General features: G+C 59.2%; 107 protein-coding genes and 1 tRNA gene (2 of these 108 running past the window's edge). 38 read left to right on the plus strand and 70 right to left on the minus strand.

Annotation, left to right across the window (positions count from 1 at the left end; translation table 11 throughout):
• The 3 genes in view from ACR0AG_RS05805 to ACR0AG_RS05815 are tightly spaced (at most 52 nt apart) and all read right to left on the minus strand, a layout consistent with a single transcriptional unit that may run on beyond the window.
• Positions 1–468, minus strand: partial view of a TRAP transporter substrate-binding protein gene (locus tag ACR0AG_RS05805; protein ID WP_480837282.1) — the beginning only. 510 nt of this gene lie to the left of the window's left edge; only the first 468 of its 978 coding nucleotides appear in the window; its start codon is at positions 466–468; the stop codon falls past the left edge of the window.
• A 52-nt stretch (positions 469–520) separates the two neighbouring features.
• A complete protein-coding gene (locus ACR0AG_RS05810; protein ID WP_480837284.1) occupies positions 521–1771 on the minus strand; it encodes an NAD(P)/FAD-dependent oxidoreductase in 1251 nt (416 codons plus the stop codon).
• Positions 1768–2901, minus strand: coding sequence for an enolase C-terminal domain-like protein (locus tag ACR0AG_RS05815; protein ID WP_480837286.1), 1134 nt, complete (start codon positions 2899–2901; stop codon positions 1768–1770). The genes ACR0AG_RS05810 and ACR0AG_RS05815 overlap by 4 nt, the downstream gene beginning before the upstream one ends.
• A 98-nt stretch (positions 2902–2999) precedes the next feature.
• Here ACR0AG_RS05815 and ACR0AG_RS05820 point away from each other — a divergent pair, with 98 nt between their 5' ends.
• A complete protein-coding gene (locus ACR0AG_RS05820; protein WP_480837288.1) occupies positions 3000–3920 on the plus strand; it encodes a LysR family transcriptional regulator in 921 nt (306 codons plus the stop codon).
• On the opposite strand, the gene ACR0AG_RS05825 is transcribed toward ACR0AG_RS05820, so the two are convergent.
• Entirely contained in the window at positions 3881–5575 is a 1695-nt protein-coding gene (locus ACR0AG_RS05825; RefSeq protein ID WP_480837290.1) for a thiamine pyrophosphate-binding protein, read from the minus strand. The genes ACR0AG_RS05820 and ACR0AG_RS05825 overlap by 40 nt on opposite strands.
• Positions 5576–5685: 110 nt before the next feature.
• Here ACR0AG_RS05825 and ACR0AG_RS05830 point away from each other — a divergent pair, with 110 nt between their 5' ends.
• Together ACR0AG_RS05830 and ACR0AG_RS05835 are read left to right on the plus strand one after the other, a co-directional pair.
• Positions 5686–6390, plus strand: coding sequence for a GntR family transcriptional regulator (locus ACR0AG_RS05830; RefSeq protein WP_480837292.1), 705 nt, complete (start codon positions 5686–5688; stop codon positions 6388–6390).
• Complete coding sequence (locus ACR0AG_RS05835) at positions 6387–7100, plus strand: aspartate/glutamate racemase family protein (RefSeq protein WP_480837294.1); 714 nt, start codon at positions 6387–6389, stop codon at positions 7098–7100. The genes ACR0AG_RS05830 and ACR0AG_RS05835 overlap by 4 nt, the downstream gene beginning before the upstream one ends.
• Here the strand turns inward: ACR0AG_RS05835 and ACR0AG_RS05840 are convergent.
• Positions 7097–7990, minus strand: coding sequence for an AraC family transcriptional regulator (locus ACR0AG_RS05840; protein ID WP_480837296.1), 894 nt, complete (start codon positions 7988–7990; stop codon positions 7097–7099). The genes ACR0AG_RS05835 and ACR0AG_RS05840 overlap by 4 nt on opposite strands.
• 165 nt (positions 7991–8155) lie before the next feature.
• On the opposite strand from ACR0AG_RS05840, the gene ACR0AG_RS05845 reads away from it, so the two are divergent.
• The 6 genes from ACR0AG_RS05845 (at position 8156) to ACR0AG_RS05870 (ending at position 16734) form a co-directional block, all read left to right on the plus strand.
• A complete protein-coding gene (locus tag ACR0AG_RS05845) occupies positions 8156–8977 on the plus strand; it encodes an SDR family oxidoreductase (RefSeq protein ID WP_480837298.1) in 822 nt (273 codons plus the stop codon).
• An 89-nt stretch (positions 8978–9066) separates the two neighbouring features.
• Positions 9067–9531 (plus strand): (2Fe-2S)-binding protein, encoded by a 465-nt coding sequence (locus ACR0AG_RS05850; protein ID WP_480837300.1) that lies wholly within the window; start codon positions 9067–9069, stop codon positions 9529–9531.
• 4 nt (positions 9532–9535) lie between these two features.
• A complete protein-coding gene (locus ACR0AG_RS05855) occupies positions 9536–11716 on the plus strand; it encodes a xanthine dehydrogenase family protein molybdopterin-binding subunit (protein WP_480837302.1) in 2181 nt (726 codons plus the stop codon).
• Between the two features lie 352 nt (positions 11717–12068).
• Positions 12069–13178, plus strand: coding sequence for a cytochrome P450 (locus ACR0AG_RS05860; RefSeq protein WP_480837304.1), 1110 nt, complete (start codon positions 12069–12071; stop codon positions 13176–13178).
• Between the two features lie 3 nt (positions 13179–13181).
• Positions 13182–15290, plus strand: a complete 2109-nt coding sequence (locus ACR0AG_RS05865; protein WP_480837306.1) for a hypothetical protein — start codon at positions 13182–13184, stop codon at positions 15288–15290.
• 19 nt (positions 15291–15309) lie between these two features.
• Positions 15310–16734, plus strand: coding sequence for a Dyp-type peroxidase (locus tag ACR0AG_RS05870; protein WP_480837308.1), 1425 nt, complete (start codon positions 15310–15312; stop codon positions 16732–16734).
• Here the strand turns inward: ACR0AG_RS05870 and ACR0AG_RS05875 are convergent.
• The 4 genes from ACR0AG_RS05875 to ACR0AG_RS05890 all read right to left on the minus strand — a co-directional run bounded on the left by ACR0AG_RS05875 (position 16727) and on the right by ACR0AG_RS05890 (position 26822).
• Positions 16727–20080, minus strand: a complete 3354-nt coding sequence (locus tag ACR0AG_RS05875; protein ID WP_480837746.1) for an AAA family ATPase — start codon at positions 20078–20080, stop codon at positions 16727–16729. The two genes, ACR0AG_RS05870 and ACR0AG_RS05875, sit on opposite strands and share 8 nt — an antisense overlap.
• Before the next feature lie 294 nt (positions 20081–20374).
• Complete coding sequence (locus ACR0AG_RS05880; RefSeq protein ID WP_480837310.1) at positions 20375–22264, minus strand: SLC13 family permease; 1890 nt, start codon at positions 22262–22264, stop codon at positions 20375–20377.
• A 195-nt stretch (positions 22265–22459) separates the two neighbouring features.
• The gene (locus tag ACR0AG_RS05885) at positions 22460–25000 is read right to left on the minus strand and encodes a VWA domain-containing protein (protein WP_480837312.1); all 2541 of its coding nucleotides are present in this window, start codon (positions 24998–25000) and stop codon (positions 22460–22462) included.
• Between the two features lie 253 nt (positions 25001–25253).
• The gene (locus tag ACR0AG_RS05890) at positions 25254–26822 is read right to left on the minus strand and encodes a GMC family oxidoreductase (protein ID WP_480837314.1); all 1569 of its coding nucleotides are present in this window, start codon (positions 26820–26822) and stop codon (positions 25254–25256) included.
• A gap of 235 nt (positions 26823–27057) precedes the next feature.
• On the opposite strand from ACR0AG_RS05890, the gene ACR0AG_RS05895 reads away from it, so the two are divergent.
• The gene (locus ACR0AG_RS05895; RefSeq protein WP_480837316.1) at positions 27058–28980 is read left to right on the plus strand and encodes a DUF3604 domain-containing protein; all 1923 of its coding nucleotides are present in this window, start codon (positions 27058–27060) and stop codon (positions 28978–28980) included.
• Positions 28981–29295: 315 nt separating this feature from the next.
• Here the strand turns inward: ACR0AG_RS05895 and ACR0AG_RS05900 are convergent.
• Positions 29296–29385 (minus strand) — tRNA-Ser (locus ACR0AG_RS05900).
• Positions 29386–29588: 203 nt separating this feature from the next.
• On the opposite strand from ACR0AG_RS05900, the gene ACR0AG_RS05905 reads away from it, so the two are divergent.
• The 8 genes from ACR0AG_RS05905 (at position 29589) to ACR0AG_RS05940 (ending at position 37057) form a co-directional block, all read left to right on the plus strand.
• Positions 29589–30773, plus strand: coding sequence for an SPOR domain-containing protein (locus ACR0AG_RS05905; protein ID WP_480837318.1), 1185 nt, complete (start codon positions 29589–29591; stop codon positions 30771–30773).
• 16 nt (positions 30774–30789) lie between these two features.
• Positions 30790–31956: a D-alanyl-D-alanine carboxypeptidase family protein gene (locus ACR0AG_RS05910; protein WP_480837319.1), complete on the plus strand. Its 1167-nt coding sequence runs from the start codon at positions 30790–30792 to the stop codon at positions 31954–31956.
• Entirely contained in the window at positions 31953–32576 is a 624-nt protein-coding gene (gene tmk / locus ACR0AG_RS05915) for a dTMP kinase (RefSeq protein WP_480837321.1), read from the plus strand. The genes ACR0AG_RS05910 and tmk overlap by 4 nt, the downstream gene beginning before the upstream one ends.
• Before the next feature lie 10 nt (positions 32577–32586).
• Positions 32587–33708, plus strand: coding sequence for a DNA polymerase III subunit delta' (locus ACR0AG_RS05920; RefSeq protein WP_480837323.1), 1122 nt, complete (start codon positions 32587–32589; stop codon positions 33706–33708).
• Complete coding sequence (locus ACR0AG_RS05925) at positions 33705–34511, plus strand: TatD family hydrolase (RefSeq protein ID WP_480837325.1); 807 nt, start codon at positions 33705–33707, stop codon at positions 34509–34511. Before ACR0AG_RS05920 ends, ACR0AG_RS05925 begins: the two co-directional genes overlap by 4 nt.
• On the plus strand, positions 34508–35305 hold the full coding sequence (locus ACR0AG_RS05930; protein WP_480837327.1) for an MBL fold metallo-hydrolase: 798 nt from the start codon (positions 34508–34510) through the stop codon (positions 35303–35305). Before ACR0AG_RS05925 ends, ACR0AG_RS05930 begins: the two co-directional genes overlap by 4 nt.
• 53 nt (positions 35306–35358) lie before the next feature.
• Positions 35359–36291: an AEC family transporter gene (locus tag ACR0AG_RS05935; RefSeq protein ID WP_480837328.1), complete on the plus strand. Its 933-nt coding sequence runs from the start codon at positions 35359–35361 to the stop codon at positions 36289–36291.
• A 70-nt stretch (positions 36292–36361) separates the two neighbouring features.
• On the plus strand, positions 36362–37057 hold the full coding sequence (locus tag ACR0AG_RS05940) for a CbiX/SirB N-terminal domain-containing protein (RefSeq protein ID WP_480837330.1): 696 nt from the start codon (positions 36362–36364) through the stop codon (positions 37055–37057).
• On the opposite strand, the gene ACR0AG_RS05945 is transcribed toward ACR0AG_RS05940, so the two are convergent.
• The 5 genes from ACR0AG_RS05945 to ACR0AG_RS05965 all read right to left on the minus strand — a co-directional run bounded on the left by ACR0AG_RS05945 (position 37054) and on the right by ACR0AG_RS05965 (position 41442).
• Positions 37054–38079 (minus strand): diguanylate cyclase domain-containing protein, encoded by a 1026-nt coding sequence (locus ACR0AG_RS05945; protein WP_480837332.1) that lies wholly within the window; start codon positions 38077–38079, stop codon positions 37054–37056. The two genes, ACR0AG_RS05940 and ACR0AG_RS05945, sit on opposite strands and share 4 nt — an antisense overlap.
• Positions 38076–38663: a heme NO-binding domain-containing protein gene (locus ACR0AG_RS05950; RefSeq protein ID WP_480837334.1), complete on the minus strand. Its 588-nt coding sequence runs from the start codon at positions 38661–38663 to the stop codon at positions 38076–38078. The genes ACR0AG_RS05945 and ACR0AG_RS05950 overlap by 4 nt, the downstream gene beginning before the upstream one ends.
• A gap of 109 nt (positions 38664–38772) precedes the next feature.
• A complete protein-coding gene (locus ACR0AG_RS05955) occupies positions 38773–40332 on the minus strand; it encodes a trimethylamine methyltransferase family protein (protein WP_480837336.1) in 1560 nt (519 codons plus the stop codon).
• A 118-nt stretch (positions 40333–40450) separates the two neighbouring features.
• Positions 40451–41143, minus strand: coding sequence for an HAD family hydrolase (locus tag ACR0AG_RS05960; protein WP_480837338.1), 693 nt, complete (start codon positions 41141–41143; stop codon positions 40451–40453).
• A gap of 14 nt (positions 41144–41157) precedes the next feature.
• Positions 41158–41442: a DUF3572 domain-containing protein gene (locus ACR0AG_RS05965; protein ID WP_480837340.1), complete on the minus strand. Its 285-nt coding sequence runs from the start codon at positions 41440–41442 to the stop codon at positions 41158–41160.
• Between the two features lie 89 nt (positions 41443–41531).
• On the opposite strand from ACR0AG_RS05965, the gene ACR0AG_RS05970 reads away from it, so the two are divergent.
• Positions 41532–42926 carry a diguanylate cyclase gene (locus tag ACR0AG_RS05970; RefSeq protein WP_480837342.1) on the plus strand — a complete coding sequence of 465 codons (1395 nt, stop codon included), beginning with the start codon at positions 41532–41534 and terminating at the stop codon, positions 42924–42926.
• A 2-nt stretch (positions 42927–42928) separates the two neighbouring features.
• Here ACR0AG_RS05970 and ACR0AG_RS05975 read toward each other — a convergent pair whose 3' ends face one another.
• Genes ACR0AG_RS05975 through ACR0AG_RS05990 form a run of 4 tightly spaced genes read right to left on the minus strand, consistent with a single transcriptional unit; the run spans position 42929 to position 44833 of the window.
• A complete protein-coding gene (locus tag ACR0AG_RS05975; RefSeq protein WP_480837344.1) occupies positions 42929–43402 on the minus strand; it encodes a periplasmic heavy metal sensor in 474 nt (157 codons plus the stop codon).
• The gene (locus ACR0AG_RS05980) at positions 43399–43752 is read right to left on the minus strand and encodes a hypothetical protein (RefSeq protein WP_480837345.1); all 354 of its coding nucleotides are present in this window, start codon (positions 43750–43752) and stop codon (positions 43399–43401) included. Before ACR0AG_RS05980 ends, ACR0AG_RS05975 begins: the two co-directional genes overlap by 4 nt.
• The gene (locus tag ACR0AG_RS05985; RefSeq protein ID WP_480837347.1) at positions 43745–44359 is read right to left on the minus strand and encodes an RNA polymerase sigma factor; all 615 of its coding nucleotides are present in this window, start codon (positions 44357–44359) and stop codon (positions 43745–43747) included. The genes ACR0AG_RS05980 and ACR0AG_RS05985 overlap by 8 nt, the downstream gene beginning before the upstream one ends.
• A gap of 6 nt (positions 44360–44365) precedes the next feature.
• Positions 44366–44833, minus strand: a complete 468-nt coding sequence (locus ACR0AG_RS05990) for an EF-hand domain-containing protein (RefSeq protein WP_480837349.1) — start codon at positions 44831–44833, stop codon at positions 44366–44368.
• A 224-nt stretch (positions 44834–45057) separates the two neighbouring features.
• Between ACR0AG_RS05990 and ACR0AG_RS05995 the strand changes: the two genes are divergently transcribed.
• Entirely contained in the window at positions 45058–45456 is a 399-nt protein-coding gene (locus ACR0AG_RS05995; RefSeq protein ID WP_480837351.1) for a DUF983 domain-containing protein, read from the plus strand.
• Positions 45453–46154 carry an NUDIX hydrolase gene (locus tag ACR0AG_RS06000; protein WP_480837353.1) on the plus strand — a complete coding sequence of 234 codons (702 nt, stop codon included), beginning with the start codon at positions 45453–45455 and terminating at the stop codon, positions 46152–46154. Before ACR0AG_RS05995 ends, ACR0AG_RS06000 begins: the two co-directional genes overlap by 4 nt.
• 5 nt (positions 46155–46159) lie before the next feature.
• On the opposite strand, the gene ACR0AG_RS06005 is transcribed toward ACR0AG_RS06000, so the two are convergent.
• The 35 genes from ACR0AG_RS06005 to ACR0AG_RS06175 all read right to left on the minus strand — a co-directional run bounded on the left by ACR0AG_RS06005 (position 46160) and on the right by ACR0AG_RS06175 (position 76368).
• Positions 46160–47827, minus strand: coding sequence for a ribonuclease J (locus ACR0AG_RS06005; RefSeq protein WP_480837354.1), 1668 nt, complete (start codon positions 47825–47827; stop codon positions 46160–46162).
• The gene (locus ACR0AG_RS06010; RefSeq protein ID WP_480837356.1) at positions 47824–48603 is read right to left on the minus strand and encodes a type III pantothenate kinase; all 780 of its coding nucleotides are present in this window, start codon (positions 48601–48603) and stop codon (positions 47824–47826) included. Before ACR0AG_RS06010 ends, ACR0AG_RS06005 begins: the two co-directional genes overlap by 4 nt.
• An 11-nt stretch (positions 48604–48614) precedes the next feature.
• On the minus strand, positions 48615–49364 hold the full coding sequence (locus tag ACR0AG_RS06015) for a biotin--[acetyl-CoA-carboxylase] ligase (protein WP_480837358.1): 750 nt from the start codon (positions 49362–49364) through the stop codon (positions 48615–48617).
• A gap of 54 nt (positions 49365–49418) precedes the next feature.
• Positions 49419–50861 (minus strand): NADH-quinone oxidoreductase subunit NuoN, encoded by a 1443-nt coding sequence (nuoN, locus tag ACR0AG_RS06020; RefSeq protein WP_480837360.1) that lies wholly within the window; start codon positions 50859–50861, stop codon positions 49419–49421.
• A 15-nt stretch (positions 50862–50876) separates the two neighbouring features.
• Positions 50877–52421 carry an NADH-quinone oxidoreductase subunit M gene (locus tag ACR0AG_RS06025; RefSeq protein WP_480837362.1) on the minus strand — a complete coding sequence of 515 codons (1545 nt, stop codon included), beginning with the start codon at positions 52419–52421 and terminating at the stop codon, positions 50877–50879.
• Positions 52421–54577: an NADH-quinone oxidoreductase subunit L gene (gene nuoL, locus ACR0AG_RS06030; RefSeq protein ID WP_480837364.1), complete on the minus strand. Its 2157-nt coding sequence runs from the start codon at positions 54575–54577 to the stop codon at positions 52421–52423. The genes ACR0AG_RS06025 and nuoL overlap by 1 nt, the downstream gene beginning before the upstream one ends.
• 7 nt (positions 54578–54584) lie before the next feature.
• Positions 54585–54890 (minus strand): NADH-quinone oxidoreductase subunit NuoK, encoded by a 306-nt coding sequence (nuoK, locus tag ACR0AG_RS06035; RefSeq protein ID WP_005984024.1) that lies wholly within the window; start codon positions 54888–54890, stop codon positions 54585–54587.
• A gap of 1 nt (position 54891) precedes the next feature.
• Positions 54892–55404 (minus strand): hypothetical protein, encoded by a 513-nt coding sequence (locus ACR0AG_RS06040; protein WP_480837366.1) that lies wholly within the window; start codon positions 55402–55404, stop codon positions 54892–54894.
• A gap of 2 nt (positions 55405–55406) precedes the next feature.
• Entirely contained in the window at positions 55407–56009 is a 603-nt protein-coding gene (locus ACR0AG_RS06045) for an NADH-quinone oxidoreductase subunit J (RefSeq protein ID WP_170615376.1), read from the minus strand.
• The gene (locus ACR0AG_RS06050; protein WP_480837368.1) at positions 56006–56416 is read right to left on the minus strand and encodes a carboxymuconolactone decarboxylase family protein; all 411 of its coding nucleotides are present in this window, start codon (positions 56414–56416) and stop codon (positions 56006–56008) included. The genes ACR0AG_RS06045 and ACR0AG_RS06050 overlap by 4 nt, the downstream gene beginning before the upstream one ends.
• The gene (nuoI, locus tag ACR0AG_RS06055; RefSeq protein ID WP_039524264.1) at positions 56413–56907 is read right to left on the minus strand and encodes an NADH-quinone oxidoreductase subunit NuoI; all 495 of its coding nucleotides are present in this window, start codon (positions 56905–56907) and stop codon (positions 56413–56415) included. The genes ACR0AG_RS06050 and nuoI overlap by 4 nt, the downstream gene beginning before the upstream one ends.
• 3 nt (positions 56908–56910) lie before the next feature.
• Positions 56911–57528: a hypothetical protein gene (locus tag ACR0AG_RS06060; RefSeq protein ID WP_480837370.1), complete on the minus strand. Its 618-nt coding sequence runs from the start codon at positions 57526–57528 to the stop codon at positions 56911–56913.
• Positions 57528–58562 (minus strand): NADH-quinone oxidoreductase subunit NuoH, encoded by a 1035-nt coding sequence (gene nuoH, locus ACR0AG_RS06065; RefSeq protein WP_480837372.1) that lies wholly within the window; start codon positions 58560–58562, stop codon positions 57528–57530. The genes ACR0AG_RS06060 and nuoH overlap by 1 nt, the downstream gene beginning before the upstream one ends.
• A 45-nt stretch (positions 58563–58607) precedes the next feature.
• A complete protein-coding gene (nuoG, locus tag ACR0AG_RS06070) occupies positions 58608–60629 on the minus strand; it encodes an NADH-quinone oxidoreductase subunit NuoG (protein ID WP_480837374.1) in 2022 nt (673 codons plus the stop codon).
• A gap of 4 nt (positions 60630–60633) precedes the next feature.
• The gene (locus ACR0AG_RS06075) at positions 60634–61029 is read right to left on the minus strand and encodes a DUF5333 domain-containing protein (protein ID WP_480837375.1); all 396 of its coding nucleotides are present in this window, start codon (positions 61027–61029) and stop codon (positions 60634–60636) included.
• A gap of 107 nt (positions 61030–61136) precedes the next feature.
• A complete protein-coding gene (locus ACR0AG_RS06080; protein ID WP_480837377.1) occupies positions 61137–61481 on the minus strand; it encodes a hypothetical protein in 345 nt (114 codons plus the stop codon).
• A gap of 53 nt (positions 61482–61534) precedes the next feature.
• A complete protein-coding gene (locus ACR0AG_RS06085) occupies positions 61535–61951 on the minus strand; it encodes an MAPEG family protein (protein ID WP_480837379.1) in 417 nt (138 codons plus the stop codon).
• A 5-nt stretch (positions 61952–61956) separates the two neighbouring features.
• Positions 61957–63255: an NADH-quinone oxidoreductase subunit NuoF gene (nuoF, locus tag ACR0AG_RS06090; protein WP_480837381.1), complete on the minus strand. Its 1299-nt coding sequence runs from the start codon at positions 63253–63255 to the stop codon at positions 61957–61959.
• Positions 63256–63267: 12 nt separating this feature from the next.
• Positions 63268–63486 (minus strand): DUF5337 domain-containing protein, encoded by a 219-nt coding sequence (locus ACR0AG_RS06095; protein WP_480837383.1) that lies wholly within the window; start codon positions 63484–63486, stop codon positions 63268–63270.
• A 30-nt stretch (positions 63487–63516) separates the two neighbouring features.
• Positions 63517–64629: an NADH-quinone oxidoreductase subunit NuoE gene (gene nuoE, locus ACR0AG_RS06100; RefSeq protein WP_480837385.1), complete on the minus strand. Its 1113-nt coding sequence runs from the start codon at positions 64627–64629 to the stop codon at positions 63517–63519.
• Positions 64630–64663: 34 nt separating this feature from the next.
• On the minus strand, positions 64664–65146 hold the full coding sequence (locus ACR0AG_RS06105; protein WP_480837387.1) for a hypothetical protein: 483 nt from the start codon (positions 65144–65146) through the stop codon (positions 64664–64666).
• Entirely contained in the window at positions 65143–66366 is a 1224-nt protein-coding gene (locus ACR0AG_RS06110) for an NADH-quinone oxidoreductase subunit D (protein ID WP_480837388.1), read from the minus strand. Before ACR0AG_RS06110 ends, ACR0AG_RS06105 begins: the two co-directional genes overlap by 4 nt.
• Positions 66366–66488 (minus strand): hypothetical protein, encoded by a 123-nt coding sequence (locus ACR0AG_RS06115; protein ID WP_480837389.1) that lies wholly within the window; start codon positions 66486–66488, stop codon positions 66366–66368. The genes ACR0AG_RS06110 and ACR0AG_RS06115 overlap by 1 nt, the downstream gene beginning before the upstream one ends.
• A gap of 1 nt (position 66489) precedes the next feature.
• Entirely contained in the window at positions 66490–66663 is a 174-nt protein-coding gene (locus tag ACR0AG_RS06120; protein ID WP_480837390.1) for a hypothetical protein, read from the minus strand.
• Entirely contained in the window at positions 66663–67268 is a 606-nt protein-coding gene (locus tag ACR0AG_RS06125) for an NADH-quinone oxidoreductase subunit C (protein WP_480837391.1), read from the minus strand. Before ACR0AG_RS06125 ends, ACR0AG_RS06120 begins: the two co-directional genes overlap by 1 nt.
• Positions 67261–67587: an antibiotic biosynthesis monooxygenase gene (locus ACR0AG_RS06130; RefSeq protein WP_480837392.1), complete on the minus strand. Its 327-nt coding sequence runs from the start codon at positions 67585–67587 to the stop codon at positions 67261–67263. Before ACR0AG_RS06130 ends, ACR0AG_RS06125 begins: the two co-directional genes overlap by 8 nt.
• Positions 67584–68117, minus strand: a complete 534-nt coding sequence (locus ACR0AG_RS06135) for a NuoB/complex I 20 kDa subunit family protein (RefSeq protein WP_037307875.1) — start codon at positions 68115–68117, stop codon at positions 67584–67586. The genes ACR0AG_RS06130 and ACR0AG_RS06135 overlap by 4 nt, the downstream gene beginning before the upstream one ends.
• Positions 68108–68473 carry an NADH-quinone oxidoreductase subunit A gene (locus ACR0AG_RS06140; RefSeq protein WP_209504455.1) on the minus strand — a complete coding sequence of 122 codons (366 nt, stop codon included), beginning with the start codon at positions 68471–68473 and terminating at the stop codon, positions 68108–68110. Before ACR0AG_RS06140 ends, ACR0AG_RS06135 begins: the two co-directional genes overlap by 10 nt.
• Positions 68474–68656: 183 nt before the next feature.
• Complete coding sequence (locus ACR0AG_RS06145; protein ID WP_480837393.1) at positions 68657–69451, minus strand: crotonase/enoyl-CoA hydratase family protein; 795 nt, start codon at positions 69449–69451, stop codon at positions 68657–68659.
• 10 nt (positions 69452–69461) lie between these two features.
• Entirely contained in the window at positions 69462–70316 is an 855-nt protein-coding gene (locus ACR0AG_RS06150) for a hydroxymethylglutaryl-CoA lyase (protein WP_480837394.1), read from the minus strand.
• 81 nt (positions 70317–70397) lie between these two features.
• Positions 70398–72329 carry an acetyl/propionyl/methylcrotonyl-CoA carboxylase subunit alpha gene (locus tag ACR0AG_RS06155; RefSeq protein ID WP_480837395.1) on the minus strand — a complete coding sequence of 644 codons (1932 nt, stop codon included), beginning with the start codon at positions 72327–72329 and terminating at the stop codon, positions 70398–70400.
• A 3-nt stretch (positions 72330–72332) separates the two neighbouring features.
• Positions 72333–72755, minus strand: coding sequence for an ASCH domain-containing protein (locus tag ACR0AG_RS06160; RefSeq protein ID WP_480837396.1), 423 nt, complete (start codon positions 72753–72755; stop codon positions 72333–72335).
• Positions 72756–72758: 3 nt separating this feature from the next.
• Positions 72759–74369 carry a carboxyl transferase domain-containing protein gene (locus ACR0AG_RS06165; protein WP_480837397.1) on the minus strand — a complete coding sequence of 537 codons (1611 nt, stop codon included), beginning with the start codon at positions 74367–74369 and terminating at the stop codon, positions 72759–72761.
• On the minus strand, positions 74366–74845 hold the full coding sequence (locus ACR0AG_RS06170; RefSeq protein WP_480837398.1) for a lysozyme inhibitor LprI family protein: 480 nt from the start codon (positions 74843–74845) through the stop codon (positions 74366–74368). The genes ACR0AG_RS06165 and ACR0AG_RS06170 overlap by 4 nt, the downstream gene beginning before the upstream one ends.
• Positions 74842–76368 carry an AMP-binding protein gene (locus ACR0AG_RS06175; RefSeq protein WP_480837399.1) on the minus strand — a complete coding sequence of 509 codons (1527 nt, stop codon included), beginning with the start codon at positions 76366–76368 and terminating at the stop codon, positions 74842–74844. The genes ACR0AG_RS06170 and ACR0AG_RS06175 overlap by 4 nt, the downstream gene beginning before the upstream one ends.
• A 136-nt stretch (positions 76369–76504) precedes the next feature.
• Between ACR0AG_RS06175 and ACR0AG_RS06180 the strand changes: the two genes are divergently transcribed.
• Entirely contained in the window at positions 76505–77110 is a 606-nt protein-coding gene (locus ACR0AG_RS06180; protein WP_480837400.1) for an OmpW/AlkL family protein, read from the plus strand.
• A gap of 50 nt (positions 77111–77160) precedes the next feature.
• On the opposite strand, the gene ACR0AG_RS06185 is transcribed toward ACR0AG_RS06180, so the two are convergent.
• Positions 77161–78324, minus strand: coding sequence for an isovaleryl-CoA dehydrogenase (locus tag ACR0AG_RS06185; RefSeq protein WP_480837401.1), 1164 nt, complete (start codon positions 78322–78324; stop codon positions 77161–77163).
• Between the two features lie 202 nt (positions 78325–78526).
• On the opposite strand from ACR0AG_RS06185, the gene ACR0AG_RS06190 reads away from it, so the two are divergent.
• Positions 78527–79591 (plus strand): Hint domain-containing protein, encoded by a 1065-nt coding sequence (locus tag ACR0AG_RS06190; RefSeq protein WP_480837402.1) that lies wholly within the window; start codon positions 78527–78529, stop codon positions 79589–79591.
• Between the two features lie 3 nt (positions 79592–79594).
• Here ACR0AG_RS06190 and ACR0AG_RS06195 read toward each other — a convergent pair whose 3' ends face one another.
• Both ACR0AG_RS06195 and ACR0AG_RS06200 read right to left on the minus strand, forming a co-directional pair.
• Complete coding sequence (locus ACR0AG_RS06195; RefSeq protein ID WP_480837403.1) at positions 79595–80785, minus strand: DegT/DnrJ/EryC1/StrS family aminotransferase; 1191 nt, start codon at positions 80783–80785, stop codon at positions 79595–79597.
• Positions 80786–80825: 40 nt separating this feature from the next.
• The gene (locus ACR0AG_RS06200; protein WP_480837404.1) at positions 80826–81497 is read right to left on the minus strand and encodes an HAD-IA family hydrolase; all 672 of its coding nucleotides are present in this window, start codon (positions 81495–81497) and stop codon (positions 80826–80828) included.
• A 132-nt stretch (positions 81498–81629) separates the two neighbouring features.
• Between ACR0AG_RS06200 and glmU the strand changes: the two genes are divergently transcribed.
• The 3 genes from glmU to ACR0AG_RS06215 are packed head-to-tail and all read left to right on the plus strand — an operon-like array spanning position 81630 to position 85498.
• Positions 81630–82985: a bifunctional UDP-N-acetylglucosamine diphosphorylase/glucosamine-1-phosphate N-acetyltransferase GlmU gene (glmU, locus tag ACR0AG_RS06205; RefSeq protein WP_480837405.1), complete on the plus strand. Its 1356-nt coding sequence runs from the start codon at positions 81630–81632 to the stop codon at positions 82983–82985.
• 3 nt (positions 82986–82988) lie between these two features.
• Positions 82989–84809: a glutamine--fructose-6-phosphate transaminase (isomerizing) gene (glmS, locus tag ACR0AG_RS06210; protein ID WP_480837406.1), complete on the plus strand. Its 1821-nt coding sequence runs from the start codon at positions 82989–82991 to the stop codon at positions 84807–84809.
• Positions 84806–85498 carry a DNA alkylation repair protein gene (locus ACR0AG_RS06215; RefSeq protein ID WP_480837407.1) on the plus strand — a complete coding sequence of 231 codons (693 nt, stop codon included), beginning with the start codon at positions 84806–84808 and terminating at the stop codon, positions 85496–85498. Before glmS ends, ACR0AG_RS06215 begins: the two co-directional genes overlap by 4 nt.
• Here ACR0AG_RS06215 and ACR0AG_RS06220 read toward each other — a convergent pair.
• Positions 85495–85914 (minus strand): hypothetical protein, encoded by a 420-nt coding sequence (locus ACR0AG_RS06220; protein WP_480837408.1) that lies wholly within the window; start codon positions 85912–85914, stop codon positions 85495–85497. The genes ACR0AG_RS06215 and ACR0AG_RS06220 overlap by 4 nt on opposite strands.
• Before the next feature lie 90 nt (positions 85915–86004).
• Between ACR0AG_RS06220 and moaA the strand changes: the two genes are divergently transcribed.
• A complete protein-coding gene (gene moaA, locus ACR0AG_RS06225; protein WP_480837409.1) occupies positions 86005–87012 on the plus strand; it encodes a GTP 3',8-cyclase MoaA in 1008 nt (335 codons plus the stop codon).
• A gap of 1 nt (position 87013) precedes the next feature.
• Positions 87014–88336: a 3-deoxy-D-manno-octulosonic acid transferase gene (locus tag ACR0AG_RS06230; protein ID WP_480837410.1), complete on the plus strand. Its 1323-nt coding sequence runs from the start codon at positions 87014–87016 to the stop codon at positions 88334–88336.
• 60 nt (positions 88337–88396) lie between these two features.
• Here the strand turns inward: ACR0AG_RS06230 and ACR0AG_RS06235 are convergent, their stop codons facing one another.
• From ACR0AG_RS06235 to ACR0AG_RS06260, 6 genes are all read right to left on the minus strand, one after another.
• Positions 88397–89539 (minus strand): MFS transporter, encoded by a 1143-nt coding sequence (locus ACR0AG_RS06235; protein WP_480837411.1) that lies wholly within the window; start codon positions 89537–89539, stop codon positions 88397–88399.
• Positions 89540–89605: 66 nt separating this feature from the next.
• The gene (locus ACR0AG_RS06240) at positions 89606–90883 is read right to left on the minus strand and encodes a DUF3422 family protein (RefSeq protein ID WP_480837412.1); all 1278 of its coding nucleotides are present in this window, start codon (positions 90881–90883) and stop codon (positions 89606–89608) included.
• A 106-nt stretch (positions 90884–90989) separates the two neighbouring features.
• Entirely contained in the window at positions 90990–91346 is a 357-nt protein-coding gene (locus ACR0AG_RS06245) for a VOC family protein (protein ID WP_480837413.1), read from the minus strand.
• Positions 91347–91430: 84 nt separating this feature from the next.
• Positions 91431–92882 (minus strand): NAD(P)(+) transhydrogenase (Re/Si-specific) subunit beta, encoded by a 1452-nt coding sequence (locus ACR0AG_RS06250; protein ID WP_480837414.1) that lies wholly within the window; start codon positions 92880–92882, stop codon positions 91431–91433.
• 14 nt (positions 92883–92896) lie between these two features.
• Positions 92897–94468, minus strand: coding sequence for a Re/Si-specific NAD(P)(+) transhydrogenase subunit alpha (locus ACR0AG_RS06255; protein ID WP_480837415.1), 1572 nt, complete (start codon positions 94466–94468; stop codon positions 92897–92899).
• A gap of 130 nt (positions 94469–94598) precedes the next feature.
• Positions 94599–95048, minus strand: a complete 450-nt coding sequence (locus tag ACR0AG_RS06260) for a methyltransferase family protein (protein ID WP_480837416.1) — start codon at positions 95046–95048, stop codon at positions 94599–94601.
• A gap of 201 nt (positions 95049–95249) precedes the next feature.
• Here ACR0AG_RS06260 and kynU point away from each other — a divergent pair, with 201 nt between their 5' ends.
• On the plus strand, positions 95250–96443 hold the full coding sequence (gene kynU, locus ACR0AG_RS06265; protein WP_480837417.1) for a kynureninase: 1194 nt from the start codon (positions 95250–95252) through the stop codon (positions 96441–96443).
• On the opposite strand, the gene ACR0AG_RS06270 is transcribed toward kynU, so the two are convergent.
• Positions 96436–97014 (minus strand): TetR/AcrR family transcriptional regulator, encoded by a 579-nt coding sequence (locus tag ACR0AG_RS06270; RefSeq protein ID WP_480837418.1) that lies wholly within the window; start codon positions 97012–97014, stop codon positions 96436–96438. The genes kynU and ACR0AG_RS06270 overlap by 8 nt on opposite strands.
• 98 nt (positions 97015–97112) lie before the next feature.
• On the opposite strand from ACR0AG_RS06270, the gene ACR0AG_RS06275 reads away from it, so the two are divergent.
• Together ACR0AG_RS06275 and ACR0AG_RS06280 are read left to right on the plus strand one after the other, a co-directional pair.
• Positions 97113–97577, plus strand: a complete 465-nt coding sequence (locus ACR0AG_RS06275; protein ID WP_480837419.1) for a (2Fe-2S)-binding protein — start codon at positions 97113–97115, stop codon at positions 97575–97577.
• 3 nt (positions 97578–97580) lie between these two features.
• On the plus strand, positions 97581–99821 hold the full coding sequence (locus ACR0AG_RS06280) for a xanthine dehydrogenase family protein molybdopterin-binding subunit (protein WP_480837420.1): 2241 nt from the start codon (positions 97581–97583) through the stop codon (positions 99819–99821).
• Between the two features lie 32 nt (positions 99822–99853).
• On the opposite strand, the gene ACR0AG_RS06285 is transcribed toward ACR0AG_RS06280, so the two are convergent.
• The 3 genes from ACR0AG_RS06285 to ACR0AG_RS06295 all read right to left on the minus strand — a co-directional run bounded on the left by ACR0AG_RS06285 (position 99854) and on the right by ACR0AG_RS06295 (position 103412).
• A complete protein-coding gene (locus tag ACR0AG_RS06285) occupies positions 99854–100633 on the minus strand; it encodes a gamma-glutamyl-gamma-aminobutyrate hydrolase family protein (RefSeq protein WP_480837421.1) in 780 nt (259 codons plus the stop codon).
• A 167-nt stretch (positions 100634–100800) separates the two neighbouring features.
• Entirely contained in the window at positions 100801–101226 is a 426-nt protein-coding gene (locus ACR0AG_RS06290) for a GlcG/HbpS family heme-binding protein (RefSeq protein ID WP_480837422.1), read from the minus strand.
• A gap of 50 nt (positions 101227–101276) precedes the next feature.
• On the minus strand, positions 101277–103412 hold the full coding sequence (locus tag ACR0AG_RS06295; protein ID WP_480837423.1) for a malate synthase G: 2136 nt from the start codon (positions 103410–103412) through the stop codon (positions 101277–101279).
• A 203-nt stretch (positions 103413–103615) separates the two neighbouring features.
• Here ACR0AG_RS06295 and pepN point away from each other — a divergent pair, with 203 nt between their 5' ends.
• The 7 genes from pepN to ACR0AG_RS06330 all read left to right on the plus strand — a co-directional run bounded on the left by pepN (position 103616) and on the right by ACR0AG_RS06330 (position 112981).
• On the plus strand, positions 103616–106168 hold the full coding sequence (gene pepN / locus ACR0AG_RS06300) for an aminopeptidase N (RefSeq protein ID WP_480837424.1): 2553 nt from the start codon (positions 103616–103618) through the stop codon (positions 106166–106168).
• The gene (locus tag ACR0AG_RS06305) at positions 106165–106605 is read left to right on the plus strand and encodes a hypothetical protein (protein ID WP_480837425.1); all 441 of its coding nucleotides are present in this window, start codon (positions 106165–106167) and stop codon (positions 106603–106605) included. The genes pepN and ACR0AG_RS06305 overlap by 4 nt, the downstream gene beginning before the upstream one ends.
• Positions 106606–106791: 186 nt before the next feature.
• Positions 106792–107991 (plus strand): hypothetical protein, encoded by a 1200-nt coding sequence (locus tag ACR0AG_RS06310; protein ID WP_480837426.1) that lies wholly within the window; start codon positions 106792–106794, stop codon positions 107989–107991.
• A 91-nt stretch (positions 107992–108082) separates the two neighbouring features.
• Entirely contained in the window at positions 108083–109594 is a 1512-nt protein-coding gene (gene gatB / locus ACR0AG_RS06315) for an Asp-tRNA(Asn)/Glu-tRNA(Gln) amidotransferase subunit GatB (RefSeq protein WP_480837427.1), read from the plus strand.
• Between the two features lie 91 nt (positions 109595–109685).
• On the plus strand, positions 109686–110942 hold the full coding sequence (pepT, locus tag ACR0AG_RS06320) for a peptidase T (protein ID WP_480837428.1): 1257 nt from the start codon (positions 109686–109688) through the stop codon (positions 110940–110942).
• A gap of 80 nt (positions 110943–111022) precedes the next feature.
• Entirely contained in the window at positions 111023–111493 is a 471-nt protein-coding gene (locus ACR0AG_RS06325) for a DUF4177 domain-containing protein (RefSeq protein WP_480837429.1), read from the plus strand.
• A 120-nt stretch (positions 111494–111613) separates the two neighbouring features.
• Complete coding sequence (locus ACR0AG_RS06330) at positions 111614–112981, plus strand: DUF3179 domain-containing protein (protein WP_480837430.1); 1368 nt, start codon at positions 111614–111616, stop codon at positions 112979–112981.
• Positions 112982–112983: 2 nt separating this feature from the next.
• Here ACR0AG_RS06330 and ACR0AG_RS06335 read toward each other — a convergent pair whose 3' ends face one another.
• Positions 112984–114669, minus strand: coding sequence for a chloride channel protein (locus ACR0AG_RS06335; protein WP_480837431.1), 1686 nt, complete (start codon positions 114667–114669; stop codon positions 112984–112986).
• A gap of 81 nt (positions 114670–114750) precedes the next feature.
• Positions 114751–115105, minus strand: the final stretch of a protein-coding gene (gene recN, locus ACR0AG_RS06340) for a DNA repair protein RecN (RefSeq protein WP_480837432.1). It continues 1295 nt past the right edge of the window; only the last 355 of its 1650 coding nucleotides appear in the window; the start codon falls outside the window, past its right edge; it ends in the stop codon at positions 114751–114753.

Below are 115105 nucleotides of genomic sequence, written 5' to 3' on the forward strand. Positions count from 1 at the left end.
GACCGAGTTCACTTCGTTCTTGAAATACAGCCCCTGCGGCGGCCAGGGAACGGCGTAGAGCAGCGTCAGGTTCTGTTCGGCCAACAGCTCTTCGATCGAAGGTTTGGCGGCCTCCCACAGCTTGGCACTGTCATCGAATGACGTGGCCAGGAACGGGATCGAGTCAAACCCGAACAGCGCGTTTTCGTTCTGGTGGCCGGACAACAGACGCTCGCCAATCGGGGCTTGCCCGGTCTGAATTGCGCGCTTGATATCGGCGCCCTTGAACAGCGACCCCGAGGGGTGGGTCACGATCTCGATCTCGCCGCCCGTTCCGGTGGTCACGCATTTGGCGAACTCAGCGCCCGTGGCCGAATGGAAGTTCGAAGCCGAATACGCCATCGGCATATCCCATTTCTCGGCCAATGCAGGCGCGGCGGATGCGGCGGTCAAAGCGGTGGCCGCCAGAAGATGTGTCAGTTTTTTCATCGTTTTCTCCCTATTGAATTATGATGTGCCGATGTTCCGCATCGGCTTGTCCCTATGTAGCAAAGCGCGAAGGTGCGTAGGCGCTCATATCCGTATTCGGTTTTCTGCCCGTGATCATTTGCGCCAACAGGCGCCCTGTCTTAGGCCCTCCGGTCAGGCCGATGTGATGATGCCCGAAACCCATATAGGCCCCTTCGATACCGGGAACGTCTCCGATCACCGGGATCGAGTCAGACGGTGCGGGCCTGTGCCCCATCCATTCCACTTCCTCCTTCCATGTCATGCCCGGGAACACGGCTTTTGCGTTCCGGCGCAACAATTCAAACGGTGCGCGCGAAGGCGGAGCGTCAAGCCCTCCGAACTCGACAATCCCCGCCAATCGTATGCGCCCTTTCATTGGTGTGGCAACAAACTTGCCCGAAGTCACCATAACAGGGCTGCGCGGCATCGCAGAAGGTTCAACCAATTCAAGGTGATACCCGCGTTCGCTTTCCAGCGGGACGGAGATGCCAAGCCGCTTGGCCAGAGGGCCGGACCAAACACCCGCCGTCAAGATGGCGGTGTCGCAGGGGATCGTCTCACCCCCTGCGCGTACGCCGGTCACCTGTCCGTTTTCGCTGGCGATGTCTTCTACCTTGGCACGGATGATACGGCCCCCGGCCTGTTCGACATGCGCGGCCAGATCTTTCACATACTGTCCCGGGTCAGTGATGTGGCCGTGCCCGGAAAGCCTGACGGCAAAGCCCAGGTCCCTGGTAAACACCGGGTCATAGTCGTAGAACGACTGCCCCTCTAACTCATCCCAGGAAAACCCGTTCTTGCGCCGAATGCCCCAGCCAAAACTATCCGCCTGATATTGGGCACGATTGCCGTAGAGGAACAGGTAGTCGGACGGCTCAAGCCATTTTTCAGCCCCGGTGCCTTCGGCCAAGGCCTTGTGATCATTCAGACTGTCACCAATGATCGGGGTCAAGGCAGCGGCAATGCGCTCGACGTCCCGGGTGTTTGCGTGGCGCAAATATTGCCGCAGCCAAGGCAGCAGCTTTGGCAGGTAACCCCATTTCAGAAACAAGGGCTGCGACGGGTTCAGCAGCATTTTGGGTGCCTTGCCCAACAACCCCGGCACCGTCACCGGCACGACCGAACACGAGGCCAGCACCCCGCCATTCCCGTGGGATGTCCCCTCGCCTGGGCCAGCCATGTCGATCAGGATCACGTCATGGCCTTCGCGTTGCAACCAAATCGCGGCTGAGACGCCCACAATCCCTGCGCCGATAATGGCGATGGTATTGGTCCCGCTCATGCCGCCACCACCTTTGACACTGCGTAGTGATCCAGCTTGCCCAGATCGGGTTTTCCGCCCAATCCCGGGCCATCAGGGACAACGACGTGCCCATTCGAGATTTGGAACGGTTCTTCCAAAATGTCTTCCTTCAGAAAATATGAGGCCTGATAGAATTCGCACCCTAACGCGATTTCCGGTGTGGCTGCTATCATATGCGTGCCGGCCAGATGCGCCAGACCAGCCTCGAACATATCGCCGCCATAGGCTGTCAGCCCGTGGGCTGCTGCAATCCGTGCCACCGACTGACCCCGCGACAGGCCGCCGGATTTCATGATCTTGACGGACACCCCGTCGCAAATCCCTTCGCGCGCCGCGCGTTCCATATCCTCGGGGCCAAAGACACTTTCGTCAGCCAGCAAAGGCACATTCGTCAACTGCCGCAGCCTTGCCATCATGCCGTAATGATGTGCGCGCACCGGTTGTTCGATGAAATCCGGGGCAAAGGCCGCCACGTCCAGAACCTGCGCCGTGGCCTCTTCGATACTGAGACCTTGGTTATAGTCCACGCGAACCGAGAATTCGGGATGGTTCCTGGCCAGATACTCCAGCCGCATGATGTCGAAAGCATGATCTTTGAACCCGGTTTTCAGCTTCACGATCCGCACGCCATCATTCTGCAGCCGTGCGAGAAGATCGATATCCTGAGAGAAATCGGGGTTCGCGATGGAACAGCTTAGCGGGATTGTGTCGCGACACCGCCCGCCCATCAGCGACCACACCGGAACGCCGCTGATCCGACCAGCAAGGTCCAGCAAAGCGGATTCGAGCGCCGCTTTGGCTTCGGTACAATGGGCCACAGCATGGGTCGCCTGCGCCATGACCCCGGCCCGATCCCCAACGCGCGCGCCCAGAACGATCGGGCGCAGGTAACGATTCAACGCGGCATAGGTCGCTTCGGGCGTGCCGGTGAACACCGACCAGGGCGATGCCTCGCCAAAGCCTTCGGACCCATCTTCGGACCTCAACCGAAGGACGACCACTTCACAGGTCCCCTCGACCGACCCGATGCCGTGATCACGGCGCGAGGTGACCGGCAGCGCAAGGTGCCACAGGTCATAGCCGGTAATTTTCTGGCTCAGGTCGCTCATTCCATCCCTCGGGGTATGGGCAGAGCCTGCCTTGACCGGTATATCATTTCAAATACTATATCTTTCAAAGTTCATCATAAAAAATGATGAGGTAGCCTATGTCGCTCCGCTTTCGCCAATTGCAGGCGTTTCACGCTATTATGGAAACGGGAACCGTGACCGGTGCGGCCTCGGTTCTGGGGATTTCACAACCCGGAATCAGCAACCTTCTGGCGCAGCTTGAACGCGAGGCCAGATTGCCGCTGTTCGAGCGTACCAAGGGGCGCTTGCTCCCGACCCCCGAAGCCGAGATGCTGTATCGTGAGGTCGACACCGTGGTGCGAGGGTTGGATCACGTCGCGCAGGCTGTTACCGACCTGCAGAACAAGCATCCCGGCCAGTTACAGGTCGCCGCGCCGCACCTGTTGTCTTTTGGCTTCATGCCGCGCGAGATTGCGCGCTTTGCCAAAACCCGACCGAACCTGTCGGTCAGCTTTCAGTCGCAATATTCGTCCAAAATTCAGGAATGGGTGATCTCGGGTCTGTTCGAGATCGGTATTGTCGAACTGCCCATCCTGCACGACACGCTGAGTTACCAGGCCTTTGAGTTTGAAACTCTAGCGACCTTTCCCGAAGACAGCCCGTTGGCGGCGTATGACGTCCTGACGCCCGAAATACTGGAAAACGAGCCGTTCATCGTGATGGGGCCGGAACATCAGACACATCACCGAACCCGTGACCTGTTTCAAAAGGCCGGGCGGACGTGGCGCACGCAAATCCACACCCATCTGTCCGAGAATTTGCTGAGCTTTGTGAAGCAAGGGATGGGGGTCGCGATGATCGACCCCTTTACTGTAACCTTCGACGAAGAGAGCGGGTATCAGACCCGCCCCTTCCGCCCGGCAGTCATGCTGGACCTTGCGATCATCACGGCCAAAGGACGGCCTCTGTCCACAATCGCGCAGGAATTTCTGGCCCAATTGACCCCTTCAATTGCGTCTTACGCCACCCATTCGGATACGGGGGCCGCCGCCTCGTGAAGCGGTTGCGAATGGATGTCGACCAGCGTAGGCCCGTCATGTTCGACCGCTTGCCGCAGCACTTTGGGCAGGTCGGCGGGGTCCTTCACCGTCCATGATTTCACTCCGAACGCAGCCGCAACAGCCGCGTGGTCTGTGCGGTTGAAATCGACGTTGTAATAGCGCTGATCAAACCCGGCATTTTGCCCAGCCTTGATCCACCCGAATACCGCGTTCGAGAAGACAATCGAGGTGATGGGCATCTTGTGCCGCACCATGGTTTCGAACTCACCACAGGTGAACCCAAAGGAACCGTCCCCCATCACTGCCAGGGTCTTGACGGAGGGCCGTCCGACATGGGCACCCATGGCGGCCCCCAGCGAATAGCCCAGCGCCCCATGCGCCCGGTTGGTGATGAATTGCCGACCCGCTTTGCGCCAACGGTAGTGCGCACTGAAATAGGGGCACGGCGTGCCGGGATCGGCCACGACAATTGCGTCATCGTCGAGGATATCCATCAGGGCTGCCATAACGGCCTCAGGCCGGATCGGCGTTTCACGACTGGCCGCAAAGGGGGCAAATGCCGCCTGTTTTGCCTGCCACGCAGCCATCGCTTTTGCGGCCCCGCCCTGAGCGTTCAGATCCGTACTGGCCTCAAGCGCATCCGCCAAAGCCTCAAGCGCAAGGCGGGCATCGGCGCAGATTGCCACCTCGGTCTGGTAATTGGCCCCGATCACCATCGGATCGCTGTCGATATGGATGATCGTGGCGTTTCGCCCCGGGCTGCGCCACCGCTCGGTGGTGACCGATCCGGCACGGCATCCGATGAAAAGAACCACATCGGCACTATCCACAACGGCGCGCGTCGCAGGGACGCCCCCGTTTGAGCCAACAACCCCCAAGGCCAGCGGGTCGGTTTCGGCAATGGACCCCTGCCCCGACACGGTGGTGGCCACAGGCATGTCGAGCAAGCTTGCAACCCTGCGCAGCGCGCCTTCGGCGCCTGAAAGAACCGGGCCGCCGCCGCAAATGGCCACGGCTGATTTCGCCTTCGACAGAACCTCTGCCGCCTCTGCAATAGCGTCTGGGTCTGGCGCTGCCCTTTCCGCTGGGTAACTGCGGTGGCGGGCGTCTGCCCAAATCTCTGCCTCATCGACCTGCGCCTTCTGGGTGTCGAACGGCAGAGCCAAATGCGCTGCCCCCGGCGTTCCTGTCGTCATCGCCCGGAACGCGGCCCGCATCATTGCAGGCAGGCGCGTCGCATCGTCCAACGAGGCGGTCCACTTGGCCAACGGCTGGAACAGGGCGGGCTGGTCCAGTTCCGTCAAAGGATACTTCCCGCGGCTGGTCGTGGCAATATCAGATGTGATCGCCAAAATCGGGACCGAGCTTTCATTCGCCTCGACCACACCAGGCAGGATATAGGTCGCGCCACCGCCCGATGGCCCCTCGCACACGCCCGGCTTTCCGGTCACACGCGCATAGCCGTCTGCCATGTAGGCCGCGTGGCGTTCATCCCGTGTCAGAATATGCTGAATGCCATGATCCATACGGGCCAGGGCATCATAGAAGGGCAAGGTGGTGTCACCACACAGGCCGAACATGTGTTTCACGCCATGCGCCTCAAGCATACGCACCATCGCCTCGGCTCCGGTCAGATAGTTCGTTCCTGTCATAGCTTGCGATTCCTTTGGCTATCTTTGCACACAGAGCTGTATACAGTTTTGTATATTGATTTCAAGATTTCCCTGTGGCACCCCTGTTTCATCGGAAAAAGGTGGGGTTCATGACCGGTCCACGGGTTGACGATATCTATGATCAGGTAAAGGCCATGGCCGTATCCTTTCGCCTGCGCCCGGGCGACCGTTTGAACGAGGTTGCCCTGTCCAGAGAGCTCGGTGTAAGCCGCACCCCCCTGCGCGAGGCGCTGAACCGGCTGGTGGCCGAACGTTTGTTCGACTTTCGCCCGGGTCAAGGGTTCTTTTGCCGCGCTTTGGACGCGCAGAGCATTTACGACCTGTTCGAGCTGCGCCAGATCATCGAAACGGCCGCCGTGCGCGCGGCCTGCGACAAGGCAACGGACGACAAATTGCATGCCCTGCAAGATGAGCTTTACGCAACCGGAATCGATATCACAGGCCTGACCGTCGAGGAAGCCGTCAATCGGGACGAGGCGTTTCACCTGGGCATCGCGAAACTCTCGGGCAACATGGAATTGCTGCATACGCTGACGCGGATCAACGAACGTATCCGCTACATCCGCTGGATCTCGATGAGCTTGGACCGCGTTCAGCGCTCAAAGGATGAACACAAACGGGTCATGCAGGCGCTTCTGGACCGTGATGCGGACACGGCAGCGCGGGTGCTGAGCGCACATATCGCCAAACGCATGGATCAGGTGCAAGACGCGGTGCGCCACGGCATCACCAGCATCTATATGGAAGGGTCCGAAGACATCTCGGCCCGCATTATCGAGGAGGCTGAGGCATGATTGCTCAGGGCGGGAAATCCATTTACGGCGCCTCTGTTGGCATCCTCATGCTGGATGCCCAATTTCCCCGCATCCCCGGAGATATGGGCAACGCCCAAACCTGGCCGTTTCCGGTGCTCTACCGCATTGTCCGAGACGCCTCACCCGACCGCGTGGTGCGTCACAGAGCCGAGGGTATGCTGGATGCTTTCATCGAAGCGGCCGAGGATCTGGTCAAGGACGGCGTCGACGGGATCACCACCAATTGCGGGTTTCTATCGCTGTTCCAGAAAGAACTGTCGCAGGCTTTGCCGGTTCCCGTTGCCACGTCTTCATTGATGCAGGTCGAGATGGTCAATCGCATCCTTCCAGCGGGTAAACGCGTCGGTATTCTGACCATCTCTGCCTCCACCCTGACGCCGGACCACCTTAAAGCGGCGAATGTCCCTTCCGATACGCCCATCGGCTCAACCGAAGGTGGTCAGGAGTTTACCCGGGCCATTCTTGGCAACGAACTGACTCTGGATGTCGACAAAGCCCGACAGGACAATATCGAGGCCGCTTTGGCCTTGCAGGCCGCCAACCCTGATCTGGGCGCGATTGTGCTGGAATGCACCAACATGTGCCCGTATGCGGCGGACATTCAGCGGGCGACGGGTCTGCCCGTTTTCTCGATCGTGAGTTTCATCAGCTGGTTTCAAGCCGGGCTGACCCCACCGGTCTGGCCCTAGCTGGCCATCGCCCGCGCTTCGGACTTCTGATCGCTGGGCGACAGGCCGAACTTGCGGGAAAACTCGCGGCTGAATTGCGTGGGGCTTTCGTAACCCACCTCATAGGCCGCTGCCGCGACGGATACGCCGCCTGCGGACAATAATCTGCGTGCCTCAAGCAGCCGCAATTCCTTTTGATACTGCAACGGAGTCGTGGCGGTCACCGTCTTAAAGTGTTCGTGAAACGAAGACAGGCTCATCCCACAGTCCATTGCCAGTTCCGCAACGGCAATGTTTGAGCGGAAGTTGCTGCGCAGCGTGGCGATGGTTTTAGAGATCCGGCTGGCCGTGCTGTCTTGTTGCAAAAGCTGCCGCAACATCCCGCCATGCCGGGCGCGCAACAGGCGAAAGTGGATCTCCCGCAGGACCAAAGGCGCGAGGGCTTTGGCCTCGACCGGATCGTTGGAAAGCTGGAACAATCGGCCCACCGCATCAATCAATGCAGCGTCCGAGGCGGCGGCATCCACCGAATGCAGGTTGCCTGCCGTGTCGGCAGCATCATCAATTTCGTCATACAGGCTGCGGGCCAAGGCCATGTCCAGTACCAGAGCAAGTGCGGCATAGGGCGTATCCGGGCTCGCCTGAATCACAGCGGCGTCTAAGGGTACCGCATGGCTGACGATCAAAGTATCGCCCGCGCCGTATCTCACGACACGGTTGCTGATATAAGCCTCTTTCGTTCCTTGCAGGACCAGACACATGATGGGTTCATAAAACGTGGCCGAGCACTCGGTGGTCTGTGTATTCGCGACAGCATACAACCCATCGACCCCGGTTTCGCACCCCTCACCCATTTTCCCGCAACCCGAGACATGTTGGAAAACATCTTTGATCAGCTTGTCCGGAACCATCACAACGCCTCCTTGTTGAGTTCAAATATAGAGAGCGCACCGCGCTTCGAAACACATAAATCCACCCGCTCGGAGAAATAGGCAGATCATTCGGAGGATCGGGCAAGGCCCACGAAAACTGCGATGCTAATTTGGCAGCACACACAGTTTAGGAGTTTTTTAGCCATGGCTCAGACGATCCTGATCACCGGTGCTTCCTCGGGTATTGGCAAGGTCACCGCCCAGCTTTTTGCCGCGCGCGGCTGGAACGTGGTTGCCACGATGCGCACGCCCGACAAGGAACAGGACCTGACCGGGCAGGACAACATCCTTGTCACGCGCCTGGATGTGACGGATGCCGCATCGATTAACGCGGCGGTCGCTGCGGGGATCGAAAAATTCGGCAAGATCGATGTTCTGCTGAACAACGCAGGCTATGGTGCCTATGGCCCGCTTGAGGCCTTTCCAATGGACCGCATCCGCCGCCAGTTTGACACCAATGTGATCGGGCTGATCGAAACGACCAAGGCGGTCCTGCCCCACATGCGTGCAAACGGGTCCGGGACAATCGTGAATATTTCTTCGATCGGCGGCCAGATCACATTTCCCCTGGGTGCCCTGTACCACGGCACGAAATTCGCCGTCGAAGGGATTTCCGAGTCGTTGCACTACGAGCTGGAAGCGGCCGGGATCAAGGTCAAGATCGTTGAGCCTGGTCTGATCGCAACCGACTTTGGCGGGCGGTCGTTTGACTTTGTGAATGACGAAACGATGACCGAATACCAGCCGGTCGTCAGCGCCCTGTTCGGTGCGTGGGGCAGCGAGGAAATGGCGGCCCAAACCTCGAAACCGGATGTGGTCGCCGAGGTCATCTGGACCGCGGTGACCGATGGCACCAACACGCTTCGGTATCGGGCCGGTGCGGACGCCGAAGAATACCTGAACAACCGCAAGGCCCTGGATGATGACGCCTTCATCGGCGGCTTGAAGGCGCAACTGGGGCTCTGATCCCTCTCGGCCCCAAGTTGAACCACGACCACCCAATACTACCATTCCAACAAAATGAGCATACCAGCCAACTGGGAGACCAAGCAGCCATGGCAATCTCGCTGAAACTCAATGGCCAGACGCATTCTGTCGAGGCCGAACCCGGCACCCCTCTACTCTGGGTCATCCGGGACGAACTGCAACTGACCGGAACCAAATTCGGGTGTGGCGTCGCCTCATGCGGGGCCTGCACCGTTCATCTGGATGGCGAGCCCGTGCGCTCGTGCCAGACCTATATCGAAGATGTCGAAGGATCCGAGATCACTACGATCGAGATGATGGAACAGGACAAGGTGGGCGCTGCCGTGCAGCAGGCCTGGCTTGAGCTCGATGTGGTTCAGTGCGGCTATTGCCAGTCCGGCCAGATCATGAACGCGGTTGGCCTGCTGCGCGAAAACGCCAACCCGACCGCCGAAGATGTCGACGCATACATGTATGGAAATGCCTGCCGCTGCGCCACCTACCAGCGCATCCGCGCCGGTGTTCTGCGTGCAGCCGAAATCCTGGAGGCCTAAGACGATGACAGCTAATCTTTCCCGTCGCGGGTTCCTAAAATCTGCCGCTGCAGCAACCGCCGTCCTTTACGTCGGCGCAAATGCCAACGGCGCCGCAGCTGCGTCTGGCAATGCTGACGCAATGCTGAATCCGTTTGTGAAAATCGATGGCGATGGCAACGTGATTGCGATCATCAAGCACTTCGAAAAGGGTCAAGGTCCTGCGACGGGCCTGTCCTCTCTGATCGCCGAAGAACTCGGTGTTACCATGGACCAGATCGGGTTCGAGTTCGCGCCCTCCGATGCGGCCCGATACAACAATCTTCTGTTTGGCCAGTTTCAGGGCACAGGCGGCTCGACCGCGATGGCCAATTCCTGGATGCAGTACCGCACCGCCGGGGCCAATGCGCGCGAGATGCTGATCAAGGCCGCCACAGACGCCTGGGGTGTGGATCCCGCAACGCTGGACATTCAAGACGGCTTGATCACCGGCGGCGGCAAGTCCGAACCAATTGGTGCATTTGTTGCTGCGGCAGCCAGCATCCCGCCATCGGAAACACCACGCCTACGCGATCCATCCGAATGGAAAATCATCGGCAACGAAAAGACCCGCCGCGTCGACAGCCCGATCAAGGTTAATGGTCAGGCCAAGTTCGCGATGGACATGCATTTGCCCAATCAGATGGTGGTCATGATCAAACGCACCCCACAGCGTGGTGGTCTGGTCGCAGGCTTTGACGACAGCGCCGCCAAAGAGGTGAAGGGCTTTGTCATGGCGATGCCTTTGCCCACCAATCACGGGGTCGCGGTTTATGCTGAAAACACCTGGGCCGCGATGCAGGCCCGAGAGGCGATCGAAGTCGATTGGGATATGTCAGCCGCTGAGGCCCGTTCGTCCGTCGAAATCCGGGATGAGGTGATGGCAGCGCTGGACGCCGCGCCGGTTTACAACGTGAACAAGGCGGATCAGGCGGCGGTGACCGCCGCCGTGGATGGCGCAGAGACGATTGTCGAGAAGACATTCTACTTCCCTCTGCTGGCACACGCCCCGATGGAGCCGCTGAACTGCACCATCGAACAGACCGCGGATGGCACGATCATCCTGCATGACGGCGCACAGATGCCGACCGGTCCGCATATGGCCTATCAACAGATCTTCCAGCTTCCGCCTGAAAAGATCGAGATCCGGACCATGCTGGCCGGTGGATCCTTTGGACGCCGGGCCACCCCGGATGCGGATTATCAGGTCGAGGCGGCACTGGCCTTTGTCATGACAGACCGCTCCCGCCCGGTGAAACTGGTTTGGGATCGTGAAGATGACATTCGCGGTGGGTACTACCGCCCTGCCACCGGTCATAAAGTGAGTGTTGGCCTGGACAGTGACGGCAATATCGCAGCGTGGGAGCATCAGGTTGCCGGTCAGTCCATCATGAAAGGCACCGCGTTCGAGGCGATGCTGGTGCATGACGGTGTTGACCACAGCACGGTCGAAGGCCTTGCGGACAACCCGTACGTCATCCCCAGCATGTCGGTCGGCCTGACGGATACCGAAAAAGCGACCTCGGTTCTGTGGTGGCGTTCGGTCGGGCACACGCATACGGCCTACGTGATGGAAGTGATGATGGACATGGCGGCAAAGGCCGCAGGCCGCGATCCGGTCGAGTTCCGTCTGGCCTATCTGGAAGGCGGCGGCGCCGACGCCCAGCGCAAAGCCGGTGTACTGAAACTGGCTGCCGAGAAAGGAAACTGGGGCAACCCGGCCAGCGGCAACGTTCAGGGCATTGCGGTTCACAAGTCCTTTGGCTCTTACGTGGCAGAGGTGGTCGAAATCTCTGGCACACCGGACGACGGCATTCAGATCGAAAAGGTCACTGCCGCCGTGGATTGCGGCATTGCGGTCAACCCGGACGTGGTGCGCGCACAGACCGAAGGTGCCATCGGATACGGGATCGGCCACGCGATGCGGGATCAGATCACCCTGGATGCGGGCGCGGTTGAGCAATCCAATTTCCCGGATTACGAACCACTGCGCATCTCGGACATCAAGGCCATAGAAACCCATATCGTTGCGTCCGCCGAGGCTCCGACCGGTATCGGCGAACCCGGAACGCCACCCGCGGCACCCGCTCTGGCCAACGCCATTGCGCAACTGGATCTGCGGGTCTCGGAACTGCCGATGAGTGAAAACGGCGTGTATTTCGCCTGAACGAACAGCCGTCGCGGGCTTCGGTCTGCGATGCCTTTTTCACCGCTCTTGGGTAGGTACAGGGTAAAAATCGGCCCTCAACGGGCCGATTTTTCGTTTTCGGACTTGCCAAAAAGCCCACCAAACCGTCAGATAATTGCATTTTTATGTTACTGTTGAGTGCATTATGGTTAGTGAAACGAATACACCCGCGCCGACAAGTTATACATCTCCTCATGTGATCGAGCGGATCAGCGCCAGGTTCCGCGCAATGCGGGCGCGTTCCGGGTTTCGGCTGACTGGTTATTTCCTGACCCATCCCTCCATACCAAGATGGATATTCGGCTGGCTCCGCAAGGTCCGGCCAATTTTCATGTTTCGCAAATTTGCCATCGTCACCCGCCATGACGATGTGAAGGCCGTCTTGAATCGCAATCAGGATTTTGAGCTTGGATTGTTCGCCCGCGACCGGATGCTGGCGGGGACCTTCATTCTGGATACAGACTGGCCGCGCAGCCATCGCGAGCAGGAAGGCGCCCTGAAAACCGCGCTGAGTCCCGGCAGCGGTCCCGCTATCTCGGACCTCGCAAAAAATGCCTGTGATCAGGAGCTGGCAAACGCTGGGTCCGAGCTGGACGTGGCGGATTTCGCGCGCAATGTCTCGCTTCACATCATCCAGCAATATTACGGCGTTACCATTGGCACCGCTGACCAGAAGGATCTGGCCGGTTGGCTGACCGAGCTTGCCTCGGCCATCATTCTGTTGCCGCCACATGGAATGCCCGAAAGGGTGGCGGCGGATAACGCCGCGGTTCAATTGCGCGGCCATGTCCTGGACCTGATCCAGAACACAAACCCGGCCGCCTCCAACCAGAACGCTCTGACTCGTCTGGTGCAAGAAGCCAGGCAGGCTGGCTCACCCGCATGGATGACCGATGACTGGGTTGCCCGGATGATCTGCGGGCTTGTGGTGTTCGGCATGGCAACCGTGGTGCGCACTGCCTCGGGCACGATTGATGAGCTGTTGAAGCGCCCCGATGCTCTGCAACTGGCTTGTAAAGCCGCCCAAAACGACCCCGACGCGCTGAAAGGTATCGTTTACGAGGCGCTCAGGTTTCGACCGATGCTGCCGGTTTTGGCCCGTTATTGCCCGCGCGCAACCATCATCGGCACGCCCGGTGTGCGCCGCCGGGTTGTCAGCGCTGGCACCACGATTTGGGCCCCGCCTCTGGCTGGCATGCACGACCCGCTGGCGTTCGAAGGCCCTGGCCAGTTTTCCGGCGAACGAGACATCGAAAAATCGCTGGTCTTCGGCAGCGGTCTGCACAAGTGCATAGGCCGCGTGATCGCCGAAGACGCGTTGGTTGAAATCGTCGGCGCAATTTTGCGTCAACCCAATGTCAGACGGCTGCCCGGCCGCCGCGGCAAGATCGTCTACAAGGGCGCCGCAGCAGATCGGCTGTGGATCGGGATACGGGCATAGGCGATGAAACAAACAGGTCTCGTCATAATCACGCCGATCAAGCCTGACCACGCAGATGCCCTGCGCCAGGTGTTGAAGGACAAGATCGAGCCGCAATGGGATCCGGCCACCGAGCGTTTGGTCTGCACCCCAACCATGCCCTTTGACAAACTGCGCATGTTGCATTTTGCGTGTTTCGCCATTCTGGACGAAGACCACGGGCCAAACGCGCTTGAACCCTGCCTGATGCTCGAGGCCTCGATCGACGGAACGCGCCAGGATTTTCTGGATGAACTGATCGAATTGTGTGGGCCCGGGCTGGACGAAATCTATGCTCATTGCACGGGTTACCCAGAGGCCGGCACCGGGTTGCCGCGGCAGGTGCGCACTTATCTGATCAGCCACGATATCAAACCTCATATCTTCTTTCAGGGGCACCCCGGTCGGTCGCTTTCAGAGATCCACGGCGAAGAAGAGCTGCGCTGTCGGCTGGTCTCTGAGTTGGAAAGGCTTGCCGATCAAGCTGCCGGAGTGCCATCGGATCGCAACGCGATCCTACGGCGCCTGCGCCGCGTCGCCCTCACCCCGCCGGAACCAAGGGAAAAGAACAGCGCGGATTTCCGGTGGGTCGCCGAAAAACGGGACGAGCCCTTTGAGACACGGCTGGGCCAGCACCTGACCATAGTTGCAGGTGGCCTTTTGGCGCTTTTGATTGCGGCCGTTGGTGTTCACCTCGCCGTTCCTGTGCCACAGGCCTTTGTCGATTGCATGCAATCCCTGACCGACCAGGTTCGGGGCTGTGCCAGCGCCTTTGACAACGGGTGGGCCGGCCGACTCGTCGCGTATTTGACCGACCTGCCATTCCTCTGGCGGGATCTGGCGGCCCCTTTGCTGTCGGTTCTGGGTATCTATTTCTGGGCAGCGGCCTCGGTGGTTTTGACCTGGATTTTGGCGCGCGGCGTGCAGTATTTTTGTGAACGCCACGAAAAACCCGGCGATGCGGGTGTCCGGTGGCTGTTGCTGCAAATCCTGCGCCTCTATGCCATTCTGGCGGGCTATGGCACCCTGACGGTTCTGATTGGATTTGGTCTGACAACGGTCGGCAGCGTCTCACCCCCCGCATGGCTGGCTTACCAAAACCTGGCCGCCGCGCTGCTCGGCCTGTTGGGCGCGTTTTTGTGCGGCGCAGCGCTGCTTTATCTACGTTACATCCGATCCATGCCCGCGCTGGACCGCATGTTTGGTCACGCAACGGCGCAGCAACACGCGAAGTTTTCCTTTGTCTCGGATGGCCTGCGACTGGCAATGGCCATCATCGGCTGGCTGATGCTGGTGGCGCTGAATTGGGTCACCGGCGTTTTTGATGACCCACCGGGCACGTTGTTTTCGACGATCATCAGCTGGGGCGTGACCGGCGCGCTGAGCATGCTTGTGACACTGGCCGCGGTTCTCACGATCGGGGCGATCTGGCTGCTTTACGTCTATGTCCAAGGCAAACTGATCGACAACCGCATCTATGAAGATGCGCGCATCCTGACCCAGGTCCCTACGGATACCACACGCTTTGACCGCGAAGGGCACGGCGTCAACAAGATGCAGAACCACCTGATCAGCGTGACCCGGATCAAACCGGGCCGCCTGCGTCTGCTGCGCCTGCGGCTTGTCCTGTTTCTGGTCAATCAGATGTGCCGCTGGTGGTTCACGCGGGGCGTGCTGGGTGATGTGCCCGACATCCACTTCCTGCGTTGGCTGATCATCGACAAAGGGCGACGCCTGTTGTTTCTGGATACCTATCAGGGCAGTTGGTCCAGCTATTTGGACGGGTTCATCGACAGCGGCTCGGTCCGATTGCTGAACGCGATCTGGTCGCACACATACCAACATGTCGATGTACATGGCGTGGATACGCCCGTCGGTTTCCCGCGCACCGAATGTCTGGGCTGGAAAGGCGCGCGTGACGAACGGCCGTTCAAACGCGCGGTCCGGTCCAGCCAGAAAGAGTCGATGGTGTGGTACAGCGCCTATCCGCAGACGGGCGGTGTGAATATTCATACCAACAGCCGGATAAGAAACGCCCTGTTTGAAGACCTCGACGAAGCTGAAATCGATATGCTGATCAGCAATATCCGCTGACCGGCCCGGAGAACACGCAATGGCTCAATTGGAATGGGATGACGTACAGGGGTTTGTTCGCCGCGGCATGGGATGGCTGACCGAGTCGGCCTATGTGCTGCTGAACATCCAGGACACCGACAAAGCCCGCGCCTGGATCAGGGACCTGACGATCACGACCGGTGCGGATGTTGACGGCAGCAAAGATGTGACAGAGGCGGTTAACCTGGCCTTTACCTTTCGGGGGCTTTGCGAACTGGGATTCAACAAATCCAGACCGTCTGGTTTCCCTCATGAATTCGTCGACGGCATGGCCCCGACCCCGGCTGAGGGAGACGCGATTTCCCGCCGGTCGGGCATGTTGGGCGATGTCGGCCCGAACGACCCAAAAGACTGGCGTTGGGGTGGGTACGCGACAGAGCCGGTTCACATTCTGCTCTTGGTATTTCGCAAGTCGGATACCAAAGCGCGGGCGCTTGAGCTGATCGGCAAGGAAAGCGAAACCGGGGTCAAGGAAATTGCCATCCTTACGGGCAGAATGCCCGAGGATCAGCGCGAGCATTTCGGATTTCGCGATGGTCTGTCGCAGCCTGCGATTGTTGGCGACAATCGGCAGCAGGTGACCGGGCCAACCGCCGGGTTACATCAGGTCGCGCCCGGAGAAATTCTGATCGGGTACCGCAACGAACGCGACAACCTGCCGGTGTCTCCGCAGGCGCCCGATGGTAGCGATTTTGGCCAGAACGGCAGTTATTTTGTCCTGCGAGAGCTCGCGCAGAACGTCAAAGCCTTTGAAGACTGGCTGGATTATGCCGCGCGAGAAAAGCGTAACGGTGACAAGGAAAACTACCGCGAATGGATCGCAGCCAAGGTCGTTGGACGATGGCGCAATGGCGCTCCGCTGACGCGATTTCCCGAAAATGACTCGCTTTCCGAAGATTTTGGCCCGTTTGACAAGGAAAATCCTGCACAAACCAATGATTTCTTCTATCACACGGAAGATCGCGAAGGATTCCGGTGCCCCGTTGGATCACACATCCGCCGTGCATGGCCGCGCGATACGTTGGGTAGCGATCCGGACCGTGCCTTGAAACAGGCCCGACTGCACCGAATTTTGCGGCGGGGGCGCATATATGGCCCGCGCTATGATACCGAAAACCCAAAGGCGGCAGACAACGAAAAACCAAGGGGCATACTCTTTGGGTGTTTCAACGCGGATATCGCCGGACAGTTCGAAGCGGTACAGCACAATTGGATCAACAACCCGAAATTCTCGGGCCTGACCGATGAACGTGATCCCCTGATCGGCGAGTATCAGCCGGGCTCGACCATGACGATCCAAAGCAGCCCCCTGAACCTGCGGCCGCCCAATCTGGAGCCCTTCGTCGTCGTGCGTGGAGGGGCGTATTTCTTTGTGCCCGGCCTACGGGCATTGCGGCATATGGCCCAGAACTGGGCTACTTGATCAGGCTCGCCTGAAGTTGTCGCAACTGGGTCGTGGCCGATTCTACCTTACCTGAAAGGCCCAGAGCTTCGAACAGTGTCAATGCTTCGCGCAGCTGCATCTCGGCCTCTTCCCCTTTGCCCTGCCGGGCCAGCAATTGCGCCAAAGCAAACCCGGTATCCGCCTGCAAGGGGCGCATCCCACACGCCTTGGCCTCGACCATCGCGGCGCGATAGCTGGCCTCGGCATCCAGCGCCTGATCGTTGCTGAGCCGGGCTTGAATGTCGCCTTTGAGCTTTAGCGCCTGCCCCAGATGGGGCCGCTCGTTCCCATGGCGCGTCAGCTCGACGCTGCGATCCACCCATTGCAACGCGTCTTCGGGCTGCGATCTGGCAAGATGGGCGTTGGCGCGCGCCAGATAGAGCCAATGCCAGATATAGGCCCCGCCCCTGAGGTGCTCTTTCAGGTCAATGGTCGCCTCCATCCGATCCAACGCGCCTTGCGCTTTGCCCAGTTGCGTTTCGGCCATCGCAAGCTTGGCAGAGACCGACCGGTGCAGGTTTCGCAGATCGTATTTCTGGCAAAGCGCAAGCGTTTCCTCAAACACCTGTACGGCAGCCTTGGCGTTTCCGGTCATCAGAAGGTGATAGCCATCGAAATCGCGAATGGTTGCCTGCGAATAGGGATGTTTCACCTCATCCGCGAACGCTGCCCCTTCGTCGATCCGTGCGCGGGCAAGATCAAACTCTCCACGCTCCAGATAAGCTGAGGCGAGGAACGTATTGACCAGGACCAAAGGGTAAACCGTCCAACCGGCCCGGACATACCGGACGTCGCCCTGCAATTGCGCCCGCAAGGTCTCGTGCAGCTTGATCGCCTCATCAAAGCGCCCGGTCGCGTGGAAAGCCATCCCAAGCGCCGCAGAGGCGCCCATCTGCAGGGCGGGATGTTCAATCTCGCGGGCGATGGTCAGCGCCTCGGTCGCGGCCTGCTGGCTTTCCGCATGCGAGCCCTGAAGCCATTGCGCGATGGCAAGATGCGTTTTCACCGACGCCACTCGGCGCGCGCCTACAGGCTGTTTCAGTAAAAGCTCGGCACTGTTCAGGTTCTCAATGATCTCATCCAGTTCACCGGTTGTGATCAAAGCGTTGTTGGCAATCAACCTCAGATCCAGCGTACTTTTGACCACCTCTTCATTCTGAGTAAGCTGCGACAACGCAGAAACGCCACCTTTGGCAAATCTGATTGCCTGCCTGTTAGCAGACCGCTCTGTCGCCCGCAAACAGGCCTTCAGGTGGTAGTCGGCGGCCTTTTCCCAATCTTCTGCCTTGAGGTAATGGATTGCCAGATGGTCGACATATTCACCCAACCTGTCGTCGAACTCCATTTCGATTGCACGCGCAAGCCGGGCGTGTAGTTCACGGCGCTTGGTGCTGAGGATCAGTGAATACGCAACCTCACGGACCACATCATGGCTGAACCGCATTTCGTTTTTCGAAGGATTTTCCCGAAGCAGTTGCGCGTCGAACAATGCATCCAGCGCACCCAGCGAGTCGGGTTCATCCAGCTCGCTCGCGCGCAGCAGCAAAGACAGCGGACCGCCATCTGCCACAGCCGCAAGGTTCAGCATTGATTTGGCTTCGGGTGACTGAAAATCGATCCGTGCGGACACGATGGCGGCGATATTGCCTGGCACTTCGACATCAGCGGCACTGCCGGACAGGCGATATTCCCCCGGTTCGCCACTCAGCTGCCCGGTTTCGACCAATCTGCGGGCCAGTTCCTCAAGAAACAGCGGTGTGCCGCCGGCCCGTTCGATCAGCACCTTTTTCAATTCAAGCAGCGAAGGGTCATCGCCCAGCAAATCTTCGAACAACGCCATTGAGGCCTGATGGCCAAGGTGGGACAATTCCAGGACCCGGGTCGGTTTCGGCCCGCGCCATTGATATTCCTGACGACACGAGACCAGCAGAAGCACCGGTAAATCCTGAACAATCTCGGCCAGACACCGCAAGACTTCTTCGCTTTCCTGATCAATCCAGTGCAAATCTTCGACGATCAGAACCAGCGGAGAGTGCTTTGCCAGCGCCTTGACCCAATCCCGCAAGGCATCTGTCAATCGGCGCCGTCGTTGGAAGGCGTCCAGATGTTGCCAGCCCTCCTCCTCGACCGGGATATCCAAGAGCGATTGCAGGGCTGGCAGCGCGTCGACCGCACCGGCACCCAGATTGTTCAACTCGATTTCCAGGGCGGTCGCGCGTTGATCGGCCTTATAGGATCCGTCCTGCAACCAGGCCTGCACCAGCGAACGCACTGGCAGATACGCCATATCCGCACCGTCAGATCGCACTGCGGTGTCCAGAACGCGCAAGTCCGAGGCCTGCGCGCGGCGCTCGAATTCATGGATAAGCCGGGATTTCCCGATCCCTGCCTCACCCCGAATGACAACGAACCCGCCGCGCCCGTCCCGGGCTGAGGCGATGGCCGCATTCAGCACACGAATTTCTTCGTCACGTCCCACAAAACGGTTAAGCCCGCGTGTACGTCGCGCATCCCACCTTGAACGGTTGGCCGACATACCCGTCAGCAGAAAACTGGCGATGCCTTTCTTGACGCCTCTGATCTGCGCAAGACCCAGCGGCTTGAGGCTGGCAAACCCTTCCAAATGCTCAGCGGTCGCCTCTGTCAGCCGGATCTCACCGGGTTGGGCCATTTCGCCCATCCGCGCAGCCATGTGAACGGTCCAGCCTGCGGTGTCATATTCCATGAAGAGGTCCGTATTGACCGACCTCAAAAGTACCATCCCCGTATGTACGCCGACATGGATCTGTACGCCTTCGTCGCCGATCTGCGACGCCCTGTCCCGCATATCCACGGCCGCGCGGCAGGCACGGATCGCGTGATCCTCGATCGCGACAGGCGCCCCGAACAGGGCCATCAACCCGTCCCCCTGCAGTTGCGAGACGACACCACCATGATCGTGCACCGCCTGCGCCATCGTCTTCAACGCAGGCTGCAGCAAATGAGTTGAATCCTCCGGCGACATCCCCTCGATCAGCCCGGTCGAATTGGTGATGTCGGCAAAAAGAACGGTGATGTTCTTAAGCTCCCCTCGCCGCGCTGAACGTTCGCCCAAAAGGAACGATGCCGCGTCCTGCGCACCGTCGGTTCTGATCCCATGGTGCGGGCTCGCCTCTGGCTGCGAAACACGCTGACCGCAACCGGAACAAAAGCGGGCACCCGGTGCCAAGACAGCGCCACACGATACACAGCTAAGGTTCAGCGCGACACCGCATCGAAAGCACGTTTCAGCACCCTCAGCATTTGCTGCGCCACAGACACTGCAGTGCATCGTAGCCCCCCACATCACACCAACTGGCAGCGAGTATAGTATCAACTCGCGCCGTTTAGCCCAAATTAAACATGGTTTTCGAAGAATACGCCAATTCAATGATACATGACGCAACGGAATGATCTTTGATCGGCCTCATAAATCGTTTGCGCAGCGGGGTTTGCCAGGTTTCACCTGGGCCACACAGCGCGTGGTCAAAGGCAGAAATTGATGACCGATTTCCTCAGCATCTGAGCAAGGCTGAAACATTGACCCACAAGACTTCGCGGTATGTCGTGCGGTTTCGATCTCAGGGCGCGCTACGGTCCCTTAGAAAAACAGCGAAAGGCCGGTCATAGAAACGATCAGGAAAAGCAACGTCATGATCCCGCCGGAACGCACGAAATCGATGACGCGGTAACCGGCCGGTCCCATGATCAGGGCGTTCACCTGATGCGTCGGGATCAGAAAGGAATTGGAGGTTGAAAGCGCCACTGTCAGCGCAAAGACGGCCGGATTTCCACCGGCGGAAACCGCGATGGATACGGCCAGAGGGACCAGCAGAACCGTCGCCCCGACATTTGACATAACCAACGTGAACACGGTCGCCAACACGGCCAATGCGGCCTGCAGCGACCACAGTGGCCAGCCATTCAAAAGCGAAAGCACATGGGCTGCGATCCAGTCCGCGGTGCCTGTGTTCTGAACCGCCTGACCCAGCGGGATGAGAGACGCTAGAAGGAATACCGTGCTCCAACTGATCGACTCATATGCTTCATCAATCGACAGCACCCGGCTGAGGACCATACCAATCGCGCCGATCAGAAGGCACAAGGATAGGCGCAGGTCGGAAAACAGGATCAGGCTCAAAGCGATCAGAAAGAAAAACAGCGCCCAGCCGACCTTGTGGGGGCGCAGCTCTTCTTGCGGGAAATCTGAGGTCACGATGACAAAATCCCGGTCGGATTTGAGGCGCGTCAGCCGATCCCATTGAACGTGAACCACACAGGTATCGCCCGCCTGCAACGGCACCTGCCCGATATGCGTTGCCGCGTGATCTTCGGTTTCGACATGGCTCAGGGTTTCTTCGCCGCGTTGAATGGCCAGCAGGGACAATCCATGGGTCTGTCGCAGACGCAGATCAATTGGGGTCTGCCCTATGACGGATGATCCGGGCGGAATAACCACCTCGGCCACACCGGATTGGGTTGCAGCGAAATCATCGGCAAACACGTTCAGTTGCGGCATGATTTCCAACCCGTAAGGGTCGGTGAATTCGTACTTAACAACGCGTCGCAGTCCAAGAACTGCAAGCCGTGCGGGCGCTTCGATCTTGGTGTCGGCCATGGGCGCGATAACCTTGTGGCCCCGATAGGATGTGCCAAGGATGTACATATTATGCGCGACCATCAGATCCGACAGCGTTTGCCCGATGATGATGGACCCTTCGGGAACACGAACCTCGAACATGTCGGCGCGCAAGCCATATGTGTTTTCAATATAGGCTTGCATGGACCGGGCCGAGCTTGCGTCCGCTCCGCGTTCGCGCTGTGCGGGCAGAACCCAACGACCAAAGAGCACGAAATACAGCACCCCGGTCAGCACCAGCATGACGCCCACTGGCGTGACCGAGAATAGCCCGAATGTCTGCATCTGCTTATCCGCCGGCAGGGTTTTGTTTGAAGACACGATCAGATCATTCAGCAGGATCAAAGGGGATGAGCCCACCAATGTGATCGTACCCCCCAGGATCGCGCAAAAGCCCATGGGCATCAGCAGCCTGCTCATCGGGATTTCCGTGCGCGCCGAGATGCGGCTGACGACCGGCAGGAAAAGAGCAGCCGCGCCGACATTCTGCATAAACGAGCTGATGACCCCCACCGTCGTGGAAACGATGGGAATAATCCGCGTCTCGGTCGTACCGCCATTCTTGAGAATCAAGGCCGCAACCTTTGACATGAGACCGGTTCGGTCAAGCCCGGCGCCGATGATCATCACGGCGATAATGGACATCACCGCGTTCGAGGAAAACCCTTCGAATAGGTTCGACACATTGGCCAGATTGCCAAGCCCGGGCAGATAGCTCAGCGCGCCAAGCATCACCATGACCAGAACCGCGGCCACATCGATGCGCACAATTTCGGTCACAAACAGCAAGACCGTAAACGACAACAGGCTTAGCACCGCTATCATTTCGTAAGTCAGTGTCGGTAGTTCCATTTCCGTCTCCCGACCTTACGTTACCTGAATAGCTGAAAATTCGAAGAACCAATTCCACCCGGCGGATCGTGCCAGGTTTGGCTGATCCCCGCGGATATCTATGGCTGAGCAGTTAGGATCTATGTGGGCAACGCACCGCCTGCTGGTCGCAACAAGCGACCAGTCAGGCAACAGGCAGCTTTCGCGGCTGCCCGGCTATTTCACTTCGATGATTTTCCGCGACAGGACGCTCTTGTTTGACAAATCAAGGAAGCGAATTTCATACACGCCGGGCTCTTCCGGAACAGTCAGAGACAGGGGCGGGTCGCCAGCGATCTTCTGAGCCGAGATCCAGGTAAAGATCGCCTGATCCCCGCGTGCCAGCGTGATCCGCTGATCCGCGCTGTCACTTTCGACACTCCAGCTTACTTCGATCGTCGACCCCGGCGCCGCGGTATCTGGCGCTGTGATATCGCCGCCCGTATTCAGCTTGGCATCCGCTGCCAAGACCTCAACCGACTGGCGGGCAAGCACCCGGCTGCCTTCGCGAAGCATATAGCGCAGTTCGTAAAGCCCCGTCTCGTCGGGCGCTTTCAGATCATGCTCGGTTTTGTCCCGCACTTGGGTATAGAGCCCAAAATCGTCATCCGGCGTTCCGAGAGGCACAAGGTTGACGTAATCCGCACTGCTGACTGTTCCGGTCCAGGTCACTCGCAGATTTTCGCCCGCGCGCACCTCGGCGGGCGCTGAGATTGTGACCTCTGGTTCGGTCACCTCGACGGTCACGGCCGCAACCGTCTTTGCGCCCTCGCGCAGCAGATAGCGGATCTCATACATACCGGGTTCCGAGGGAGCTTGCAGGTTGTCGCTGGCGTTGTCGCGCACGACCATATAGTTGCCATAGACCCCCTCATCGGTGCCCAGCGGCACGATATTGATGTAGTCCAGCACGCTGACCGTGCCGGTCCAGGCCACTTCGAATTTGCTGCCCGCAAGCACCGTGTCCGGCGCGGTGACCGTCACCTCGGGTGTGGTGATTTCAATTGTCGCCGTCGCAAGGGTTTTGGCACCTTCGCGCAGAATATAGCGCAGCTCGTACAAACCCGGTTCGGCCTGTGCCGTCAGCGTGCCGGTGCCTTGGTCGCGCACGACCTGATAATTGCCATAAACACCCTCGTCCGAGCCGGCAGGAACGATGGCGATGTAATCCTGCACATCTACTGTTCCGGTCCACGACACCTCGAACTTCGCACCGGTTGTGACTGTTGCGGGGCCCGAAATGGTGACCTCGGGGGCGGTGACCTCCATAACTTCGCTGACCAGGGTTTTGCTGCCTTCACGCAGCACATACCGGACCTCGTACATCCCGGGCTCTGCGGGCGCCTTCAGCGTCCCCTTGTTGGTGTCACGAACGGTGATGTAGTTGCCAAACTCGCCCTCATCCGCACCCAGCGGAACGATGTTGATATAGTCATTGGCGCTGACCGCGCTGGACCAACTGACGTCGAATTTTGCACCTGTCAGCGCGGTTTCGGGAATTTGCAGCGTAACCTGCGGCTCGGTCACTTCGATCTGACGCGACGCGACGGTGCCTTTGTTCACGTTCAGGATATATCGCACCTCGTACAGCCCTGGATCCGCCGGAGCGACCAAAGTCGCTTCGGTATTCTTGCTGACGGCCTGGTAATTTCCAAAGGTTCCGGCATCAGCCCCAAGTGGAACAATAGCGACATAGTCCCGGCGATTGATGGTCGGCGTCCAGCCAACATCAAACCGCGCACCTGTTTCCACGGTTTCCGGCGCCGTCAGTTCGACTTCGGCCTCGGTAACCTCCAGACCCTCATGCCCGAGAACTTTCTTGGTCTGATTGTGCAGATAGCGCACCTCATAAAGACCCTCGTCGCCCGGCGAAACAACAGTGACCTCGGTTGCATTTCCGATTCTGACATAGGCACCAAAGACATCTTCGTCCGTACCCACCGGAACCACGTTGATATAGTCAGCTTCTTCAATTGTTGGGGTCCAGGTCACGGCAATATCCGAGCCCGCCACCGCTGTATCCGGGCCGTCCACGACAACTGCCGGGGCCTCTGGTTCGGGCTCCGGTTCCGGCTCTGGTACGGTTTCGGCCACCGCCGTGCCAACGGCGCTGAGGGCGGCACCCAACTCGGTTGCGTTTGTGGCTGTGATGTACTGCCCACCGGTGTTCTCGGCAATGCAGGCCAGGGAACTCGCATCTTCATCGCTGCCCAGCCCAAAGCCCACGACATGAGCAGTAAAGCCGACGCCGCCCTGTTCTAGCGCGGTCGCCAACGCGCATGGGTCGCGCTCGCAGCTTTCCAAACCATCAGAAATCAAGACCACCGTAGCGGGCTGATCGGTGTAAGACAGGGCGCGGGCGGCTTGTTCCACCGCGTCGGTCAAAGGCGTCTTGCCCGTCGGCGTGATGCCATTGATGCGATCCAGAACCGCGGCGCGTGAGGCGGCACCGGGCTCAACAAGCACTTCGATATCGCCGCAATCACCCCGGCGGCGGTGCCCATAGGCCATCAAGCCGACATTGCGATCATCCACCCAGTCACCCAATAGGTTGTCCATCACTCCGCGGGCAATCTCGATCTTGGCAACGCCATCGATCTGACCCCACATGGAGTTTGAACCATCAAAGACCACCATGACATTTTCATCGCTCCAGGCCGCCGACCCGAACACAACCGAAGCCCCAAAGAAAAGACCCGAAATAACGCGACACCGCATCAAAAACCTCCAGAAACCGCTTTTTACAATAACAGCAGTAAACCACGGTCCGGCGCGCATCGCCAATACTTCAAAGACCGCGCGCCGACCCAGGGCTATCCGAACGGATTTCGGACGCGCGTTTCCTTGTGGGATTCGGTCTTGGAAAAGCTAATGCGTTCCGCAGTTTTAGAATCGACGGGCGTTCATCCCGTCGATTCCCTTTCGGCAACCACTGCGTTTCCGTGCGGTTATTAGATCCTGAGCGGGGAAGTCACCCTGCCCGCATCATCGCCGCGCATTTTTCACCGATCATGATTGACGGCCCATTGGTGTTGGCATTCACGATTGTCGGCATGATCGAGGCATCAGCGACCCTAAGCCCGTCAATCCCATGCACTTTCAACGCGTCGTCTACCACCGCCATCTCGTCCGAGCCCATCTTGCAGGTTCCGACCGGGTGATAGATCGTCTGGGTATACTCCCTCAGGAACGCCTTGATTTCATCATCGGTCTGCACCGCCTCGCCCGGCAGATGCTCTTCGCCGCGATAGTCGTTAAACGCCTCGGATTGCAGCATCTTCCGCGCAAGCTTCACGCCCTCGACCATCACGTCGAGATCCCGTTCATCCGAAAAGGTCCCGGGATCGATATGCGGCTTCACTTCGGGGTCAGCCGAGGTCAGCGTCAGCGCACCTTTGCTTTTGGTTCCGACAACCCCCGGCAGCAGGGTAAAGCCATGCCCTTCGGGGTTTCCCGCACCATCCAGGATGAAAAAGCCTGGCGCGAAGTGGAACTGAAGGTCAGGTGCTTTCGCCCCTTCCGTCACCGTCACAAAACCACCCGCCTCACCGATGTTCGAGGTCAAAAGACCTTTGCCTTCGGCCAGCTTTTCAGCCTCTGCCGGATCGGCGGCACCGCCAAGGGTGATATCCTGCGTGCACCAATAGGCGACCGGTGCCATGTAGTGGTCCTGCAGGTTCTGGCCAACGCCAGGCAGATCATGGACAACCTCGACACCATGCGCCTCAAGCTGATCACGCGGGCCAATTCCCGACAGCATCAGGATATGGGGCGAGCCATAGGCCCCGGCCGACAGAACGACCTCTTTGTTCGCAACGGCGGTGTGCTCTTCACCATCGACCTCATAAACGACCCCTGTGCAGCGCCCGTTCTGAACTTCGACACGCTTGGTCGTGGCCATGCCGATCACCGTCACGTTCTCACGCTCCATCGCATCATAGAGATACGCCGCCGCCGCCGAACGCCGCATCGCACCCTGTTGCGTCACCTGATAGAGGCCAAACCCCTCTTGCTTGCCGTCATTGAAATCGTCGTTCAGCGGAAAGCCCTGTTCTTCCGCTGCCTTCACCATCGCATGCGACAGCGGATTGGGGTCAGACAACTCTGCCACGTTCAATGGCCCGCCTTTGCCGTGCATCGGCCCGTCAAGCCGTTCGTTGTTTTCCGCCTTGATGAAATAGGGAACAACGTCTTTCCACGCCCAGCCTTTGATGTTGCCACCGCACCAGCCGTCATAGTCCGAGGGCGCACCGCGCTGATAGATTTGCGCGTTCATGGACGAACAACCGCCATATACCTTGCCGCGCGGTGAATAAAGCTGTCGGCCATCCAGCCCCTCTTGATCAGCGGTTGAATAGTCCCAGTCGAGCGGGGTTTTGAAGAGATGTGGGAACGCTGCGGGCACATGTACGGCCTGCTGCCCCTCATCCGAGGGTCCCGCCTCAAGAACCAGCACGCTTACCTTTGGGTTTTCCGAAAGCCGACCCGCAACCACACAACCGGCCGAACCTGCGCCTACGACGATATAATCGTACGCCATGATTTCCTCCCTGGATTGAGACGAGCTCCTTCTCGCCCTCTGACTCAAAGTTAAGACAGATGACCAAGAACCTGTCCAGTTTTTCCCGCTTAACTATTGCGTGCTGCAAGTTGTGCCGCCGCACCAAGAATTTTTCCAAAGGACAACTTCCTTATGATATAAAGAAATTCGAATGTTAATAAACTGTGTTGCAAACCATCGACACAGCCGGACGAAAGTTGATTGGGAGGTCACGATGTTTCGTAAGTTGCTATGCTTGTTCGCAGTCGGAATAGGGCCAACAAGTGTCTTCGCCGATGCCGTCCCAAGTAAAGAGGCCGCCGACGGCTTGTTTTCCGACCAACCCTATTCTCCCTATGCCAACCGATCCTTTCCTGAGCGCCCGCTTTGGGGCGACACCCACCTACATACAGGGCTTTCATTAGACGCCGGAGCCTTCGGGAATACTCTGCTGCCGGACGAAGCCTGGCGTTTCGCCAAAGGTGAACAGGTCATTTCTTCGACCGGCCAACCCGTCAGACTGGCCCGCCCCCTGGATTGGATGGTCCTCACAGACCACACGGACTTGATGGGATTTGCACCGGATCTACAAGCGGGAAAACCCGGTGTTCTCGCCGATCCAAAAGGGCTGGAATGGTACGAAGGGTACAAAGCGGGTGGAGAAGAAGCGGGCAAGACCGCATTCGACATTATTACGAATTTCTCGCAGATGACCCTGCCGGAGGTTCTGCTTGAATCCTACAGCCCGGGCGCAGATGCTTTTGCTTTTACCTGGGAAAACATCGTTATGGCGGCGGAACGGCACAACGATCCCGGCAACTTTACCGCTTTCATCGGGTTTGAATGGACCTCGGTTCCCAAGGGTTTCAACTTGCACCGAAACGTTATGCTGCGCGATGGGCCTATCAGGGCGCTTCAAATGGTGCCTCCGGTCACGCAACCCCCCTACGGGGATACTGATCCAAAAGCGCTTTATGCCTGGCTTGAAGAATACCAACAGAAAACTGGCGGGCGCGCGGTTGCATTTGCTCATAACGGCAACCTGTCGAATGGGTGGATGTTCCCGACCGAAGACACGTATCACGGCGGAAAGGTTGACGAGGAATACGTCGCGGACCGCGCGAAATGGGAGCCGCATTACGAGGTCACTCAGATCAAGGGCGACGGCGAGGCACACCCCTTCCTGAGCCCAGATGACGAATTTGCGGATTATGAAAACTGGGATGTCGGCAACCTCGACATCACTGAACTCAAGACCGAAGACATGCTGGCCGGCGAATACGCCCGCGAAGCATTGAAGCGGGGCCTGCTGTTGGAAGAAAAGTTCGGCGTGAACCCCTACAAGTTCGGCATGGGCGGCGCGACGGACAGCCATACCTCTCTGGCGACCGCCGAAGAAGACAACTTCTTCGGGAAATCCGTCAGTGTTGAACCTTCGGCCACGAGGATCAAGCACCCATTCATCGCCAACGATCTTGGCGAAATTCCAGGCGACCTGCTTGTCGCGTCCGGGTACACGGCCGTTTGGGCCACTGATAATACGCGAGCTGCGATTTTCGACGCGTTCAAGCGGCGCGAAACCTACGCGACCACGGGACCTCGGATTGGCCTGCGGTTCTTTGGCGGATGGGATTTCAGTGAAGCTGATGTTGAAACCCGCTTCCTTGCAGATATTGGCTACACAAAGGGTGTACCGATGGGGTCTGACATGCGTCCTCGCGAGGGTGACGGTGCCCCATCATTCCTGATTGCCGCTCTGCGTGACCCAGTCGGGGCCAACCTGGATCGTGTGCAGGTGATCAAGGGATGGCTCGATTCCGAAGGTGCTTTGCGGGAAAAGGTTTACGACGTGGCCTGGTCGGATGATCGCGCTGTGGATCAGAACGGCAAGATCCCTGCAGTGGGAAACACGGTGGATATAGACACCGCGAGTTGGACTAACACAATCGGGACCGCCGAACTGGTTACCGTTTGGTCCGATCCTGATTTCGATCCGAATGCACGGGCATTTTACTACGTCCGGGCGCTCGAAATCCCAACCCCGCGGTGGGTGCTGTACGATAAACTGAGGTTTGGCGCCGAATTGCCCGAGGATGCGGTGCTTACGCATCAGGAGCGCGCATATTCCTCTCCGATTTGGTACACACCCACAGAATGACGTTGTTTTGCGGGCCATGAACTAGGTATTTCTTGTTGAAAGCCCAAGTGAAGCCGACGTTGAAGGACTAGTCTTTGCCCTGCGTGCGGCGGAAGAGATCTCCGGTTGGGAATAGGGTACATCGATCATCGGATTGATCGGACGACCAGCCCCCTAAAAGTCTCTCGATGGTAAGACTGCCGGAGAAAACCAACGCGCGAAACAGGCAAAAGCCAAGCAGGGCAAGAAAACAAACGCGGGAGACGCCTTGGGGAGCTGCAAATAAGCAGCAGTTTCAAGCAGGTGACAGCGGTTGGGTAAATAGTCCTGTTTGAGTGGCGGGGAGACAGGGATTCGAACCCTGGGAACGCTCTCACGTTCAACGGTTTTCAAGACCGCCGCATTCGACCACTCTGCCACCTCCCCGCTTGAAGGCCGGGTCTAAGGCCAGTTGCGGCCAGAGGCAAGCCATAAAGCGGGAAATCTTGCCTAAGCCTGCGCTGCAGTCTTTCCATGACACTTCGGTCAGGTTATGATTGCGTATCAGACCGCATCAGACTGGCGAAAGAACCGGCGGATTTGCGGTGGGGCGCGGCCAAATTGGGCCTTGTCAGGCAAGGGATAAAACGATGAAGCGAGCGACGGGCACACGCTTAGGGCCGCAAAATGTGGCCGCTTTGGCTGTCATGCTGGTCATTCTGGCGGGATGTGAAGAAGGTTTTGATCTTCAACCAGCCGAAACAGACGACAACGCAACCGAAACCGCGGAAAACAGCGACAAGATTGAACTGTTTCCCGAGGCAACATCGGGAAAGCAACGCGATGTAGAGGCACCCGAAGTGTTCCAGCTCAGTGAAGCTGGCCTGTGGGATGGCCGTCCATCGTTGGGCGGCATCTGGGTGGCGCATCCCGACGTTAATCAGCCAGAGCGTGTTCTGATCAAGAACCCTTCGAACAACAAAACTGTGACCGGTGCGCTTTTTCGCCGGGAACGCAACCTGCCCGGCCCGGCCCTGCAGGTGTCTTCCGCCGCGGCGGATAAGCTGGGCTTGACCGCAGGCGCGCCCACCCGGGTCGAGGTTGTTGCGCTGCGGCGCGAAACCGTCGCGCCCAAACCTGCGCCGGAAGAACCCAAGCCAGTCGAAACCGAAGTCGCCGAGGCTGAACCCGCTGAGGCGACCACACCTGAGGCCGGGTCCGAAGAGAAACCAGCCAAGCGGAAGTGGTGGCAAAAGAAACCCGCCGCCGAAGTCGCTGCTGCGACAGCGGTAGCCGGTGCCGCAGCGGAAACGGCTGACGAAGCTCCGAAGCCTGTCGTCGAAGCTGCCGCCGCCCCCGAACCTGCTGCGGCGCCCGCTGCCCTGTCCGACCCGGAAGTTACCGCACCGGCGGACAAGCCAGCCAAGCGGAAATGGTGGCAAAAGAAAGATCCGAACGAGATCACCGAAACCCCGCTCGACCCGATTGCCGGTGCCGCTGCGGCCATTGAGGCGGCTGAGCCAACCGCCGCAGAAACGACCCACGCCAAGAAAGAGCAGGTCACCGCCGCGGCGGCGGCGGCCACTGCTCCGACCGTCGCGTTGACCAAACCCTTTGTGCAGGTGGGCACTTTCGGGGTCGAAGCAAACGCCGAAGCAGCTGCGGCTAAGGTGCGGCGCAATGGTATGACGGCGCAAGTGCGCGAACTGAAAACCGAAGATAACACAGTTTGGCGGGTTCTTGTCGGTCCGGCTGAAAACCGTGCCCAGCGCCGGGCGATCCTGGACGACGTCAAGGATCTGGGTTTCAAGGACGCGTTCACCGCCAAGAACTGATAAACAGGAGATCATGATGCGAACTGCCTTGCGATCCGCCACGTTGGCTGTGGGCCTGAGCCTATTGTCCCTGCCCGCCTTTGCATTTGACACACAGGCGCGTGCTGCGTTTGTCATGGATCAGGGAACCGGCACGGTGCTTTTGTCGAAAGAGGCCGATCAGCCCCTGCCGCCTGCGTCGATGTCCAAGCTGATGACGCTGTATGTCGCGTTCGAAGCCCTGCGCGACGGACGCCTGACCTTGGACGAAACCCTGCCGGTGTCGGAACACGCGATGAGCTATGGCGGGTCCACCATGTTCCTAAACACTCAGGATCGAGTAACCGTCGAAGACCTTTTGCGGGGCATCATCGTCCTTTCGGGCAATGATGCGTGCGTCGTGATCGCCGAAGCGCTCAGCCCCGATGGCACCGAATCCGGCTTTGCGCGCTTCATGACTCAACGCGCAAAGCAGATGGGCATGGACAATTCGAACTTTGCAAACTCGAACGGGTGGCCAGCGGCTGGCCATATGATGTCGGTGCATGACCTTGCGATACTCGCCAACCGGCTGATCACCGATTTCCCCGAATATTATCCGCTGTTTGCGGAAGAGGTTTTCGAATTTGACGGGCGTGCGCCCTCGAATGCGCGCAACCGCAACCCGCTGCTGAAACTCGATATCGGCGCGGACGGGTTGAAAACCGGCCATACGCAAGAGGCAGGCTATGGCCTTGTCGGATCAGCCCGGCAGGGTGATCGCCGCGTCATCTTTGTTCTATCCGGGCTCGACAGCACCAGCCGCCGGGCAGAGGAGGCTGAGGCCGTGGTTAACTGGTCGTTTCGAAATTTTGTCGAGAGGTCAGTTGCCAAAGCGGAAGAACCGATAGCCCAAGCCAAGCTTTGGATGGGTGCTGAAAAGACGGTCGGGCTGGTTCCCGAAGAGGATCTGAACCTGTTGTTCCCGGTTTTGGGTGACACAGATATCAAGGCCGAAATTGTCTATGACGGACCGATCAACGCCCCCGTCAAAAAAGGTCAGCAACTGGCTGAGCTTGTGATCCAGCCCGAAGGCCTGCCGGAAATCCGCCGACCTTTGGTTGCGGCCAATGACGTACCGCAAGGTGGATTTGTGGTGCGCATGATGACCGTCGGCGGTATCGTTCTGAAGGACGTCATTTCCACTCCGCTGGGGTCATTGTGAGCGGGCGCGGGCTGTTTCTGACCTTCGAAGGCATTGACGGATCAGGCAAATCGACCCAGGCACGTATGCTGGCGGATACTCTGCGCGATGCGGGCCATCAGGTTGTACTGACCCGTGAGCCCGGCGGCTCGGATGGGGCTGAGGAAATTCGCAACCTGGTTCTGCAGGGCGACCCGGACCGTTGGTCGGCTGAAACCGAGATTTTGCTCTTTACCGCCGCCCGTCGCGATCATCTGGAACGCACGATCGAGCCTGCTCTGGCGGCTGGAAAAATCGTGATCTGCGACCGGTTTGCAGACAGCACGCGCATGTATCAGGGCCTGTCACGCGGCGACCTGCGCGGGCTGGTGGACGAGTTGCACAAGCTGATGATCGGGCGCGAGCCTGACATGACCCTGCTGATCGACATGGACCCGGATACCGGCCTGTCCCGTGCCAAAGGACGCCAAGGTTCCGAGGAGCGGTTCGAGGATTTTGGTCCTGATCTGCAACGCAAAATGCGCGCGGGTTTTCTTACTCTGGCGCAGGAATTTTCTGACCGGTTTCGCGTGGTCGACGGCAATCGCGACATAGACAGCGTAGCCGGTGATGTGACAAAGATCGTCGCGGAAGTTTTGTGACCATAAAGCGATGAGCGACGACATTCCCGCCCCAGATCAGGCGCCCGGCGCGCCACATCCTCGTGAAACCCTGCGATTGTTTGGGCAGGACGCGGCCGAGCAGGCATTTCTGAGCGCTTACAATTCGGACCGGTTGCACCATGGCTGGCTGCTGACCGGTCCGCGAGGCACCGGCAAGGCGACCCTTGCGTGGCGCATCGCACGGTTCCTGCTGGCGACGCCTCCGGCAGATGACGGCGGTCTCTTTGGGGCACCGCCTGCGCCAGAATCGCTGGATATCGATCCCGATCATCCGGTGGCGCATCGAATGCTTGCAGGGGCCGAGCCGGGGCTTGCATCAATCAAGCGGTCAGTGAACGATCAGGGCCGCCTGCGCGGTGAAATCGTTGTGGATGATATCCGCAAACTTGGCCGCTTTTTCGGTTTGTCCTCTGCCGATGGCGGGCGGCGCGTGGTCATCGTGGATTCTGCCGATGAGATGAATGTCAGCGCCGCAAACGCCCTGTTGAAGATGCTCGAAGAACCGCCAGCACGTACCACGCTGCTGCTGGTGTCACATCAACCTTCGCGCCTGTTGCCAACAATCCGCTCTCGCTGTCGCAGCCTGCGTCTGGCACCGCTCTGCCCCGAGGACATGACCGCTGCGCTGGCACAGACGGGGGCCGAGACACCGTCTCAGGCCGATCACCTCACAGCGCTGGCTGCCGGATCGGTGGGGGATGCGGTGCGGCTGATCAATCTGGGCGGGCTTGAGATATATGCCGAATTAATCGCAATCCTCGGCACGTTACCCCAACTGGATCGCCAACGTGCGCTGGCACTGGCCGAAGCGGCCGCCCAACGCGGTGCGGCCGAACGGTTCGAGCTGCTTTTGACTCTGATCGATGTGGCCCTGTCCCGCCTTGCCCTGACCGGGGCACAGGGCCACCCGCCCGCGCCCGAGGCAGCCCCAAACGAAGGCGACGTGCTGACGCGGCTGTCCCCGACACCGCATCAGGCCCGGAAATGGGCCGAGGTTGCCGCACTGATCACTATGCGCGCACGACATGGTCAGGCGGTGAACCTTGACCCTGCCGCACTTGTCCTAGATACGGTGTTCAAGATACAGGAAACCGCCGGTCAGAGCAGATGAGCAGTACTCCGCAGATTACCGACAGCCATTGCCATCTGGACTTTCCCGATTTCGAAGGCCAACTGGACGATATCGTGGCCCGCGCCGCCGAGGCGGGCGTGACGCGTATGGTGACGATCTGCACGCGCCTGCGGAACGAACCCAATGTCCGGGCCATCGCCGAGGCGCATGCGCCTGTGTTCTATGCCGCAGGCACGCATCCCATGAGCGCTGCAGAGGAGCCTCTGGCAACAGTGGACGACCTTGTCGCGCTGGCTCGCCATCCGAAGTTTGTGGGCATTGGCGAAACCGGGCTGGATTATCATTACACCGCCGAAAGCGCAGAGGTGCAAAAACAATCGCTGCGGATTCATATCGAAGCGGCCCAACGCACTGGCCTGCCATTGATTATCCATGCGCGCGCCGCCGATGACGACATGGCGCGCATTCTGGCCGAGGAATATCGGAACGCCGCCTATAGCTGCGTCATGCATTGCTTTTCCTCTTCGGCCGCTTTGGCTAAGGCGGCGCTTGATCTGGATTTCTACCTGTCCATGTCCGGCATTGCCGCATTCCCCAAAAGCCAGGAATTGCGGGATATCTTCGCGACCGCGCCCGTAGACCGCATCCTTGTTGAAACGGATGCCCCTTATCTGGCGCCACCTCCGTTTCGCGGCAAGCGCAATGAGCCCGCCTATACCGCCCATACGGCCCGCAAAGGGGCCGAAGTCTTTGGGTTGGACTATGCCGATTTCGCAGCCCGCACACAGGAGAATTTCGATCGCCTGTTCTCTAAGGCCGCAGCTTACAAGGTTGCCGCATGACGTCGCTGCGCTGCACCATTTTGGGTTGCGGCTCGTCCGGAGGGGTGCCGCGTTTGGGCGGAGTTTGGGGCGATTGCGACCCGGACAACCCCAAAAACACACGCCGCAGATGTTCGATGCTGGTCGAGCGGGCGGGACCGGACGGAACGACCACGGTCCTGATCGATACCTCGCCGGATATGCGCAGCCAATTGCTGGGCAGTGGAACCGGGCGTCTGGATGGCGTTGTCTACACGCATTCACACGCGGACCACACCAACGGGATCGACGATCTGCGGATGATCGTCTTCAACATGAAGAAACGGGTGCCGGTCTGGGCAGATGGCGACACGCAGAACGACCTGCTGGGGCGGTTCGGTTATGCGTTTGTGCAACCCGAAGGATCACCCTATCCGCCCATCCTCGATCTGCGATCGATTGATGGCCCGTTCGAGGTTGACGGCCCCGGTGGCCCCATTCCGTTTCGCCCCTTCAAGGTCAATCACGGCTCGATCGATGCGCTGGGCTTTCGTATTGGCGCGCTGGTTTATCTACCTGATGTTGCAGAGCTTTATGAGCAAAGCTATCCGGAACTTGAAGGGCTGGACTGCCTCGTGATCGACGCCTTGCGCCGCACGCCGCACCCAACCCATGCCCACCTGGAAAAAACCCTCGGCTGGATCGAACAGCTGGGGCCCAAACGCGCTGTTTTGACCAACATGCATATCGATCTGGACTATGCCACGGTCGAGGCTGAAACTCCCGATCACATCACCCCAGCCTATGATGGGATGGTCATTGAACAAGTCCTTTAGACCGGTTTGCGACGGGTCCATGTAATATTCGGCGATCTGGGCAGGGTTCCACAATGATCCAAAGCCTGATCAACGTCATCCTGCCGGTCTTTCTGGTCATCGGCGCCGGGTATGCCGCGACGCGGACGGGCTATTTTCAGGACAGGCATATCGATGGGCTGATGAAGTTCACGCAGGGCTTCGCCATCCCCTGTCTGCTGTTTCTCGCTATCGCCAATCTGGACCTCAGCGCCAGCTTTGACCCGCGGTTGTTGGCCAGCTTCTATGTCGCCGCCGGTCTGTGTTTCGCAACCGGCATGGTCGGCGCCCGGCTGATTTTTCGCCGAGAGTGGGAGGATTGCGTTGCCATCGGCTTTTGTTGCCTGTTCTCCAACTCGGTCCTATTGGGTCTGCCAATCACCGAACGCGCCTATGGACCGGAAAACCTGACCGGAAACTACGCGATCATCGCGTTTCATTCGCCGTTTTGCTATTTCCTCGGCATAACCGCGATGGAGATCATTCGAAACCGAGGCACCGGCAAGCAACACATGGCCCGCGCGGTCCTTTCGGCGATGTTCAAGAACGCGTTGATCATCGGCATTCTGCTTGGATTTGCCGTCAACTTGCTTGGGCTGACCATTCCCGCCGTTGCGGATGAGGCGCTTGGCCTGATCACCCGCGCCGCGCTGCCCGGCGCGCTGTTTGCCTTGGGCGGGGTGCTGGTCAAATACAAACCCGAAGGCGATCTGCGTGCCATTGCCTTTGTGTGCTGCATCTCTCTGATCCTGCACCCAAGCCTGGTGTGGGGTTTCGGAACCACCTTATCTTTACCGCAGGATCTGTTCAGATCCGCCGTCTTGAACGCCGCAATGGCGCCGGGCTTTAACGCCTATATCTTTGCCAATATGTATGGTCACGCGAAACGGGTTGCGGCGTCATCGGTCTTGATCGGAACTGCGGTTTCGATCCTGACCGTTTGGATGTGGCTGACCCTGCTGGGATGAACGTGTCACCCCGGGATTGACATAAGTCCCGGTCGCCACATCTAACCCGCAAACAGACCGGAGCAAAAGATTGAAACACGCCGTTATTGTCGCCCATGGTCAACCCTCCGACCCGGCACCTGCCGAGGCGGCTCTGGCCCGTTTTGCGAAAGGCATCGATGCAAGCGCAGAAGGAGTTTCGGTGCAATCTGCAACTCTGGCCGCCCCCGAGGCATTGGAGAACTGTCTGGACAGTTTGCCAGCGGATATCGTGATTTACCCGCTGTTCATGGCAAAGGGTTGGTTTGTGACCAGCGCCCTGCCACGCCGTGTTGGAAACCGGAATGTCCGCATTCTTGATCCTTTGGGTGTGGATCCGATGCTGCCGGGGCTGGTTGCCGATGCGTTGAAAAACGCCGCGACCGAACGAGGATGGGAGCTGGAAGAGACGGATCTGGTTGTCGCGGCACATGGCTCGGGGCGCAGTTCGAACCCCGCCGCAGTTACGGCGGAATTCGGCAAAGAACTGGCCCAATTGATCCAGTTCAAGTCACAGCGCTTGGGGTTTGTGGAGCAGCCACCTTCGATATCCGAGGCGGCGGCCAATGCAGGCCCCCAGGCAATTTGCCTGCCCTATTTTGCCTGCACCGGGGGGCATGTGCTTGAAGACGTGCCGCAAGAACTGGCACGCGCCGAATTCGCCGGTCATGTAATGCCCGTCGTGGGCGAATTGCCGGGTATTCAAGATCACATAGCTACGGTCTTGGCCAAGGCTCTGCCCGACTAAGCCGCGTGATCCGGCCCTAAACTGCGCTCGCACCCGGCGCGTTTGTCGACGTTGCCGAAAAAGGAATGGCAAGACCTGCCCTTTTCCTTGGCGTCATAGAGGGCAAGATCCGCTGCGTTCAGAATCTCTGCGCCATCGGGCGTTTGGAACTGAGTGGACAAGGCGGTACCGATACTGGCCGAAACGGTGCAGTGCGTGCCATTAAAATCCATCGGCTCTTGTATCTTGGCGATCAGCCGTGCGGCGATCCGGTCCAACACGGTAGGATCAATCAATCCTTTGAAGATCAAGACAAATTCGTCGCCACCGACCCTTGCCACTGTGTCCTCGCCCCGCGTCTCTTCAAGCATGATCTTGGCGGCCTGCTGTAGTACAAAGTCACCTGCGGCGTGACCCATCGTGTCGTTGACCGATTTGAAGAAGTCGAGATCCAGATGCATCAGCGCAAAGCTCGACTTGGCCGAGATCAAATGCTCCAGGATATGATCCATGGCGCGACGGTTCTTTAGCCCCGTCAGTGTGTCGGTATAGGCCTGTTCTTCCGCCACCAGCATGGCCCCTTGCAAGCGCAGGTTCAAAGAGCGTGACGCCTCCATCGCCGCTGATTTCGCCTCGACCAGATACAGCAATTCGATCGCCAGATCCGTGCCCGAGAAATCCGCACTTGTCAGTTTATAGTCACGGACAGCCTCAAGGATCGAAATACCGAATGACAGGTTGATGACCGCCCCGTTCCCGCTGGGCAACGGCACAACCAAACCCTTAAGGGCGGTGCGCGGCGCATCCTTGAAGCGCAGGTTCACGCGACCACCGGGGGCGGAAACCAGCCCGGCGACGTCCCTGACGGATTTGGGGCGAATCAGATCAAAAGTCTCGGCATAGGGTTTGCCGATCATCTCGTGATCGGGTCGCAATTTGTGTAGCGTGGGCCCGACCTGTTCGACGATGCCATTCACGTCGATGACCATGAACATAGGGCAAAGTGTATGCAAAAGATTGCCGAGGTCTGTCTGGCTCATCATGCGTTTCGCGCCCCCAGATCAAATTGGCGTCCTTCGGCGAACGCGCTTTCCACTAGGGTGATCGAGATCACGTCCATACCATCGCGGGCGCCGGTGAAGGACAACATCACGAGGGCGCCGTAGTCATCCGCCATAGCGCGCAGGACACCCGACATGACATTGGAAAATCCCGGCAATCCTGGCGCGCAATAGAGTTCATATTCCGCAGGCGAAAGCTCTCGCAATTCCAGGGCCGGCAGGTTCAAATCCGAAACGGCCAGTCGGACGCGATCCGACAGATCATCCAGGGAATGCAGAAATTCGAGATAAGTCACCCCGCCAAAGCGCAACAGACGCCTGAGGCCTTCCATATTGGGGTGCGAAACCAGATATGTCCCAAGATCCTCAAGCAGATCTGCCCGCGGACGTTTTAGATCCAGGCACAGGGCATCCAAAACACGTTCGGACACATCCGCGTCGTAAGTCAGCATCGCCTCAAACTCGGCAAACCCAAGTTCGGCAGCTTCGGTGGCGCGAATCCAGCAAGATTGCCCATAGGTGGCACAGACGAAGGACTGTATCGCTCTGTTGATCAGACCGTGCATGGGTGGCCCCTGAATTGGCTTACCCCGCGATCACAGCCCAGATGTGTTAACAAATAGCCAATTTCTGTCGGAAAACTTCCGATAATCCCAGATCCTGGCGCCAAAACCTCTAGAAATCCGTCGGCGCCCCACCCTCGGCCTTTCTGCGCTCAACAAACGCGGCCAGTTCTTCGCGAATCCCTTCGTCCATCGGGGGGGCTTCGAAACTGCCAACGATTTCCTTGAACATGTGATGGGCACGCTCGGCGGTCCAGACGCCGCCAGCGGCCTCCCATCCTTCGAAGTTTTTCCAATCGCTCAGGAACGGTTGATAGAACGCTGTGGTGTATCGATCCTGAGTGTGCTGGATGCCAAAGAAATGTCCGTCATTGCCAACGGCCCGTATCGCGTCCAGCGCGATCTCATCCGGGCCGGTGGCTGTCAGCTCGGGCTGCATATATCTTTGAATTTGCTGCAATATCTCGCAATCCATGATGAATTTTTCCGGGCTGGCGATCAGCCCGCCCTCAAGCCATCCTGCAGCGTGGTAGACCATGTTCGTCCCGGACTGAACCGCTGCCCAAAGCGAGTTTGAGGTTTCCCACACGGATTGTCCGTCGGGCACATTCGCCGCGCACACGCCCGAAGATCGCATCGGCAACCCATAGTATCGCGCCATTTGTCCCGTCATCTGCGTGGATCGCATGTATTCGGGCGTGCCAAAGGCGGGTGCGCCGGATTTCATGTCTACATTCGATGTGAACGTACCGATCGCGCAAGGAATGCCCGGACGGACATATTGGAACAGCGCAATGGCGCAGAGCGCCTCGGCCAGAGATTGCGCAACCGCTCCGGCCATCGTCACAGGGGCCATCGCCCCTGCCAGCGTAAACGGCGTCACCACGATGGCCTGCCCCCGTCGCGCCAGACGCAGGCACCCATCGATCATCGGATGATCGTGCTTGAGCGGCGATGTCGAGTTGATGTTGGTGTACATCTTTGGGGAGGCCTCGAATTCTTCATCCGAAAGCCCACCTGCGATGCGCACCATCTCCATCACATCCTCGACGCGCTCTTTTCCCAGCGAATACGCGTGCATCGCCTTGTCGGTCAGGACAAGCTTGTCATAAAGCACATCCAAATGTCGGACACTGGCGTGGATGTCGACGGGTTCGACCGGGTATCCGCCTGCAAAGTGGATGCAGTTGAAATACTGCGTCAGCTTCAGCAAATCCTGACACATCCGGCGGTTTCCGGGCACTTTCTTGCCAATCTCCATATCCCAATAATTGGGTGGGGACGAGACATTCCCGAACACGATATTTCTGCCGCCAATTTCGATTTTCCGGTCGGGATTGCGCGGCGTGATCGTGAAAGAGGACGGGGCCTTGGCCACCATTTCCATCACAAACTCTCGCCCCATGCGCACATTGTCACCCGAGATCGTGCACCCGGCTTCGCGCAGAATTTCGATGGCTTCTTCGTTGTAAAACTCGACACCGATTTCTTCGAGGATTCGCATCGCTCCGTCATGGATCGCCTCGATCCCTTCGGGGCCCAATGGCTCGGTCGGCTTGTCGATGTTTACCGGCGGGTTCCAGGGCATCTGATCGATCACTTCGCTGCCCCGACGCTCTGCCGCGCCTGCACGCCCACCACTACGCCGTCTGGCGGTTCTTCTGTCGGCCATTGGTTCCTCCGGATCCTGCTTGGTTCAAGCAAGCCCCGAAGGCGGTGCACTGGCCGCTCTGTCTGCGACAAGGGATGTCGCTTTTGTCAGTCAGTGTGGCGAATTTCAGGGAAAGAGGTCAGAGACGGGACAGCCAATCCGGGATATGGCCGATATCCGGCAGCACCACATCCGCCAAAGGCTGCAGCGTTTCGGCCGGGGCCATACCTGTCAGGACGCCGATTGTGACCATCCCCGCCGCACGTCCAGCCTGCAGGTCATGGCGGCTGTCGCCCACCATGGCGACGCGGGATGGGTGCACATCTACGTGTTTGGCAAAGGCCAGCAGTTGCCCCGGCCCCGGTTTGTACCCGTGGCCACTGTCATACCCCGCGATAAAATCAAAATGGCCTTCAACACCCACCGAGGCCAGGTGCTGCAAGGCAGGGGATTCCGCGTCATTGGTCGCCACCCCCAACTTGAGGCCGGCATCGCGCAAACCCTGCAGAAACGGCTTGAGCGGCACGGCCTGTATCTGTTCGGCCAACGCCGATGCCTGGTTCAGGATATCCACAAGGTCCCCATGGCTATGCGTCTCAAGATGCGGCAACAGGGCGTCCGCGACCTCATCAACCGTGCCTGCAATGACAACGCTGTCGACCTCGTACCGGTCCTGATCATAGTCGAAGCCGATGGCCTGCCCCAAATGCCGAGCCTTGGCCAAATCGCCTTGCGACAGCTGGTCCATTGCGATCCGGCCAAACGCGCCCCACGTGGCCGAAAAATCAAACAACGTGCCATCTTTGTCGAACAAAAGGGCATCAATAGCCATGGCCAAAGCTCCTGTCAGGTCCAGTGCATCTCTGCTTCTCCTGACAACACAGACCGGGCCTGCGCCGGCTGGTCATAAGGAACCGAGTTGGCGTCACAAAACGCAACCACCCACGAATCGTCAAGCACCAGAAAATCAAGAATCGACGCCAGAAATTCCGGATCCCCGGCCCGTTCGCGCAGATCCTGAACGGATGCGCCGGTTGAGCCCAGGAAAACCGGCAAAAGCTCTTCATTGCTGACCAGCCAACTGAGTGCATTCAGGGCCAGGGTTTCGGCGGCTTGACGAGAGATCGGCATAAATTGGCCTCTTGATCAGGAATGGAAAGGGTTTGTTAACCAGAGTCATAAACAGTTTGCCTACGCATTCAATCGAACGGTGGGCGGCAATGTCTGTGCAAGGTACCATATTGGTGGTCGATGGTGTTTCAACCAATCGCATCATGCTGAAAGTCCAACTGACCGCCGCTTGGTATCATGTTGTTCAGGCTGAGAAACTGTCGGGCCTCAAGGCCCTGATCCGTCGCACGCGCCCCGATCTGATTCTGGCCGCCCATGCTTTGCCCGGTGGATCAGCGGCAGACGTCAAAGCCTTGATCCAGAACGACCCATTCCTTGGCGACATCCCTGTGGTCGCGATTACGTCGCAAAACGATCGGGGGGCGCGGCTGCGTGCCTTGTCGGACGGGTTGGACGACGTGCTGGCCTATCCGTTCAAGGACACACTGCTGCTTGCCCATGTCCGCAGCCTCTTGCGCATTCGGGCCGAACGAGAGGAGCTGCGCGTTCGAGAAGATGGTCACACGATCGGGTTTGCCGAACCTTCTGCCGCCTTTGCCGCGCCGCGTGAACCAGCCCGGGTGGCCCTGCTGTCGCAAACGCCGCGCACGGGTGCGCTTTGGTGCAAGGCTTTGGCCGGGGCATCAAAGCACCAACTGACACATTACGCCTTGCCCAACCTGCAAGGCGTTCTTTCGGATCCACCGCCCGATGCCATCGTCGTGGAACTTGGTTCAAATGCGTCGGCAGATCATGTTCTGGCGGACCTTCGATCCCGACAGGCAACGCGACACACCGTACTTATCGGCATCATTGAGGGCGAAAACCCGGACCTTGCCGCCGAAGCGCTGGATCGCGGCGCCGATGCTGTCAGCACGGGTGGCTTTAACGCGCAGGAAGTTGCGCTGCGACTGGCCACGCATATTGCACGCAAATCCCATGACGACAGGTTGCGCGCCTCTGTGCGCACCTGCATTACGGATGCTTTCACCGATCCGCTGACCGGGCTTCACAACCGCCGCTATGCGCTGCAGGCGCTGGAAAAAATGGCGCGGGATTCCAACCGAAAACAGCAGGATTTTGCGATCATGCTCGCCGATCTCGATCACTTCAAATCAATCAACGACTCCTTTGGTCATGCGGCTGGCGACTGGGTCTTGACCGAAACCGCGCGGCGGCTTCGCAGTGCGCTGAAACATGCGGGCTTTGTGGCCCGTGTAGGCGGGGAGGAGTTCATCATCGGCCTGCCCGACGTCTCAAAGGATCAGGCCGTGCATCTGGCCGGGGTCATTCGAAACGGAATATGCGCCGCGCCCTTTCGATTGCCGGATCAATCGCAGGACATTCCCGTCACGATCAGCATTGGGCTGAAAATCTGCGCGCCGTCCGATATGATTGCGCAGACGGATATGGTCGGCAGCTTGATGAAGGCTGCGGATGCCGCGCTCTATGCTGCGAAAAGGGCGGGCCGCAATCAAGTGAGTGTCCGACACAGCGCCGCCTGAGCCTAGTCTTTTTTCTTGCCCTTACGCGGCCCACGCTCGATGACCTTTTTCAGCTGGTCGGCATAGATGGCACGTTTTTCATCCGACATCGCGGTGATGTGCACCAACCACCTGTCGTGCAAAACGGAATGCAGCTCCGCCGCTGCCGCTGCCTGCTGATTCAGCAAAACCTGCACCGCAGCGGGATCAAACGGGACAGACCTCAACGCTTGAACAAGTTCCTGAAAGTCCTTCTTTCTATTGAATGATCCTTCGTTGCGAAGCCCGGACAATTGGCCCCGCAATTCCTTGCGATATTCTTTGGGCAACGCATGATAAAGCGCCGCACCAAACCCGATCGGCCCCCGCGCCGGTCCACCATCCTTGACGCGCAGAAAAGTGCCGAGAACAACACCCACAATCAACAGATTGAGCGCGAGCGAAAAGATCAGCAGGATCGGCATCCAGCGGCGTTTGGGGGTGGGAGCATCGCTCATTCCGTCTCCTCCGCAAATTCGAAGTCCAAATTCAGATCGGCCACAAGATAGCTTGTATCCTCTGCCAACAGATAGCTTGCCGGATCAGGCAGGAAGGCCGGGGCGGAAAACCCGATCCAGACGCCCGTTGCGCTGGCGGCAACAAGCCCGCCAAGGCCGCGCCAGCCACCGATCCAGTCCAGAGTGAACATGCTTTTGCGCCGGCTCACCTGTTTGCTCGCTGACTGACGCGCCAAACGAACGGCTTCTGCATCGGTTTCGATCCGAACCGCAAGCGCCTCGGGCAGCGCGGGTCGGTCCCGCCGGGCCTCGGCAAAGAGGTTTTCGAGTTCGTTTTCCAGTTCAGCCATCTTCAAACCCCAATTCGTCACGTCGTCCGGCCAGAATTGCCGCCAAAGACCGTTTTCCGCGCGCGGTCAGACTTTCCACCGCCTCAACAGAGATGTCCATCACGCTTGCGATCTCGGGATTGGACAGTTCTTCGAGATGCCGCAGGATCACCGCTTGCCGCTGACGCTCGGGCAGTTGGTTCAGCGCATCCTGCAGCGCGTCTTTGCGCGCCATGTCCTGCATCTGATCCACCACACTTGCAGCGTCGTCCTGAATGTCCGGCGCATTTTCCAGCGCATCGGGTCGCTTGCGGCGTTTGAGATCCAGGCACAGGTTCATCGTCACCCGGTAGAGCCAGGTGGAAACCTGGGCCTGCCCTGACACCCAATCGGGTGCCATTTGCCACAACCGCATCATCGCGTCCTGCGTGACATCTTCGGCCTCGGCGCGGTTGCCCAACATGCGCAACGCGACACCGTAGCACCGCGGCCCCAAACGGTCGGTCAACTGACGCGCCGCGGTGGCGTCGCCGCTTGCGAACCGGCCCAGCAACACATCGTCGCTGGGCCCGGGCATGGCAGGTGGGCTGCCATGCGCCTGTTCCGGACAGGAGGTCAGATCCTCCATCCTTCATCAGTTGCTTTCAGAGTCCGGTTTCCCGTGACGCTTATGCTTACGGCCCATCTTGTCCTTGGCATCGGCAAATTCCTGCTCTGAGATCGAGCCGTTTCCATCGGCGTCAATCCGTTCGAACATCTTTGCGCCTCTGCGCGGTTTGGGCAACTCATCCTGGCTGAGAAAGCCGTCCTGATTGGCGTCATGCTCGGTGAACATCTTGGTCACACGCTCATTTGCCTTGGCTTGCGCCGCGGCCTGCATTTCTTCGACGCTCAGCTGACCGTCGCCATCCGTGTCCGCCGCGGTATAACGTTCGTTGCGATGAGCCTGGATTTCGGCCTGCGTCACCTGACCGTCCCCATCCGCATCCAGTTCCTGGAACGTGGGCATCTTGCGGTCCTTGCCACCCTTGGCCAGCGCTGATGTTCCCGTCACAGCAACTGCAGACAAAACGATGGCCGAGATAAAAGTCGCGGTTTTCATATCAGACTTCCTTTGGTTTTTGCGGCCCAGTGCCGCTGTTGATACCTATTCAAACGCACGGCCTGCGGGTTTCCGTCGGCATCTGTTCAATTTTTCTTTGATGAATTCCGCATAGGCACCAAACCTGCTAGAACAGGACAACCCGCCTCAAAGCGACGCACCCCCCTTTTCGAAGGGGGGTAACATGCGCAATATCCAGGCACACAGAACGCGCGAGTAAGTTTATGACCGACCAGACCATCGACACCGCAATCGAGGAAGATCGCCCCACAAAGCCAGCGCTGATGCGCGGGTTTCGCTGCAAGTGCCCCAACTGTGGCGAGGGCAAGCTGCTGCACAGCTATCTCAAGGTTAATGATGCGTGTTCGAATTGTGGGCAGGAATTGTTCCACCACCGTGCCGATGATGGCCCGGCGTATCTGACGATCCTGATCGTCGGTCACTTGCTGGCCCCGGCGCTGCATGTGTCATATGTGCATTGGCGGCCAGACCCCTGGACCATGGCCATTGGGTTTTCCATTGGCTGCGTCGCCTTGTCCCTGTACCTGCTGCCCCGGCTGAAGGGCGCAGTCGTCGCCTATCAGTGGGCGCGTCGGATGCACGGATTCGGCAAGACGGCATGACCGCAGACAAAACGGCGATCCGCAATGCGGCGACGGTGATCGTGCTGCGGGACCGGTTTGACGATCCCTCGATCCTGATGGGGCAGCGCGGCGCCAAAGCCGCCTTCATGCCCAACAAGTTCGTATTTCCCGGCGGTGCCGTGGATCCCGAAGACGCCACCGTCGAACTGGCTGCGCCAATGCCCACGGTCTGCTATGATCGGCTGTCGGACCGGGCAGATGCAGGGCTGGAAAACGCGCTGGCCGTCGCAGCGATCCGCGAGCTTTGGGAAGAAACCGGTTTGATTCTGGGTCGGACCGGCGATTGGGCCAAGGCACCTCCGCAAGATTGGCGCGACTATGCCGCCATGGGGTTCGTGCCAGCAGCGGATGCGTTGCAATTTGTTTTTCGGGCCGTGACCCCACCGGGTCGACCCCGCCGCTTTGACGCGCGGTTCTTTTTGGTAGATGCGGATGCCATTCAGGGCGATCTTGACGACTTTTCCCGGGCAACAGACGAATTGTCCCATCTGCAATGGGTCAAAATACGGCAAGCGCGCGAATTTGACCTGCCCTTCATCACCGAAGTGGTTCTTGCCGAAATCGCCGCCCGCACGACAGAAACCAGCCCACCGGACAGCGTGCCCTTTTTCCTGAACGATGAAGAGGCCAGCATGTTCCTGCGCCTAAAAGGCTATCCAATGCCACAAGGCGACTAGGCCGGTCACCGCATTCGGCTGATCACGACCGTAACCTCGGGCTTTTTGCCAAGTTCGGATTTTGAGGTCTGTCGCACCACACGGCGCAGCGCTTCTTCAAGCTTGTCATCATCGCGCAGTGTCGTGGCATCAGCCCGCATCAGGAACTGGTTGAGATCCTCTTCCAGAACGTCGACCAATCCTGCCTGCGACGATCCAAGTTCGGGCAGGCCTATCGCGTCGCACCAGGGTTCCCCCAGCGGTTCATCCTCTTCGTCCAGAATGACCGTAACAGTGACATGGCCGTTCAGCGCCATTCGGATGCGGTCGCGTACAACACCATCCAGCGCCCCGATCTTCACCGTCCCGTCCAGATAGGTGCGCCCGGTTTCCACATAGTCGACAACCTGCGGCGCATTTCCGGTCAGATCCACCATGGTTCCGTTGACCGCCAGAATGCCGGTGCGTCCTGCTGCCTCGGCCAGTTTGGCATGCTCGCGTAGGTGGCGGTGTTCGCCGTGCATCGGGATGACCATCTGCGGATCCACCAGCGCATGAACCTTTTCAAGGTCCGGACGATTGGCATGGCCCGAGACGTGATACAGCCCCGAGCTGTCATCGACCACGTCGACACCCTTTTCGCTGAGCTGGTTGATGATGCGGATCACACCGCGTTCATTGCCGGGGATGGTCTTGGACGAGAACAGGAACAGGTCGCCTTCCTTCACCTCAAGCCCGCGATACTTGCCGCGCGCCAGTTGCGCGCTGGCAGCGCGGCGTTCACCCTGGCTGCCGGTGACGAGCAGCATCAGGTTCTGACGCGACACATCCACCGCCTCTTCGGCGCTGATGACGCGCGGGAAGTCAGTCAGGATACCGGTTTCCGTTGCCGCCTCGATCATCCGGCGCATGGCGCGGCCCAGCAAAACAACGGACCGCCCGGCGCGGTGTCCGGCCTCGGCCAGAGTTTTGACCCGCGCCACGTTCGACGCAAAGGTCGTCGCGATCACCATGCCGGTCGCATCTTGCACCAGTTTGGTGATCTCGGGCCCGACCTCAGATTCCGAACGGCCCGCATGGCCAGAGAACACGTTGGTGCTGTCGCATACCAGTGCGCGGACACCGGGTTTGGCCACCTCTGCCCAGAGATCGGGATCAAAGGGCTCTCCCACCACCGGATTTGCATCCAGCTTGAAGTCGCCGGTGTGAACGACCCGGCCCGCAGGTGTGTCGATCACCAGGCCCGCGCTTTCCGGTATCGAATGCGACACCGGCAAGAATCCAACAGTGAATGGCCCCAGTTTGACCTGTTCGGGCCAGGCCGAGGCCGTGTGCACCGCCTCGGTCGGGTGGCCATGTTCTTCCATCTTTCGACGGGCAATATTGGCGGTGAAGGCCCGCGCATAAATCGGGGCGCCCAGATCGGCGTAACAATGGGCCACCGCGCCTACGTGATCTTCGTGGGCATGGGTGACAAACACCGCCTCAAGCTGATCCGCACGCTCGCGCAGCCAAGTGATATCCGCAAAGATCAGGTCCACCCCGGGCGATGTGTCCATGTCCGGAAACGCAACGCCCAAGTCGACGAGTATCAACCGCTCCTGCCCCGGTTTTCCATATCCGTAGACATAGGCATTCATGCCAATTTCGCCTGCGCCGCCCAGCGGCAAATAGATCAGTCGTTCGCTGCTCATTCTGAGCTGTTTTCCTTGTTATAGCGATGGATCACAGTCAGACCGTGCATCGTCAGATCGTCTTCGATTACGTCGAAACCCACATCGGCCTGATCAAACAAAGGGGCCAGCCCGCCGGTTCCAACAACTTTCATCGGCATTCCGTATTCCGTTTTGATCCGGGAAAGCAGCCCTTCGATCAGTCCGGAATACCCCCAATAAACACCGGATTGAATGCAGCCAACCGTATTTGTGCCGATCACCTTGTCGGGGCGGGTGACGTCAATATGGGGCAAAGCAGCCGCACCCTGATGCAACGCCTCAAGGCTGAGGTTCACGCCGGGCGCAATTATCCCACCGACATAGGCGCCATCTACCGCAACCACATCGAAATTGGTCGCAGTGCCAAAATCAACCACGACCACATTGCCGCCATGACGATCAAACGCCGCTGCAGCATTCGCCAACCTGTCGGGCCCGGGAACCGTCCCCTCATCCACACGCGGATTGACCGGCAACAGGCAATCGGGTTTGCCGACAACCAGCGGACGGCAGCCAAAAAACCGGTCCGCAAAGACCCGAAGGTTGAACACCACACGGGGCACGGTCGAGGCGATGATCACATCCGAGATATTCGCTTCGATCCCGTAATGCTTCACCAGCGTTGAATACCAAGTGAAATACGCATCCGCCGTACGTGCATGGTGGGTCGAGGTGCGCAGGGTGCACAAAAACCTTTCGCCATCCCAGATCGAGAAGACGGTATTCGTGTTGCCGCAATCGATGGCCAGAAGCATCTGCGCCTCCTTCAGAAAAACACGTCCGCAGCAGGGATGCTGACACGACCTTTGGCGGTGTTTAAGACAAGGTTACCGCCCGCGTCCACAGTTTCGAACGTGCCCACCGTCTCGGTTGAGACGGTACGGGCCGTGATGACCTCGCCTAGGCGCGCGGCGCGCGACAGCCAAGCGGTGCGGATCGGTTCGAACCCATAGGTCGTGAACTGCGTTTCATATAGGGCATAGGCCGCTGCGAGTTCGGTCAGAAAATCCTCGGGTGTGACATGCGCCCCGGTTTCGGACAAAAGCGATACCGGTCGAACCGCGTTTGCTTCGACCTTGTCGGCGCCCGGTGCCTCAGACAGGTTGACGCCGATCCCGATCGCCAGATGGGACATCACCTGCCCCTGCCCGGTGCTTTCCAGCAAGATGCCGGCCAGCTTTCCGCCATTCAACAACACATCGTTTGGCCATTTCAACGACAACCCTGCCGCGCGACCGGTAACTGCGACACAGGCATCGTGCAACGCCAAAGCCGCAACAAAGCTGCGAAACGCCCCCGCCTCCGGGCTGCCTTCGGGGCGCAGCAGCAACGTCGCTGCAAGGTTGCCTTTGGGGTTAGTCCAGGCCCGTCCGCGCCGCCCGCGGGCTGCCGTCTGCCGATGTGCCATGATCCAGACCGGCCCTGTCGCCGCCGGTGCAATCCGCGCGGCCTCGTTCAGGGTGCTGTCGACCTCTTGCAGCACATGCAGGCCGTATCCCTGGGGCCACCCGCTCATGTCAAAAAGGCCCGGTCTTGCAACCGAGCCTCCTGTCCAGCGAAAGGATCGGGATCATTTGACAAGCGTCGCAGCCGCCGCAGCAGCGGCCCCTTCGATGCCAAATTGGTAGAAAACACCAATGAGCATCAAGGCAGCCGAACCCATCAAAGCGCCCCACAAAACCGGCGAAGATCGGGTTTCGATCGGATCGTCGTTTTCGGCACCGAAATACATGTAGAACACGATCCGCAGGTAATAGAACGCACCGATCACTGACGCGATGGCCGACACGATCACCAGACCGAACAGATCTGCCTGAATACCCGCCTGCCAGACGCCAAACTTGGCAAAGAAGCCCAGCATCGGCGGCACGCCTGCAAGGCTGAACATCAGGATCAGAACCGCCAGAGCCTTACCCGGGTCGCGTTTAGCGAATTGGCGCAGCGCGTCGATGTCGGTGACCGGCTTGCCATCACGCTCCATCATCAGGATGAAGGCGAAGGTGCCGATATTCATCGTCACGTAGATCGCCAGATACATCAGCATCGCCTTGACGCCGAGCTCGGTCCCGGCGGCCAATCCGATCAGCGCATAGCCCATATGCGCAATCGACGAAAATGCCATCAGTCGCTTGATGTCCCGCTGACCAATCGCCGCGACCGCGCCCAGCAGCATCGACAGGACCGAAAGCAGCACGATCACCTGCTGCCAGTCCTTGATCACGCCGCCAAACGCATCGTGCAGAAGCCGCGCAAACAAGGCCATCGCCGCCACTTTGGGTGCTGTGGCAAAGAAGGCTGTGATCGGCGTCGGCGATCCTTCGTAGACGTCGGGCGTCCACATGTGGAACGGAACCGCCGAAACCTTGAAGGCGAGCCCCGAAATCAGGAAGACCAGACCAAACAGCAACCCGAGCGAGATATCGTCGTGATGCACAGTCTGGATGATGCCCGAGAACAGCGTGGTGCCGGTAAAGCCATAGACCAGCGACGCGCCATATAGCAGCAGCCCCGAACTGAGCGCACCCAGCACAAAATACTTCAACCCCGCCTCGGTCGATTTGGCACTGTCACGACGCAAGGCGGCGACAACATAAAGCGACAGGGATTGCAGTTCGAGACCCATGTAAAGCGACATCAGATCGCCGGCGCTGACCATCATCATCATGCCAACGGCCGCCAAAGCGACCAGCAACGGGTATTCGAACCGCAAGAGGCCACGGCGTGCCATATAGTCCTGGCTCATCAGCAGAACGGCTGCGGCAGACAACAGGATTGCGACCTTGGCAAAACGCGAGAAACCGTCATCTACGAACATACCGTTGAAGGCCACGTTGGTGCCGTCGCCGTTGGTTGCTATCCAGAACGACAGCAGCGCCATCAGGCCCGCAGTTGTCCAGACCAGCACCGGCGCCAGCCCATCCTTGCGCGTGTAGACAGCCCCAATCAGCGCCGCCATCGCATAAACGGCCAGAATGATCTCGGGCAGGATGATTGTCAGATCAGCTTGGATCATGTCTCCAAAGCCTCCTTAATGCGATGCAGCCGTCTGGGTCGCAGCCTCAGCTGCGGCCAAGGCCGTGTCATAGTTCGAAATCAGCGCAGCGGTCGAATTGCCGATCACATCGGTCACCAGCGACGGGTAGACACCCAGCAGGATGGTCATCACGATCAGCGGTGCAAAGATCAGCCGCTCGCGCGAGCTCATGTCGGTGATGGCTTTCAGGCTTTCCTTGATCAGATCGCCAAACACGACCCGACGGTAGAGCCACAGCGCATATCCGGCCGAGAAGATCACACCGGTTGCGGCCACTGCCGTAACCCATGTGTTGACCTGGAACGCGCCCATCAGGGTCAGAAACTCGCCGATAAAGCCGGACGTGCCAGGCAGGCCGACATTGGCCATGGTGAACAGCATGAAGACCAGCGCATAGGCCGGCATCCGGATCACCAGACCGCCATAGGCCTCGATATCGCGGGTATGCATGCGGTCATAGATCACACCGACACACAGGAACAGCGCGGCCGAGATGAACCCGTGGCTGAGCATCTGGAAAATCGCACCGTCAATGCCCTGCTGGTTCGCCGCAAAGATACCCATGGTCACAAAGCCCATATGCGCGACCGAGGAATAAGCGATCAGCTTTTTCATATCCTCCTGCACCAGCGCCACCAGCGAGGTGTAGACGACTGCTATCGCAGACATCCACAGCACCAGATCGGTCATCACCGCCGAGCCCACCGGGAACATCGGCAGGCTGAACCGCAGAAAGCCATAGCCGCCCATTTTCAACAAGATCGCCGCCAGCACGACCGAACCCGCCGTGGGCGCCTGCACGTGTGCATCCGGCAACCATGTGTGCACCGGCCACATCGGCATCTTCACCGCAAACGAGGCAAAGAAGGCCAGGAACATCAGCGTCTGCATCCCGCCGACGATGTAGATGCCCAGAACGCTGAACCCTTCGGACGAGAACTGATGGCTCATCAGTGCCTCGATATCCGTGGTACCCGCATCGGCATACATGGCAACCATCGCCACCAGCATCAGCACCGAGCCCAGGAAGGTATAGAGAAAGAACTTGAAGCTGGCGTAAATCCGGTTCGCTCCGCCCCAGATGCCGATGATCAGGAACATCGGGATCAGACCGGCTTCGAAGAACAGATAGAACAGCACCAGATCCAGCGCCATGAAGACGCCCAGCATCAGCGTTTCCAGCAGCAGGAAGGCGATCATGTATTCCTTGACCCGGTCGATCACATTCCAACTGGCCAGAATGGTCAGCGGCATGATGAAGGTGGTCAGCAGGACAAACAGAACGCTGATCCCGTCGACGCCCATCTTGTATTTCAGACCCATCAGCCACTGGCCCTCTTCCACCATCTGGAAGCCGGTGTTGTTTGGATCAAAGCCCGTGTAGATGCCGATTGAGACCAGGAAGGTCACGGTTGTCGCCACCAGCGCCACCCACTTGGCATTGCGCTGCGCAGCGGCGTCCTCACCATGCAGGAATAAGGCCAGAATGCCGGCTGCGATGGCGGGGATGAAGGTGACAATAGATAGGATATTGTCCATTAGTGTGCGCCTCCGCCGATCGACATCCAGGTGACAAGGGCTGCAATCCCCAAGACCATCCAGAAGGCGTAAGTAAAGATGTAACCGGTCTGCGCCTTCCCTGCGAGACGGGTGAAGAAGGGCACCACGCCCATCGCAACCCCGTTCAGGAAGCCGTCGATAGTGTTGCCGTCCCCGCGCTTCCACAGGAACCGACCAATCGCCAGCGTGGGCTTGACGAAGATCGCATTGTAGATCTCGTCAAAATACCACTTGTTCAGCAGGAACAGGTACAGCGGGCGTTGGTTCGCAGCCAGACGCGCGGGCAGCGACGTGTTCACAATGTAGAACCAATAGGCCACGACGAACCCAAGCAGCATCGCCACGAAGGGCGAGACCTTGACCCATTTCGGCACCGCATGCGCATCGTCCAGAACATGGTTGTCGGGCGCCATATAAAGCGCGCCCTCGCCCGGCTCTCCCACGAAGGCATAATGGTGATCACCGCCATGGACGTCTTTCTCACCATGGCCTTCATCTGCATGTGCTTCGCCGTGGTCGTCGCCATGATGTTCGTCCGCTGTGCCATCCGCCTCGTGCGCGGCATGGGTCTCGGCATCATGGCCTTCGGCATGTTCGGACGCTTCTGCAACTGGAATGCCATAGAATTTACCGACCTTGTCCGCATGGCCAAAGAAGTTGCTGTACCAGACCATCCCGGCAAACACCGCGCCCAGCGACAGAACCCCCAGCGGGATCAGCATCACCATCGGGCTTTCATGCGCGTGGTCATGCGTATGCTTGTCACCCCGTGCATCGCCATAGAAAGTCAGGAAGATCAAACGCCAGCTGTAGAACGAAGTGAACACCGCCGCGATCACCAGCATCCAGAAGGCATAGCCGGTGCCGCCGGCAAAGGCGCTTTCGATGATGGCATCCTTGGACAGGAAGCCGGCGAAACCAATATGGGTTAGCGGGATGCCAACGCCGGTAATGGCCAGGGTGCCGATCATCATCGCCCAGAAGGTATAGGGGATCTTCTTCCGCAGCCCGCCATATTCGGTCATCTCTTGCTCGTGATGCATCGCGTGGATCACCGAGCCCGCGCCAAGGAACAACAGCGCCTTGAAGAACGCGTGCGTCAGCAGATGGAACATCGCCGCCGAATACATCCCGACGCCAGCCGCCACGAACATGTACCCAAGCTGAGAACATGTCGAATACGCAATGACGCGTTTGATGTCTGTCTGCACCAGACCCACGGTTGCTGCGAAGAATGCGGTCGAAGCCCCAAGGAAGGTGATGAACCCGGTCGCACCTGGAGCGAACTCCATCAGCGGCGACATGCGGCAGACCAGGAAAACACCCGCCGTCACCATGGTCGCGGCGTGGATCAGGGCGGACACAGGTGTCGGGCCTTCCATCGCGTCGGGCAACCAGGTGTGCAGGATCAACTGCGCCGATTTTCCCATCGCGCCGATGAACAGCAACACGCAGATCACCTCGATTGCACTCCACTCACCCCACAGGAAAGACAGCTGGGTCTCAGCCAGTGTCGGGGCCGAGGCAAAAACATCCGAGAAATTGATGCTGTCGGTCAAGAAGAAGATCGCAAAGATCCCCAAAGCAAAGCCAAAATCCCCGACCCGGTTGACGATAAATGCCTTCATCGCTGCCGCATTGGCGCTGGACTTGCGAAAATAGAACCCGATCAACAGGTAGGAGGCGACGCCCACGCCCTCCCAGCCAAAGAACATCTGCACCAGATTGTCCGCCGTCACCAGCATCAACATCGCAAAGGTGAAGAAGGACAGATAGGCGAAGAAGCGCGGCTTGTAACTCTCGCCCTGCCGCCATTGCGGGTCGTGATCCATGTAGCCGAAGGAATATAGGTGCACGAGCGCCGAGACCGTCGTCACCACGATCAGCATGATCGCCGTCAGCCGGTCCAGACGGATGGCCCAGCTTGTCGAAAGTGAACCGCTTTCGATCCAGCGCAGAATCTCGATCTGTTGCGTCGCGCCGTCAAAGCTGAGGAAAACGATCCACGACAGCAGACAGGCCAGAAACAGCAGGCCCGTGGCCGTCCACATGGCCGCTTTCTCGCCAATAAAGCGCCAGCAAAACCCGCAGATGAGCGCGCCCACGAGCGGGGCAAAGAGGATGGTGGTTTCCATAGTTCTCTTAGCCCTTCATCATATTGACGTCTTCAACCGCGATGGTGCCACGGTTGCGGAAGAAGCAGACCAGAATGGCCAGCCCAATCGCCGCCTCGGCCGCCGCAACGGTCAGCACGAACAGCGTAAACACCTGCCCGACCAGATCGCCGAGGAAACTGGAAAACGCCACAAGGTTGATGTTCACCGCCAGCAGCATCAACTCGATGCTCATCAGCAAGATGATGACGTTCTTGCGGTTCAGGAAGAGACCGAAGATGCCGATGACGAACAGCGTCGCCGCGACCGTAAGATAGTGTTCAAGTCCGATCATTTTACAGTTCGCTCCATGCCGGCATGCGGTCTCTGTCAGACGCCGGGTATTTTTCGCCTAGCAAATTTGGATAGAAGGCAGCGCAACCACATGTTTCATAGCTTTCCAACGTAGCTCGTGACGCGATGTCTTTCTCTTCAGCTAGGTCCGTTAGTTTCTGTAAAGTCACCGCTTCAAAGGATTTAGCCTGCTCCGTAAAGCTCTCTTGCAGGTCCCTACGGTCGGGAACTTTGCTTTCACCTGCCAAATCGGTACGGTCAAAAATCACAGATATCTCACGACCAGTCTTACACTCAGTCGCGGTCCAGCTAAGAAGTGAGACGAGACCGGACGCCCCGTTGAAGGTCGAACCAACGATGCCGTTTCCCAAGTCTACAGGTCTTTCAAAATAGATCCCTGGTTCAATGAACTCGCACTGTTTTGCTCGCGCGTTTTTACTCACGCGTTCGTCTAAGCTCTGCAAATCCTGACACGCAGAAAGCAAAAGGAACGGAACTGTGATCATCATCGCCAATCTCACAACCCCTGCCCCGGTTTCACGTCCTTCAACTCCATCGCCTTGGCCGGGTCGCGCATCATCTGGCCGACGATGTCCTGACGCTTGATGTCCTGACGGTGGCGCAGCGTCAAAACAATGGCGCCGATCATCGCCACCAGCAGGATCAGGCCCGCAAGCTGGAACAGAAGGAAGTATTGATCGTAAAGGATGACGCCCAGCGCCTCGGTATTGTGGCGATCTGCCGGGACCGGCTGGGCCAGATTGGCCGCCGCACCCTGCGCACTGTCCCATGCGCCAAAGGCCATGACGAACTGCATCAGGATAACCAGACCGATCAGCAGAGCCAGCGGCATATAGCGCGCCATCTCAGCCTTCAGCTCGGCGAAGTCTACGTCCAGCATCATCACCACGAACAGGAACAAAACAGCGACCGCGCCCACATAGACGATGATCAGCAGCATCGCCACGAACTCGGCCCCCAGCAGCACGAACAGCCCCGCCGCGGACAAGAAGGACAGGATCAGCCAAAGCACCGAGTGCACCGGCTGGCGGCTGATCACCGTGAACAGCCCGCCGGTGATGGCGCTGATGGCAAACAGGTAGAAGGCAAAGACGGTCATTGATCCTCATCCTCGTTATCGCCCAAGACCTCTTGCGCCAGATCCAGCGCGCGGGTCATGGCCGGGATGCCGGCAAAGACCGACATCTGACCGATCGTTTCCACGATCTCTTGTTTCCTGGCGCCCGCCTCCAACGCATGACGCACGGTCTGGCGCACTGCCGAATCCGCCTGTGCGCCCTGACAGGTCAGCCCGGCCAGCGTCAGCAGCAGGCGGGTCTTGGCGTCCAGACCGTCCTTGTTGACGGTGTTGCCAAACATCATCTCCATGACCTCTTTGGGCATGGTCGGCCACAAGTTCTCGAACCCTTTGGGCGAGAAATTCTCCATCGCCGGGTTCATCGCCTTGGCCATGTCCTGCGCCTGCTTCATCATCAGCTCAAACGGATTTGTCGGCGTGTCACTCATCTGTACGGCGCGTCCATTTCCAGATTTCGGGCGATTTCAGCTTCCCAGCGTTCACCGTTGTCGAGCAGTTTTTCCTTGTCGTAAAACAACTCTTCCCTTGTTTCTGTAGCAAATTCGAAGTTCGGGCCTTCTACGATGGCATCGACCGGGCAGGCCTCTTGGCAGAAGCCGCAATAGATGCATTTGGTCATGTCGATGTCGTACCGCGTGGTGCGGCGGCTGCCGTCCTCACGCGGTTCAGCGTCGATGGTGATGGCTTGGGCCGGGCAGATCGCCTCGCACAGTTTGCAGGCGATGCAGCGTTCCTCGCCGTTTGGATATCGGCGCAGGGCGTGCTCGCCGCGGAACCGAGGCGACAGAGGGCCCTTTTCGTGCGGGTAGTTCACGGTGGCCTTGGGCGCGAAGAAATACTTCAGCCCCAGCTTCATGCCGACCCAGAAGTCTTGCAGCAGGAAGTACTTGGCGGCGCGGGTGTAGTCGATTTGGGTCATGTCCTAAAACGTCTCCTCACAACGACTGGTCGTGTCTTCTATAATGTACTGGACGTCATCGGCCACAGCAGTGTCGCTTGCGTCGAGAGCCAACACGCGACGGCCAGCCTCAATCGTATGCATACAATCCGCCATTCTCTGTGCTGAGAGAAGATCATCTACGTCAACGTGTTGGGGCAAGTTTCCGGCCTCAACGCTAACGTTTACGAACCCCCAAAGGGCAGTCTCGTCGGATGGGGTTATTCGAAGACATTCCGCCACATCCAGCAACGCTATTGACTTGTTACGAGCATCATCGCGAATTGGCGAACCGGATATCAAAGCACCCATATAAACCGAAATATCAACCTGCTGAGTTGCATTGACTACGGATCCAAGGACATATTTGTCAAAAGCCTTATGCTGCGCTGCAGACACGTTCGGGTATCTCTCACCGCGCTCATTAGAAAGGAATTCTGAGAGAGCGCCGTCGTACCTAAACAGAGTGTCGAACTCTGACGCACAAACCTCGCCAGCGACATCCAGCAAACTTCGCTCATCACTTTCGACAGCCGAGGCCTGCACACTCGAAAGAGCAAGTGCAGCGAGTGGAGCTAATAGATAGCTTATACTCCACTCCATTAGCCAACACTCCAACGGGCAAACGCGCCCCAGAACCAGTCGAATCTCGCTGCGAAGGCTACGAAGACCACCCAGGCCAGTGAGAACGGCAGAAACACTTTCCAGCCCAGACGCATCAGTTGGTCATAGCGGTAGCGGGGCGTGATGGCCTTGACCATCGCAAACAGGAAGAAGAAAAACGCCATCTTGGCGACCATCCACAGCACGCCGTCAGGCAGGCCGGGGATCGGCGACAGCCAGCCGCCGAAGAACAGCAGCGTGGTCAGGGCGCACATCAGGAAAATGGCGATGTATTCGCCCGCCATGAACAGCAGGAAAGGCGTGGCCGAATATTCGACCTGATAGCCTGCGACCAGTTCCGATTCCGCCTCGGGCAGGTCGAAAGGCGGGCGGTTGGTTTCGGCCAGCGCCGAAATGAAGAACAGGAAGACCATCGGGAAATGCGGCAGCCAGTACCAATTGAAGAAGCCGAACGAGCCATCCTGAGCGCGCACGATGTCTCCGAAATTCATCGAGCCGGTCGAGATGATGATACCGATGATGATCAGGCCGATGGAGACCTCATAGGAGATCATCTGCGCCGCCGAGCGCAAGGAACCAAGGAACGGGTACTTTGAGTTCGACGCCCAACCGCCCATAATCACGCCATAAACCTCTAATGAAGATACGGCGAAGACGTACAGAATTGCGACGTTGATATCCGACAACACCCACCCGTCGTTGAACGGGATTACCGCCCAGGCGATCATCGCCAGAACAAAGGATGTGAGCGGCGCGAGGATGAAAACCGTGCGGTCGGCACCCGCCGGGATGACGACCTCTTTAACCACATATTTCAACGCGTCCGCCACCGATTGCAGCAGCCCATAAGCCCCTACGACGTTGGGGCCACGGCGCATTTGGACTGCCGCCCAGATCTTGCGGTCTCCGTACACAAGGAACAGTAGCGAGATCATCACAAAGGCCACGACAGCCAGCACTTGCGCCAGGATGATCAGGGCGATGCCGCCTGGGGTGTTAAAGAATTCAGCCATTTGTCCTCACACCGTGGGTCGTTGGGTATATGTCAGCGGTTCGGATCATTCTGCGGCAATCCTGTCGGTTTTCAGAGCTTGAGCCTGCGCCGAAAGTTCGGCCATCAGTTGCGAGGCGCGGGCGATGGGGTTGGTCAGGTAGAAATCCTTGATCGCATTGCGGAATGTCGCGTCACCCAAGCTGCCCTGTTCCAAGGGCTGAACCTCGTTTTCGATCACTTCGTCGATGCGCGCCAGATGCGGTACGGCCTCGATCAGCGCGGTGCGCAGCTGTGCCAGCGAGTCAAACGGCAGGGTCGCATCCAATTCTGCGGACAACGCCCGAAGGATAGCCCAATTTTCCTTGGCCTCACCCGGCGCAAAACCCGCACGCATTGCCAATTGCGGACGGCCTTCGGTGTTCACGAACAAGCCGTTTTCTTCGGTATAGGCCGCCCCCGGCAGGATAACGTCGGCGCGGTGTGCGCCCCGGTCGCCGTGGCTGCCCTGATAGATGACAAACGCTCCGTCACCGATTTCAACCTCATCCGCGCCGAGGTTATAGATCACATCGGCCGCATTAACCGCGTCCATACCGCCTTCGTTGGTGGCATTCACATCCATCGCCCCGACACGCGCGGCGGCGGTGTGCAGAATGACCAGGCCACTTTCGGTATTGGATGCAATGGTTTGCGCGGCGGCCAGTACGGCGGCCCCGTCGGCCTCTTGCAGCGCACCTTGCCCGATGATGACCAGCGAGCGTTTGCCCTTGATCTCATCATCGCCGCCCATGTCAACGACCTTTTGCAACGCAGCACGGTCATCGCCCATGTGGTGATACTGATAAGTCAGGTCCACGGCCGGCCCGACCAAGGCAACTTCGGCCCCATGCGCCCAAGCCTTGCGGATCCGCGCGTTCAGCACAGGGGCCTCGTCACGTGGATTGGTCCCGATCAGCAGAATACGTTCAGCCGTGTCGATATCTTCTATCGCAGCGGTTCCCGCATAGGCCCCACGGTTGCCAGAAGGCAGCTTGGCCCCATCGGTGCGGCATTCGACAACGCCGTCCTGCCCTTCGATCATTTGCTTCAGCGCAAAGGTGGCCTCAACCGGAGTCAGATCGCCCACGATACCGGCGGGCTTTTCAGCCCCTTTCAGCGCCTCGGCAGCTTTGGTCAGCGCCTCGGGCCACGAGGCCGGACGCAATTTGCCGTTTTCGCGCACGTAAGGCCGGTCCAGCCGCTGACGACGCAAGCCGTCCCAGACAAATCGGGTCTTGTCGCTGATCCACTCCTCGTTCACGCCATCATGGTTGCGCGGAAGGAAACGCATCACTTCGCGCCCTTTGGTGTCGACGCGAATGTTCGAGCCCAAGGCATCCATCACGTCGATGCTTTCGGTCTTGGTGAGTTCCCACGGGCGCGCGGTAAAGGCATAGGGCTTGGACGTCAGCGCCCCTACCGGGCACAGATCAATGATATTGCCCTGCAAATTCGATTGCAGCGTTTGGTTCAGATACGAGGTGATCTCGGCATCCTCGCCCCGCCCGGTCTGGCCCATCTGGGTGATCCCGGCAACCTCAGTCGTGAAACGCACGCAACGGGTGCAGCTGATGCAGCGGGTCATCGCGGTGCCAACCAGCGGACCCAGATCCAGATCGTCGACCGCGCGCTTGGCTTCCTTGAAACGGGAACCCGAGACGCCATAGGCCATCGCCTGATCCTGCAAGTCGCACTCGCCGCCCTGATCGCAGATCGGACAGTCCAGCGGGTGGTTGATCAGCAGGAACTCCATCACCCCTTCGCGGGCCTTTTTGACCATGGGAGAGTTCGTCTTGACCTGCGGGGCCTGCCCTTCCGGTCCCGGACGCAGATCCCGCACTTGCATCGCGCAAGAGGCCGCGGGTTTCGGCGGGCCGCCCACAACCTCGACCAGGCACATCCGGCAGTTTCCGGCAATCGACAGACGTTCGTGATAGCAGAAACGCGGCACTTCGACCCCGGCCTGCTCGCACGCCTGGATCAGGGTCATCGCGCCATCGACTTCGATTTCCTGCCCGTCGATATTGATCTTGCGGAGGTCGGTCATGGCTTTACTTCGCCCTCAAATACACGCCAATGGCGCTGTTTCTTTGGATTTCTGATTGCCCCAGGGTGCAAAAGGAACCGGGATCATCATACGACACGCCATTTTGCGCCAGATATGCCTCGCCCTTGGCGCGCATCCGGTCTTTTTCGGCGTCCGATTCCACGTAGGCGCGGATTTCGCGGTCGGTATACCCCAGGTTATTCGCCTTTGACCTCAGATCCCACATCACGCCAATCGCCTTGAACCGTCGCCCGCTGATGGTGTCGCAATATTCCGAGATCTCATTCGCGATTGCGATGTAATAGAGCGCATCGTCAATCTCTTTCACGTCCCGCAACGGCGGCTTTGCGGCCACAGACGCAGGGATCAGAGTCAGACTCAGGGCAAAGATTAAACGCATAGCAGGCATAGTGCTTCCTTTCGTCTTGGGTTTCCCAAGACGATTGGTCAGCGATGCGTCATGCAATAGCGCCCTATGACCCAAGCCGTGATATGCGATAGCGAATCTCATGGGCGCTGACATGTCCCCGCAAAGGTCAGCTTGTCATTTTCGACGCGCAGGTTCTGAGGGTCAGCATCCGGGCTAAGCTTCCAGTCAATCCGGGACGACCCAAAATTGCGGATGCAGAATTTTGTGGCCTCATACCGGCCAGCCTCACGCGCCCCATCCAGCGAGGCCGAGACACCGTTTACAGTGACAGTAAACTCCGAGGGCGTAGCCTTTTTGTCCACATGTTTGGCGCTGGCGCGAAAGAACTCACCGTCAAAGGCAACGCGATTGGCGCTGGATGGCGCTTCGCCGCAGGCCGACAAAAGCGACACCGTCGCCAGCGCCGCGAGCGGCAACCTCATTCCCGATCTGCAAACGCGTGCAAAGACGCCAGTATTGTACATTTCTCTACCCATCAGAACGCCGCCACCAACGCCATGAGCCCCAAAATCACCATGCAGGCCCAGGCGACCACATAAAACACCGAGCGCAAGCCGCTGTTGGGTTTGCCAATTCCCTGCAGATGAATCACCAACATGACGATCCGTGAAACCAGTGCAATCGAAGCCAAAAGATTGACCCAGAACGGGCTAGCCCCCAACAGGATCGCTGCCAGAGTGACACTCAGAAAGGCGGGCAGTGTTTCGGTACCGTTCAGATACGCACGGTTCAGGCGATAAGCCTTGTCGTTGTAGTCCTGTTCGGGCGTCGCACCGGGTGGCAACCCCTTGCCCTGCTTGGCCAGCGCGCTGAACGGAGACATGAACATCACGATCAGCGTGAAGATCACCAGGGAAGCAATCGCGTGAGAATATTCGGCAAATACGTCCATTGGGTTCACTCCGCCGCCATCGCGCCCATGCGGCCGGATTTCTGGGCTTTGATACGATCCTCGATCTCTTCGCGGAAATTACGGATCAGGCCCTGGATCGGCCAGGCGGCCGCATCGCCCAGGGCGCAGATCGTGTGACCTTCGACCTGTTTGGTCACGTCAAACAGCATGTCGATCTCTTCCAGTTCCGCCTCACCGCGCACCAGACGATCCATCACACGCATCATCCAGCCGGTGCCTTCGCGGCATGGGGTACATTGCCCACAGCTTTCGTGTTTATAGAACTTCGACAGCCGCCAGATCGCCTTGATGATGTCTGTGGACTTGTCCATCACGATCACCGCTGCTGTTCCAAGGCCCGAGCCCAGTTCGCCCCGCAGGTAATCAAAATCCATGATCGCGTCGCGCATATTCTCACCGCGCACGCAAGGCACGGATGAGCCGCCGGGGATCACCGCCAGCAGATTGTCCCAACCGCCGCGGATACCGCCGCAATGGGTTTCAATCAGGTCCTCGAACGAAATCGACATCGCCTCTTCGACGACACAGGGGTTGTTCACATGGCCCGAGATCGCAAACAGCTTGGTGCCTGCGTTGTTCTGACGGCCAAAGCCGGCGAACCAATCCGCCCCGCGCCTCAGGATCGTCGGCACAACGGCAATCGATTCCACGTTGTTCACCGTGGTCGGGCAACCATAGAGCCCCGCACCCGCCGGGAACGGAGGTTTCATCCGCGGCATGCCCTTCTTACCTTCAAGGCTTTCGATCAGGGCGGTTTCCTCACCGCAAATATAGGCACCAGCGCCATGATGCAGGAACAGGTCGAAATCCCAGCCCGAACCGGCGGCGTTCTTGCCCAGCAACCCGGCGTCGTAGGCTTCGTCAATTGCGGCCTGAAGCGCCTCACGCTCGCGGATATACTCGCCGCGCAGGTAGATATAGCAGGTATGCGCATTCATCGCGAAAGAGGCGATCAGGCACCCTTCGATCAGCGTGTGCGGATCATGGCGCATGATCTCGCGGTCTTTGCAGGTGCCGGGCTCGGATTCGTCGGCGTTCACCACCAGATAGGCCGGACGACCATCGCTTTCCTTGGGCATGAAAGACCATTTCAGACCCGTCGGAAAGCCCGCGCCGCCACGCCCGCGCAGACCGGAATCCTTCATCGTTTGGATGATCCAGTCCCGGCCCTTCTCGATCAGGCCAGCAGTGTCGTCCCAATGCCCACGCGCCTGCGCACCACGCAAAGTACGCTCGTGCATCCCGTAGATGTTGGTAAAGATCCGGTCCTGATCCTTCAGCATCGCGTGTTACCTTCAGCTGTCCTGACGCATGCGCCAGAGTTGAAAAATGTTGACGCCTGCATAGATGAACCCTGCCAGAGCGGCAAAATCAAAAAGCAGCGCATAACGGCCCGGCAGCCCCAGCTGTGGACCGATAAAGGACATGGCAAGCCACAGCACCATCGTCGCAGCGATGACGATGCCGATATGACGACCCTTTCGGGCCATGGCCTGTTCCTTGTCCTTATCCATCTCATCCCGATGCCCCGGATGGGCACCCTGTTAGTCCTCGTATGTGCTATCTTCCTTGGCACGTTTGGCAAATTCGGTTTCTTCCCCAGCCGCCAGCTTGGCCGCCTGTTCGATCCAGCCATCCCGTTCGATCCGGCCTTTGAACTTGAGGCGGGCATCCACCCAGGCGACATGCGCAGGCGTCCACGCTGCGATCTGGTCGTAGTGATAGAAACCCAGTTCGTTCAGGGTTTCTTCCAGCTTCGGCCCAACGCCTTTCAGCAACTTGAGGTCGTCCGGCAAGCCTCCGCGCGCCTCAGTCAGCGTCTTTGGCTTGTCTTCCTTAATCTCTTCCTGCGCGGCCTTGGCCTCTGCCGCCTGTTTCACAGCCGGTTTGGCAGGCTCTGGCGCTTTGGGTGGTTTTGCTGCGGCCGAGGCCCCGGCCTGCTTGCCATCCTTGCCCAGCCACGGCGTCAGGATCGGAACCTCGGTCCCGTCAATGCGCTTGACCGTGTCGCCAAGGTTCGTTGCCAATTCAGCGCTGGCGTTATGTTCAGGCTTGCCGGCCTCAAACTCGGTCAGACTGGTCAGGCCTTTCAACGGCTCCGCCGCATAGCGGCCATTCTGTGGGCCCGGAGTCGGCACCTTGCCCGCCACCAGATCATCGATGATCTTGCCAAAGCTCTCAGTCGTCAGGTCCTCGTAATAATCCTTGCCGATCTGCGCCATCGGCGCATTGGTGCAAGAGCCCAGACATTCCACCTCTTCCCAGCTCAGCTTGCCATCAGCGGATAACTCATGCGGTTTGGCGGCGATCTTATCCTTGCAGACCGCGATCAGATCCTCAGCCCCGCAGATCATGCAGGAGGTCGTGCCACACACCTGAATATGCGCCACCGAGCCAACCGGTTGCAGCTGGAACATGAAGTAGAACGAGGCAACCTCAAGCACACGGATATAGGCCATGCCAAGCATGTCGGCGACGGATTCAATCGCCGGACGGGTCAGCCACCCCTCCTGCTCTTGCGCGCGCCACAGCAGAGGGATCACCGCGCTGGCCTGTCGGCCCTCGGGGTACTTGGTGATCTGCGCTTCGGCCCATTGCTGGTTGGCAGCGGTGAAGGCGAAGGCATCAGGTTGTTCGGGGTGGAGGCGTCTCAGCATTCGATTGCATCTACTTTATGGACATAGACTGGTTTCACGGTTGCACCTGAATTCGCCATTCAGTTCGCCCTTGATCCTGAATTATCTTTCTCGAGTCAGCTATGACAGAATTCGCGCCATAGAGCTGAAGTGGGTAGCCGTTAAGCGTTTCAATTTTGACGCGGTCCCCATTTTTGACATACCCAGTCAGATTTGGCGCTGGGGGCAACTCACTGCGAAGAACGTACAAGTCCAAATTGGGTAAATCATCTCGATCTACAACATAGTTTGGCTCTGGCATCTGACTAAGTGCAAATTCGGCTGTTTCCAATCTCGCAATCGCACTTGTGAGTTGCTCACTAAGCTCTTCAACACTTTGTTCCAGTTTTTTAACTTTATCCGAAGCTTCAATGATTGGATCAGCAAATCGAACCGCTAACGCTCCACCAATAAACGCTGAAACGATTACTCCTCCCAAATACAAAACATTCTTTGTAAACTTGGATGTCCTTGCAATATTGGTTTCCAATTCGCTCATCTATCAATCTCCCCAAAAACAACATCCATCGTGCCGATAATCGCAGCGACGTCTGCCAGTTGGTGGCCTTTGGCAACATGATCCATGGCTTGCAAATGCAGAAACCCCGGCGCGCGCAGTTTCGCGCGATAGGGTTTGTTGGTGCCGTCGGCGACCAGATAGACGCCGAACTCGCCCTTGGGGGCCTCAACGGCGGCATAGACCTCGCCAGCCGGAACGTGGAAGCCTTCGGTATAGAGTTTGAAGTGATGGATCAGGCTCTCCATCGAGGTCTTCATGTCCGAGCGTTTCGGCGGGGTGATCTTGCCGCGCGCCAGAACGTCTCCGGGGCAGTCGCGGATTTTGGCAATCGCCTGACGGATGATGTGCAGCGACTGGCGCATTTCTTCCATGCGGCACAGATAGCGATCATAGCAATCGCCGTTCTTACCGACAGGAATCTGGAATTCGAACTCGTCATAGCATTCATATGGCTGCGCGCGGCGCAGATCCCATGCCAGACCCGAGCCACGGACCATCACGCCAGAAAAGCCGTATTTCTGAATGTCATCTTCGGTCACGACTCCAATATCGGCATTGCGCTGTTTGAAGATGCGGTTTTCGGTCAGAAGCCCGTCAATATCATCGAGAACGGCGGGGAACTCGTGGCTCCACGTCTCGATATCGTCCAGCAATTCCGGCGGCAGGTCCTGATGCACACCGCCAGGGCGGAAATAGGCGGCGTGCAGGCGGGCACCGCAGGCACGCTCATAAAACACCATCAGCTTTTCGCGTTCCTCGAACCCCCACAGAGGCGGGGTCAGAGCACCCACATCCATCGCCTGCGTGGTCACGTTCAGCAGGTGGTTCAGGATGCGACCGATCTCGGAATACAGAACCCGGATCAGAGAGCCCCGGCGCGGCACCTCGACGCCGGTCAGCTTTTCGATAGCCAAACACCAGGCATGTTCCTGGTTCATCGGCGCCACATAATCCAGACGGTCGAAATACGGAAGATTCTGCAGATAGGTCCGGCTTTCCATCAACTTTTCAGTGCCACGGTGCAGCAGGCCGATGTGCGGATCGCAACGCTCGACAATCTCGCCGTCCAGCTCAAGCACCAAGCGCAAAACACCATGTGCCGCAGGGTGTTGCGGGCCGAAGTTGATGTTGAAATTGCGAATCTTCTGCTCGCCGCTCAGCGCGTCGGTGCTGCCGTCATCATATCTTGAGCCGTCCATCAACGCCGCCCCTTCTTCTTCGCTTCGGCCCGGACCCGAACTTTCTCGGCCTCAGCGGCCTTGGCCGCGGCCCCTGCGAGCAGGACGCCCAGCGCGCCCAGAATGATGAGCTCCCCAATCATCTCAGCGGCGCTCCAACTCTTGCAGTTTCAGCCCGACCCACCACAGCAGGGCAATCGTGCCGAACGGAACCATACACAGCAGGCACCAGTATTTGTTGATCCCGAAAAAGGGCAGGATCTTCAACATCGGGATGATGGTCAAAGCTGACAGGATCAGCCACCAGATACTTCCCATCACTCAGCCTCCTGTTTCTCGTCCCCCGGCAGAATGTAATTCGCGCCTTCCCATGGGGACATGAAATCAAACTGACGGTACTCCTGCACCAGGCTTACGGGCTCATAGACCACGCGCTTTTGCGCCTCATCGTACCGAACTTCGGTGTAGCCGGTGGTCGGGAAATCCTTGCGCAACGGATAGCCGCGAAACCCATAATCGGTCAGGATACGGCGCAAATCCGGGTGGCCGGTGAACAGAATGCCGAACATGTCGAATACCTCACGCTCGAACCAATTGGCCGAGGGGTGCACGTCAATGATCGAGGGCACCATGTCCTCTTCCCGGATCGAGACCCGCAGGCGGATGCGCTGGTTTTGATACATCGACAGGAAATGATAGACCACGTCGAACCGTTTGGCCCGCTCGGGATAGTCCACGCCGGTGATGTCCACCAGTGTCGAGAATCTGCAGCTGCGATCTGATTTCAGGTACTCGACAAATTCCACAAGGTTGGAGGGGGCCACATCCACGTTCAACTCATCATGGGTGACATCCCAGGACAGAACGCAATCGGATCGCTTCAGCTCAAGCTGCGCGCCGAGTTCTTTGAGTGCTTCACTCATTTCGGCCCTCCTGCAAAACTTCGTCATAGAACGTAGCTTTTGCATCGTAAGACTTGAAAAACTTCGCCATGAAGTCAGGCAATACCGTCTTTGCGACGTCCGCGCCCGCATAGGCCTCAATAGCGGCCATGTCACGCCATTTGCTCAGCACCACAACATGGCATGGGTCCTGAACGCGCGGGACAAGGAAAGACACGCTTTCAAACCCGTCCACAGCGCGCATCCCAGAAAGAGCGCGCGTCCGAAAGGTTTCGACCCATTCAGTCACGTCATCCCGGGCAACCACAGCCTCCCAGCGCCTGATCACCGCATCACTCATCGCACAATCGTCCCTGTGCGGCGGATTTTGCGTTGCAGCTGCATCAGACCATACAGCAACGCCTCGGCGGTCGGGGGGCAGCCGGGCACATAGATGTCCACCGGAACGATCCGGTCACAGCCGCGAACGACGGAATAGGAATAGTGATAATACCCGCCGCCATTCGCACAGGACCCCATCGAGATCACATAGCGCGGTTCGGGCATCTGGTCGTAAACCTTGCGCAGCGCCGGGGCCATCTTGTTGGTCAGCGTTCCAGCCACGATCATCACGTCTGACTGTCGTGGGGACGCACGCGGCGCGATGCCGAACCGTTCCGCGTCATAGCGCGGCATCGAGGTATGCATCATCTCAACCGCGCAGCAGGCCAGTCCAAAAGTCATCCAGTGCAAGGACCCGGTGCGGGCCCAGTTGATGATGTCTTCGGTCGAGGTCAGCAGAAATCCCTTGTCCTGCAGCTCGGCATTGAGGGCCTGGGTGGCGACTTCTTTGTCGACGCCGGCGGTGTTTGCACCCGTCATCACTCCCATTCCAGGGCCCCCTTCTTCCATTCATAGGCAAAGCCGATGGTCAGCACTGCCAGGAACACCATCATGGACCAGAACCCCACATCGCTGATGTCGCGGAAGCCCACGGCCCAGGGAAAGAGGAACGCGATTTCGAGATCAAAGATGATGAACAGGATCGAGACCAAATAGAATCGGACATCGAACTTCATTCGCGCATCGTCGAACGCATTGAATCCGCATTCATAGGCGCTGACTTTTTCGGGGTCAGGATTACGAACTGCAAGCACCACTGCCGCCAGAATCAAAACGATTCCAAGGCCCACAGCAACGGCCAGAAACACCAGGATCGGGAGGTACTCCCGCAACAGGTCTTCCACGTAGAGCTCCTTTCTTGCGTCGACCCCTTGAGACCAACGCCGTCAATTGGCGTGTTGACAGCACACTCTCTATCCCTGTGGGGTCAGAGGGTCAACAGAACACAAACGCGCACCTGCCATTTCCACGCACCGAACAGTCTTGCTTTTTTTCCGGGCTTTTAGCCTGCGCCGTTGAACGCGGGGTTAAACCTGACCCTGGCTGTTCCAAGCAGGTTTGCGTTTGTCAAAAAACGCGCTGATCCCTTCCTGTGCCTCGGGCGTCTCCCACCGCGCGACAAGCGCGTGGATTGAGCGATCTATCACTTCTTTGTCAATTTGCGGCCCGAACGTGCGCAACAGGGCTTTGGCCGACGCAACGGCCCCCGGCGCGCAGGTCAGATAGGGCTCGACTTCTGCCGCAACCGCTGCATCCAGATCCGCGGCAGGAACGACGCGGGACAACAGGTCGAGTTCCACCGCCTCGGCCGCCGTGAACAGGCGCGCGGACATGAAGACGCGCCTTGCCTTGGCCTCGCCCATACGTGCGGAGACATAGGGGCCAATTGTTGCTGGAATTAAGCCCAATCTTGTCTCAGTTAGCCCCATTGTCACGGTATCAGCACCAATGGTGACGTCACAAACCGCAGCCATTCCCACGCCGCCGCCAAAGGCGTTCCCCTGCAGCTTGCCTATCAACGGCTTTGTCAGCGTATTCAGTGCAAAAAGCATCTCTGCCAGTTTGCGCGCTTCGATAAATCGCGTCTCCGGATCCGCCTCCATCTGGGCGCGCATCCAGCCCAGATCACCGCCGGCGCAAAAGCTCTTGCCAGCCCCGGTCAGCACAACCGCGCGCACCGAAGCATCCGAGCCGAGTTGGCTTGCCGCCTGCGTCAATTCCGCAATCATCAGCGCGGACATTGCGTTGTGCTTTTCGGGCCGGTTCAAGGTCAGAGTGGCCACACCGCGCGGGTCGGTAGAAATAGAAATCGTTTCGAACATGACCGCCCTTTCAATCCGTCCGCATGGCGCGTGCCAGTTGCGCGGCTTCCTCAAGAACGTCCGGGTTCAGCCCGGTTTGATAGCCCAACCGCTCAAGATGCGCGGCGACCTGCTCGGTGGCGACATTGCCGGAAGCGCCGGGGGCGTAGGGGCATCCGCCCAGCCCCCCGACAGCACCATCAAAAGCACGCAGGCCCAGCGCCAAGGCGGCATCAATATTGTCCATGGCGCGCCCGTTCGTGTCGTGGAAATGCCCGGCCAGACGGGTGACGGGAACACGTTCGCGCACAGCCAGCAGCATGTGGGCAACCGTGTCAGGCGTGCCCTGCCCGATTGTATCCCCCAGCGAGACCTCATAGCAGCCCAGCGAGAACAGCTTGTCCGCCACTTCGGCGACCTTGTCGGGCGGGGTGGGCCCGTCATAGGGGCAGTCAGTCACGCATGAGACATAGCCACGAACAGGAAGGTCAATGTGGCGGGCCGCTTCGAGTATCGGCGTGAAACGCGCGATCGATTCTTCGATGGTTGCGTTGATATTGGCTTTCGAGAATCCCTCGGATGCCGACGCAAAAACGGCGATCTCATCTGCCTTTGCGGTCAATGCCGCCTCATATCCGCGCATATTCGGCGTCAGCGCGGCATAGCGTATGCCGTCAGCGCGCACCAATCCGGCCAAAACCTCGGCGCTGCCGGCCATTTGCGGTACCCATTTGGGCGAAACAAAGCTTGCAACCTCGATCCGATTGAAACCGGCCCGGCTGAGGCAGTCAATTAACGCGATTTTCTCGGAAACCGGGATTTCGCGCTTTTCGTTCTGTAACCCGTCGCGTGGGCCGACCTCGTAGATCTCAACCTGCTCTTGCATTTCCGCGTCCCTCCTACCGGCTTCTTCTCGTTCCAAATACGGACAATCCGACTGTGCCACGCAATGCGCCGCCGGGACAGGTCAATCCTCTTCCAACCGGACCAGTGCCGCCCCGGCCTCAACCTGCGTACCGTCCTGAACCAGCACTTTGGCAACAACACCGTCGCGTGCAGCCAGCAGGGAGTGCTCCATTTTCATAGCTTCCAGAATGGCCAACCGGTCCCCCTCTTTCACCGACTGACCTGCGGTGGCAAAGACAGCTTTGACCAGACCCGGCATCGGGGCCTCGATAACGTTGGTATCCCCTGCCGCGCTGGCATCACGGGCCAACGGATCAACAACTTGGAACACTTGCCCATAATTGCTGAACACGGTGACCTCTGCCCCGCTCATCGCAACATCGGGCATCACCTGACCGGCGATCATCCAGCGCCCCGCAACCCGAGCGGCAACAACAGTTTCGCCGCCCAGCTGCCAGAGCTGTCGATCCGGGCCTTCGACCTGCACATCAAGGTCCAGAACCTCACCCGCCTGTTCAAGTTGCACCGCATGGTGCAGAGGCGACCAAAGGTGAAACCCGGTCTGAGGTGCCGTATCGACCAGACCCGCAACCGTCATCGCCGCCGCAACGGCTTCATAAGCCGATCGTGCGGGCTGCCGCACCAGCGCATCAAGATCGCGGCCGATCAAACCGGTATCCACATCGCCATTTGCAAAGCCGGAATGACGGGTCAGCGCGCCAAGAAACGCCAGGTTGGTCACGGTCCCGCCAACCTGGGTCTCGGCAAGCGCCCGGTCCAGCGACCGAAGCGCCACGTCACGGGTTGGCCCGTGAACGATCACTTTGGCAATCATCGGATCATACCACGGGCTGATCGTATCCCCGGCCCGCACGCCACTGTCTGCGCGGCACGCTTCGGGAAAGGCCAGATGAGTCAATGTCCCCGTCGCGGGCAAAAAGCCCTTGGGCACATCTTCGGCATAGAGCCGCGCCTCAAAGGCGTGACCGCTGATCGACAACTCGTCCTGCTGCATCGGCAAGCTTTCCCCGGCTGCCACGCGCAACTGCCATTCGACCAGATCGATGCCGGTGATTGCCTCGGTCACGGGGTGTTCCACCTGCAGGCGCGTGTTCATCTCCATGAACCAGAACCGATCCGGTTGCAGCCCGTCCGAGGCATCGACGATGAATTCGACCGTCCCCGCGCCCTTGTACCCGATGGCCTCGGCGGCCCGTACACCTGCCTGCCCCATCGCCTCGCGCATTTCAGCGGTCATATCGGGGGCCGGAGCCTCTTCGATCACCTTCTGGTGTCGCCGCTGCAACGAACAGTCGCGTTCGAACAAATGCACGGCATGGGTGCCGTCGCCGAACACCTGCACCTCGATATGGCGCGGCTTGGCGACGAATTTCTCGACCAGAACCGCGTCGTTGCCAAAGGCGGTCCGCGCCTCGCCCTGTGCGCTGGCCAAAGCCGCCGCAAAATCGGATGCGTTTTCAACCAGCCGCATCCCCTTGCCTCCACCGCCCGCAACCGCCTTGATCAAAACAGGATAGCCGATGGTGTCCGCCGCCGCAGCCAGATGCCCGGGGTCCTGGTTGTCGCCGTGATAGCCCGGCACAACCGGCACGCCCGCGTCCTCCATCAACACCTTGGCGGCGTCCTTAAGGCCCATCTTTCGGATCGCGTCCGCCGAGGGCCCGATGAAGGTCAACCCAGCCGCCGCAACCGCATCCACGAAATCCGGGTTTTCCGACAGGAAACCATAGCCCGGATGGATCGCCTGCGTGCCCGTATCCAGCGCGGCCCGGATGATCACATCGCCCTTCAGATAGCTCTCCGCCGGGGCCGCACCACCAATATGCACCGCCTCATCCGCCATCTGCACATGCTTGGCCGAGGCATCTGCATCCGAATAAACCGCCACACAAGCCACACCCATCTTCTGAGCGGTGTCCATGACACGGCAGGCAATCTCGCCACGGTTGGCAATCAGGATTTTGCTGAACATGGCCTACTCCTCGGCTGTCAGGTCTTCGACAAGGCGGAACCGTTCGCACAGCAGTTCCATCTCTGGATCAAAACCACCATTGCGCTCAAAATACCGGCGGTGATCTTCGCGCCATCCTTCAAGCGCTTCATTCTCGCCCTCGGCCAGCGCAAAGTCTTCGGTCATGTCGCAAAAGCGGCAGGTTGAGACATCGAGCGTTTCGATCACAAGGGCTGGCTGGTCATCCCAGTCCAATGCAATGTCGCGGCGTCCGACGACCGGCGTATCGGTACTGCCCTCGGGATAATCCCTCAGCGCACCGCAAGTCGCCGTTTTTACCCCACCGCGCACCAGCGCCAAAAGTTCGTCGCATAACACGCGGTTGTCGCCGAATTTGAACGTTTGCGCACCGGGGTAGCGGGCTTTCAGGTGTTCCAGATCAGACATCGCTCACATCCTGAACACGCCAAAGCGTGTTTCCTCAATCGGGGCGTTCAGCGCGGCGCTGAGTGACAGGGCCAGCACGTCGCGGGATTTGCGCGGGTCGATGATGCCGTCGTCCCACAACCGTGCCGAGGCATAGAGCGGGTGCGACTGTTCCTCAAACATCTCCAGCGTCGGACGTTTGAACTCAGCCTCTTCCTCGGCAGACCAAGTCCCGCCCTGCCGTTCGATCCCGTCGCGCTTGACGGTGGCCAGAACGCCTGCGGCCTGTTCGCCACCCATCACCGAAATGCGTGAGTTCGGCCAGGTCCACAGGAAGCGCGGCTGATACGCCCGCCCGGCCATACCGTAATTCCCGGCCCCGAAGGACCCACCAACCAGCATGGTGATCTTGGGCACCGAGGTCGTCGCGACGGCCGTCACCATCTTGGCCCCATGCCGCGCGATGCCTTCGTTTTCGTATTTCCGACCGACCATGAATCCGGTGATATTCTGCAAGAACACCAGCGGCGTTTTGCGTTGCGAACACAGCTCGACAAAATGCGCGCCCTTCTGTGCGGCCTCGGAAAACAGCACGCCGTTATTGGCGATAATCCCGACCGGGCAGCCTTTGACATGGGCAAAACCCGTCACCAGCGTCTCACCGAACCGAGGCTTGAATTCATCGAACCGAGAGCCATCAACGAGGCGCGCAATCACTTCGCGGATGTCATAGGGCGTGCGCAGATCGGCCGGAACCACGCCCAGGATTTCCTCGGGATCGTAAGCTGGCTCCTCGGGTGCCTCGAACCGTAGACCGGGCTTCAGCCCGGCACCCCCCAAAGACCCCACAGCTCGCCGCGCCAAAGCCAGCGCATGCGCATCATCCTCGGCCAGATAATCGGCCACGCCGGACAGGCGGGTATGGACATCGCCACCGCCCAGATCTTCGGCGCTGACCACCTCGCCCGTCGCGGCCTTGACCAAGGGCGGCCCGGCCAGAAAGATCGTGCCTTGCTCTTTGACAATGATGGTCACGTCGGACATCGCGGGCACATAGGCCCCGCCCGCCGTGCAAGACCCCATCACCACGGCGATCTGAGGGATGCCCTTTGCACTCATCCGCGCCTGATTATAGAAGATGCGGCCAAAATGGTCGCGGTCGGGGAAGACCTCATCCTGATTGGGTAGGTTCGCGCCGCCGCTGTCGACCAGATAGATGCAGGGCAGATGGTTTTCCTCGGCAATCTCCTGCGCGCGGAGGTGTTTCTTGACGGTCATCGGATAATAGGTGCCGCCCTTCACGGTGGCATCGTTGCAGACCACCATGACCTCTCGACCCTGCACCCGACCAATACCCGCGATCACCCCGGCACAAGGCGCGGCATCGCCATACATCCCATGCGCCGCCGTCGCACCGATTTCCAGAAACGGAGACCCCGGGTCCAACAGTTTCGCCACCCGCCGCCGCGGCAGCATCTTGCCTCGGGATTCATGTCGCGCACGGGATTTCTCACCGCCGCCCATGCGGGCGGCTTCGGCAGCAGTAGAGATCTGCGCCAGTGCATCGAGATGAGCAGCCCGGTTTGCTTTAAAGCCCTCAGAGGTGGGCATGGCTTTGGAATTCAATCTACTCATGGTGTGCCTCCATAGCCGATGAGATCTAGCGCCCGTGTCGCGGTGACCCGCAAAAGGCAATCTGCCCCATCTTCAAAATGCCCCGTTCCAGTTGTTAGGTTCCCACGCGACAAGCATTCAGCGTCACGGAATGTGATCCAAGCCCTCTGAGCGTCCGTTAATGCCTCAGCCGCGACGGGTAACATTTCAGGCGCAGACAAGTCCGCTCGCAAGGATTGATAGGCTGAATTGAGAACTGCGTCCCAACCCTGCGTTTCAGCGTCTCTGCACTGCGCGACTGTCATGCTGTCATAAGTACCACTTGCCTCGATGCAGACGTTGGAGAAAGTCCCAATACACTGAGCGCCTGCATGCCAGTCGTCACCAGATTGCGTCACACAATTCCAAACCGCATTTTCGAGCACTGGCTCTGGCGCCCAATCTGCTAAGGCTTGTATCGGAATCATCAAACAAACTGCGATCAATTTCTCTTTCATTGACTTAACTCCCCCGCCGCCCGCGCCTTCAGCTCTTTCCGGATCACCTTCCCCGTCACCGTCATCGGCAGTTCCTTAAGAAACGCGACCTCGCGCGGATAGGAATAATGCGCCAGACGGGTTTTGACCCAGTCCTGCAACTCCGAACCAGTCGCCTCTGCCCCCGGTTTCAGCACCACATAGGCCTTCACGATCTCGGTCCGCAGCTTGTCGGGCTTGCCAACGACGCCCACCGTCGCCACCGCCGGGTGGGTCAGCAGGCAATCCTCGATCTCTGCCGGGCCGATGCGATACCCGGCAGATGTAATCACATCATCATCGCGGCCCACAAAACGCAGATACTCCCCCTGCCAGACGCCGCGATCCCCGGTGATCAGCCAGTCACCGCGGAACTTCTCAGCGGTCTCCCCGGGCCGGTTCCAGTATTCCAACAGCATCGAGGCCGAGCCGCGCCGGATGGCGACGTCGCCTTCCTCGGACGTTGGCACGCCGTTCGCGTCGATCACCGCAACCTCATGCCCCGGCACCGGTTTGCCGATACAGCCCGGCTGCACGGGAAAGTCCTCGGCACAGGACGAGACGACCATATTACATTCGGTCTGGCCGTAGAATTCGTTGATCGTCAGGCCAAAGGCCTTTTGTCCCCAGGCCAGCATCTCGGCCCCCAAGGGTTCCCCCCCCGACGCGACCGAGCGCAAGCCGGGAAGCGCGTGATCCGCTGCCTTGAGCATCCGCAATGCGGTGGGCGGGAAGAACACATTCTTTACCCCCCCACGCGCCACCACATCGGCGCAGGCCTGCGGGCTGAACTTGTCCAGACGTGCGGCCACCACCGGTATGCCCAGCGCCAGACCCGGCATCAGCACATCAAACAGCCCGCCAATCCAGGCCCAGTCCGCCGGGGTCCAGAGGCAATCGCCATCGCGCAAATGATTGTGGCTGATCGATACGCCGGGAAGATGTCCGGTCAGCACCCGGTGCCCGTGCAACGCGCCTTTTGGCGTGCCGGTGGTGCCTGAGGTGTAGATCAGCACAGCCGGGTCCTCGGGGCCGGTATCGGCATAGGGTACAGGACCACCGGCAACACCGATCCGATCTATCAGCAAAGGGTCGGCCAAATCGCCCAGCAGGTCGGCGCCTTCTTCATCGGTCAGCACCAGCCCAGCACCCGCATCGCCCACGCGTGACTGCAGCGCGTCATGCTTGAAGAGCTTGAACAGCGGCACCGAAATCGCACCGATTTTCCAGATCGCCAGATGCGCCACCGCACACCACACGGATTGGCTGAGCAACACACCCACCCGGTCACCCGGCTGCACCCGTTTCAGCAAGGCGCGGGCCACGTCATCAACCATCTCTGACAGTTGCGCATAGGTGACAGAGCGGTCCTGCGGCTGCGTCAGATCGATCAACGCAACCTTTTCGCCGGGATGGTCCAGACACTGCCGCGCCATGTTCAGGCGCGCTGGAATCTGCCAGCCACCCCCTGGGCGCAAACCGGGTATGCGATCAGCGGGTATCATGGGAAATTTCCATTATTTTTCTGATATTTACAATTAAATCGCGACGCGCCCGTCCCCGTAAAACTTGACACAGATCAGGGCCGGTTCGGCGCCGATCCCTGACAATGGGCGAATCAACGACATCAAAGGCAAAACAATGACCAAAACACTCGCCGCTTTGACCATGTCCGCCGCGCTTGCGGCGCTGGCAGCTCCTGCTTTTGCGCAATCTCAAGGGGATTGGACGCTGGGTATCGGTGTGGGCTATCTGGACCCGAAATCCGACAACGGTTCGCTGGCGGGCTTCGATGCCGAAGTCGGCTCGGACACGCGCCCGATCTTTACCGCAGAGTACTTCATCCGCGACAATCTGGGGATCGAGCTGCTGGCCGCCACGCCCTTTGACCACGATGTCACCTTGGGAGGCAGCGTTGATGCGGGCAGCGTCAAACACTTGCCGCCGACCCTGTCGGTGAACTACCATTTCGCGACCAACAGCGCATGGACGCCCTACATCGGTGCGGGCCTGAACTACACAATCTTCTTTGACGAGCAATCGCCGCTGGGCGACCTTGAGGTCGACGACTCGTTCGGCCTCGCGCTGCAGGCTGGTCTGGACTATCAGGTGACCGACGCCGGTGCCGTGCGTCTGAACGTGCGCTGGTTCGATATCGACTCGGACGTCACGCTGGACGGCGCCGATATCGGAACTGTCGAGATTGACCCCTGGCTGATCGGCGTTTCTTACGTCCATCGCTTCTGATCCCCGGATCGAAACGCCCCGCAGTTCCCTCGGCTGTGGGGCGTATTCCCTCACTGCATTGAACTCATCATTTCGCGCCCGATCAGCATTCGGCGGATCTCGCTGGTGCCGGCACCGATTTCCATCAGTTTGGCGTCTCGGAATATCCGGCTGACTGGCGAATCCGAAAGGAAACCAGCCCCACCCAGCGCCTGAACGGCCTGATGGGCCTGCACCATCGCCTGCTCTGATGCATAAAGGCAGCAGGCCGCCGCGTCCTGACGGGTCACGTCGCCGCGGTCGCAGGCTTTGGCGACCTCATAGACATAGGCCCGGGCCGAGTTCATGGCCGTATACATGTCGGCGATCTTGCCCTGCATCAGTTGGAAACTGCCGATGGGTTTGCCGAACTGTTTCCGCTCGGCCAGATACGGCATCACCTCGTCCAGGCAGGCGGCCATGATGCCCGTGCCGATCCCGGCCAGAACCACGCGTTCATAGTCCAGCCCGGACATCAGAACCGCGACGCCGCGCCCTTCTTCGCCCAGAACGTTTTCAAACGGCACTTCGACATCTTCAAAGATCAATTCCGCCGTGTTCGACCCCCGCATCCCAAGCTTGTCGAAATGGGGCGAGGTCGAAAAGCCGGTCATCTCTTTTTCAATCAGAAACGCAGTGATCCCCTTGGATCCCGCGTCCGGATCGGTTTTTGCATAAACGACCAGAGTGTCTGCATCCGGACCGTTGGTGATCCAGTATTTGCTTCCGTTCAAACGGTAGTGATCGTTGCGCTTTTCAGCGCGCAACTTCATCGAAACAACATCTGAACCAGCCGAAGGCTCGGACATCGCCAAGGCCCCGACATGCTGACCCGAAATCAGGCGCGGCAGGTATTTCAGTTTTTGCTCTTCGGTGCCGTTCAACTTGATCTGATTCACGCACAGGTTGGAATGTGCGCCATAGGACAGCGACACCGAGGCCGAAGCGCGCGCGACTTCCTCGACCGCGACCGTATGGGCAAGATAGGACATTGCCGCCCCGCCATATTCTTCGGGCACGGTCACACCCAGCAGGCCCAGCTCACCCATCTCTTGCCAAAGCTCGTTTGGGAACGCGTTGGATTTGTCGATCTCAGCCGCCATTGGCTTGACCCGCTCCTGCGCCCAGCGATGCACCATCTCGCGCAGTGCATTCACGTCTTCGCCCAGATCGAATTGCATGGTTGCATTGAACATTGGCGTGATCCCCATGGGTTATTGAACAAGCGTTCAGTTAATCTGGCACGAACGCCAGCGCGGGTCAAGGATTGCGTACACCCTGAAAAACCGGCGTTGAGCAATTGTTCACGAATTCACGCCACTTTTTTGACACTCAAAAGGTTTACCTGGGAAAATTCGCTTTGTAGGAAATTCGGGACAGCGCAAGGAACCAAGCATCATGCCGCCCACAAATTTGATCATCAACGGGACCTTCGACAATGGCTCGGCCAACTGGACCGGCACTGATCTTGAGTTCAATCCCGAGACGGCATTCCTGGGCAATGGATCCCAAAACACCGTAAGCGAATTGGATGGGCGAACCGGTTTCACAACCGTTTTGGAGCAGACATTTACCGTCGACAATCCTGAGGAAGGTGTCTTGACCTTCGACACGGCGTTGCGCACCGCCTCCAGCCCCAATGTCGGCGAAGGGTTTGTCGTCGAAGTGCTGGACAGCAACGGTGTTGCTATTGCGTCGATGACTGTTCTGCCGACACAGAACAGTTTCACGACCATCTCGATGGATGTCGATTTCCCCAGCGCCGGCGACTATACGCTGCGGTTCACGGAACTTGGGATTGATGACAGCCTGGGTGCGATTGTCGACAACATCTCACTGATCGTGTGCTTTGCCTCGGGCACCAGAATCGCCACCGAATTGGGGGAGGTACCGGTTGAAAAGCTGAAGGTCGGCGATCGGATAGTAACCCGTTCGGGCATTCGCACCTTGCGGTGGATCGGACGGCGCACGCTTGCAGAGCAGGATCTGAAGGCCGAGCCCAGATTGCGGCCTGTCAGGATCTCTCAAAACGCATTGGGGGAGGGTGTGCCGGACCGCGACCTGCGGGTCTCGCGGCAGCATCGCATGCAGACAGGCTCGGCCGTGGCGCAGCGGATGTTCGGAACACCCGATGTTCTAGTTTCCGCGATCAGGCTGACCGAACTTCCGGGGATCGACATTGACGAAGATGGCGACGGTGTCACCTATTTCCACCTGTTGTTTGACGAACACGAAATCGTCTTCGCCAACGGGGCGCCCAGTGAAAGCCTGCTTTTGTCGCAGACCTCGCTTGCGGCCATCTCAGCCGAAGCGCGCGAAGAAATTCAGCTGATTTTTCCTGGTCTCACAGCGGCTGACCTGGCGGGGTCCCGTCAAAAGATCCCCGAGCGGAAGCTTCAGAGACGGTTGATCGAACGTCTCAGCAAGAACAGAAAACCGGTGATCGAGGCCCATTCAGCCTGACATTTATGACTGGTAGACCGCCCCGACCTCTGACCGGATGATCCGCGCGATCAGGTGGCAATCATCCAGGGAAAAGGTCAGCGGAACCCGCATATCCATGATCCCGACAAGAACCCGATCACTTTGCGGCATCGGGACGCTGTCGGCATAGCGCCAGCTGTCATAACGCGAGGTAAAGCCGGTTGGTTCTGCCCCGCCAAACCACTTTAGCTCGACACCACGCGCAGCGCAGCGACGGATGACTTCGGCAATGCGTTCCGGCAGCCAGTCAAGCAGCAGAAACTGAATGGACGACCCCACATAGGTTTCTTCTTCTGGCCGCTCGACGATCTGCAGGCCCGGAGTGCCCCGCAACCCCTGCTCGACGGCCAGATAGCGTTCGTTCCAGCGCGCGACCTGTGTGTCCAAATCGCGCAATTGCGGACGAAGGATCGCCGCGCGCAGGTTGTCCATGCGGCCTGAAACGTTGGGCGTTGTGTATTTGATCCGCTCGAATACCTCCGGCGACGGTGCCGCCAGATGACGTTCGTACAGCATGTAAGAGCCAGAGAGTATGGTAGCCTTGGCCGCAATCTCTTCGTCGTCGGTGACCAGCAGCCCACCCTCGCCCGAGTTCACGTGCTTGTAGGTCTGGCAGGAATAGCACCCGATGGCCCCCTGACGCCCCGAGAGTTGCCCGCGCCACGCGGCCCCCATCGTGTGGGCGCAATCCTCGATCACCACCACGCCTGCCGCATCGCACATCTGCATCAGGCGATCCATGTCGCACAGATGCCCGCGCATATGGCTGAGCATCAGGACCTTCGACTGATCCAGCTTGGCTTCGAGATCATCCAGATCAATGGTCAGACCCTCGGTCACACCAACAAAAACGGGCTTTGCACCCACCGACGCAATGGACCCCGGCACAGGTGCGAGCGTGAATGCGTTGGTCAGAACCGGATCACCGGGCTGAACCCCTACCGCGCGCAGGGCCGTGGCCATCGCATAGCCGCCCGACGCGACGGCTAGACAGTATTTGGCCCCCATCTGTGCCGCGAATTCCTGTTCCAGCAAAGCGGTTTCGCCCAGTTCTCCGGGCACCACGTTGTAACGATGCAACCGACCATGGCGTAACACGGCCAGTGCGGCCTCGATCGCGTATTCGGGGATGGGTTCCTGCTGCGTAAAGCTGCCAGAGAATATTTCGGTCATATGCCTGTTCTGGGATGGCTGACCGCTCGGGTCAAGAGGCTCACGCAGCCGCACCAATCAGATCGGTCACCAAACCGGGCAAATCGTCAAAATGATGCAGCAACGCCTCGGGTTGCAGTGCCGCCATGTCATCCCCGGACGGGCCGAAGGTGACCAGCACCGATGGCACGCCCGCCGCGCGTGCTGTGTTGCGGTCAGTATCGGAATCACCGATCAGAACGCACTTGTCCGGATGCCCGCCAGCCCGGCGCGCGGCCTCGCGCAGCGGTTCCGGATCAGGCTTGCGCACCGGCAAAGTGTCTGCCCCGATCAGCGAGGTGAACGCGTCGCGCACGCCCATCCGGGTCAGCAACAGATGTGCCAGCCCTTCGGGTTTGTTCGTACAGATGCCAACGCCATATCCGCTGTCTTTCAGGGCCTGCACCGCATTCAAGGCACCAGGATAAAATGTCGTGTGGGTGTCGATGGCCTGCTCGTAAGCCTCAAGCAGTACTGGGTAGTAGGTTTGAACCGTCTCTTCCCGGAACGCCCCGACACGCTTTAACCCATGGGTCAGCATCGTGCGGCCCCCGCGCAGGGCGATGGCTTCGTCCCCCGCTTCGGTCAGCACATCGCCATGACCCATATCGCGAAAACAATGATTGGCCGCGGCCAGCAAATCGCCCGATGTATCCGCCAGAGTTCCGTCCAAATCGAAGATAACCGTCCGCATTCTGCCCCTTGTCCGGCGGAAATCCGCCATGTCGTGTTGCAATCGGCAATCTTCTTTGATGGCCGAACTGCTTGCGCCTTTGCCCACAGCGGATAAAACGGGCCGCGACAAAACAAAAGAGAAAACGTCTTCATGAGTACCGCCCTCGTCATCCTTGCTGCCGGCAAAGGCACACGGATGAATTCAGACCTGCCCAAAGTTCTGCATCCGATTGCGCAAACGCCGATGCTTGTTCACGCGATGCGCGCAGGGGCGATCCTGTCGCCTGAACGCACGGTAATTGTCACCGGACATGGCTCCGAAGCGGTCGCCAAGGTCGCCCGAGCCGAGGATGAAAATGCGCGGATCGCGGTACAGGAAGAACAGCTTGGTACGGCGCATGCGGTGGCTCAGGCGCGTGAGGCCCTTGAGGGGTTCAAGGGCGATGTCATCGTTCTGTACGGCGACACGCCGTTTATCGACCCCGCCACGCTGAAGCGGATGATCGAGGCACGCGCGTCGTTTGATCTGGTCATGCTGGGCTTTGACATTGCCGAGGTTCAGCCGCGCTATGGTCGCCTGATCATGGATGGCGATCGTCTAGTGAAGATCGTCGAGTACAAAGATGCCAGCGAAGAAGAACGCGCAATCCGGTTTACAAACAGCGGCCTTCTGGCCTGCGATGCCGAGCTGTTGTTCGACCTGATCGACGAAGTGGGCAATGACAATGCCTCGGGCGAATACTACCTGACCGAGCTTGCAGCACTGGCCAATGCGCGCGGCCTGAAAGCTACGGCGATCAAATGTGACGAGGCTGAAACGCTGGGCGTCGACTCGCGCGCTGACCTAGCCGCTGCAGATGCCGAGTTTCAGGCCCGCGCCCGTGCGGGCCTGCTGAAAGATGGCGTGACACTGATGGCCCCTGAAACCGTCTATCTGTCAGCGGATACGGTCATTGGCCGCGACACGGTGATCGAGCCCAATGTTGTCTTCGGCCCCGGCGTGACTGTGGAAAGCGGGGCAAACATCCGCGCGTTCTCGCATCTGGAAGGCTGTCATGTCAGCCGCGGCGCGGTTGTCGGCCCCTATGCCCGCCTGCGCCCCGGAACGGAACTGTCCGAAAACACCAAGGTTGGCAATTTCGTCGAGATCAAAAATGCCGAGATTGCCGAGGGCGCCAAGGTCAATCACCTCAGCTATATCGGCGACGCCTCGGTCGGTGCGGCGACGAATATCGGCGCAGGTACGATCACCTGTAACTATGACGGTGTGATGAAGCACAAGACAACCATTGGCGAGAACGTGTTTATCGGATCGAACACTATGCTGGTTGCGCCCGTCACGGTTGGTGACAACGCGATGACAGCAACCGGCACCGTTGTGACCAAAGATGTAGAGCCGGACGCCCTGGCCCTGGCCCGCGCAAAGCAGGAAAACAAGCCCGGTTATGCGCGAAAACTGTTTGAAATGTTGAAGGCGAAGAAGGCTCGCCGCGATAAAGGAGCCTGAGGCATGTGTGGAATTGTAGGCGTATTGGGTGAGCATGAGGCAGCCCCGATCCTGGTCGAGGCACTGAAACGGCTGGAATACCGTGGCTATGACAGCGCAGGTATCGCAACCGTGAATGACGGCAAATTGGGTCGCCGCCGCGCAGTGGGCAAGCTGGTGAACCTCAGCGATCTGTTGGTGCATGATCCCCTGCCCGGCAAATCGGGCATCGGCCACACCCGCTGGGCCACCCATGGTGCACCGTCGGTGACCAATGCGCATCCGCATCAGGCAGGGCCGGTTGCGGTTGTGCATAACGGTATCGTCGAAAACTACCGCGAGCTGCGCGCGGAGCTGGCCGAACATGGCGTGGGTTTCGTGACCGAGACGGACACGGAAACTGTCGCGCTGCTGACCGAGCATTATGTGAAATCGGGCCTGTCCCCGGTTGAGGCTGCATTCAAAACCATTGATCAGCTGGAAGGCGCCTTTGCCCTCGCCTTTCTGTTCAATGGCGAGGATGATCTGATCGTTGCTGCCCGCAAAGGCTCACCCCTGGCCATCGGTCACGGCGACGGTGAGATGTATGTCGGATCGGACGCTATCGCGCTGGCTCCGTTGACCGATCAGATCACCTATCTGGAAGAAGGCGACCGGGCGGTTCTGACCCGCACGTCGCTGGAAATTCGCAACGAGGCCGGTGAATTGGCCAATCGCGAAACCCGCCAGATCAAGTTGGATATGACCCGCGCGGACAAGGGCGGGCACAAGCATTACATGGCCAAGGAAATCGCCGAGCAGCCGGTGGTGGTGGCCGAGGCAATTCGTTCCTACCTGCCCACGGGCGGCGACGAGGTGGTATTGCCCAAGGATCTGGACTTTACCATGCTGGACCGCCTGACCATGGTGGCCTGTGGTACGGCGTTTTATGCCTGCCTAACGGCGAAATACTGGTTCGAGCAGCTGGCGCAGATGCCGGTCGAGGTCGATATCGCCAGCGAGTTTCGCTATCGCGAGCCGCCGATCACCGACCGCACACTGGCATTGTTTGTCAGCCAATCGGGCGAAACCGCCGATACGCTGGCTGCCTTGCGCTATTGCGAGGGCAAGGCGGACAAGGTCGTTTCTGTCGTCAACGTTCCCGAAAGCTCGATTGCGCGTGAAAGTGACGTTGCTCTGCCCATTCACGCAGGCGTTGAGATCGGCGTGGCCTCGACCAAGGCCTTTACCTGTCAGCTCAGCGTTCTGCTGATGCTGGCGCTCAAGGCGGCATCGGATCGTGGGACATTGACGCCAGAAGAAATCGCCGATCACGCGTCGGCGCTGCGCGGTTTGCCTTCGGTGCTGAACACCGCGCTGGATCAGAACGACGCCATCCGCCAATCCGCCCAGCGCCTGTCCGAGGCGCGCGATGTTCTGTTTCTGGGCCGCGGCCTGATGTATCCGCTGGCGATGGAAGGTGCGCTGAAACTCAAGGAAATCAGCTATATCCACGCCGAAGGTTATGCTTCGGGCGAGCTGAAGCACGGGCCAATCGCCCTGATCGACAAGCATATGCCGGTGGTTGTCATGGCTCCGAAGGACGCAGTTTTCGACAAAACCGTTTCGAACATGCAAGAGGTCATGGCACGCAAAGGCAAAGTCATTCTTGTATCAGACGATGATGGAATTGCGGATGCCGAGGATGGCGTCTGGAGCACGATCCGAATGCCCCATGTTCATCCAAGCTTGACGCCGATCCTGTACTCGGTCCCGGCGCAATTGCTGGCCTATCACACGGCGGTCGCCAAAGGCACAGATGTGGATCAGCCGCGCAATCTGGCCAAATCCGTGACTGTGGAATGAGCGGGCTGGTTCAGCCCGAACTCTATCTGGACCAGATCAAGGCCCATGCCGACCCGGTGCGCGCTGAACAGGCCGCCGCCTATCACAAATCGACCCGCCCGCATCTGGGCGTGTCAAATCCGATCCTGAATGACCTGACAAAGGCGTGGCGGCGAGAGCTGGATGTGCCCGCACGCGTTGCCCTGGCGGATGCGCTGTGGCGCACGGACATCCACGAAGGCCGGCTGGCGGCGGCGAAACTGCTGACGCAGGCGCGCATCCGGCCCGATGATGCGGTTTGGGAGTTGCTGCAAAGCTGGGTGTCCGATTTCGATGCCTGGGCCATGGCAGACCACGCCTGCATGGCCATGCAAAAACGCCTGACCGCCGATCCGACACGTCTGGATCACGTCGAGGTCTGGACCACATCCGATCACATGTGGACCAGACGCGCCGCGCTGGTTGCAACGCTGCCCTGGACCAAACAAAACCACCCGAAACCGGATGAAGAGAAATGCCGGGATCGCATTCTGGGCTGGGCCGCCGGATATGTTCCTGACCGGAACTGGTTCATCCAGAAAGCGATTGCCTGGTGGCTTCGGGATCTGTCAAAGCATGACCCCGACCGCGTGCAGGCATTTCTGGCCCGTCATGGCGATGCGATGAAGCCCTTTGCCCGAAAAGAAGCGGGAAAATACCTGCGCGCTTAGTTGGCGTAGACCTCAAGCTCGACCAATTCGTCAAATGGCACAAGAAGCGCGCGCATGGCGTCGACCGACAGGCGGCTGCCGCCATCCTGCGGCCCGGCGGGCACCAGCGTGATATAGGCCTGCGCCCCGGTTCGGGGCACTACGACTCGTCCGGTGAATTCGGTTTCAACCAGCGGGGTGCGCAGCCACCGACCCGGCGTGTTCGGATCACCGAGGCCTGCGATCGTGGTCCGTGGCCCTGCCCATCTTGGGTTTGTGGGCGCCGCCTCTGGTTGCGGGGCCTCAGCCACCGCCTCAACGACTTCGGGTTCTGGCGCAGGTACTTCTCTGGAGCCGCCAAAGACACGATCTGTGGCGGACCGGACGGTATCGCATCCGGCAACCAGCACACACAACGTAAGAACAAGATATCTCATGGCGGGATTCTATCGTTCCACACGGAACTGTGCCAGCCCCATACGCAGTTCCCACTTGCCGCTGCCCCCTTGCAGCTTTACCTATATCGCATGACAGCTCCGCTCATCGATCCATTCGCCCGCGCCATCACCTATCTGCGTGTTTCCGTCACGGACCGCTGCGACTTCCGTTGCGTTTATTGCATGTCCGAGAACATGACCTTTCTGCCCAAGAAAGATCTGCTGACTTTGGAAGAGCTTGACCGCATGTGCTCGACCTTTGTCAAGCTGGGCGTACAAAAGCTGCGGATCACTGGGGGCGAGCCGCTGGTGCGCCGCAATATCATGACGTTTTTCAACAGCATGACCCGGCATCTGGACAGCGGCGCGCTGAAAGAGCTGACGCTGACCACCAATGGGTCGCAGCTGCACCGATTTGCCGACGATCTTTACGCCGCAGGTGTGCGTCGTGTGAACATCTCGCTCGATACGCTGGATGAGGACAAATTCGCCAAAGTCACCCGCTGGGGACGGCTGAAACAGGTACTCAACGGCATCGACGCAGCGCAAAAGGCCGGGCTGCGCGTCAAGATCAACGCGGTGGCCCTGAAAGGCTTCAACGAACCCGAGTTGCCGCACATCACCGAATGGTGCGCCGAACGCGATATGGACCTCACCTGGATCGAGGTCATGCCGATGGGCGATATCGGCAACGAAGACCGTCTCGATCAGTACTGGTCCCTCAAAGACGTGCGCAAGGAATATGAAAACCACTATACGGTCACGGATCTGGCCGAGCGCACGGGCGGGCCTGCCCGGTATGCGCGTCTGGAAGAAACCGGCCAGAAGATCGGCTTTATCACGCCGCTGTCGCATAATTTCTGCGAAAGCTGCAACCGTGTGCGCCTGACCTGCACGGGTGAGCTGTACATGTGTCTGGGGCAAGAAGATATGGCGGATCTGCGCGATCCGCTGCGCCTTTATCCTGACAGCGACGCACCGCTGGAAGACGCTATTCGCGCGGCCATCAACCTCAAGCCCAAAGGGCACGACTTCGACTATTCCCGCCAATCCGTCGACGGCCAGATGACCCGCCACATGAGCCACACGGGCGGCTGACATGCCCGGGCCAAGGCCGACATTGCTCTACCGCCTCTATTGCGGCTTCACCTGGCTTGCCGGGCCATTTGCCTGGAGAACCGTCCGCAAGAAACTGCGCGCAGCCGATGTGCCAACACTGCGCCAGCACGAACGCCTTGGGCATGCCAGCCAGCCGCGCCCAAATGGACGGCTGATCTGGTTCCATGCCGCAAGCGTTGGTGAAAGCCTGTCGGTGCTGAGCCTCATTCACAAACTCGGCGCACGGCTGCCGGATGCTGAGTTTCTGATCACCTCCGGCACTCCGACCTCTGCTGCGCTGATCGAAAAGCGCCTGCCTCCCAGAACACGGCACCAATACCCCCCATTGGACACGGCGGGCCCGGTCAAGCGGTTCCTGAACCACTGGAAACCGGATGCCGGGATTTTCGTCGAAAGTGAGCTCTGGCCGCAGTTGATCGTAGAATCCGCGAGGCGTGGAACACTGTTGGCCTTGCTGAACGCGCGCCTGTCGGAAAAATCCGTGGCGGGTTGGAAAAAACGCCCGGCGACTGCGCGATTCATCCTTGCGTCGTTTCGGCTGTTTCTGACCCAGAATGACAAAACCGCGGACAATCTGATCGAAATGGGTGCAGAGGCGGATCATGTTCACCCCGGCACCAACCTCAAGGCGATGTCGGACCCTTTGCCGGTGGATCAGGATACGCTGGCTGAGATTCAAGGCCAGATCGGCGCCCGCCCGGTCTGGATTGCCAGCTCGACCCATGCGGGTGAGGAAGAAACTGTTCTTGCCGCCCATAAACAGCTACTTGAACGGCGACCCGACTTGCTGCTGTTGTTGATCCCTCGCCATCCTGAACGACGTGCCGATGTGGCAGGTCTGATATCCGACGCAGGCCTCAGCTGCGCAATGCGCAGCGACGGGCAGTCGATCACCGACAAGACGCAAGTCTACGTGGCCGACACACTGGGCGAAACGGGCACCTGGTATGCGGTTTGCCCGATCGTGTTCCTGGGCGGATCGCTGAAACAGATCGGAGGTCACAACCCGTTTGAACCGGCCCAAGCCGGTGCCGCCGTTTTGACCGGGCCGGGCTATTTCAACTTCGCGGAAACCTTCGCGCCCCTTGTGGCGTCCGGCGGGGCCGTCGAAGTTCAGACCGCAGAAGACCTGACTTTTGCGGTCGATCGTTGGCTTTCTGACGAAACCGCGCTGCAAACTGCGCGAAATTTGGCAAAAACCTTTGTCGAAACCCAAAAAACCTCACTTGATGCAGTGATCGAGACCCTGTGCTCAGCGCTCGACCTGAACCCCGCGCAGGATCGAACTTCATCCGGTTCATAGTTTCCCGGCGTTGTAAGGGCTGCGGCGCTTCCGACCACACGATCTGCACACCTTTGATTGCTAATCTGCAGGCCGTCGTTGCAATGCACCTGCCGTGATGATGATCACCACCGCCAGAGGCAGCAGGACGGCAAAGGCTAGACGTAGGGTCATCAGCTCTGCCAGAAACCCGATCACGGGCGGCCCGATCAGCAACCCGCCATAGCCCAGCGTCGCGACACTTGCGATGGCCTGCCCCGGTGGCACAACCGGATCATTTGCCGCACGACTGAACGCCAACGGCATGATCACGGCATAGCCCACCCCCATAAGCGCGAACCCGGTCAGCGCCAGCCCGGCACCACCAGCCGATACCACGCAAAAGACACCCAACGCCGCGAATACCCCGCCAAACCGTGCCGAGGTCGCAGCGCCAAAGCGCGTGATGATGAAACCGCCCGCAAGGCGAAACACCACCATCGCCACGGAAAACACGGCATATCCGAGCGCCGCGGTGCTTTCCGGCGCTCCGGTGACATCACGCAGGAATATCGCGCTCCAATCCGCCACGGCCCCCTCACCCAGCGCGCCGCAAAAGGCCGCTAACCCGACCAGGATCAGCGCGCCCGATGGCAGGGCAAACACCTTGCCGCCTGTTTGCTGTGCACGCCTTGAGGTCCACCGCACCCAGGACAGCGCCAGCGCAAAGACAACAACCAGGCCGCCAGCAATCAGAAAGTGCTGCATGACCGTCATCGACAGTTGCACCGCGCCATATCCGCTGAGCGCGCCCAGACCTGCACCCAGGCTCCACATCGCGTGAAAGGAAGGCATCAGAGGCTTGTCATAGGCTTGCTCGACCTCCGCAGCCCATGCATTCATCGCAACATCCATCGATCCGTGGAACGCACCAAAGATAAACAAGAACGCGGCCAGGGCCCAAAAGCTGCCCGCGGCGGCCAGAAGGATCAGGGACAATGTGTAAAGCACCGCAATGACGCGCGTGATTGAAACCGCTCCAAAGCGATCGGCAAGACGACCCGTTACGGGAAAGGAACACACCGCGCCCGCCGCCATGAACAGCAGGCCATATCCCAATTGCTCGTGGCTGAGGGCCAGATGATCGCGCACAGCCGGAATCCGAGATGCCCAGATGCCGAACAACGCACCGTTCAGAATGAACATGACCGTCACCGCGCGCCATGCTGTTACAACACTTACCACCAGAAGGCCCCGCTTGGTTTTCACCGGCACAGTTCTACAAAGCTGACAGCCCTTCGCAAGGCTTGGTCATTCCAACCGCCGCCGTATCCTGTGCACGCCAACCCAGACGGCCAGTATGACCGGCACTGTGATCAACGCCGTCAGCGTTCCCTTGCTGATCCCGGTCGATGTCAGGGGGTAAAGCAAATAGCTCGCCAGTGAGACCGCGTAGTAACTGATCGCAACAACCGAAAGCCCCTCGACCGTGCGCTGCAAGCGCAGGGCCAGGTCCGCGCGCCGGTCCATGCTTTCCAACAAAGCCTGGTTCTGTGCGCTGCGTTCCACATCAACGCGCGTTCGCAACAGATTTCCCGCGCGGATTGCCCGGTCCGAGAGTGTCTGAAGCCGTTTTTCGGTCGCCGTCACCGTCCGCATCGCCGGATCGTATCGGCGCATCATGAAATCCGCAAAGCACTGGCGGTCTTTGAAACGTGCTTCCCGCAGGACCTGGATACGTTGATGCACGATGGCTCCGTAAGCGCCTGTCGCGCCGAACCGAAAGGCCAAACGAGTGGAAATGGTCTCCAATTCCTTAGATGTGCACAGCAAATCCGGCAGCAGTGCATCCGGGTCTTTTTCCTCATCGGTCATCTCAACCATCACCTTCGTCAGTTTCTGGTCAAGCTCGCCAATGACGGGCGTCAGCGTTTTTACCCGTTCGAATCCCAACATGGACATGGCCTTGTAGGTCTCGATCTCGCACAGGCGTTGAATGATACGACCGACCCGACGCCTGCCCGTTCCCTCGGCAGCGAACAATGCAAACCGCATATGGCCCGCCGGGTCGATGCGGAAATCGCTGGCGCAGACCGCAGCGCCGTCCAGAATGACAGAAACCGCAAGACTTTCAGGTTCAAACCAATCCGACAACATGGTCGTGACGGCCTCGTCGTCCGGGCGCGGGACCACGCGCACCATGGCCGAGGTTATCCGCTGACCCGGGCTGGCCATCAACCAATCCGGCGGGAATACTTCGAAATCTGCCGGGTTGAACGCCCGCTCGCTGACATTTTGCGAAATCGCGGTGTAGGTCACAAACTCGGTATGCTGTTCCCACTTGAGCCAATGGCGTCCGATTTGCCCGGCATAATGCGTGGCCCCCGGCTGCGGATGCGGGGCACCATGGCGATCCAGCAACTCGATCAGATGCGCCGCATTGTCTTGCTGCCCACCGCCCGCGGACCCTTTGGGCGTCTTGACGGCCAGAAAGGCGACGGTGCACGGCACCTCAGCCACGGGAAAGGGCCTCGCGTGCAGCTCATTGGCCAACGCATATCTCAATGGATGGTCTTCAATCGGCGTCATGGCGCGCTCCGTCATGTTCAGCGCACTATACGACAGTTTAAAACCGCATCAATTCCTATTTATTTCAATTACTTAAGTGTATTCTGCGGTATACAACTGCCCTATCCTATTGATTTGGCTCCCAGAGCTCGATCGGGTTGCCTTCGGGGTCGTGAATGCGCGCGAACTTTCCAACCTCACTGTCCCATTCAGGGCTGGTTTCCACCGCGATTCCCGCGTTTCTGAGCTGCCGTGTCATGGCGTCCAGATCATCGACCCGAAAGTTGATCATCCACTGCTGTTCAGCCCGGCCAAAATACTCGGTGTCTTGCGCAAAGGGGGCAAACACCGTGTACCCTTCGCGTTGTTTCCAGGGGACCGGATCATAGTGGTTCACGCCCAGGTGTTTCTCATACCATTCTGTCAGAGCCTTGGGATCGCGCGCCCGAAAGAACACGCCGCCGATGCCGTTTACCTTTTCCATGTCGTTCCTCCTTTGATCTCAGTTTACCGCAAAAAGAAAAAGGCGCCCACATGGAGCGCCTTTTTGAAGTGATAGGCCGTTGGCTCACTCGATCATAGGCAGGAGTTTGTCGAGCGAGGCCTTGGCGTCGCCATAGAACATGCGGGTGTTTTCCTTGAAGAAGAGCGGGTTTTCGATGCCCGAATAGCCCGTTCCCTGACCGCGCTTGGACACGAAGACCTGTTTCGCCTTCCAGCATTCCAGCACCGGCATGCCGGCGATGGGGCTGTTGGGATCCTCCTGCGCGGCAGGGTTCACGATGTCGTTCGAGCCGATGACGATGGCCACATCCGTCTCGGGGAAATCGTCGTTGATCTCGTCCATCTCCAACACGATGTCATACGGCACCTTCGCTTCGGCCAGCAGCACGTTCATGTGCCCCGGCAGACGACCCGCAACGGGGTGGATCGCAAAGCGCACATTCTTGCCCTTCGCGCGCAGCTTGCGGACCAGTTCGCTGACCGATTGCTGCGCCTGCGCCACCGCCATGCCATAGCCGGGGATGATCACGATGCTGTCGGCGTCGTTCAACGCCGCGGCAACGCCGTCGGCCTCGATGGCGATCTGCTCGCCTTCAACGGCCATCTGCTCGCCCTGCGGGCCGCCAAAGCCGCCCAGGATCACGCTGACAAAATGCCGGTTCATCGCTTTGCACATGATGTAGGACAGGATCGCACCCGACGAGCCCACCAGCGCACCGACCACGATCAGCAGGTCGTTGCCCAGAGAGAAGCCAATCGCAGCCGCTGCCCAGCCCGAATAGCTGTTCAGCATCGACACAACCACCGGCATGTCGGCGCCGCCGATGCCCATGATCAGGTGATAACCGATGAACAGCGCGGCCAGTGTCATCAGCAGCAGCGGGAAGAACCCACCGGACGCGGTGTACCAGATCAGGCAGATCAGCGAGAGGCCCGCCGCCGCCGCGTTCAGCATATGCCCACCCGGCAGCTTGGTCGCCGCCGAGGTCACCTTGCCCGCCAGCTTGCCATAAGCCACGACCGATCCGGTAAAGGTGATCGCACCGATGAAGATGCCCAGGAACAGTTCCACATGCAGGATCGCCAGCTCGGCGGATGTCTTCTTGGCAATCAGCTTGGCAAAGGCCCCCAGATCAGACAGGTCCGCCTGCGCCGCGCTGTCGGCAATCGCCATGACCTGCGCCACATTGCCGATCTCAAAATGCGCGTTGAAGCCCACGAACACAGCCGCCAGACCGACCAGCGAGTGCATCGCGGCCACCAGCTGGGGCATCTCGGTCATCTGCACGCGTTGCGCCACATATTGACCGATCAGGCCACCGCCTGCGATCAGCAGCAGCGACAGCAGCCACAGGCCCGAACCGGGACCCACCAGCGTGGCAAACACCGCCAGCGCCATGCCAACGATGCCGTACCAGACCGCGCGCTTGGCGCTTTCCTGGTTTGAAAGACCACCCAGAGACAGGATGAACAGAACAGCCGCAACAACATAAGCAGCAGTGGTAAAACCTTCCATCTACCCGGCCTCCCTTAAGATTTCTGGAACATGGCGAGCATGCGCCGGGTGACAAGAAAGCCGCCGAAGATGTTGATCCCGGCCATGAAAACGCTCAGCGCCGCCAGCAAAATGACCAGGAACGAGCCCGACCCGATCTGCATGAGCGCCCCCACGATGATGATCGACGAGATCGCGTTGGTGATCGCCATCAGCGGCGTGTGCAGGCTGTGCGCCACGCCCCAGATCACCTGGAAGCCCACAAAGATCGCCAGCACAAAGACGATGAAGTGCTGCATGAAGCTGGCCGGGGCCACCAGCCCCACCAGCAGCATCAGCGCGCCGCCAACACCCAGCAGAGTGAATTGCTGCTTGGTCTGCGCCTTGAAGGCGGCAATCTCTTGCGCCTTTTTCTCTTCCGGGGTCAGTTCCTTGACCTCGGACTTTTTCTGCGCCGCAATCGCCTGCACTTTGGGCGGCGGCGGCGGGAAGGTGATCTCGCCCTCATGCGTGACAGTCGCACCGCGGATCACGTCATCTTCCATGTCATGGTTGACCTGCCCGTCCTTCTCGGGCGTCAGGTCGGCCATCATGTGGCGGATGTTGGTCGCATAGAGAGACGACGATTGCGCCGCCATCCGGCTGGGGAAGTCGGTATAGCCGATGATGGTCACGCCATTGTCGGTCACGATCTTCTCATCGGCCACGGTCAGCTTGCAGTTGCCGCCTTTTTCCGCCGCCAGATCGACAATGACCGAGCCCGGCTTCATCGCCTCGACCATATCCTTGGTCCAAAGTTCAGGCGCTTCGCGGTTCGGGATCAGCGCGGTGGTGATCACGATGTCCATCTCGGGCGCCAGTTCGCGGAACTTGGCCAGCTGCGCCTCGCGGAATTCATCCGACTGCACACTGGCATAGCCGCCGGTGGCCGCCCCATCCTGCTGGTCTTCTTCAAAGTCCAGATAGACGAACTCGGCCCCCATCGACTCGACCTGCTCGGCCACTTCCGGGCGCACGTCGAAGGCATAGGTGATCGCACCCAGCGAGGTCGACGTCCCGATCGCCGCCAGGCCGGCCACACCGGCCCCAACGATCAGCACCTTGGCTGGCGGGACTTTACCGGCCGCCGTCACCTGCCCAGTGAAGAACCGGCCAAAGTTGTTGCCCGCCTCGATCACCGCGCGATACCCGGCGATATTCGCCATCGAGGACAGCGCGTCCATCTTCTGTGCGCGGGAAATACGCGGCACCATCTCCATCGCGATTACTGTCGCGCCCTTGGATTTGGCAGCCTCCATCCCCTCTTCATTGCCGGCGGGATTGAAGAAGGAAATCAGCGTCTTGCCTTTGGTCAGCCGCTTCAGCTCGGTCTCATTGGGCTGACGCACCTTGGCGACAATATCCGCCGCCTTCCACAGCGCAGCCGCCGTCTTGACGACCTCAACCCCGGCTTCCTCATAGGCTGCATCCGAAAACCCGGCAGCCGCACCGGCCCCTTTCTCGATCAGACACTCATACCCAAGCTTCTGCAACTGACGCGCAGAATCCGGCGTCATCGCAACCCGGTTCTCACCGTCATAAACTTCCTTCGGCGTTCCTAACTTCAACGGCGTTTCCCCCTATTTTTCGGTCTGTTCGCGCAGGTGGCAGGCATTCTTCTTCAAGCCCTCATGTATCTCGCGAAAGATTATTTCGCAAGCGCAGCAATTTTCAAGGCACATCAAATTTCCCCCAGTATCAGATCCAGCGCCGTGTTTTTTGTTCGTAACGGGCGAAATCCGCCCGAAACGTCCGGCGCAGCCGATCCTCTTCGGGCAGGATGAACCGCCGCTCAAGAATCCACACGAAGATCGGAACCAGTACCAGTGACAACACCGCGTCGAACCGCAGGATCAGCCCCGCAAGGATCAGGACATCGCCCAGATAGATCGGGTTTCTGCTGCGTTTGAATATACCGGTCTGGACCATCGAGGACGGCGTATGATGCGGCATGACTGTGGTTTTGTGACGCCGAAACTCGACAACCGCAAGGATCGCCAAAACGATGCCGCCACCGATAAGCAGACCGCTGGCCAGATCGCTGAACCAGTCATCCAGTGACAGCCCCAAGGGCAAAAACCGCGATTGCAGCCAGGCAAGGATCGCCGCCCCCAGCAACCATATCGGAGGGATATCGATGTTCCGCATGCGCGCTGTACCCGGTTTTCACTTTCAAAAAGTGTCGCTTTCAGGTCGCGGTGTACCGCTTTCCGCCGATAAGATCAAAACACCACTTGGTCGCAGTGGCTTTGAGGCCCCAATTGCGCAGGCTTTGCAATGATGGACATGATCCGGCGTATCCGGTAGCCCCTAGATAAGAAACGCATTCATCGCCGGAGCAGCCCACCCATGACCGATTTCAAAGCGACCAAGGCCATGTTCGATCTACCGGACGGAATGATTTACCTGGACGGGAACTCGCTGGGACCATTGCCCAAGGCTGTGGGTGCGCGTGTGAACACGACCGTCACCGAGGAATGGGGCAAGATGCTGATCACCGGCTGGAACAAGGCCGGTTGGATGGAAATGCCCAAAGCGCTGGGTGACCGGATCGGGCGTCTGATTGGGGCTGAACCAGGCAGCGTCGTGATGGGCGATACTTTGTCGATCAAGGTTTATCAGGCGGTCGCTTCGGCACTGGAACTGAACCCAAAGCGCAAGGTTGTGCTGTCGGACAATGGCAATTTCCCATCCGACCTTTATATGGCGGACGGACTGCTGCGCTCACTGGGTTCGGATTACGAATTGCGGGTCGTGGATCCGCAGGACGTAGCCGCGCACATCACCGAAGAGATTGCGGTGCTGATGCTGACCGAGGTGGATTATCGCACCGGGCGCATGCATGACATGAAGGCGCTGACAGAGCTGGCCCATGCCAATGGCGTGATCACCGTGTGGGATCTGGCTCATTCTGCCGGGGCAATTCCGGTGGACCTGTACGGCTGCAACGCGGATTTCGCGGTGGGCTGTACCTACAAATACCTGAACGGAGGCCCCGGTGCCCCGGCCTTTGTCTATGTCGCGCCGCGACTTTCGGACAAGGTACGCCCGGCCCTTTCGGGCTGGCTGGGGCATGAGTCCCCCTTTGCCTTTGACCTCGACTATCGCCCAGGTGACGGGATCGAACGGATGCGCGTGGGCACCCCTCCGGTCCTGCAGATGGCTGCGTTGTCGGCCTCGATGGACATCTGGGACACGGCCGATATGGGCGACGTGCGGGCTCGGTCCACCGAACTGACCGAATTGTTCATTGCCGGGGTCGAAGCCACCTGCCCGGGGCTGGAACTCGCCAGCCCCCGCAACCCGGATTTGCGCGGCAGCCAGGTGTCATTCCGCTTCGAAGAAGGGTATGCCGCCATGCAGGCCCTGATCGCACGCAGCGTGATCGGCGATTTCCGCGCCCCGGACGTGATGCGCTTTGGCTTTACACCACTGTTTATCGACACCCAGGATGTCGAGCGTGCGGTCGAGATTCTGGCGGACATCATTCGCAATCGGCTCTGGGACAAACCCGAATACAGAACACGTCAGCGCGTTACCTGACCTCCAGCCCGGCGCCCAGCAACTCGGCCAGCTGCGAAATGCGCTGTTCGAATTCTTCGGCGGTAGAGGCCGTCATTTTGACGCCCATCAAGGTTGCGGTGATCGTTTTTGCCGTTTCCTCGGCCCCGTTGGGCAGACGAACGCGCCCGGCGCTGTCCTCGCGCCGCAGCCAATCCGCATAGAGCGCGGTCATCTCGGCCTCGCCTTCGGCCAGAATATCCGCTGCGGTCGACTTGCTGGTATCCAGCATCTCGCGCCCGTGCGGAGAGGTCAGGATCGCTGCGAGCCCCTTCATCTGTCCGTCAACAGCCTGCGCAAGCCGTTCGGAAACGCTGCCATCTGCGGACAGCGCGCGTGATACGTTGTCGATTTTCTCGGCGTAATGCGCCTGTGTCAGACTGCGCACGATCGCTTCTTTGTTCTTGTAATGCAGATAGACGGCAGGGCGGGACATTCCCGCGCCTTTGGCGATGTCATCCATAGATGTCTTGCGAAATCCGTAGGTTGCAAAGGCATCCAGCGCCGATGCAAGGATCGCCTGCTGCTTGGGATCGTCAAATTTATCTTTCATGGCTCTGCCTTGACACTTTTTGTCATTTTTGTCAATTGACACTTTGACACTTTCGATTAAATATGTCAGAACCAGCCACAGCCAGAAAGAGGCGCGCCATGTCGACCACTCTGAACATCAACGGCAAAGCACATCAGGTCGACCTGCCTGATGACGTCCCCCTATTGTGGGTTCTGCGTGACGAGGTCGGCCTGACCGGCACGAAATTCGGCTGCGGCGTGGCCGCCTGTGGTTCCTGCACCGTGCATATTGATGGTGAAGCCGTGCGGTCCTGCCAGGTGGCCTTGTCGGACGTTTGGGGCGACGTGACCACCATCGAAGGATTGGGAACGCCGGATGCGATGGCCACGATCCAGCAAGCCTGGGTCGACAATCAGGTTGCCCAATGCGGGTATTGCCAGTCCGGCCAGATCATGCAGGCCGCAGCGCTTTTGGCCAAAAACCCAACGCCGACGGATGCCGATATCGATGACGCGATGCAAGGCAACCTCTGCCGTTGTGGGACCTATCCCCGTATCCGCGCCGCCATCCATGACGCCGCCGCCAAGCTGAAAGAGGCCTGAGCCATGGCAAGCATCGGAAAAATCCTGCGCCGCACCTTCCTGATCGGCTCTGCCGCTGTCGTGGGCGGCGTGGCCTTTGGCGCATATTACGTCACCCGCCCTGCTGCAAACCCGCTAAAGCCGGGTCGGGGTGAAACCGCCCTCAGCCCGTTTGTGATGATCGATCAGCAAGGCGTGACCCTGTTCGCCCCACGGGCCGAGATGGGTCAGGGGGTTATGACCACCTGGGCGGCGCTGATCGCCGAAGAGCTTGACGTCGAACTGGACGCCATCCGCGTGCTGCACGGACCTGCTGCGGCCGCCTATTACAACCACGCGCTGGTAGGCGAAGGCCTGCCAAACAAAGGTTACGACATCTCGGATTTTCAACACAATCTGGGTGAGGCTTTGGGCGTTCTGGGTAAAACGCTCAGCCTGCAGGTCACTGGTGGTTCAACCTCGATGAAAGATGGGTTCGAGCGGATGCGGATGGCCGGTGCCACTGCGCGCGAAACGTTGAAACAGGCTGCGGCGGACCGGCTGGGCATTGATCGGTCCCAGCTGAACACGGATAACGGCGCCGTAGTTGCGCCCGATGGAACCCGGATCGATTATGTTGATCTGGCCGAGGCAGCCGGACAAATCGAGCCGCCAGAGGCCGCTTTGCGCGATCCTGCCGAATGGCGACTGCTTGGCAAAAGCCAACCCCGCCTGGACATTCCCGGCAAATCGACCGGCACGGCCACGTTTGGGATCGACGTGCGCCCCGAAGGGCTCAAATTCGCCAGTGTGCGGATGAACCCCAGACTGGGGGGCGAGATGAAAAGCTTTGACGCGAGTGCCGCCGAATCCATGCCCGGCGTCGAAAAAATCGTCGACCTGGGCACGGGTGTTGCTGTCATTGCCAGCAACACCTGGCTGGCCATGCAAGCGGTCGAAGCCATTGAAGTCGACTGGGACGATGCCCCCTATCCACCTGAGACCGATGGCATCTTCAACGAGATCGCAAAGGCCTTTGACGCCGCTCCGAACTCGACCATGCGGGATGACGGTGATGTCGATGTCCTGCCCGAGGGTGCCACCGAAATCACGGCGGAATACACCGCGCCCTATCTGGCCCACGCCACGATGGAGCCGATGAACGCCACCGCGCTGTTCACAGGCACCAAGCTGGACCTGTGGTGCGGCAACCAGGCGCCGACCCTGATTCAGATGCGCGTGGCCAATGTGGCAAATCTGGAAACCGATGCGGTTGATATCCACACCACCTATCTGGGCGGCGGATTTGGCCGACGCGGAGAGTTGGATTTTGGCGAGATTGCCACCAAAGTCGCGATGGAAATGCCCGGCACCCCTGTGCAAACCACCTGGAGCCGCGAAGAAGACATGCGCCACGACTTCTACCGCCCTGGCGCGCTCGCGCGGATGCGCGGCGCCGTCAAGGACGGTCAGGCCGTATTGTTTGACGGCAAGGTCGCCTCACAATCCTGTACGCAGCAAGCTGTTGCACGCTATACCGGTTTGCCTGGTGCAGGCCCCGACAAGGTGTTGGTCGAGGGGTTCTTCAACCAACCCTACAGCGTGCCCAATTATCGCATGAGCGGCCACATCGCCGATCTGGCCGTTCCGGTGGGGTTCTGGCGATCCGTCGGCAACAGCCACAACGGGTTCTTTCACGAGACCTTCATGGATGAGATGGCCCACGTCGCCGGGCGCGACCCGCTGGAATTTCGCCTAGAGCTGGCCAAATCCGAACATGCCCCTTCTGCGGGGTGCCTTGAGGCCGTGCACGAAATGTCTGGCTGGACGGGCAAAACCCCAGACGGCGTCGGGCGTGGGGTCGCGCTGACCTACAGCTTTGGCACACCCGTAGCACAGGTAATCGAAGTGGTGGACGAAGACGGCACCATTCGGATCAATCGCGCCTGGATCGCCTGCGATATGGGCCTCGCGCTGGATCCGGCCACAGTCGAGGCACAGATGATCAGTGGTATGATCTATGGCCTGTCGGCGGCGGCCTTTGGCGAGATCACCTTTGCCGAGGGCGAAGTCGAACAGTACAATTTCCCTGATTTCGACGCCTTGCGCATCCACAACGCGCCGGTCACCGAGGTGCGTGTGCTTGAGACCAACAAACATCTGGGTGGCGCTGGTGAACCCGGGACGCCCCCGTCCATGCCGGCGCTTGGCAACGCTCTGTTCGACCTGACAGGCGAACGCGCACGCAGCCTGCCCTTGAACAAGCAATTCGATTTGCTGATGTAAAACAATGCGCCGACCCTGCGAGGGGTCGGCCTTTACCCTGTGCGCCTCAGATGGGCGTGCTCTTTACCCGCAGACCATGCGCGCGCGGCGTCGCCGAAAGCTTTGAACAGCGGGCGCGAGACCGGGTCGTTTGCCGCATCCCATTCCGGGTGCCATTGCACCGAAAGCGTAAAGCCCGGCGCGTCCTTGACATAAATAGCCTCAGGCGTTCCGTCCGGCGCGTGGCCATCTATCACGATGTTCTGACCAACAGTCTTGATCCCTTGCCCGTGCAACGTGTTGGTCATCACCTCTTGCGCCCCTAACAGCCGATGAAAGACGCCGCCTTCGCTCAGTGTGACGACATGGCGCAGAGCAAACTTTTCTTCCAGGGTCCCGTCCGGCGGCATCCGGTGGTTTTGCCGCCCCGGCAGGTCGCGGATCTCCGGGTACAGAGTGCCGCCCATGGCGACATTGACCTCTTGGAAACCGCGGCAAATGCCAAAGAAAGGCTGGCCCCTTTCGGCACAGGCCCGCACCAGAGGCAGCGTGATTGCATCGCGCGCGCGGTCAAATTCTCCATGCGCTTCGGTGGCCGTTTCACCGTATTCCTCGGGATGGACATTGGGTCGCCCGCCGGTCAGAAGAAACCCGTCACAAACCTCAAGCAATTCTTCCACCGACACGAACCGAGGGTCGGAGGGGATCAGCATCGGCAGGCATTCTGAGACATTCGAAACAGCATCAGAATTCATCGTTCCGCCAGCATGGGTCGGATATTGGTCATTCATCAGATAAGAGTTGCCGATGATTCCGACGACTGGCCTTGCCATTGCGTTTCCTCAGTCAGGTTTCAGTTTGAGAAAGCCTAACCACAAGAAAAAATGCGCGCAACGGCACACACCCTGCATGGTGGCGCAGGTGCGTGTTCAACTGCGCACATAGCCTGTTCGAACCGGTACGTCAGTCCGCAACCTGATCTCGTCGGAAGGACCTTCCGTCAGATTTCGCCCGCCAATCCGGCCCCTTCGATGCCCGCCATGGCGGCTTCGGCGTCGTTGTCCGAGGTATCACCGGTCACGCCAACTGCCCCGATCACCGCGCCTTTGCGATCCCGAACCAGCACACCGCCAGGAACCGGCACAACCTGCCCGCCATAGACGCCGTTGACCGCCGCCATGAAATAGGCCTGCCCCTCGGCGCGTTGCATCTGGGCGGTGCCGGCCATTCCCAGCATCACCGATCCATAGGCCTTGCCATGCGCAATGCCAAAACGACCGGGGGCTGCGCCGTCTTCGCGCTCGAACGCGATCACATGCCCGCCTGCATCCAGCACCACGACCGAGAGCGGTTTCAGCTCTTTCTCCCGGCCTTTTTCAATCGCCTTACGAATGATGGTGCGCGCTTTGCGCAAGGTAATTGCCATGCCTGATCCCTTTCATCTGGCGAAAAATACACACGTTCCTGACGGTGCTGTTAACCCAAGCTGGCCTTCAGTTCCAATCGACGCGCATGCAACACGGGTTCGGTATACCCCGAAGGTTGCACCCGGCCCTTAAAGACAAGATCACACGCCGCCTGAAACGCGATACCGTCAAAACCGGGCGACATCGGGCTATAGGCGGGGTCCCCTGCGTTCTGGTGATCGACCACAGCGGCCATCTTTTGCATCGCGGCCATGACCTGTTCCTGGCTGACCACGTCATGGTGCAGCCAGTTGGCCAGCGCCTGAGAGGAGATCCGGCAGGTGGCACGGTCCTCCATCAGACCGACATCATTGATATCGGGCACCTTCGAACAGCCAACACCCTGATCCACCCAACGCACGACATAGCCCAGGATACCTTGCGCGTTGTTTTCAACCTCTCGGGTGATTTCCTCTTCGCTCAGGTTGCGCCCGCCCAACAAGGGGACGGTCAGCAGATCCTCCAGCGTGCCCCGCGAACCGCCTGCAGAGAGTTCATCCTGACGGGCCAGAACGTCAACCTTGTGGTAATGCGTCGCGTGCAGCGTCGCCGCTGTGGGGGACGGAACCCAGGCACAGGTCGCACCCGATTGCGGGTGACCGATCTTGGCCTCAAGCATCTCATGCATTCTGTCGGGCATGGCCCACATGCCCTTGCCGATCTGGGCCTTGCCTTTCAGGCGGCAGGCCAGACCAATATCGACATTGCGATCTTCATAAGAAGCGATCCAGGGCGTGTTCTTGATGTCACCCTTGGGCAGCATGGGCCCGGCCTCCATCGAGGTATGTATTTCGTCCCCGGTGCGATCCAGGAACCCGGTATTGATGAAGGCCACCCGCGATTTTGCCGCGCGGATGCATTCCCGCAGATTGGCAGAGGTCCGGCGCTCTTCATCCATGATGCCCAGCTTCACGGTATTGCGCGGCAGGCCCAAAATATCTTCGACCATATCAAAGATCTCGACCGCAAAAGCGACCTCTTCCGGGCCGTGCATCTTGGGTTTGACCACATAGACCGACCCCGAGACCGAGTTTCCGCCCGCGCGCTGCAGGTCGTGCATCGCAATCAAAGTGGTGCAGAGCGCGTCCATCAGGCCCTCGCCGATCTCGCGCCCTTCGGCGTCCAAGACAGCGGGGTTGGTCATCAGATGCCCGACATTCCTCACCAGCATCAACGAACGACCTTTGAGTGTTCCCTGCTCGCCATTGGCCGCCGTATAGGTCACATCGCCGGACAGCTTGCGTGTGAATGTCTGCTTACCCTTGGTGACCTCTTCGGTCAGGTCACCTTTCATAAGGCCCAGCCAGTTGCCATAAGCGACCACCTTGTCTTCGGCGTCCACGCACGCCACCGAATCCTCGCAGTCCATGATCGTGGACAGCGCCGATTCCAGCCGTATGTCGGCGATACCTGCAGGATCAGTCGCGCCAGTCGTGCTGAATGGGTCGATCATGATCTGAATATGCAAGCCATTGTTTTTCAAGAGAACAAATTCAGGCTTATCCGGCGCACCTGCAAATCCGACAAATTGCGCGGGGTTGGCCAATGCTGGCGTCAGAACGCCATCGGCAATGCTCAGCCCCGAGACATCCGCCCACGATCCGGTGGACAGAGGCACGGCTTCGTCCAGAAACAACTTGGCCCAGGCGATCACGCGCGCGCCACGCGCTGTGTCATAGCCGCCTACCGATGGCAGATCACCCATTGCATCCGTGCCATACAGCGCATCATACAAGCTGCCCCAGCGCGCATTGGCCGCGTTCAGCGCAAAACGGGCATTAGTGATCGGTACAACCAATTGAGGGCCTGGCGTCAGGGCGATTTCCGGGTCGACATTGGCCGTTTCGATTTGAAAATCACCCGTTTCGTCGACCAAATAGCCAATTTCGCGCAAAAAATCCTGATACTCGCTGGGATCTGTGTCCTGCCCCTTGCGCGCAGCATTCCATCCGTCAATCCGGCTTTGGATATCGGCGCGCTTGGCCAACAGATCGCGATTCTTCGGGCCCAGCTCATTGACCAGACGCGCGAGCCCGCTCCAGAAATCCTCGGGTGAGACACCGGTTCCCGGCAGGGCCTGCGCCTCGATGAAATCGACCAGCACCCCATCGATCTGCAACCCGTTTCGGGTTTCTCTGCTGCTCATCTGATATTCTCCCCAATGGTGCGGTTTGGCATGCGCTCATGAATTAGGGCGAAAGTTTCCGATAGGCAACTTATGGTCATGGATTTCTGTTTCTTGGCTTCATGAAAGGAGCTTCAAAGCAGATGATAAGGTCGGTGCCTTCGGTTGCAGCCGACGCGCGATGCCCATAACGTCGCGCCTGATACCACCGATGCGAGGACACCATGCGCGACGCTGCCCCCACCACGATCTACCTCAAGGATTATGCACCTTTTGCCTATCTGGTGGACAATGTGCATCTGACATTCGATCTGGCCGCGCATGCCACGCGGGTGACCTCGCGCATTACCTTTCGGCCGAACCCTGAAGCGACGGGCACCGCGTTTTTCCTGCACGGTGAGGATCTGAAACTCATCCGTGCCAGCATTGATGGTGCCCCGGTCACCCCAAATGTCACCGACAAGGGGCTGACACTGGATGTCCCCGATACCCCGTTTGTGTGGGAGGCAGAGGTTGAGATCGATCCGGGCAACAATACCGCGCTTGAAGGGCTATACATGTCAAACGGCATGTATTGCACCCAATGCGAGGCTGAAGGCTTTCGCAAAATCACATACTATCCGGATCGCCCCGACGTGATGTCCACGTTTACCGTGCGCATCAACGGCGACCTGCCCGTATTGCTGTCAAACGGCAACCCGTCGGCCAAGGGTGACGGATGGGCCGAATGGACCGATCCTTGGCCCAAACCCGCCTATCTGTTTGCGCTGGTGGCCGGTGACCTGATCGCTCATCCCGGCCAATTCACCACCATGTCGGGCCGTGACGTCGAACTGAACCTCTGGGTTCGCCCAGGCGATGAGGGCAAATGCGCCTTTGGGATGGAAGCGCTGAAAAAATCGATGAAATGGGACGAAGATGTCTATGGCCGCGAATACGATCTGGACGTGTTCAACATCGTGGCCGTCGATGACTTCAACATGGGCGCGATGGAGAACAAAGGGCTGAACATTTTCAACTCGTCCGCTGTTCTGGCCAGCCCTGAGACCTCGACCGATATGAATTTCGAACGGATCGAGGCGATCATCGCGCATGAGTATTTTCACAACTGGACCGGCAACCGCATCACCTGCCGCGACTGGTTTCAACTGTGCCTGAAAGAGGGGCTGACCGTTTTCCGTGACGCGCAATTCACATCCGATATGCGCTCGGCCCCGGTGAAACGCATCCACGACGCCATCGACCTGCGCGCGCGGCAATTTCCCGAAGACAATGGGCCATTGTCACACCCCGTGCGACCCGAAAGTTTTCAGGAAATCAACAACTTCTACACCTCGACCGTATATGAGAAAGGCGCCGAAGTGATCGGTATGCTCAAACGCCTCGTCGGGGATCAAGCCTATGCCAAGGCACTGGACCTGTATTTCGACCGCCACGACGGTCAGGCCTGCACCATCGAAGACTGGCTGCAGGTGTTCGAAGACACAACCGGGCGCGATCTAAGCCAGTTCAAACGCTGGTACAGCCAATCGGGCACGCCGCGCGTAACTGTGTCAGAGGCCTGGAAGGATGGCACCTACACGCTAACGCTCTGCCAGCGGACCGACCCGACACCGGGGCAGTCGGAAAAGCTGCCGCAGGTCATTCCGGTGGCGGTCGGATTGCTAGGACCCAACGGCGACGAAGTGCGCGCGACCAAAGTGTTGGAATTGACCGAAGCAGAACAAAGCTTTGAATTCTCGGGTCTTGCGGCACGTCCCACGCCCTCGATCCTGCGGGAATTTTCGGCGCCGATAATACTGGAACATGACCACAGCAACGCCGAACGCGCCTTTTTGCTGGCGCATGACACCGATCCTTTCAATCGCTGGCAAGCCGGACGGTCGCTGGCCCAGGTCTGCCTGATCCGCATGATCACCGAAGAGGCCGCGCCAGACGCAGCCTATCTGGATGGACTTCTGGCCGTACTGCGCGACCGGGACCTGGATCCGGCCTATCGCGCGCTCATGTTGGGGCTGCCAACACAATCCGAACTCGCAGCCGCCCTGTTCGAAAGTGGCGTCACCCCGGATCCCATGGCCATCTGGGGCGCTGTAGAGACATTGCGTCAGGCTACAGCCCAGCACATGCAGGACCTTCTGCCCCGCCTACACAGCGAAGCCCTTGTGCAGGCGCCTTATTCACCGGATGCCCAGCAATCCGGCAAGCGGGCACTGGGCGGCGCAGCACTGGCCCTGACGACCCACCTGGATGGCGGTGCCAAGGCGGCGGAGGCATATGAGGCCTCGGACAACATGACCCAACAGCTCAGTTCTCTGTCCTGCCTGTTGCGCGCCAGCAAAGGTGAGGCCCAGTTGGCAGCCTTCCGCGATCAATGGCAGCATGACCGGCTTGTCATGGACAAATGGTTTGCGCTTCAGGTTTCAATGGCACCACCGGAGACCACCGCAAAGACGGCGGCGCGCCTGACACAACACGCCAGCTTCAATTGGAAGAATCCGAACAGATTCAGGGCGTTGTTCGGATCGCTGGCAGGCAACCATGCAGGGTTTCATCGGGAAGACGGTGCGGGATACGCCCTTTTGGCGGATTGGCTGATCCAGCTTGATCCGGTCAATCCGCAAACCACAGCGCGCATGTGCAGCGCGTTCCAGACCTGGAAGCGATATGACGCCGCACGTCAATCAAAGCTGCGCGCACAGCTGACCCGCATCGCTGAAACCCCTGATCTGTCACGCGACACGACCGAGATGGTCACGCGTATTCTGGGCACATGACCGAGCCTCAATCCGGCTTTGCGTTCAAACGCCACAATCGCGACAGCCGCACCGTCGTGATCCTGATCCTGGTATACGCCGCTTTGGCGAGCCTGCTGATCTTTCTGGACGCCGCCTTGTGGGTGGTTGCCCTGTTGGCGCTGGCAACGCTGCCGGCGCTTTGGGATATCATCCATGACACCACCGCAGGCACCAGTCTGGATGACGCTGAACTCCGCTGGCACTCGGGCAAACGGCACGGTCAGGTCAATCTGGCTGAGGTTGAGAAATTCCGCTTTGACACGCGCTGGGATTTTTCCGTGCGCGTGTCTGCGATCCTGAAATCGGGCAAAAAGCTGCGGTTGCCCGCCGAATCACTGCCACCCCATCGTGAGCTTGAAACCTTGCTGATGAACGCCGGCTGCACAGTAGAACGGCACCATTTTCGGGTCTTGTGAAACGATCCACGCCATCTGTGTGGATTAGACACTCCGGTGCAGTATTTCCTTTGTGCCGCCTTGAATTGGGCACAAATAGCCACCAAGCTCAAAGCGTTACCAGTTTGTACAAGTTCGAGTGTTGCCATGTTTCGGTCCCTGAGGGCGTTGTCTGCCCGCTTATCTTCTTCTCCTCCGTCTGAGGCCGTGGCTACGGGTGCCCCATCCCAGCATGAGGCCCGACCGATCTATGGTGCGGATCAGTTGAACATTCCCGTCGCAGAGCTGTGCGCAGGCGATCTGATCGGGCGCCACGCAATTGACCGAGGCCGCCATCTGGCGCGTCAGGACATGTGGGCGCAATTGTCGAAAGAGATGCGCGCCGCGGACCAAAACCGCGAAACCGCGCCATGCGGGCAACCCATCGCAGAACTGCTGGCCTTTGGTGCCCGTGCCGACGTGGTTTTAGCTGTGGAACATGCGCTGTCCGAAGAGAAAGCCATCTCGGACTATGATTTGCTCGGCGGCATATCCGAGCTTGAATCTGAGCTGCAAGATCACGCGAATGACCCGATGATCGGCCTTGTTGTGGCGCTCGCGCATATCGATTTGGCCTGGGCCTGGCGCGGAACCACGCGCGACACATCCATGCATCCGCAGCACTGGTCGCGCTGTGCAGCGCATTTTGATCGTGCCGCCGCCCTTCTGCCGGATTGCATCACTGCTGCACCAGACAGCCCGCTCATCGCAGCGGCGGAATGCGCCTTGTTTGCGGGGCAAGGTAAAACGCAGGGCCGCGTTGCGGACAAATATGAACGCCTGATTTCTCTGGACCCGCAGAACCATCGCCATATGCGATCCATGGGCAGCCACCTGCTGCCGCGCTGGTTCGGCAGTTATCAAGAGCTTGAATTGCAAGCGCTGCGTACAGCGGCGCGCACCCATGACGTCTGGGGGGCGGGCGGCTATACTTGGGTGCAGTTCGATGCCATTCAGCAAGACCACGATGCCCGCGCGCGGGTCGATGTCGATTATTTCATCGATGGGTTGCGCGATATCGTTCAGCGCCGTCCCGAACAGCAGATGATCAACCTGCTGGCCGCCTATTGCGCGATCACGCTGCCCATCGGGCGGGGCCTCAATCCGCAGGCGGATGAGAAACAGGCACAGATCAGCAGCGCGGCAGACTGGTTGATCCGCGATCACCTGACCGAGTTGCATCCGCTGATCTGGGCCCACGCCGCGGATGGGTTCAACAACAGCGTGCGGATCAACTCGCCCGAGCGTTTTGCTGCCCGAGGACACCGCGACGCGCTGCGCGCAATTGCCGATCTGTTCCGCGACGAACTGCACAACGGTAAATGCGTGACCTTCACCCCGGCGGGATTGCAACTGTCCGGCAACTGATCCTTTCGGCATTCCCGAAATTGCACCCTTGCCCCCCGGCCCTGCCGGGCCTAATACGCTGGCCTAGACTTATGTGGATATGAGGCGCGCCATGCTCGACCTGACATACGAAATGCCCAAAGTTAAAACCATTGCCGGGGCCAAGCACGATTGGGAACTGGTGATCGGGATGGAGGTGCACGCGCAGGTCTCATCTAATGCCAAGCTGTTTTCGGGTGCATCAACCCAATTCGGGGCCGAGCCGAATTCCAACGTGGCCTTCGTGGACGCAGCGATGCCAGGCATGCTGCCGGTGATCAACGAATATTGCGTGGAACAGGCGGTGCGCACCGGGTTGGGCCTGAAGGCGGATATCAATCTGAAATCGGCCTTTGACCGCAAGAACTATTTCTACCCCGACCTGCCGCAGGGCTATCAGATCTCGCAACTTTATCACCCTATCGTAGGCGAAGGCGAAGTGCTGGTTGAAATGGGTGACGGCACGGCGCGCATGGTGCGGATCGAACGCATCCATATGGAGCAGGACGCGGGCAAGTCGATCCACGACATGGATCCGCATATGTCCTTCGTCGACCTGAACCGCACCGGCGTTTGCCTGATGGAGATCGTCAGCCGCCCCGACATCCGTGGCCCTGAAGAAGCCGCAGCCTATATCGCCAAGCTGCGTCAGATCATGCGTTATTTGGGTACGTGCGACGGCAACATGCAGAACGGCAACCTGCGCGCGGACGTGAACGTCTCAATCTGTTTGCCGGGTGCTTATGAGAAGTATCAGGAGACGCAGGATTTCTCGCATCTGGGTACGCGGTGCGAAATCAAGAACATGAACTCGATGCGGTTCATCCAGCAGGCGATTGAAGTGGAAGCCCGCCGTCAAATTGCCATCGTCGAAGCCGGTGGTGAGATCGATCAGGAAACTCGTCTGTATGATCCTGACAAGGGTGAAACCCGCTCGATGCGGTCCAAGGAAGAAGCGCATGACTACCGTTACTTCCCCGACCCCGATTTGTTGCCTTTGGAGATCGAGCAGGCCTGGGTGGACGACATCGCCGACAAGCTGCCGGAACTGCCCGACGACAAGAAAGCACGCTTCATCCGCGAATTCGGCCTGACCGACTATGACGCATCGGTCCTGACTGCCGAAGTTGAAAGCGCCGCCTATTTCGAAGAGGTCGCCAAAGGCCGCAACGGCAAGCTGGCCGCAAATTGGGTGATCAACGAGCTGTTTGGCCGGTTGAAGAAAGAAGACCACGACATCACCGACTCACCCGTGTCTCCGGCGCAGTTGGGCGGGATCATCGACCTGATCGCCTCGGACGCCATTTCGGGCAAGATCGCCAAGGACCTGTTCGAGATCGTCTATACCGAAGGCGGCGACCCGGCGCAGATCGTGGAAGATCGCGGGATGAAACAGGTGACTGACACTGGCGCCATTGAGGCCGCACTGGATGAGATCATCGCCGCCAACCCGGCGCAGGTCGAAAAGGCCAAGGTGAACCCGAAACTGGCGGGCTGGTTCGTCGGTCAGGTGATGAAAGCCACCGGTGGCAAGGCCAACCCCAAGGCGGTGAACGAACTGGTGAGCAAGAAGCTGGGCGGATAAGCCCCGCACTACGGTATGCAACGGAGTCAGGCCCTCGGCTTGACTCCGTTTTCGTTTCCGCTCTTTCTTCGGCACCAGAGAGGTAGGTGCCATGCAGAAAAGATTTGATCAGGAACTCGAAGACCGGTTGATGCGGTATACGGCCATTGACAGCCAAAGCGACGCAACCTCAGCTTCGACCCCCAGCACTGAAATCCAGTTCGACATGCTGAACCTGCTACAGCAGGAACTGACCGAGATCGGTGCGCAGGACGTGGAACTGACCGGCGACAGCGTTGTCGTTGCGACCATTCCCGGTACCGCCGATGGGCCGACCATCGGGTTTCTGGCCCATGTGGACACCGCGCCGCAATTCAACGCAACCGGGGTGAAACCCCGTGTGATCAAAGGCTACAATGGCGGTGACATTAGCTATCCCGACGATCCCGATTTGGTGCTGTCGCCGGACGAGCACCCCTATCTGGCCGACAAGATCGGGCATGACCTGATCACCGCGTCTGGCACAACACTGCTGGGGGGTGATGACAAGGCGGGCGTTTCGATCCTGATGACCATGGCGCGGCACCTGCTGGAGAACAAAGACATCGCCCACGGGCCGGTCCGCATTGCCTTCACCCCCGATGAAGAGATTGGCCGCGGCGTGACCGAGCAATTGCCCAAGGATCTCAAGGCCGATTTCGCCTATACGCTCGACGGTCAGGACGTGGGCGAAATCGAATATGAAAGCTTCTCGGCCGATCTGGCGGTGATCAAGATTACCGGAGTTTCCATCCACCCCGGCTTGGCCAAGGACAAGATGGTCAACGCCGCACATCTGGCGGCCAAGATCGTGCAGACCCTGCCACAGGCCACCTTGACGCCCGAGGTGACCGATGGGCGCGAAGGCTTTATCCATATCACCGACATGAACGGCGGCTCGTCCGAGATGGAAATCAAGCTGAGCCTGCGCGATTTCGAAATGGACGGATTGGAAGCCCAGCGTAACATCGTTCGCCAGGTGTGCGAGGCCGTTCAGGCCACGGAACCCCGCGCGCAGATCACCTGCGACATCTCTCATCAATACCGCAACATGCGCTATTGGCTGGAAAATGATATGACGCCGGTTGATCTGGCGCGAGAGGCCTGCCGCGATCTGGGGATCGAACCGGTCTCGGTCCCGATCCGGGGCGGCACGGATGGGTCCCGCCTGACCGAGTTTGGCACCCCCTGCCCCAACATTTTCACCGGAATGCAGTGCATTCATGGCCCGCTAGAGTGGATTTCCGTTCAGGATATGGCATTGGCGACCGAACTTTGCCTATCTCTGGTCGGCAAGGCGGCGCGGGCTCAGGGCAACAGTGACGGTTGATTTTTGCCGAAACGCGAAGATCGCTTTCGCCCGCGCGTCAAAATGGTAACGTGCCCAAATATGCCAATCAGGAGCGGTTGATGCTGCACTACGAATACAAAGTTGTCCCCGCCCCTCAGAAAGGCACCAAGGCCAAGGGGGTCAAAACCTCGGAAGGCCGATTTGCCGTTTCCATCGAACAGCTTTTGAACAAGTTGGGCAGTGAGGGTTGGGAATACCAGCGCGCAGAATTGCTGCCCAGCGAAGAACGGACCGGTCTGACCTCGTCCACCGTGAACTGGCGCAATGTGCTGGTGTTCCGGCGGGCGTTGCCTCAGGCGTCTGCGCCCGAGGTTGTGGCGGAAAGCGCGCCGGAAGCACCGATGCAAACCGATGAAGGTGTCGCCATGGCCCGGCCTGTCCCAGGCCCCGAAGATATCGAACCGGACATTCGCGAACCAGTTGTTGCCCCGGCCCCGATTTCGCAAGAATCACAGGACCCGCCACTGACATTGAAAGCGTCGGATGATCATCCCGAAGACAGCGCCGAGGCCGAAGAAGCCAAGCGTTGACCCCGGCGCTTGCGTGCGAAAGCTCAGCTTTTTGTGATCTCACGGCCTGATCACGCCTCTGTTGCGTGAAAGTGAGGCGAAAGTCCGGCAAAACTGACATGGACCGAAGCGGAGGATACCATGGCATTTACGCGTCGCCAGTTTGCAGGACTTCTCGCCGCCGGGGCTTTGGCCCCAAGTGCATTGATGGCACAAGAAGACCCCGTTCTCACGGCTATTCGTTCAACCGTCTATGGCAGCCCATCGGATTTTGAAGCCGGTATGGCCTATCTGATGGAGCGCGGCGATCCCGATGTGGTTCCCGCCCTGCTGACCAGCATTCGCTACAATGGTCGCCGTCGTCGGGACATCATCAAGGTCATGGAAACCCTTTCGGGTCAGAATTTTGGCGAGGACTGGTTTGAATGGATGCTGTGGCAGGAACGCAATCCGCAACTGATCCCCCACCTCTCGCTGATCCCGTTTAAACGCGAGGTTCTGCTGGGCATTGACAAGAATTTTGACCTGTTCCTGCGCCCTGAATATCTGCAACCCGACCGGATGAAGATCCGGCTGGAAGAGATCAGCTGGGGTGGGGTCGTAAAGGATGGCATTCCGTCGCTTGACAATCCCAAGCTGTTGTCGGCCTCCAGCGCCGACTACATGAAGCCCGACGATCTGGTGTTTGGCGTCTCGATCAACGGGGATGAGCGCGCTTACCCGCTGCGGATCATGGGCTGGCATGAGATGTTCAACGAGGTCATCGGCGGCGTGCCAGTGGCCCTGGCCTATTGCACCCTGTGCGGTTCGGGCATCTTGTTCGAAACCAAACTGGACGGGTTCAGCAAACCGCTTGTCTTTGGCTCATCCGGGTTCCTCTATCGATCCAACAAACTGATGTTTGACCGCGAAACCCATTCGCTGTGGAACCAATACACCGGCAAACCTGTTGTGGGACCCTTGGTGGACAGCGGCATTGAACTAAAGCAGCGCCCGGTGGTCATCACCACATGGGACAGCTGGCGCACGTCCCATCCAAATACAAAGGTCCTGTCCCTCCAGACCGGGTATCGCCGCAACTACGGATCAGGTGTGGTTTATCGAGAGTATTTTGCCTCTCCGGACCTGATGTTCCCTGCTGTGGTCGATCAATCCCGACACCGCCAAAAGGACTATGTATTTACCGTGCGCCAGTTTGGCGCCGCGCGGGCCTGGCCGCTTGAGGCCTTTGCCAATAAGCCCGTGATCAACGACGCCATTGCGCAGCGTCCCTTGGTGCTGATTGGCGACCCCGAAACCCGCAGCGTTCGCGCCTATGAGAGGCAATCGAACCAGTTCAGCCCCACGGCACAGGGGTTGCAAAACGAGGCTGGTGAGGTCTGGCAAGTGACCGAAGATGCCTTGGTTTCCCCCGATGGTAAGCGGCTGGATCGCGTGGCCGGGCATATCTCGTATTGGTTTGCGTGGGACAACTATCTGGGCGATGCGGCCAGCGTCTATAGCGGCTGAGGTCAGGAATGCTCCTCGGCCGCCGTGGCGGCCAGGGCGCGGTTATAGGCCTTCAACGCATCCACGTGATAAAGCGCGCCGACCGGATTTTCGCGCCCGTCCTTTTCCATCACGACCACAGGAATGCACGTCACATCATCGCGGTCGAAATAGGGCATCGCGGCCTCCAATGTTGCGCTGGCCTTCACGCACATGCCCTGATCGATCAGCGCCTTGGCCTCGTCCGCCGTGATCGAGCGGGGATCGCCGATTGGCCGCATCACCGCCCCGGCCCGCACCATGGCCAACAGATAGGCCTGCGGGCCCGCCGCCAGATGCACGTTCCGACGCTCTAACTGAGTCAGGAAGAACGATCGGTCCACCAGCCGCGACGCCAGAGCCGTGGACATCGAAACCGACACCATAACCGCCAGACCGATCTGCCACTCACCGGTAAGCTCAAAGACGATCAGCGTGGTGGAAATCGGCGCACCGAGAACAGCCGCAGCAACCGCGCCCATGCCGGCGAAGGCATAGAGCGTGTCCGTTCCGGACACATCCGGCAGCAGGCCGGTCGCAACATACCCAAATGCCAACCCGGTCAGCGCCCCGATCATCAGTGACGGAGAAAAGACCCCGCCGCCCATACGCCCGCCCATCGTGATCGCCACTGCAACGGTCTTGACCACTGCAAACAGAATGGCAGTCGTCAGCACCAGATCCCCGGTCAGCGCCCGGATCGTCGTCTCATACCCGACGCCGATGATGTGCGGAAACCAAATGGCCAACAGACCCAGCAATGCTCCCGCAATCGCCGGGCGCAGCCAGCGCGGCAAGGACCAACGGTTCTGTAAATGTGTGCCGATGTCCTCGGCAAAGAAGACCGAACGCATCAGAACCACCGAAACCAGCCCGCAGATCAGGCCCAGGATCAGAAAGGCCGGAAGTTCGACATAGAATTGCAGCGAACCGGGTGTCTCCAACGCAAATTCTGTGACATCGCCATAGGCCAAGCGGTTGATGACTGTCCCTGCGACCGCGGCGATGACAATTGGTGCAAAGGCATGCACAGCGAAATGTCGCAACACCACCTCAAGCGCAAACAAAGCCCCCGCTATCGGTGCATTAAAACTGGCGGATACCGCCGCTGCAACCGCGCACCCCAACAGGTCGCGCCCGGTTATGCCATCCGCATGAATACGGTCGCTGACCCAAGTCGAGATCACGCCCGCCATGTGCACCACGGGTCCCTCGCGGCCTGTGGACCCGCCCGAGCTGAGCGTGATCAGCGAGGCAAAGAACGACGCTATGCCGGCTTTGACCTCAACCCGCCCGTTAGTAACCGCGGACCCTTCGATCACATCCGCGACCGACCGAACGCGCCCATCGTCGGTGAAACGGTGCAGAATAAAACCCACGATCAGCCCGCCAATGATTGGCGTGATCAGAATCCAGACCCAATGCAGCCTTTCCGCATGGCTGTGCAGCAGTAGGATATTTTCGGAACTGTAGAGAAAGCTTTGAAACTCTGCGATCGCCATGCGAAACCCAAGCGCCATGAAACCGGCCAAAATCCCGATCACCAGCGCGATGAACCAGAACTGAACCTGGCTGGGCCCGCGTTGTCGCAGAACCCGCCACGCGTCTTTCATCGCGGCAAGGGCCTGATTGATCTGGGTTCGCAATACGGCGCGGGTTGACTGGGTCATGTGCCTTCGAATGTCACCTGGTGACCCTTAGTAAGCCACGGTGCGCACATATTAAAGCCGGATCACGCGCGCTGACCGCGATCAGGCATCCAGCAGTGCCTTGGCTGCTGCGCGTGCTTCGTCAGTAATGGTATCGCCAGCGACCATTCGGGCAATTTCGTCCACGCGATCCGGGGTTGCCAAAGGCACCACAGTCGACAGGGTTTGCCCATCTGACACATGTTTTTGCACCCGCCAGTGATGCGCAGCACGCGCAGCAACTTGCGGCGAATGCGTCACGACCAGCACCTGCCCGCCTTGCGCCAGCGACGCCAGTCGCCGCCCGACCGCATCCGCGGTTGCGCCGCCAACCCCGCGGTCGATCTCATCAAAGATCATGGTGCGCGCGCTATCATCACCGCTCAGACAGACTTTCAACGCCAGCAGGAAACGGCTG

This window comes from Ruegeria sp. H6 (assembly GCF_056532975.1).

Bases quoted from the DNA above. Each gene is read 5' to 3' on its own strand.
- ACR0AG_RS05875 (WP_480837746.1), bottom strand. From the start codon at position 20,080: ATGTGGGGGGCTACGATGCACTGCAGTGTCTGTGGCGCAGCAAATGCT.
- ACR0AG_RS06170 (WP_480837398.1), bottom strand. From the start codon at position 74,845: ATGAAAGAGAAATTGATCGCAGTTTGTTTGATGATTCCGATACAAGCC.
- ACR0AG_RS05890 (WP_480837314.1), bottom strand. From the start codon at position 26,822: ATGGCGTACGATTATATCGTCGTAGGCGCAGGTTCGGCCGGTTGTGTG.
- ACR0AG_RS06105 (WP_480837387.1), bottom strand. From the start codon at position 65,146: ATGAGCGAATTGGAAACCAATATTGCAAGGACATCCAAGTTTACAAAG.
- glmS (WP_480837406.1), top strand. From the start codon at position 82,989: ATGTGTGGAATTGTAGGCGTATTGGGTGAGCATGAGGCAGCCCCGATC.
- ACR0AG_RS05920 (WP_480837323.1), top strand. From the start codon at position 32,587: ATGAGCGACGACATTCCCGCCCCAGATCAGGCGCCCGGCGCGCCACAT.
- ACR0AG_RS06250 (WP_480837414.1), bottom strand. From the start codon at position 92,882: ATGGAAGGTTTTACCACTGCTGCTTATGTTGTTGCGGCTGTTCTGTTC.
- ACR0AG_RS06000 (WP_480837353.1), top strand. From the start codon at position 45,453: ATGACCGCAGACAAAACGGCGATCCGCAATGCGGCGACGGTGATCGTG.
- ACR0AG_RS06015 (WP_480837358.1), bottom strand. From the start codon at position 49,364: ATGAGCGGGTGGCCCCAGGGATACGGCCTGCATGTGCTGCAAGAGGTC.
- ACR0AG_RS06135 (WP_037307875.1), bottom strand. From the start codon at position 68,117: ATGGGAGTGATGACGGGTGCAAACACCGCCGGCGTCGACAAAGAAGTC.
- ACR0AG_RS05840 (WP_480837296.1), bottom strand. From the start codon at position 7,990: ATGGTTCCGGACAAGCTGATCAAAGATGTTTTCCAACATGTCTCGGGT.
- ACR0AG_RS05895 (WP_480837316.1), top strand. From the start codon at position 27,058: ATGTTTCGTAAGTTGCTATGCTTGTTCGCAGTCGGAATAGGGCCAACA.
- ACR0AG_RS05955 (WP_480837336.1), bottom strand. From the start codon at position 40,332: ATGGCCGACAGAAGAACCGCCAGACGGCGTAGTGGTGGGCGTGCAGGC.
- ACR0AG_RS06005 (WP_480837354.1), bottom strand. From the start codon at position 47,827: ATGAGCAGCGAACGACTGATCTATTTGCCGCTGGGCGGCGCAGGCGAA.
- nuoG (WP_480837374.1), bottom strand. From the start codon at position 60,629: ATGACCGACCTCCGCAAGATCAATATCGACGGGCAGGAAATCGAAGTC.
- ACR0AG_RS06195 (WP_480837403.1), bottom strand. From the start codon at position 80,785: ATGACCGAAATATTCTCTGGCAGCTTTACGCAGCAGGAACCCATCCCC.
- nuoL (WP_480837364.1), bottom strand. From the start codon at position 54,577: ATGGAAACCACCATCCTCTTTGCCCCGCTCGTGGGCGCGCTCATCTGC.
- gatB (WP_480837427.1), top strand. From the start codon at position 108,083: ATGCTCGACCTGACATACGAAATGCCCAAAGTTAAAACCATTGCCGGG.
- ACR0AG_RS05995 (WP_480837351.1), top strand. From the start codon at position 45,058: ATGACCGACCAGACCATCGACACCGCAATCGAGGAAGATCGCCCCACA.
- ACR0AG_RS05845 (WP_480837298.1), top strand. From the start codon at position 8,156: ATGGCTCAGACGATCCTGATCACCGGTGCTTCCTCGGGTATTGGCAAG.
- ACR0AG_RS05980 (WP_480837345.1), bottom strand. From the start codon at position 43,752: ATGGCTGAACTGGAAAACGAACTCGAAAACCTCTTTGCCGAGGCCCGG.
- ACR0AG_RS05860 (WP_480837304.1), top strand. From the start codon at position 12,069: ATGTTTCGCAAATTTGCCATCGTCACCCGCCATGACGATGTGAAGGCC.
- ACR0AG_RS06095 (WP_480837383.1), bottom strand. From the start codon at position 63,486: ATGGATAAGGACAAGGAACAGGCCATGGCCCGAAAGGGTCGTCATATC.
- ACR0AG_RS06165 (WP_480837397.1), bottom strand. From the start codon at position 74,369: ATGAGTAGATTGAATTCCAAAGCCATGCCCACCTCTGAGGGCTTTAAA.
- ACR0AG_RS06130 (WP_480837392.1), bottom strand. From the start codon at position 67,587: ATGAGTGATGCGGTGATCAGGCGCTGGGAGGCTGTGGTTGCCCGGGAT.
- ACR0AG_RS06290 (WP_480837422.1), bottom strand. From the start codon at position 101,226: ATGGCAATTACCTTGCGCAAAGCGCGCACCATCATTCGTAAGGCGATT.
- ACR0AG_RS06200 (WP_480837404.1), bottom strand. From the start codon at position 81,497: ATGCGGACGGTTATCTTCGATTTGGACGGAACTCTGGCGGATACATCG.
- ACR0AG_RS05960 (WP_480837338.1), bottom strand. From the start codon at position 41,143: ATGGCTATTGATGCCCTTTTGTTCGACAAAGATGGCACGTTGTTTGAT.
- ACR0AG_RS06260 (WP_480837416.1), bottom strand. From the start codon at position 95,048: ATGCGGAACATCGATATCCCTCCGATATGGTTGCTGGGGGCGGCGATC.
- ACR0AG_RS05885 (WP_480837312.1), bottom strand. From the start codon at position 25,000: ATGCGGTGTCGCGTTATTTCGGGTCTTTTCTTTGGGGCTTCGGTTGTG.
- ACR0AG_RS06080 (WP_480837377.1), bottom strand. From the start codon at position 61,481: ATGAGGTTGCCGCTCGCGGCGCTGGCGACGGTGTCGCTTTTGTCGGCC.
- ACR0AG_RS05865 (WP_480837306.1), top strand. From the start codon at position 13,182: ATGAAACAAACAGGTCTCGTCATAATCACGCCGATCAAGCCTGACCAC.
- ACR0AG_RS06110 (WP_480837388.1), bottom strand. From the start codon at position 66,366: ATGGACGGCTCAAGATATGATGACGGCAGCACCGACGCGCTGAGCGGC.
- pepT (WP_480837428.1), top strand. From the start codon at position 109,686: ATGCAGAAAAGATTTGATCAGGAACTCGAAGACCGGTTGATGCGGTAT.
- ACR0AG_RS05825 (WP_480837290.1), bottom strand. From the start codon at position 5,575: ATGACAGGAACGAACTATCTGACCGGAGCCGAGGCGATGGTGCGTATG.
- glmU (WP_480837405.1), top strand. From the start codon at position 81,630: ATGAGTACCGCCCTCGTCATCCTTGCTGCCGGCAAAGGCACACGGATG.
- ACR0AG_RS06295 (WP_480837423.1), bottom strand. From the start codon at position 103,412: ATGAGCAGCAGAGAAACCCGAAACGGGTTGCAGATCGATGGGGTGCTG.
- ACR0AG_RS06215 (WP_480837407.1), top strand. From the start codon at position 84,806: ATGAGCGGGCTGGTTCAGCCCGAACTCTATCTGGACCAGATCAAGGCC.
- ACR0AG_RS05880 (WP_480837310.1), bottom strand. From the start codon at position 22,264: ATGGAACTACCGACACTGACTTACGAAATGATAGCGGTGCTAAGCCTG.
- ACR0AG_RS06160 (WP_480837396.1), bottom strand. From the start codon at position 72,755: ATGTCTGATCTGGAACACCTGAAAGCCCGCTACCCCGGTGCGCAAACG.
- ACR0AG_RS06245 (WP_480837413.1), bottom strand. From the start codon at position 91,346: ATGGAAAAGGTAAACGGCATCGGCGGCGTGTTCTTTCGGGCGCGCGAT.
- ACR0AG_RS06180 (WP_480837400.1), top strand. From the start codon at position 76,505: ATGACCAAAACACTCGCCGCTTTGACCATGTCCGCCGCGCTTGCGGCG.
- ACR0AG_RS06085 (WP_480837379.1), bottom strand. From the start codon at position 61,951: ATGGACGTATTTGCCGAATATTCTCACGCGATTGCTTCCCTGGTGATC.
- ACR0AG_RS06155 (WP_480837395.1), bottom strand. From the start codon at position 72,329: ATGTTCAGCAAAATCCTGATTGCCAACCGTGGCGAGATTGCCTGCCGT.
- ACR0AG_RS06125 (WP_480837391.1), bottom strand. From the start codon at position 67,268: ATGAGTGAAGCACTCAAAGAACTCGGCGCGCAGCTTGAGCTGAAGCGA.
- ACR0AG_RS06060 (WP_480837370.1), bottom strand. From the start codon at position 57,528: ATGGAGTGGAGTATAAGCTATCTATTAGCTCCACTCGCTGCACTTGCT.
- ACR0AG_RS05970 (WP_480837342.1), top strand. From the start codon at position 41,532: ATGTCTGTGCAAGGTACCATATTGGTGGTCGATGGTGTTTCAACCAAT.
- ACR0AG_RS06330 (WP_480837430.1), top strand. From the start codon at position 111,614: ATGGCATTTACGCGTCGCCAGTTTGCAGGACTTCTCGCCGCCGGGGCT.
- ACR0AG_RS06120 (WP_480837390.1), bottom strand. From the start codon at position 66,663: ATGGGAAGTATCTGGTGGCTGATCCTGTCAGCTTTGACCATCATCCCG.
- ACR0AG_RS05925 (WP_480837325.1), top strand. From the start codon at position 33,705: ATGAGCAGTACTCCGCAGATTACCGACAGCCATTGCCATCTGGACTTT.
- ACR0AG_RS05820 (WP_480837288.1), top strand. From the start codon at position 3,000: ATGTCGCTCCGCTTTCGCCAATTGCAGGCGTTTCACGCTATTATGGAA.
- ACR0AG_RS06010 (WP_480837356.1), bottom strand. From the start codon at position 48,603: ATGCTTCTGGCCATCGATTGCGGCAACACGAATACCGTCTTCTCGATC.
- ACR0AG_RS06305 (WP_480837425.1), top strand. From the start codon at position 106,165: ATGACCGAGCCTCAATCCGGCTTTGCGTTCAAACGCCACAATCGCGAC.
- ACR0AG_RS06285 (WP_480837421.1), bottom strand. From the start codon at position 100,633: ATGGCAAGGCCAGTCGTCGGAATCATCGGCAACTCTTATCTGATGAAT.
- nuoI (WP_039524264.1), bottom strand. From the start codon at position 56,907: ATGACCCAAATCGACTACACCCGCGCCGCCAAGTACTTCCTGCTGCAA.
- ACR0AG_RS05810 (WP_480837284.1), bottom strand. From the start codon at position 1,771: ATGAGCGGGACCAATACCATCGCCATTATCGGCGCAGGGATTGTGGGC.
- ACR0AG_RS05850 (WP_480837300.1), top strand. From the start codon at position 9,067: ATGGCAATCTCGCTGAAACTCAATGGCCAGACGCATTCTGTCGAGGCC.
- ACR0AG_RS06185 (WP_480837401.1), bottom strand. From the start codon at position 78,324: ATGTTCAATGCAACCATGCAATTCGATCTGGGCGAAGACGTGAATGCA.
- ACR0AG_RS05975 (WP_480837344.1), bottom strand. From the start codon at position 43,402: ATGAGCGATGCTCCCACCCCCAAACGCCGCTGGATGCCGATCCTGCTG.
- nuoH (WP_480837372.1), bottom strand. From the start codon at position 58,562: ATGGCTGAATTCTTTAACACCCCAGGCGGCATCGCCCTGATCATCCTG.
- ACR0AG_RS05830 (WP_480837292.1), top strand. From the start codon at position 5,686: ATGACCGGTCCACGGGTTGACGATATCTATGATCAGGTAAAGGCCATG.
- ACR0AG_RS06025 (WP_480837362.1), bottom strand. From the start codon at position 52,421: ATGGACAATATCCTATCTATTGTCACCTTCATCCCCGCCATCGCAGCC.
- ACR0AG_RS06050 (WP_480837368.1), bottom strand. From the start codon at position 56,416: ATGAGTGACACGCCGACAAATCCGTTTGAGCTGATGATGAAGCAGGCG.
- ACR0AG_RS05905 (WP_480837318.1), top strand. From the start codon at position 29,589: ATGAAGCGAGCGACGGGCACACGCTTAGGGCCGCAAAATGTGGCCGCT.
- ACR0AG_RS05935 (WP_480837328.1), top strand. From the start codon at position 35,359: ATGATCCAAAGCCTGATCAACGTCATCCTGCCGGTCTTTCTGGTCATC.
- ACR0AG_RS05815 (WP_480837286.1), bottom strand. From the start codon at position 2,901: ATGAGCGACCTGAGCCAGAAAATTACCGGCTATGACCTGTGGCACCTT.
- ACR0AG_RS06240 (WP_480837412.1), bottom strand. From the start codon at position 90,883: ATGACGCCGATTGAAGACCATCCATTGAGATATGCGTTGGCCAATGAG.
- ACR0AG_RS05950 (WP_480837334.1), bottom strand. From the start codon at position 38,663: ATGCACGGTCTGATCAACAGAGCGATACAGTCCTTCGTCTGTGCCACC.
- ACR0AG_RS05945 (WP_480837332.1), bottom strand. From the start codon at position 38,079: ATGATGAGCCAGACAGACCTCGGCAATCTTTTGCATACACTTTGCCCT.
- ACR0AG_RS05910 (WP_480837319.1), top strand. From the start codon at position 30,790: ATGCGAACTGCCTTGCGATCCGCCACGTTGGCTGTGGGCCTGAGCCTA.
- ACR0AG_RS06230 (WP_480837410.1), top strand. From the start codon at position 87,014: ATGCCCGGGCCAAGGCCGACATTGCTCTACCGCCTCTATTGCGGCTTC.
- ACR0AG_RS06145 (WP_480837393.1), bottom strand. From the start codon at position 69,451: ATGTTCGAAACGATTTCTATTTCTACCGACCCGCGCGGTGTGGCCACT.
- nuoN (WP_480837360.1), bottom strand. From the start codon at position 50,861: ATGATCCAAGCTGATCTGACAATCATCCTGCCCGAGATCATTCTGGCC.
- ACR0AG_RS06280 (WP_480837420.1), top strand. From the start codon at position 97,581: ATGGCAAGCATCGGAAAAATCCTGCGCCGCACCTTCCTGATCGGCTCT.
- ACR0AG_RS06150 (WP_480837394.1), bottom strand. From the start codon at position 70,316: ATGCAAGAGCAGGTTGAGATCTACGAGGTCGGCCCACGCGACGGGTTA.
- ACR0AG_RS06275 (WP_480837419.1), top strand. From the start codon at position 97,113: ATGTCGACCACTCTGAACATCAACGGCAAAGCACATCAGGTCGACCTG.
- ACR0AG_RS05930 (WP_480837327.1), top strand. From the start codon at position 34,508: ATGACGTCGCTGCGCTGCACCATTTTGGGTTGCGGCTCGTCCGGAGGG.
- ACR0AG_RS05855 (WP_480837302.1), top strand. From the start codon at position 9,536: ATGACAGCTAATCTTTCCCGTCGCGGGTTCCTAAAATCTGCCGCTGCA.
- ACR0AG_RS06115 (WP_480837389.1), bottom strand. From the start codon at position 66,488: ATGATTGGGGAGCTCATCATTCTGGGCGCGCTGGGCGTCCTGCTCGCA.
- nuoF (WP_480837381.1), bottom strand. From the start codon at position 63,255: ATGCTGAAGGATCAGGACCGGATCTTTACCAACATCTACGGGATGCAC.
- pepN (WP_480837424.1), top strand. From the start codon at position 103,616: ATGCGCGACGCTGCCCCCACCACGATCTACCTCAAGGATTATGCACCT.
- ACR0AG_RS06175 (WP_480837399.1), bottom strand. From the start codon at position 76,368: ATGATACCCGCTGATCGCATACCCGGTTTGCGCCCAGGGGGTGGCTGG.
- ACR0AG_RS06270 (WP_480837418.1), bottom strand. From the start codon at position 97,014: ATGAAAGATAAATTTGACGATCCCAAGCAGCAGGCGATCCTTGCATCG.
- ACR0AG_RS06220 (WP_480837408.1), bottom strand. From the start codon at position 85,914: ATGAGATATCTTGTTCTTACGTTGTGTGTGCTGGTTGCCGGATGCGAT.
- ACR0AG_RS05835 (WP_480837294.1), top strand. From the start codon at position 6,387: ATGATTGCTCAGGGCGGGAAATCCATTTACGGCGCCTCTGTTGGCATC.
- ACR0AG_RS06190 (WP_480837402.1), top strand. From the start codon at position 78,527: ATGCCGCCCACAAATTTGATCATCAACGGGACCTTCGACAATGGCTCG.
- ACR0AG_RS06075 (WP_480837375.1), bottom strand. From the start codon at position 61,029: ATGCGTTTAATCTTTGCCCTGAGTCTGACTCTGATCCCTGCGTCTGTG.
- kynU (WP_480837417.1), top strand. From the start codon at position 95,250: ATGACCGATTTCAAAGCGACCAAGGCCATGTTCGATCTACCGGACGGA.
- nuoE (WP_480837385.1), bottom strand. From the start codon at position 64,629: ATGCTGAGACGCCTCCACCCCGAACAACCTGATGCCTTCGCCTTCACC.
- ACR0AG_RS05985 (WP_480837347.1), bottom strand. From the start codon at position 44,359: ATGGAGGATCTGACCTCCTGTCCGGAACAGGCGCATGGCAGCCCACCT.
- ACR0AG_RS05990 (WP_480837349.1), bottom strand. From the start codon at position 44,833: ATGAAAACCGCGACTTTTATCTCGGCCATCGTTTTGTCTGCAGTTGCT.
- moaA (WP_480837409.1), top strand. From the start codon at position 86,005: ATGACAGCTCCGCTCATCGATCCATTCGCCCGCGCCATCACCTATCTG.
- ACR0AG_RS05870 (WP_480837308.1), top strand. From the start codon at position 15,310: ATGGCTCAATTGGAATGGGATGACGTACAGGGGTTTGTTCGCCGCGGC.
- ACR0AG_RS06325 (WP_480837429.1), top strand. From the start codon at position 111,023: ATGCTGCACTACGAATACAAAGTTGTCCCCGCCCCTCAGAAAGGCACC.
- ACR0AG_RS05965 (WP_480837340.1), bottom strand. From the start codon at position 41,442: ATGCCGATCTCTCGTCAAGCCGCCGAAACCCTGGCCCTGAATGCACTC.
- nuoK (WP_005984024.1), bottom strand. From the start codon at position 54,890: ATGATCGGACTTGAACACTATCTTACGGTCGCGGCGACGCTGTTCGTC.
- ACR0AG_RS06045 (WP_170615376.1), bottom strand. From the start codon at position 56,009: ATGACCGTCTTTGCCTTCTACCTGTTTGCCATCAGCGCCATCACCGGC.
- ACR0AG_RS06335 (WP_480837431.1), bottom strand. From the start codon at position 114,669: ATGACCCAGTCAACCCGCGCCGTATTGCGAACCCAGATCAATCAGGCC.